The 110,976-nt window shown below is 67.9% G+C and carries 111 protein-coding genes and 2 tRNA genes (1 of these 113 running past the window's edge); 51 read left to right on the forward strand and 62 right to left on the reverse strand.

The window, feature by feature from the left end; translation table 11 throughout:
• Positions 1–75, reverse strand: partial view of a ribose 5-phosphate isomerase B gene (rpiB, locus tag P6144_RS18310; RefSeq protein WP_277769254.1) — the beginning only. It extends 378 nt beyond the left edge of the window; only the first 75 of its 453 coding nucleotides appear in the window; the start codon lies at positions 73–75; its stop codon lies off the left edge, out of view.
• 58 nt (positions 76–133) lie between these two features.
• Here rpiB and P6144_RS18315 point away from each other — a divergent pair, with 58 nt between their 5' ends.
• A complete protein-coding gene (locus tag P6144_RS18315) occupies positions 134–385 on the forward strand; it encodes a hypothetical protein (RefSeq protein WP_277769255.1) in 252 nt (83 codons plus the stop codon).
• The gene (locus P6144_RS18320; RefSeq protein ID WP_277769256.1) at positions 385–858 is read left to right on the forward strand and encodes a hypothetical protein; all 474 of its coding nucleotides are present in this window, start codon (positions 385–387) and stop codon (positions 856–858) included. The genes P6144_RS18315 and P6144_RS18320 overlap by 1 nt, the downstream gene beginning before the upstream one ends.
• Positions 859–996: 138 nt before the next feature.
• Here P6144_RS18320 and P6144_RS18325 read toward each other — a convergent pair whose 3' ends face one another.
• On the reverse strand, positions 997–1,830 hold the full coding sequence (locus P6144_RS18325; protein WP_277769257.1) for a LytTR family DNA-binding domain-containing protein: 834 nt from the start codon (positions 1,828–1,830) through the stop codon (positions 997–999).
• Positions 1,831–1,993: 163 nt separating this feature from the next.
• Here P6144_RS18325 and P6144_RS18330 point away from each other — a divergent pair, with 163 nt between their 5' ends.
• From P6144_RS18330 to P6144_RS18350, 5 genes are all read left to right on the forward strand, one after another.
• Positions 1,994–2,548 (forward strand): DUF1579 family protein, encoded by a 555-nt coding sequence (locus P6144_RS18330; RefSeq protein ID WP_277769258.1) that lies wholly within the window; start codon positions 1,994–1,996, stop codon positions 2,546–2,548.
• A 156-nt stretch (positions 2,549–2,704) separates the two neighbouring features.
• Positions 2,705–3,949 carry a DUF3419 family protein gene (locus P6144_RS18335; protein ID WP_277769259.1) on the forward strand — a complete coding sequence of 415 codons (1,245 nt, stop codon included), beginning with the start codon at positions 2,705–2,707 and terminating at the stop codon, positions 3,947–3,949.
• Positions 3,946–4,602, forward strand: a complete 657-nt coding sequence (locus P6144_RS18340; protein WP_277769260.1) for a class I SAM-dependent methyltransferase — start codon at positions 3,946–3,948, stop codon at positions 4,600–4,602. The genes P6144_RS18335 and P6144_RS18340 overlap by 4 nt, the downstream gene beginning before the upstream one ends.
• A gap of 2 nt (positions 4,603–4,604) precedes the next feature.
• Positions 4,605–5,018: a response regulator transcription factor gene (locus P6144_RS18345; RefSeq protein ID WP_277769261.1), complete on the forward strand. Its 414-nt coding sequence runs from the start codon at positions 4,605–4,607 to the stop codon at positions 5,016–5,018.
• A 190-nt stretch (positions 5,019–5,208) separates the two neighbouring features.
• A complete protein-coding gene (locus P6144_RS18350) occupies positions 5,209–5,754 on the forward strand; it encodes a DUF4199 domain-containing protein (RefSeq protein ID WP_277769262.1) in 546 nt (181 codons plus the stop codon).
• Positions 5,755–5,850: 96 nt separating this feature from the next.
• Here the strand turns inward: P6144_RS18350 and hemA are convergent, their stop codons facing one another.
• A complete protein-coding gene (gene hemA / locus P6144_RS18355; protein WP_277769263.1) occupies positions 5,851–7,092 on the reverse strand; it encodes a 5-aminolevulinate synthase in 1,242 nt (413 codons plus the stop codon).
• Positions 7,093–7,326: 234 nt separating this feature from the next.
• On the opposite strand from hemA, the gene P6144_RS18360 reads away from it, so the two are divergent.
• Positions 7,327–7,494 carry a hypothetical protein gene (locus tag P6144_RS18360; protein WP_277769264.1) on the forward strand — a complete coding sequence of 56 codons (168 nt, stop codon included), beginning with the start codon at positions 7,327–7,329 and terminating at the stop codon, positions 7,492–7,494.
• A 43-nt stretch (positions 7,495–7,537) separates the two neighbouring features.
• On the opposite strand, the gene murI is transcribed toward P6144_RS18360, so the two are convergent.
• Together murI and P6144_RS18370 are read right to left on the reverse strand one after the other, a co-directional pair.
• On the reverse strand, positions 7,538–8,335 hold the full coding sequence (gene murI / locus P6144_RS18365; protein ID WP_277769265.1) for a glutamate racemase: 798 nt from the start codon (positions 8,333–8,335) through the stop codon (positions 7,538–7,540).
• A gap of 304 nt (positions 8,336–8,639) precedes the next feature.
• The gene (locus P6144_RS18370; protein ID WP_277769266.1) at positions 8,640–9,368 is read right to left on the reverse strand and encodes an EF-hand domain-containing protein; all 729 of its coding nucleotides are present in this window, start codon (positions 9,366–9,368) and stop codon (positions 8,640–8,642) included.
• A gap of 158 nt (positions 9,369–9,526) precedes the next feature.
• Between P6144_RS18370 and plsY the strand changes: the two genes are divergently transcribed.
• The 4 genes from plsY to yghU all read left to right on the forward strand — a co-directional run bounded on the left by plsY (position 9,527) and on the right by yghU (position 12,606).
• The gene (gene plsY / locus P6144_RS18375) at positions 9,527–10,114 is read left to right on the forward strand and encodes a glycerol-3-phosphate 1-O-acyltransferase PlsY (protein ID WP_277769369.1); all 588 of its coding nucleotides are present in this window, start codon (positions 9,527–9,529) and stop codon (positions 10,112–10,114) included.
• Positions 10,107–11,198: a DNA-processing protein DprA gene (gene dprA, locus P6144_RS18380; protein WP_277769267.1), complete on the forward strand. Its 1,092-nt coding sequence runs from the start codon at positions 10,107–10,109 to the stop codon at positions 11,196–11,198. The genes plsY and dprA overlap by 8 nt, the downstream gene beginning before the upstream one ends.
• On the forward strand, positions 11,195–11,635 hold the full coding sequence (locus P6144_RS18385; RefSeq protein WP_277769268.1) for a hypothetical protein: 441 nt from the start codon (positions 11,195–11,197) through the stop codon (positions 11,633–11,635). The genes dprA and P6144_RS18385 overlap by 4 nt, the downstream gene beginning before the upstream one ends.
• Before the next feature lie 77 nt (positions 11,636–11,712).
• Positions 11,713–12,606, forward strand: coding sequence for a glutathione-dependent disulfide-bond oxidoreductase (yghU, locus tag P6144_RS18390; RefSeq protein ID WP_277769269.1), 894 nt, complete (start codon positions 11,713–11,715; stop codon positions 12,604–12,606).
• Here yghU and P6144_RS18395 read toward each other — a convergent pair.
• Entirely contained in the window at positions 12,603–14,090 is a 1,488-nt protein-coding gene (locus P6144_RS18395; RefSeq protein WP_277769270.1) for a DUF4403 family protein, read from the reverse strand. The genes yghU and P6144_RS18395 overlap by 4 nt on opposite strands.
• Before the next feature lie 187 nt (positions 14,091–14,277).
• On the opposite strand from P6144_RS18395, the gene topA reads away from it, so the two are divergent.
• Positions 14,278–16,824: a type I DNA topoisomerase gene (gene topA, locus P6144_RS18400; protein ID WP_277769271.1), complete on the forward strand. Its 2,547-nt coding sequence runs from the start codon at positions 14,278–14,280 to the stop codon at positions 16,822–16,824.
• A gap of 115 nt (positions 16,825–16,939) precedes the next feature.
• Complete coding sequence (locus tag P6144_RS18405) at positions 16,940–19,069, forward strand: copper-translocating P-type ATPase (RefSeq protein WP_277769272.1); 2,130 nt, start codon at positions 16,940–16,942, stop codon at positions 19,067–19,069.
• A gap of 6 nt (positions 19,070–19,075) precedes the next feature.
• On the opposite strand, the gene P6144_RS18410 is transcribed toward P6144_RS18405, so the two are convergent.
• Positions 19,076–19,372 carry an SEL1-like repeat protein gene (locus P6144_RS18410; protein WP_277769273.1) on the reverse strand — a complete coding sequence of 99 codons (297 nt, stop codon included), beginning with the start codon at positions 19,370–19,372 and terminating at the stop codon, positions 19,076–19,078.
• Positions 19,373–19,478: 106 nt separating this feature from the next.
• A complete protein-coding gene (gene panC, locus P6144_RS18415) occupies positions 19,479–20,324 on the reverse strand; it encodes a pantoate--beta-alanine ligase (RefSeq protein WP_277769274.1) in 846 nt (281 codons plus the stop codon).
• A gap of 81 nt (positions 20,325–20,405) precedes the next feature.
• On the opposite strand from panC, the gene P6144_RS18420 reads away from it, so the two are divergent.
• The 3 genes from P6144_RS18420 to P6144_RS18430 all read left to right on the forward strand — a co-directional run bounded on the left by P6144_RS18420 (position 20,406) and on the right by P6144_RS18430 (position 22,948).
• Positions 20,406–21,200, forward strand: coding sequence for a division plane positioning ATPase MipZ (locus P6144_RS18420; protein ID WP_277769275.1), 795 nt, complete (start codon positions 20,406–20,408; stop codon positions 21,198–21,200).
• Complete coding sequence (locus P6144_RS18425) at positions 21,200–21,451, forward strand: DnaJ domain-containing protein (protein WP_347275829.1); 252 nt, start codon at positions 21,200–21,202, stop codon at positions 21,449–21,451. The genes P6144_RS18420 and P6144_RS18425 overlap by 1 nt, the downstream gene beginning before the upstream one ends.
• 108 nt (positions 21,452–21,559) lie before the next feature.
• On the forward strand, positions 21,560–22,948 hold the full coding sequence (locus tag P6144_RS18430; protein WP_277769276.1) for a phosphomannomutase/phosphoglucomutase: 1,389 nt from the start codon (positions 21,560–21,562) through the stop codon (positions 22,946–22,948).
• Positions 22,949–23,001: 53 nt separating this feature from the next.
• Here P6144_RS18430 and P6144_RS18435 read toward each other — a convergent pair whose 3' ends face one another.
• Positions 23,002–24,381, reverse strand: a complete 1,380-nt coding sequence (locus P6144_RS18435) for a hypothetical protein (RefSeq protein ID WP_277769277.1) — start codon at positions 24,379–24,381, stop codon at positions 23,002–23,004.
• A 173-nt stretch (positions 24,382–24,554) separates the two neighbouring features.
• Here P6144_RS18435 and P6144_RS18440 point away from each other — a divergent pair, with 173 nt between their 5' ends.
• The gene (locus P6144_RS18440) at positions 24,555–25,319 is read left to right on the forward strand and encodes an exonuclease domain-containing protein (protein WP_277769278.1); all 765 of its coding nucleotides are present in this window, start codon (positions 24,555–24,557) and stop codon (positions 25,317–25,319) included.
• A gap of 95 nt (positions 25,320–25,414) precedes the next feature.
• On the opposite strand, the gene P6144_RS18445 is transcribed toward P6144_RS18440, so the two are convergent.
• The 9 genes from P6144_RS18445 to P6144_RS18485 form a co-directional block, all read right to left on the reverse strand.
• Positions 25,415–25,894, reverse strand: coding sequence for a DUF1440 domain-containing protein (locus tag P6144_RS18445; protein WP_277769279.1), 480 nt, complete (start codon positions 25,892–25,894; stop codon positions 25,415–25,417).
• A 70-nt stretch (positions 25,895–25,964) separates the two neighbouring features.
• Positions 25,965–26,888, reverse strand: a complete 924-nt coding sequence (locus tag P6144_RS18450) for a TraB/GumN family protein (RefSeq protein WP_277769280.1) — start codon at positions 26,886–26,888, stop codon at positions 25,965–25,967.
• Positions 26,889–26,914: 26 nt separating this feature from the next.
• Positions 26,915–27,319 (reverse strand): hypothetical protein, encoded by a 405-nt coding sequence (locus P6144_RS18455; RefSeq protein WP_277769281.1) that lies wholly within the window; start codon positions 27,317–27,319, stop codon positions 26,915–26,917.
• Entirely contained in the window at positions 27,312–27,521 is a 210-nt protein-coding gene (locus tag P6144_RS18460; RefSeq protein WP_277769282.1) for a helix-turn-helix transcriptional regulator, read from the reverse strand. The genes P6144_RS18455 and P6144_RS18460 overlap by 8 nt, the downstream gene beginning before the upstream one ends.
• A 96-nt stretch (positions 27,522–27,617) precedes the next feature.
• Positions 27,618–28,841: an FAD-dependent oxidoreductase gene (locus tag P6144_RS18465; protein ID WP_277769283.1), complete on the reverse strand. Its 1,224-nt coding sequence runs from the start codon at positions 28,839–28,841 to the stop codon at positions 27,618–27,620.
• Entirely contained in the window at positions 28,838–29,674 is an 837-nt protein-coding gene (gene fghA, locus P6144_RS18470; protein ID WP_277769284.1) for an S-formylglutathione hydrolase, read from the reverse strand. Before fghA ends, P6144_RS18465 begins: the two co-directional genes overlap by 4 nt.
• Positions 29,671–30,069, reverse strand: a complete 399-nt coding sequence (locus P6144_RS18475) for a VOC family protein (RefSeq protein WP_277769285.1) — start codon at positions 30,067–30,069, stop codon at positions 29,671–29,673. Before P6144_RS18475 ends, fghA begins: the two co-directional genes overlap by 4 nt.
• A gap of 10 nt (positions 30,070–30,079) precedes the next feature.
• Positions 30,080–31,192 carry an S-(hydroxymethyl)glutathione dehydrogenase/class III alcohol dehydrogenase gene (locus P6144_RS18480; protein WP_277769286.1) on the reverse strand — a complete coding sequence of 371 codons (1,113 nt, stop codon included), beginning with the start codon at positions 31,190–31,192 and terminating at the stop codon, positions 30,080–30,082.
• Between the two features lie 63 nt (positions 31,193–31,255).
• Entirely contained in the window at positions 31,256–31,903 is a 648-nt protein-coding gene (locus P6144_RS18485; protein WP_277769287.1) for a hypothetical protein, read from the reverse strand.
• 110 nt (positions 31,904–32,013) lie between these two features.
• Here P6144_RS18485 and P6144_RS18490 point away from each other — a divergent pair, with 110 nt between their 5' ends.
• The 3 genes from P6144_RS18490 to P6144_RS18500 are packed head-to-tail and all read left to right on the forward strand — an operon-like array spanning position 32,014 to position 35,002.
• The gene (locus tag P6144_RS18490) at positions 32,014–33,129 is read left to right on the forward strand and encodes an 8-amino-7-oxononanoate synthase (RefSeq protein ID WP_277769371.1); all 1,116 of its coding nucleotides are present in this window, start codon (positions 32,014–32,016) and stop codon (positions 33,127–33,129) included.
• On the forward strand, positions 33,126–33,731 hold the full coding sequence (gene bioD, locus P6144_RS18495; RefSeq protein ID WP_277769288.1) for a dethiobiotin synthase: 606 nt from the start codon (positions 33,126–33,128) through the stop codon (positions 33,729–33,731). Before P6144_RS18490 ends, bioD begins: the two co-directional genes overlap by 4 nt.
• The gene (locus P6144_RS18500) at positions 33,728–35,002 is read left to right on the forward strand and encodes an adenosylmethionine--8-amino-7-oxononanoate transaminase (protein ID WP_277769289.1); all 1,275 of its coding nucleotides are present in this window, start codon (positions 33,728–33,730) and stop codon (positions 35,000–35,002) included. Before bioD ends, P6144_RS18500 begins: the two co-directional genes overlap by 4 nt.
• Positions 35,003–35,009: 7 nt before the next feature.
• Here the strand turns inward: P6144_RS18500 and P6144_RS18505 are convergent.
• The 3 genes from P6144_RS18505 to P6144_RS18515 all read right to left on the reverse strand — a co-directional run bounded on the left by P6144_RS18505 (position 35,010) and on the right by P6144_RS18515 (position 37,211).
• Positions 35,010–35,084: transfer RNA gene (locus tag P6144_RS18505), tRNA-Thr, on the reverse strand.
• A 214-nt stretch (positions 35,085–35,298) separates the two neighbouring features.
• The gene (locus P6144_RS18510; protein WP_277769290.1) at positions 35,299–35,433 is read right to left on the reverse strand and encodes a hypothetical protein; all 135 of its coding nucleotides are present in this window, start codon (positions 35,431–35,433) and stop codon (positions 35,299–35,301) included.
• A complete protein-coding gene (locus P6144_RS18515) occupies positions 35,415–37,211 on the reverse strand; it encodes an aminopeptidase P family protein (RefSeq protein WP_277769291.1) in 1,797 nt (598 codons plus the stop codon). Before P6144_RS18515 ends, P6144_RS18510 begins: the two co-directional genes overlap by 19 nt.
• Positions 37,212–37,295: 84 nt before the next feature.
• On the opposite strand from P6144_RS18515, the gene P6144_RS18520 reads away from it, so the two are divergent.
• Positions 37,296–38,360, forward strand: a complete 1,065-nt coding sequence (locus tag P6144_RS18520) for a DSD1 family PLP-dependent enzyme (RefSeq protein ID WP_277769292.1) — start codon at positions 37,296–37,298, stop codon at positions 38,358–38,360.
• 18 nt (positions 38,361–38,378) lie between these two features.
• Here the strand turns inward: P6144_RS18520 and P6144_RS18525 are convergent, their stop codons facing one another.
• Positions 38,379–38,696, reverse strand: a complete 318-nt coding sequence (locus tag P6144_RS18525) for a hypothetical protein (RefSeq protein ID WP_277769293.1) — start codon at positions 38,694–38,696, stop codon at positions 38,379–38,381.
• A gap of 125 nt (positions 38,697–38,821) precedes the next feature.
• Here P6144_RS18525 and P6144_RS18530 point away from each other — a divergent pair, with 125 nt between their 5' ends.
• Positions 38,822–39,565, forward strand: coding sequence for an energy transducer TonB (locus P6144_RS18530; protein ID WP_277769294.1), 744 nt, complete (start codon positions 38,822–38,824; stop codon positions 39,563–39,565).
• Here P6144_RS18530 and P6144_RS18535 read toward each other — a convergent pair.
• Positions 39,562–40,464, reverse strand: a complete 903-nt coding sequence (locus P6144_RS18535) for a LysR family transcriptional regulator (RefSeq protein ID WP_277769295.1) — start codon at positions 40,462–40,464, stop codon at positions 39,562–39,564. The genes P6144_RS18530 and P6144_RS18535 overlap by 4 nt on opposite strands.
• A 96-nt stretch (positions 40,465–40,560) precedes the next feature.
• Here P6144_RS18535 and P6144_RS18540 point away from each other — a divergent pair, with 96 nt between their 5' ends.
• Positions 40,561–41,718: an MFS transporter gene (locus P6144_RS18540; protein ID WP_277769296.1), complete on the forward strand. Its 1,158-nt coding sequence runs from the start codon at positions 40,561–40,563 to the stop codon at positions 41,716–41,718.
• A gap of 60 nt (positions 41,719–41,778) precedes the next feature.
• Entirely contained in the window at positions 41,779–42,594 is an 816-nt protein-coding gene (locus tag P6144_RS18545; RefSeq protein ID WP_277769297.1) for a hypothetical protein, read from the forward strand.
• Between the two features lie 20 nt (positions 42,595–42,614).
• Here the strand turns inward: P6144_RS18545 and P6144_RS18550 are convergent, their stop codons facing one another.
• Positions 42,615–42,848: a DUF6289 family protein gene (locus tag P6144_RS18550; RefSeq protein ID WP_277769298.1), complete on the reverse strand. Its 234-nt coding sequence runs from the start codon at positions 42,846–42,848 to the stop codon at positions 42,615–42,617.
• A gap of 138 nt (positions 42,849–42,986) precedes the next feature.
• Between P6144_RS18550 and P6144_RS18555 the strand changes: the two genes are divergently transcribed.
• Positions 42,987–45,050 carry a S9 family peptidase gene (locus tag P6144_RS18555; protein ID WP_277769299.1) on the forward strand — a complete coding sequence of 688 codons (2,064 nt, stop codon included), beginning with the start codon at positions 42,987–42,989 and terminating at the stop codon, positions 45,048–45,050.
• The gene (locus P6144_RS18560; RefSeq protein ID WP_277769300.1) at positions 45,047–45,496 is read left to right on the forward strand and encodes a DUF2059 domain-containing protein; all 450 of its coding nucleotides are present in this window, start codon (positions 45,047–45,049) and stop codon (positions 45,494–45,496) included. Before P6144_RS18555 ends, P6144_RS18560 begins: the two co-directional genes overlap by 4 nt.
• Here P6144_RS18560 and P6144_RS18565 read toward each other — a convergent pair.
• The gene (locus P6144_RS18565; RefSeq protein ID WP_277769301.1) at positions 45,493–45,750 is read right to left on the reverse strand and encodes a hypothetical protein; all 258 of its coding nucleotides are present in this window, start codon (positions 45,748–45,750) and stop codon (positions 45,493–45,495) included. The genes P6144_RS18560 and P6144_RS18565 overlap by 4 nt on opposite strands.
• Before the next feature lie 70 nt (positions 45,751–45,820).
• Between P6144_RS18565 and P6144_RS18570 the strand changes: the two genes are divergently transcribed.
• Positions 45,821–46,309 carry a cytochrome c gene (locus tag P6144_RS18570; protein WP_277769302.1) on the forward strand — a complete coding sequence of 163 codons (489 nt, stop codon included), beginning with the start codon at positions 45,821–45,823 and terminating at the stop codon, positions 46,307–46,309.
• Positions 46,310–46,324: 15 nt separating this feature from the next.
• Here the strand turns inward: P6144_RS18570 and P6144_RS18575 are convergent, their stop codons facing one another.
• On the reverse strand, positions 46,325–46,717 hold the full coding sequence (locus P6144_RS18575) for a globin (protein ID WP_277769303.1): 393 nt from the start codon (positions 46,715–46,717) through the stop codon (positions 46,325–46,327).
• 201 nt (positions 46,718–46,918) lie between these two features.
• Here P6144_RS18575 and P6144_RS18580 point away from each other — a divergent pair, with 201 nt between their 5' ends.
• Entirely contained in the window at positions 46,919–47,869 is a 951-nt protein-coding gene (locus tag P6144_RS18580; RefSeq protein WP_277769304.1) for a hypothetical protein, read from the forward strand.
• A gap of 184 nt (positions 47,870–48,053) precedes the next feature.
• Here P6144_RS18580 and P6144_RS18585 read toward each other — a convergent pair whose 3' ends face one another.
• The 4 genes from P6144_RS18585 to P6144_RS18600 all read right to left on the reverse strand — a co-directional run bounded on the left by P6144_RS18585 (position 48,054) and on the right by P6144_RS18600 (position 51,458).
• A complete protein-coding gene (locus P6144_RS18585) occupies positions 48,054–49,643 on the reverse strand; it encodes a hypothetical protein (protein ID WP_277769305.1) in 1,590 nt (529 codons plus the stop codon).
• Between the two features lie 138 nt (positions 49,644–49,781).
• On the reverse strand, positions 49,782–50,840 hold the full coding sequence (locus P6144_RS18590; protein WP_277769306.1) for a ribonucleotide-diphosphate reductase subunit beta: 1,059 nt from the start codon (positions 50,838–50,840) through the stop codon (positions 49,782–49,784).
• Between the two features lie 55 nt (positions 50,841–50,895).
• Positions 50,896–51,117, reverse strand: coding sequence for a hypothetical protein (locus P6144_RS18595; RefSeq protein WP_277769307.1), 222 nt, complete (start codon positions 51,115–51,117; stop codon positions 50,896–50,898).
• Entirely contained in the window at positions 51,114–51,458 is a 345-nt protein-coding gene (locus P6144_RS18600) for a hypothetical protein (RefSeq protein ID WP_277769308.1), read from the reverse strand. Before P6144_RS18600 ends, P6144_RS18595 begins: the two co-directional genes overlap by 4 nt.
• Positions 51,459–51,559: 101 nt before the next feature.
• Between P6144_RS18600 and P6144_RS18605 the strand changes: the two genes are divergently transcribed.
• Complete coding sequence (locus tag P6144_RS18605) at positions 51,560–51,823, forward strand: DUF2171 domain-containing protein (RefSeq protein ID WP_277769309.1); 264 nt, start codon at positions 51,560–51,562, stop codon at positions 51,821–51,823.
• A gap of 68 nt (positions 51,824–51,891) precedes the next feature.
• On the opposite strand, the gene P6144_RS18610 is transcribed toward P6144_RS18605, so the two are convergent.
• Both P6144_RS18610 and P6144_RS18615 read right to left on the reverse strand, forming a co-directional pair.
• A complete protein-coding gene (locus tag P6144_RS18610; protein ID WP_277769310.1) occupies positions 51,892–52,269 on the reverse strand; it encodes a DUF559 domain-containing protein in 378 nt (125 codons plus the stop codon).
• 66 nt (positions 52,270–52,335) lie between these two features.
• Positions 52,336–54,282 carry a ribonucleoside-diphosphate reductase subunit alpha gene (locus P6144_RS18615; protein ID WP_277769311.1) on the reverse strand — a complete coding sequence of 649 codons (1,947 nt, stop codon included), beginning with the start codon at positions 54,280–54,282 and terminating at the stop codon, positions 52,336–52,338.
• 597 nt (positions 54,283–54,879) lie between these two features.
• Between P6144_RS18615 and P6144_RS18620 the strand changes: the two genes are divergently transcribed.
• From P6144_RS18620 to P6144_RS18630, 3 genes are all read left to right on the forward strand, one after another.
• A complete protein-coding gene (locus P6144_RS18620) occupies positions 54,880–56,556 on the forward strand; it encodes an MFS transporter (protein WP_277769312.1) in 1,677 nt (558 codons plus the stop codon).
• Positions 56,549–57,697 (forward strand): HlyD family secretion protein, encoded by a 1,149-nt coding sequence (locus P6144_RS18625; RefSeq protein ID WP_277769313.1) that lies wholly within the window; start codon positions 56,549–56,551, stop codon positions 57,695–57,697. The genes P6144_RS18620 and P6144_RS18625 overlap by 8 nt, the downstream gene beginning before the upstream one ends.
• Before the next feature lie 163 nt (positions 57,698–57,860).
• Complete coding sequence (locus P6144_RS18630) at positions 57,861–59,546, forward strand: amidase (protein WP_277769314.1); 1,686 nt, start codon at positions 57,861–57,863, stop codon at positions 59,544–59,546.
• 165 nt (positions 59,547–59,711) lie between these two features.
• On the opposite strand, the gene P6144_RS18635 is transcribed toward P6144_RS18630, so the two are convergent.
• Positions 59,712–60,176 (reverse strand): DUF2721 domain-containing protein, encoded by a 465-nt coding sequence (locus tag P6144_RS18635; protein ID WP_277769315.1) that lies wholly within the window; start codon positions 60,174–60,176, stop codon positions 59,712–59,714.
• A gap of 43 nt (positions 60,177–60,219) precedes the next feature.
• Between P6144_RS18635 and P6144_RS18640 the strand changes: the two genes are divergently transcribed.
• From P6144_RS18640 to P6144_RS18650, 3 genes are all read left to right on the forward strand, one after another.
• The gene (locus tag P6144_RS18640) at positions 60,220–60,579 is read left to right on the forward strand and encodes an STAS/SEC14 domain-containing protein (protein WP_277769316.1); all 360 of its coding nucleotides are present in this window, start codon (positions 60,220–60,222) and stop codon (positions 60,577–60,579) included.
• 172 nt (positions 60,580–60,751) lie between these two features.
• Entirely contained in the window at positions 60,752–61,933 is a 1,182-nt protein-coding gene (locus tag P6144_RS18645; RefSeq protein WP_277769317.1) for a GNAT family N-acetyltransferase, read from the forward strand.
• A 137-nt stretch (positions 61,934–62,070) separates the two neighbouring features.
• Complete coding sequence (locus tag P6144_RS18650; protein ID WP_347275830.1) at positions 62,071–62,730, forward strand: Crp/Fnr family transcriptional regulator; 660 nt, start codon at positions 62,071–62,073, stop codon at positions 62,728–62,730.
• A gap of 89 nt (positions 62,731–62,819) precedes the next feature.
• Here P6144_RS18650 and P6144_RS18655 read toward each other — a convergent pair whose 3' ends face one another.
• The 6 genes from P6144_RS18655 to P6144_RS18680 all read right to left on the reverse strand — a co-directional run bounded on the left by P6144_RS18655 (position 62,820) and on the right by P6144_RS18680 (position 68,397).
• Positions 62,820–64,049 carry an aminotransferase class V-fold PLP-dependent enzyme gene (locus P6144_RS18655; RefSeq protein WP_277769319.1) on the reverse strand — a complete coding sequence of 410 codons (1,230 nt, stop codon included), beginning with the start codon at positions 64,047–64,049 and terminating at the stop codon, positions 62,820–62,822.
• A gap of 11 nt (positions 64,050–64,060) precedes the next feature.
• Positions 64,061–64,741: a tRNA (guanine(46)-N(7))-methyltransferase TrmB gene (locus P6144_RS18660; protein WP_277769320.1), complete on the reverse strand. Its 681-nt coding sequence runs from the start codon at positions 64,739–64,741 to the stop codon at positions 64,061–64,063.
• A 38-nt stretch (positions 64,742–64,779) separates the two neighbouring features.
• Complete coding sequence (locus P6144_RS18665; RefSeq protein WP_277769321.1) at positions 64,780–65,610, reverse strand: EAL domain-containing protein; 831 nt, start codon at positions 65,608–65,610, stop codon at positions 64,780–64,782.
• A gap of 239 nt (positions 65,611–65,849) precedes the next feature.
• Positions 65,850–66,890, reverse strand: coding sequence for a hypothetical protein (locus tag P6144_RS18670; RefSeq protein WP_277769322.1), 1,041 nt, complete (start codon positions 66,888–66,890; stop codon positions 65,850–65,852).
• 70 nt (positions 66,891–66,960) lie between these two features.
• The gene (locus P6144_RS18675) at positions 66,961–67,722 is read right to left on the reverse strand and encodes an EAL domain-containing protein (RefSeq protein ID WP_277769323.1); all 762 of its coding nucleotides are present in this window, start codon (positions 67,720–67,722) and stop codon (positions 66,961–66,963) included.
• Between the two features lie 99 nt (positions 67,723–67,821).
• Positions 67,822–68,397, reverse strand: a complete 576-nt coding sequence (locus tag P6144_RS18680; protein ID WP_277769324.1) for a TetR/AcrR family transcriptional regulator — start codon at positions 68,395–68,397, stop codon at positions 67,822–67,824.
• Positions 68,398–68,495: 98 nt separating this feature from the next.
• Between P6144_RS18680 and P6144_RS18685 the strand changes: the two genes are divergently transcribed.
• The gene (locus tag P6144_RS18685) at positions 68,496–69,074 is read left to right on the forward strand and encodes a DUF308 domain-containing protein (RefSeq protein ID WP_277769325.1); all 579 of its coding nucleotides are present in this window, start codon (positions 68,496–68,498) and stop codon (positions 69,072–69,074) included.
• 78 nt (positions 69,075–69,152) lie between these two features.
• Here the strand turns inward: P6144_RS18685 and metK are convergent, their stop codons facing one another.
• Complete coding sequence (gene metK / locus P6144_RS18690) at positions 69,153–70,364, reverse strand: methionine adenosyltransferase (RefSeq protein WP_277769326.1); 1,212 nt, start codon at positions 70,362–70,364, stop codon at positions 69,153–69,155.
• Between the two features lie 71 nt (positions 70,365–70,435).
• The gene (gene lnt / locus P6144_RS18695) at positions 70,436–71,974 is read right to left on the reverse strand and encodes an apolipoprotein N-acyltransferase (RefSeq protein ID WP_277769327.1); all 1,539 of its coding nucleotides are present in this window, start codon (positions 71,972–71,974) and stop codon (positions 70,436–70,438) included.
• 196 nt (positions 71,975–72,170) lie between these two features.
• On the opposite strand from lnt, the gene aguB reads away from it, so the two are divergent.
• Complete coding sequence (gene aguB, locus P6144_RS18700; protein WP_277769328.1) at positions 72,171–73,022, forward strand: N-carbamoylputrescine amidase; 852 nt, start codon at positions 72,171–72,173, stop codon at positions 73,020–73,022.
• A 7-nt stretch (positions 73,023–73,029) separates the two neighbouring features.
• Here aguB and P6144_RS18705 read toward each other — a convergent pair whose 3' ends face one another.
• From P6144_RS18705 to P6144_RS18715, 3 genes are all read right to left on the reverse strand, one after another.
• On the reverse strand, positions 73,030–73,614 hold the full coding sequence (locus P6144_RS18705; RefSeq protein ID WP_277769329.1) for a hypothetical protein: 585 nt from the start codon (positions 73,612–73,614) through the stop codon (positions 73,030–73,032).
• Positions 73,615–73,644: 30 nt separating this feature from the next.
• On the reverse strand, positions 73,645–73,926 hold the full coding sequence (locus P6144_RS18710; protein WP_277769330.1) for a hypothetical protein: 282 nt from the start codon (positions 73,924–73,926) through the stop codon (positions 73,645–73,647).
• 76 nt (positions 73,927–74,002) lie between these two features.
• Positions 74,003–74,596, reverse strand: coding sequence for a uracil-DNA glycosylase (locus P6144_RS18715; protein WP_277769331.1), 594 nt, complete (start codon positions 74,594–74,596; stop codon positions 74,003–74,005).
• 23 nt (positions 74,597–74,619) lie between these two features.
• Between P6144_RS18715 and folK the strand changes: the two genes are divergently transcribed.
• Together folK and P6144_RS18725 are read left to right on the forward strand one after the other, a co-directional pair.
• On the forward strand, positions 74,620–75,120 hold the full coding sequence (gene folK / locus P6144_RS18720) for a 2-amino-4-hydroxy-6-hydroxymethyldihydropteridine diphosphokinase (protein WP_277769332.1): 501 nt from the start codon (positions 74,620–74,622) through the stop codon (positions 75,118–75,120).
• Positions 75,111–75,186: transfer RNA gene (locus P6144_RS18725), tRNA-Lys, on the forward strand. Before folK ends, P6144_RS18725 begins: the two co-directional genes overlap by 10 nt.
• A 15-nt stretch (positions 75,187–75,201) precedes the next feature.
• Here the strand turns inward: P6144_RS18725 and P6144_RS18730 are convergent.
• Positions 75,202–75,669, reverse strand: coding sequence for an Lrp/AsnC family transcriptional regulator (locus P6144_RS18730; protein WP_277769333.1), 468 nt, complete (start codon positions 75,667–75,669; stop codon positions 75,202–75,204).
• A 124-nt stretch (positions 75,670–75,793) separates the two neighbouring features.
• Between P6144_RS18730 and P6144_RS18735 the strand changes: the two genes are divergently transcribed.
• Both P6144_RS18735 and P6144_RS18740 read left to right on the forward strand, forming a co-directional pair.
• Complete coding sequence (locus tag P6144_RS18735) at positions 75,794–76,861, forward strand: Glu/Leu/Phe/Val dehydrogenase dimerization domain-containing protein (protein ID WP_277769334.1); 1,068 nt, start codon at positions 75,794–75,796, stop codon at positions 76,859–76,861.
• Entirely contained in the window at positions 76,858–77,103 is a 246-nt protein-coding gene (locus tag P6144_RS18740) for a hypothetical protein (protein WP_277769335.1), read from the forward strand. The genes P6144_RS18735 and P6144_RS18740 overlap by 4 nt, the downstream gene beginning before the upstream one ends.
• A 2-nt stretch (positions 77,104–77,105) precedes the next feature.
• Here the strand turns inward: P6144_RS18740 and P6144_RS18745 are convergent, their stop codons facing one another.
• The gene (locus P6144_RS18745; protein WP_277769336.1) at positions 77,106–77,294 is read right to left on the reverse strand and encodes a hypothetical protein; all 189 of its coding nucleotides are present in this window, start codon (positions 77,292–77,294) and stop codon (positions 77,106–77,108) included.
• 176 nt (positions 77,295–77,470) lie between these two features.
• Between P6144_RS18745 and P6144_RS18750 the strand changes: the two genes are divergently transcribed.
• The 4 genes from P6144_RS18750 to P6144_RS18765 are packed head-to-tail and all read left to right on the forward strand — an operon-like array spanning position 77,471 to position 80,480.
• The gene (locus P6144_RS18750) at positions 77,471–78,112 is read left to right on the forward strand and encodes a peroxiredoxin (protein WP_277769337.1); all 642 of its coding nucleotides are present in this window, start codon (positions 77,471–77,473) and stop codon (positions 78,110–78,112) included.
• A gap of 8 nt (positions 78,113–78,120) precedes the next feature.
• A complete protein-coding gene (epsC, locus tag P6144_RS18755; protein ID WP_277769338.1) occupies positions 78,121–79,077 on the forward strand; it encodes a serine O-acetyltransferase EpsC in 957 nt (318 codons plus the stop codon).
• Entirely contained in the window at positions 79,074–79,784 is a 711-nt protein-coding gene (locus P6144_RS18760) for a gamma-glutamyl-gamma-aminobutyrate hydrolase family protein (RefSeq protein WP_277769339.1), read from the forward strand. Before epsC ends, P6144_RS18760 begins: the two co-directional genes overlap by 4 nt.
• A gap of 33 nt (positions 79,785–79,817) precedes the next feature.
• Positions 79,818–80,480 (forward strand): hypothetical protein, encoded by a 663-nt coding sequence (locus tag P6144_RS18765; RefSeq protein ID WP_277769340.1) that lies wholly within the window; start codon positions 79,818–79,820, stop codon positions 80,478–80,480.
• On the opposite strand, the gene P6144_RS18770 is transcribed toward P6144_RS18765, so the two are convergent.
• From P6144_RS18770 to P6144_RS18800, 7 genes are all read right to left on the reverse strand, one after another.
• Positions 80,471–82,024 carry a sodium:solute symporter gene (locus P6144_RS18770; RefSeq protein ID WP_277769341.1) on the reverse strand — a complete coding sequence of 518 codons (1,554 nt, stop codon included), beginning with the start codon at positions 82,022–82,024 and terminating at the stop codon, positions 80,471–80,473. The genes P6144_RS18765 and P6144_RS18770 overlap by 10 nt on opposite strands.
• 8 nt (positions 82,025–82,032) lie before the next feature.
• Complete coding sequence (locus tag P6144_RS18775) at positions 82,033–83,274, reverse strand: DUF1343 domain-containing protein (protein ID WP_277769342.1); 1,242 nt, start codon at positions 83,272–83,274, stop codon at positions 82,033–82,035.
• Positions 83,271–84,455 (reverse strand): serine hydrolase domain-containing protein, encoded by a 1,185-nt coding sequence (locus tag P6144_RS18780; protein WP_277769343.1) that lies wholly within the window; start codon positions 84,453–84,455, stop codon positions 83,271–83,273. Before P6144_RS18780 ends, P6144_RS18775 begins: the two co-directional genes overlap by 4 nt.
• Before the next feature lie 108 nt (positions 84,456–84,563).
• Positions 84,564–84,929 carry an EF-hand domain-containing protein gene (locus tag P6144_RS18785; RefSeq protein WP_277769344.1) on the reverse strand — a complete coding sequence of 122 codons (366 nt, stop codon included), beginning with the start codon at positions 84,927–84,929 and terminating at the stop codon, positions 84,564–84,566.
• A 31-nt stretch (positions 84,930–84,960) separates the two neighbouring features.
• Positions 84,961–90,960, reverse strand: a complete 6,000-nt coding sequence (locus P6144_RS18790) for an autotransporter-associated beta strand repeat-containing protein (protein ID WP_277769345.1) — start codon at positions 90,958–90,960, stop codon at positions 84,961–84,963.
• A 363-nt stretch (positions 90,961–91,323) separates the two neighbouring features.
• Positions 91,324–92,070 carry a FadR/GntR family transcriptional regulator gene (locus P6144_RS18795; protein WP_277769346.1) on the reverse strand — a complete coding sequence of 249 codons (747 nt, stop codon included), beginning with the start codon at positions 92,068–92,070 and terminating at the stop codon, positions 91,324–91,326.
• A 94-nt stretch (positions 92,071–92,164) separates the two neighbouring features.
• Positions 92,165–95,032: a TonB-dependent receptor gene (locus P6144_RS18800; protein ID WP_277769347.1), complete on the reverse strand. Its 2,868-nt coding sequence runs from the start codon at positions 95,030–95,032 to the stop codon at positions 92,165–92,167.
• A gap of 129 nt (positions 95,033–95,161) precedes the next feature.
• Here P6144_RS18800 and P6144_RS18805 point away from each other — a divergent pair, with 129 nt between their 5' ends.
• Positions 95,162–96,184: a sugar kinase gene (locus P6144_RS18805; protein WP_277769348.1), complete on the forward strand. Its 1,023-nt coding sequence runs from the start codon at positions 95,162–95,164 to the stop codon at positions 96,182–96,184.
• Positions 96,185–96,293: 109 nt separating this feature from the next.
• On the opposite strand, the gene P6144_RS18810 is transcribed toward P6144_RS18805, so the two are convergent.
• The 7 genes from P6144_RS18810 to P6144_RS18840 all read right to left on the reverse strand — a co-directional run bounded on the left by P6144_RS18810 (position 96,294) and on the right by P6144_RS18840 (position 104,211).
• Complete coding sequence (locus tag P6144_RS18810) at positions 96,294–97,067, reverse strand: TSUP family transporter (protein ID WP_277769349.1); 774 nt, start codon at positions 97,065–97,067, stop codon at positions 96,294–96,296.
• A gap of 84 nt (positions 97,068–97,151) precedes the next feature.
• The gene (locus P6144_RS18815; protein ID WP_277769350.1) at positions 97,152–98,030 is read right to left on the reverse strand and encodes a rhamnogalacturonan acetylesterase; all 879 of its coding nucleotides are present in this window, start codon (positions 98,028–98,030) and stop codon (positions 97,152–97,154) included.
• Positions 98,031–98,067: 37 nt separating this feature from the next.
• Positions 98,068–98,820: a 3-oxoacyl-ACP reductase family protein gene (locus P6144_RS18820; protein WP_277769351.1), complete on the reverse strand. Its 753-nt coding sequence runs from the start codon at positions 98,818–98,820 to the stop codon at positions 98,068–98,070.
• Positions 98,817–100,112, reverse strand: a complete 1,296-nt coding sequence (locus P6144_RS18825; protein WP_277769352.1) for an MFS transporter — start codon at positions 100,110–100,112, stop codon at positions 98,817–98,819. Before P6144_RS18825 ends, P6144_RS18820 begins: the two co-directional genes overlap by 4 nt.
• Positions 100,113–100,116: 4 nt before the next feature.
• A complete protein-coding gene (locus P6144_RS18830; protein ID WP_277769353.1) occupies positions 100,117–102,312 on the reverse strand; it encodes an alginate lyase family protein in 2,196 nt (731 codons plus the stop codon).
• The gene (locus P6144_RS18835; protein WP_277769354.1) at positions 102,312–103,664 is read right to left on the reverse strand and encodes a polysaccharide lyase 6 family protein; all 1,353 of its coding nucleotides are present in this window, start codon (positions 103,662–103,664) and stop codon (positions 102,312–102,314) included. Before P6144_RS18835 ends, P6144_RS18830 begins: the two co-directional genes overlap by 1 nt.
• A 148-nt stretch (positions 103,665–103,812) precedes the next feature.
• Complete coding sequence (locus P6144_RS18840; protein WP_277769355.1) at positions 103,813–104,211, reverse strand: hypothetical protein; 399 nt, start codon at positions 104,209–104,211, stop codon at positions 103,813–103,815.
• Positions 104,212–104,455: 244 nt separating this feature from the next.
• On the opposite strand from P6144_RS18840, the gene P6144_RS18845 reads away from it, so the two are divergent.
• Together P6144_RS18845 and P6144_RS18850 are read left to right on the forward strand one after the other, a co-directional pair.
• Positions 104,456–106,579, forward strand: a complete 2,124-nt coding sequence (locus P6144_RS18845; protein ID WP_277769356.1) for a TonB-dependent receptor — start codon at positions 104,456–104,458, stop codon at positions 106,577–106,579.
• Between the two features lie 180 nt (positions 106,580–106,759).
• On the forward strand, positions 106,760–107,470 hold the full coding sequence (locus tag P6144_RS18850) for a phosphatase PAP2 family protein (RefSeq protein ID WP_277769357.1): 711 nt from the start codon (positions 106,760–106,762) through the stop codon (positions 107,468–107,470).
• A 78-nt stretch (positions 107,471–107,548) separates the two neighbouring features.
• Here P6144_RS18850 and galE read toward each other — a convergent pair whose 3' ends face one another.
• On the reverse strand, positions 107,549–108,547 hold the full coding sequence (gene galE / locus P6144_RS18855) for a UDP-glucose 4-epimerase GalE (RefSeq protein ID WP_277769358.1): 999 nt from the start codon (positions 108,545–108,547) through the stop codon (positions 107,549–107,551).
• Between the two features lie 70 nt (positions 108,548–108,617).
• Between galE and msrA the strand changes: the two genes are divergently transcribed.
• Positions 108,618–109,166 (forward strand): peptide-methionine (S)-S-oxide reductase MsrA, encoded by a 549-nt coding sequence (msrA, locus tag P6144_RS18860; protein ID WP_277769359.1) that lies wholly within the window; start codon positions 108,618–108,620, stop codon positions 109,164–109,166.
• A gap of 42 nt (positions 109,167–109,208) precedes the next feature.
• The gene (locus P6144_RS18865; RefSeq protein WP_277769360.1) at positions 109,209–109,865 is read left to right on the forward strand and encodes an HAD-IA family hydrolase; all 657 of its coding nucleotides are present in this window, start codon (positions 109,209–109,211) and stop codon (positions 109,863–109,865) included.
• Here the strand turns inward: P6144_RS18865 and P6144_RS18870 are convergent.
• Positions 109,862–110,836, reverse strand: coding sequence for an L-threonylcarbamoyladenylate synthase (locus P6144_RS18870; RefSeq protein ID WP_277769361.1), 975 nt, complete (start codon positions 110,834–110,836; stop codon positions 109,862–109,864). The genes P6144_RS18865 and P6144_RS18870 overlap by 4 nt on opposite strands.
• Positions 110,837–110,976 lie beyond the last annotated feature (140 nt).

Below are 110,976 nucleotides of genomic sequence, written 5' to 3' on the forward strand. Positions count from 1 at the left end.
ACGCAACCATTCGGCGAGTTCTGCCTTCATGGCGTAGGCGGCATGGTCCGAAGCGATGGCGATGGCGTGCGACATGCGCGCTCCCCTACGCCGCAAGGACGGTGCTGGCTAGACCGACTATTCGGAGAGAGACATGCGCAAGACGATTTTCGCCCTGATCCCGGCCCTGGCGCTCGGCGTGGCCGCCTGTTCGGAGAGCGCGCAGGACAATCTGAGCAATTCGCTGAACGCGACAGGCGATTCGCTGGAAAACAGCGTGAACGACATGGGCGACACGCTGGGCAATGCCGCGGACGATGCCGGCGCTGCGCTGGACAACACCGCCAGCGACATCGGCAACCGTGCCGAGCATGTGGGCAATGCGATCGACGAGGCGACGCGCTGATGCGTGCGCTGCTGATCTTCGCCCCTGCGCTGGCGCTCGGCGCGTGCAACGCCGCCGACAAGGCCAGCGACGCCACGGCCAATGCCACCGAGACCGCGGGCAACGCCGCAGTGGCGGTGGGCGGTTCGATCGCCAATGCCGTCAAGGAAGGCGCCGCCGACCTGAAGAACGAAGTGGCCGCCAAGCCGGTCGACCGCGACGACTGGATCGGCCGCTGGAAGGGCGTGGAAGGCACCTATCTGACCGTGTCGAAGGGCAAGGACCCGGGCATGTACAAGCTGGAGATGCAGTACACGCTCGACGACAAGGGAATTTTCGACGGCAAGGGATCGAGCGAGGGAATTTCGTTCACCCGGCCCGACGGCGATCAGACGCTCCATCCGAGCGACGGCGATGCGACCGGGCTGAAATGGCTGGCCGGCAAGAAGGACTGTCTGACGGTGAAGGCCGGCGAGGGCTATTGCCGGGATTGAGGCACCCACCTTCCCAGCACCAATCGTCACCCCGGCCTTGTGCCGGGGTCCACCGGGAGGCACGCCTCGCACAAGAAGCGAGAGTGCATCGGCTGCGGCATGGTGGACCCCGGCACAAGGCCGGGGTGACGGACGGGCTCAGGGTTTCGCCGGATTCCGCAGCCACCCGCGTGCCCGTGCCTCGGCGGCATAGGTGGCGCTGACCGGAACGCTGCCGCCCCCGGCGAGCAGCAGCCGCCATTTGCGGCCTTCGCGCGTGGCGCCCTGCACTGCGTCCGCCGCGACCCAGGCGCCGCGATGGACCTGGAGCCCGTCGAGCCGGGCGACTTCCTCCAGCGCATCGCCGAAGCGATAGTGGAGCAGCTCGCTGCGGCCGTCGCGGCGATGGACGCGGCAATAATGGTCCTCGGCCTCGATCGCCGCGAGATCGCAGGCGGCGATGCGGGCGCGGGCGAGCAGACCGGTCTCGGCGCGGACCGGGCGCATCCGGCGCAGCACCAGCCAGGCGACGACCGAGCAGACGGTGAAGATCACCACGCTGATCGCCGCCGCCCTGCCCCATATCTCGTGCGGGATCGGTTGCATCGGCGTGCCGACCAGCCAGGCGCAGGCCCAGATCTCGAGCGGCAGCGGCAAATTGAGCGGGATCGTGCCGAGCAGCGAGATGCGCGGCCAGTCGCTGTCCTTGCGCACGCCCCAGGCGAAGAGCAGCTGCCATTTGAGCGCGTTCCATCCCATCAGCAGCAGCCAGAAGGCGATGCGGGGCCCGAGCGGCAACCGGCCGGTGTTGAATCCGCCGGTGACGATCATCAGCAGCGCCGCGGCGAAGCAGGCGACCCAGAGCAGCGGGAAGCCCGGCGGCGCCTTCCGGGGCAGTGCGCGTTTCGCGAAGGCCAGAGCGCGCTTCGCGAAACCGCGCTTGCTTGGCGGCTGGGCGGCAGAGCCAGTGCGGAGCGACCGGGCGGCGGGCATGGCGGACAAGCTGCCATGCATGGTGCCCTGCGACAATCGGGAGATACAGATGCGCGCTTCGTTTCTATCCGGCTCCCCGGCGAAGGCCGGGGCCCAGGGCCACAAGCGGCAGGGCAGAGAAACCCTGGGCCCCGGCCTTCGCCGGGGAACAGCCTGGGCATGGATGCTGGCCGCCCTCACCCTCGCCTTGCCCTTCACTGCCCAGGCCCAGCAGGCCGACACCGCCACGATGACCGCCCAGAGCGACGCGATGCACAAGCTCGACTGGATGCACGGCAAATGGCGCGGCGAGGCGCGTGTGCAGATGCCGGGCGCCGGCGAGCGGGTGATGACGCATACCGAGCGCGTGGGCACGATGCTCGACGGCACGATCACCCTGGTCGAAGGCAAGTCGTTCGACGCGGCGGGCAAGGTGCCGTTCAACGCCTTTGCAGTGATCTCCTACGATCCCGCCACCAAGACCTATGCGATGGCGAGCCACACCGGCGGGCGAGCGGGCACCTTCCCGCTGGCCGTGACCGACAAGGGCTATGCCTGGGAAATGCCGGCCGGGCCCAATGCCAAGGTGCTCTACAAGGCCTGGCTGGAAGGCGACACCTGGATCGAGGCGGGCGAATTCGTGATGAACGGCCAGCCGGGCCGGCCCTTCTTCAAGATGACGCTGAAGCGCATCGGCGACACCGACTGGCCGATGGCGGGAAGCGTCACCAAGGATTGATTTTGCTTCGCTCCTGACTCTAGGGCCGATCCCCGGCGCCCCGCGACAAGCGTTGCGGGGCCCGGGGATAGACCTTAGACTGACGCCGGTTCGTCACATTGGGGTAATAGGGCGTGGCGGATCGCCGCTCGCCGGGCGGGCGTCCAGGAGCAAGTGATGGGTTCGATTACCAAGACGCCGAAGAATGTCGCCGTCCGCGGCGCCGTGCACCGTCACGAACACATGACCAAGGAAGGCATTCTCGAGCGCGCCTTCACCTTTGCCTTTCGGGGCCTGGTCTATCCGCAGATCTGGGAAGACCCGGTGATCGACATGGAAGCGCTGCAGCTCCAGAGCGACCATCATCTGGTGACGATCGCCTCGGGCGGCTGCAACGTCTTCTCCTATCTGACCGCGAACCCGGCCAAGATCACCGCAGTGGACCTCAATCCGGCGCATATCGCGCTCAACAACCTGAAGAAGCAGGCGGCGCTGCGGCTGCCCGACTATGCCGCCTTCCACCGCTTCTTCGGCCAGGCCGACAAGCCCGAGAATGTCGAGGCCTATCGCGAGCATATCGCGCCGCACCTCGACGCGCCCTATCGCGACTATTGGGAGCGCCGCGGGCTGAACGGCACGCGCCGCATCGATGCGTTCAAGCACGGCTTCTACCATTACGGCCTGCTCGGCCGGCTGATGGGCTTCGTCCACTGGCTGGCGCACCGCTACGGCATCGAGCCGCGCGACATCCTGAAGGCGAAGACCATCGAGGAGCAGCGCGAAATCTTCGAAACCAAGTTCGCGCCCTTCTTCGACAAGAAGTTCCTGCGCTGGCTCGTCGATCAGCCCGCCGCCCTGTTCGGCTTCGGCATCCCGCCGGCGCAGTACGACCTGCTCAAGGTCGACGACCAGGCGGGGATCACCGGCGCGCTCAAGAGCCGGCTGCGCAAGCTCGCCTGCGACTTCGACCTGAAGGACAACTACTATGCCTGGCAGGCGTTCGGCCGCGGCTATGGCGAAGGTCCGGATGCGCCGCTGCCGCCCTATCTCGAGGCGAAGAACTGGGACGTGGTGCGCGCGCGCGCCGACCGGGTCGAGATCCGCCACACCAACTATGCCGACTATCTCGAGACGATGCCGGCCCAGTCGCTCGACCGCTACATCCTGCTCGACGCGCAGGACTGGATGACCGACGAGCAGCTGACCCGCATCTGGGGCGAGATCACCCGCACCGCCAAGCCGGGCGCGCGCGTGCTCTATCGCACCGCGGCGATCCCCGACGTGGTGAAGGGCCATATCCCCGAGGAAATCATGTCCCAGTGGGAATATGAGGACCAGGCCAAGCTCGACGACTGGACGCGCCGCGACCGCTCCTCGGTCTATGGCGCGACGCATGTCTGGACGCTGAAGCCGCACGCATGAGCGCTGCCACCGGGGACCAGAAGGGGCTGATGGACGCGACCTATGCGCTCCACCGCCACTTCTACGACTTCACGCGGAAATTCTATCTGCTGGGGCGCGACGCGCTGATCCGGTCGCTCAACCCGCCCAGGGGCGGCACGGTGCTCGAGGTTGGCTGCGGCACCGCGCGCAACCTGATCGTCGCGGCGAAGCGCTTCCCCGAGGCACGCTTCTTCGGCTTCGACATCAGCGAGGCGATGCTGGAGACGGCGCGGGCTTCGGTGGAGAAGAACGGGCTGTCGGGCAGGATCACGCTCGCGCAGGCCGACGCGGGCGCGTTCGACGTGCAAACGCTGTTCGGGGCCTCGACACTCGACCGGGTGTTCATGAGCTACACGCTCTCGATGATCCCACCCTGGGTGGAGGCGATCGAGCTGGGCGCGAAGGCGCTGGCGCCGGGCGGCAGCCTGCACATCGTCGATTTCGGCCAGTATGAGCGGCTGCCGCGCTTTGCGAAGCGGCTGCACTTCAAGTCGCTCAACGACTTCCACGTATTCCCGCGCGACACGCTGCCCGCAGTGCTCAAGCGCATCGCCGAGGAGCAGGGCCTGCGGCTCGACTTCCGTTCGACGCTGCGCGGCTATGTGTGGAGCGCGACGCTGACGCGGGACTGAGCTTGGCGGCGCGCATCCTGGTCTATGGCGCGCTGCTGGCGGCGGGGACGCTGCTGCTCCAATGGCTCGACTATCAGCGGCTGGTGCGCGGGCATGCGGGCGACTTCTATATCTTCCTGATCGCGGCGGGGTTCCTGGCGCTGGGCGTATATGTCGGCGCGAAGTTGATCGGGCGACCGATCCCGCGCGCGTTCGACGGCAACCCGCAGGCGGTAGCGACGCTGGGACTGTCGCCGCGCGAGCTGGAAGTGCTGAGGGAACTGCTCGCCGGGCGCTCCAACCAGGAGATTGCCGACCGGCTGGGCGTGTCGCTCAACACGGTGAAGACGCATGTCGCGCGGCTGCTCGAGAAGCTGGGCGCGAAGCGGCGGGGGGACGCGGTGGCGCGAGCGCGCGAACTGGGGATCCTGCGCTAGCCAATAGCCGCCATCCCGGCGAATGCCGGGGTCTCGGGCGGCTCCTTTCCCGCCTTCGCCTGAGATCCCGGCGTTCGCCGGGATGACGGGTTTGGGCAGGTTTCACGCAAATCATCCTTTCGGGCGATTGCGCCGCCGGCTTGTCCGCGGCCTGCTTCGGGGGCAACCTGAACCCGAGGGGGACCTGAACATGCTGCGCACCATCCTGACCTACGGCGTGATCGGCGGACTGATCGCCGGCGGCGTGCTGTCGATCGTCGTCACCAATTTCGAAGGCGCCACCGGCCAATATGGCATGGCGATCGGCTATCTGATCATGCTGGTCGGCCTCAGCACCATCTTCCTGGCCATCAAGCGCCAGCGCGATGTCGCGGGCGGCGGCGTGATCGGCTTCTTCCCGGCGCTGGGCATGGGCGTGGCGATCAGCCTGGTGGCGGGGATCGTCTATGCGCTGTGCTGGGACACGGCGCTGCACATCATCGGCATCGACGCGTTCATCGACAAGTTCGCCGGGGCGATGACCGAGGGCAAGAGCGGCGCAGAGCTGGCCAGGGCGCAGGCGGAGATGGCGTCGTTCCGCACTGCCTATCACAACCCGCTCATCCGGCTGCCGATGACGTTCGTCGAGATCTTCCCGGTGGGCCTGGCGGTGTCGGTGGTCTCGGCGCTGCTGCTCTGCAACAGCCGCTTCCTGCCGGTGGCGCGGGCGGAGGCAACGGAAGCTTCGGAAGCGTAAACAGCCTGTTCCCCGGCGAAAGCCGGGGCCCAGGGCCACGAGCGACACGGCAGAGAAACCCTGGGCCCCGGCTTTCGCCGGGGAACAGGTCGGACGTTACGCCGCCCGCCTGAGTTCCAGGCGGCCCCAGATCTCGACCAGCGCTTCGACCAGCTCGCGCATCATGCCCTCGTCATGGGCGGGGCCGGGGGTGAAGCGCAGCCGCTCGGTGCCGCGCGGCACCGTCGGGTAGTTGATCGGCTGGACGTACACGCCATACTCGGCGAGCAGGATGTCGCTGATCTTCTTGGCCTTGACCGGATCGCCGACCATCAGCGGGACGATGTGCGTGGTCGACGGCATGACGGGAAGCCCCGCCTCGGCCATCATCGCCTTGAGCTTGGCGGCGGCGGCCTGCTGGCCGTCGCGCTCGACCGACGAGCCCTTGAGATGGCGCACGCTTGCCAGCGCGCCGGCGACGAGCACGGGCGACAGCGAAGTGGTGAAGATGAATCCCGGCGCATAGCTGCGGATCACGTCGATGATCATCTGATCGGCCGCGATATAACCGCCCATCACGCCGAACGCCTTGCCGAGCGTGCCTTCGATGATCGTCAGCCGATCGGCCAGCCCCTCGCGATCGGAGATGCCGCCGCCGCGCGGGCCGTACATGCCAACGGCATGGACCTCGTCGAGATAGGTCAGCGCGTTATACTTGTCGGCCAGGTCGCAGATCTCGGCGATCGGCGCGATATCGGCGTCCATCGAATAGACCGACTCGAAGGCGATCAGCTTGGGGACGGTGGGATCGTCGGCGGCGAGCAGTTCCTCGAGATGCGCGAGGTCGTTGTGGCGGAAGACGCGCTTCTCGCAGCCCGAATTGCGGATGCCCGCGATCATCGAGGCGTGGTTGAGCTCGTCCGAATAGACGATGCAGCCCGGCAGCACCTTGGCCAGCGTGGAGAGCGTCGCTTCGTTCGAGACATAGCCCGAAGTGAAGAGCAGCGCATTTTCCTTGCCGTGGAGATCGGCGAGCTCCGCCTCCAGGTCGACATGGTAGTGCGTGTTGCCGCCGATGTTGCGCGTGCCGCCCGAGCCGGCGCCGACATCGTGGAGCGCCTCCTCCATCGCCGCGATCACCTTGGGGTGCTGGCCCATCGCCAGATAGTCGTTCGAGCACCAGACGGTGATCGGCTTCGGGCCGTTATGGCCGGCGAAGCAGCGCGCATTGGGGAACATGCCCTTGTTGCGCAGGATATCGATGAAGACGCGGTAGCGGCCCTCGGCGTGCAGCCGGTCGATCGCGGACGTGAAGACCCGGCTATAGTCGACGGGCACAGGGCTTTCGGCGCTGTTCATGCCGCGGTTCCTACTGCCAAAGCCAAAGGATTTCCAGTTGGACATAATGCCCGATCGGTCCAGTTCCGAACGACTTTGCGCCAGCGCAAATTCGGGCAATCGGAAATTGATATGGATTGGTCCTGAGCAAGGCCGGACGTGGTACAAGACGGGTATCGCGAGCGACTCGGCTACCAAGCAAGCCCGCGGCTGAGAGACCCAGCGTGCTCCCGCTTGCAGATGGAGCATCCTATCATGAGCGCCAGGGACATAGAATATTTCACCAAGCGCGAGCGCGAAGAGCGCGAGAATGCCGCGCGCACCGACGACCTGACCGCGCGGCGCGTCCACCAGGAAATGGCCGAGCGCTATTCGGCGCTGCTGCGGGACATCCTCGCGGCGCCGCCCGTGGCACAGGCTTAGTTTCTTCAACTCCCCTCTCGGGAAGGGAGGGGAAACGCCGCCTCTACAGCGACTCGATCTCGACCAGCCCGTAACGCGCCAGGGCGGGCGCGAGCATGTCCGTGCGGGCACTGCGGGCAGTGAAGACGGCGCGGCCGGGCACCGGCGCCGCGGGCCAGCCCTGCCCTTCGGTGAGGTGCGCGACGCGGCGGGCGATGCCGGGACCGCCATCGACGAAGCGGACGGGATGCGGCGCGGCGGCAGCCAGATCGGCCTCGACCAGCGGAAAATGGGTGCAGGCGTTGACGATCACGTCGATCCGGTCGCCGCCGGGCTGATCGAACAGCCCGGCGAGCACCGCGCGCATGCGATCGGGAACCGGCGGCACGCCTTCGAGCGCGGCCTCGGCGATCTCGACCAGTTCGGCCGAGCCATGGCGCAGCACGGTGCAATCGCCGGCGAAGCGGCGGGCGAGATCGTCGACATAGGGCTGGCGGACGGTCGCCTCGGTGCCGAGCACACCGATCACGCGGGTTTCGCTGAGCAGTGCGGCAGGCTTGATCGCGGGCACGGTGCCGACGATCGGCACGTCCAATGCGGCGCGGACATGCTGGAGCGCGATGGTGGACGCCGTGTTGCAGGCGATGACGATCAGCCGGGGATCGTAGCGCTCGGCCAGCCGCCCGAGCAGCGCCGGCACGCGCGCGGCGATCTCGCCCTCGCTGCGGGTGCCATAGGGAAAGCCCGCCGAGTCGGCGACATAGACGAGCGGCGCCTGGGGCAGCAGCGCGGCGGTGGGCGCCAGCACCGAGAGCCCGCCCACGCCCGAATCGAAGAACAAGATGGGACGGCCGTCGGTCATCGTCCGCGGGGCATGGCTCCGCCTCCGATGGCCGTCAACCGCCCCTGAGTTGGGAAACACCCCCGAAGGGGATCAGTTGGGATTCAATTCGCCAGGCACTCTTCCAGCCCTGCCCTCGCCAAGGGTTCTTCGAGCCCTCCCCCTTGATGGGGGAGGGTTGGGCGGGGGTGACCTATCCGCGTGCGACGTCGTTTGAGGCACGATCACCCTCATCCTTCCCACTGCCTTCGGCAGTCGGCCCCTCCCTTCTCCCATCAAGGGAGAAGGGGAATGGGGAACGCTGGCCTTGAGCCCGGAACCCGGATCAGTTGGCCGGCTTCGGCTTCCAGTTGGCCGGGATGCCGGTGACGAGGACCATCGGGCGGCGGGCGGCGATATATTCGTCCTTGCTCACCTTGCCGTCGCCATTGGTGTCGAAGCGGGCGAGGAACATCCGGCCGCCCTGCTCCGCCCCCACGTCCTTGCGCGGGCCGTTGTTGACGCTGACCGAAGCGCGCGGCGCCTCGCTCGCCTCGAGATAGCCCGACTTGTCCTTGTCCATCGCCGCGAAGCTCTGCGCGAGATAGGCATTGGCCTGTTCGGGCGTGGCCGGCACGAAGGGGCCGTCATAGAGTTTGATCTTCTGCGTCTGGCCGGGTGCGGCCTGTTGCGCGGCCGGGCTGCCGCCGTGCAGGGCGAGGGCCAGCGCCGCCGCCGCGATGATGATGCTCATTGCAATGCCTCCAATCCACCACCGGCGCCTTCCACCGGTGCTGGAGGCGGGCTGGACCGGTTCGCGCCGGGCGGCGAGGTCCGGCGCATGGGGTACCAGCCCCTGGGACTCGGCCTGGACGAGCAGCCGGGCGGCCTGGAGCGAGGAGGAAAGGCCGAGCTTGGTGCGCGCCATCTTGAGCCGCTTCTCGACCGCATGGGGCGAGACGCCGAGCTCCAGCGCCATCTCCTTGGCGGTCTGGGGCAGCAGGCGGCGGCGCAGGCATTCCTTCTCATTGTCGGTCAGTCGGCCGATCGCCGCCTGCATTCGCTCATCCAGCACGCAAGAACACTCCCCGCCCCACAGCGCGCCACGCTAGGCCAAGTTCGAGTTTCGCCCAAGTCGGAGCGATTGGTACCCCATCCACATTGCACCCCTGCCGCCAGCCACTATGTTGGCGCGGCATAGGGGGAGCTGATTTCTTGAGCGTCGACACGATCATCGGTCCGGTTGCAGTGCTGCTGCTCGGCTATCTGCTGGGCTCGATTCCCTTCGGCCTGCTGCTGACCCGCTATTTCGGCGCCGGCGACCTGCGCCAGATCGGTTCGGGCAATATCGGCGCGACCAACGTGCTGCGCACCGGGCGCAAGGGGCTGGCCGCGGCGACGCTGCTGCTCGACCTGGCCAAGGGCGCGGCGGCGGTGCTGATCGCCGGCGCGATCGTGCCCGGCGGCGGCGTGCTGGGCGGCCTGGCAGCGTTCATCGGCCATTGCTACCCGGTGTGGCTGCGCTTCAACGGCGGCAAGGGCGTGGCGACGATGATGGGCGTGGTGCTGGCGCTGCACTGGCCCTCCGGCATCGTCTTCGCGGTCGTCTGGCTCGGGCTGCTGGCGCTGCTGCGCATCTCCTCGCTCGCCGGCATGAGCGCGGCGATCAGCGCGCCGGTGAGCGCCGCATTCTTCGGACGGATCGACCTGGTGCTGATGCTGCTCGCGCTCGCGATGATCGTGCTGTGGAAGCACCGCGCCAATATCGACCGGCTGCTGAACGGCACCGAGCCCCGCATCGGCGGGAAGAAGAGTGCCTGACACGCGCGAGGCACGGCTAAGGCTGCTGCGCTCCGCCAATATCGGCCCCGTCACCTATCGCCAATTGATCGCCCGCTTCGGCAGCGCCGAGGCGGCGCTCGATGCGCTTCCCATGCTCGCGGCGCGTGGCGGCGGGCGGGCACCGGTGATCGCCGATCCAGGCGCGGTGCGCCGCGAGATCGCCGCGGTGGAGAAGCTGGGCGCGCGCTACCTGTTCCTCGAGGATGCGGACTATCCGCCCCTGCTCGCGGAGCTCGAAAGCGCGCCACCAGCGCTGATCCTGCGCGGGCGGCTGGACTTGCTCGATCGCACGAGCGTGGCGATCGTCGGCGCGCGCAACGCATCGGCAGCGGCGTGCCGCTTCGCCCGGCAGATCGCGCTGGGACTGGGCGAGGCAGGCGTGACCGTGGTCTCCGGGCTGGCACGCGGGATCGACACCGCGGCGCATATCGGATCGATCGGCAGCGGCACGGTGGGGGTGATCGCCAGCGGGATCGACATCGCCTTCCCGCCGGAGAATGCCGAGCTGCAGGAGCGGGTGGCACGCGAAGGGCTGCTGCTCGCCGAGCAGCCGCCGGGCACCGAGCCGCTGGCGCGCTTCTTCCCGTCGCGCAACCGGATCATCGCCGGGCTGGCGCTCGGCACGGTGGTGGTCGAGGCGGCGCCGCGATCGGGCTCGCTGATCACCGCGCGCATCGCCGCCGAGGCCGGGCGCGACGTGATGGCGGTGCCGGGATCGCCGCTCGACCCGCGCGCGCAGGGCTGCAACCTGCTGATCCGCGAAGGCGCGACGCTGGTGCAGGGGGTGGACGACGTGCTGGAGATGATCCGGCCGATCGACCCGCGATCGGTGCGCGCGCCGGCGAGCGGCTGGCAGGGCCCGCCGCCCGAGGATGCGAGCGACGGCGACCGGCGGCTGGTGACCGGGCTGCTCGGCCCGGTGGCAGTGAGCGTGGACGAGCTGATCCGCCAGTCCGGGCTGGCACCGGCGGTGGTGCAGACGGTGCTGCTCGAGCTGGAGCTGGCCGGGCGGCTGGAGCGGCATGCCGGCGGGCGGGTGAGTCTGGCCGGGAGCGGAAGATGAGGCACATCAACCGGAACGACTGGCTCAATCTGGCAGGCGGCTTTCTCTTTATTTACGGCGTCATCGCCTTTTTCTGTGCGTTCGGCCTCGAAATCTGGTGGTCGAGTACCGCACCCAGCCTGGCCGACCCCGTGCGTGGACTTGTCGTTCCGCACCGGGAGCACGGGCTGCTCCGTTATTATTCCGCCTTTCAAAGTACGACCAGCGCCCTGCTCTTCATGACTTCCATCCCGCTCGCGCTGATCGGGATCATGCTCTCGCCGAAGCAGAATCTCCACCGCCGGGGCGGCAAGGTACGCTGGGACCACGACGATCCGCGCGGGCTGCATCGCGTCGGCCGCCGGGCAGGCGCGGTGGCGGCGCCGATCCTCCTCTTCGCGATTGGCCCGGCGCTGGTCCATGCGCTGAACGCGGCGGGCATCGTGATCCCCTTCTGATCGCTCCCGGGGCCCCCTAGCAAGTTTCGCCCCCGTTCCTACATGCCCGCCATATCCCCTCCCCAAGGAGCCCGAACATGGCCGACGCCCCCGATCCCGCGAACAACCAGCCCGCCGGCTATGTGCCTCCCAAGGTCTGGGTGTGGGAACAGGGCAATGGCGGCGCCTTCGCCAACATCAACCGGCCGGTCTCGGGCGCGACGCATGAGGCCGCGCTGCCGGTGGGCGAGCATCCGATCCAGCTTTATTCGCTCGGCACGCCCAACGGCCAGAAGGTGACGATCATGCTCGAGGAGCTGCTCGCCGCCGGCCATGCGGGCGCCGAATATGACGCATGGAAGATCAATATCGGCGAAGGCGCGCAGTTCGGCAGCGGGTTCGTCGAGATCAACCCCAACTCGAAGATCCCGGCGATGGTCGACCATTCGGTGTCGCCCAACGTGCCGGTGTTCGAGAGCGGCGCGATCCTGGTCTATCTCGCCGAGAAGTTCGGCGCCTTCCTGCCGACCGAGCCGGCGGCGCGGGCGCGGACGATGAGCTGGCTGATGTGGCAGATGGGGTCGGCGCCGTTTCTGGGGGGGGGATTCGGACACTTCTTCGCGTACGCGCCGTTCAAGATCGAATATGCGATCAACCGCTATGCGATGGAAGTGAAGCGCCAGCTGCACGTGCTCGACACGCATTTGGCGAAGAACCGCTACATGGCGGGCGACGACTACACGATCGCCGACATGGCGATCTGGCCCTGGTATGGCGGCGTTGCGCGCGGCGACGCCTATGCCGGCGCGGCCGAGTTCCTGAACGTCGGCGAATATGAACATTTCAACCGCTGGGCCGCCGAAGTGGGCGAGCGCGAGGCGGTGCAGCGCGGGCGGCTGGTCAATCGCGGTTCGGGCCCCGAAGACCAGCGCGTGCCCGAGCGGCATTCGGCGGCGGACATCGACGTCGTTCGGGCGAAGATGCTCGCCTAGCGCCCGACATACTCCACCCGCGCGGTGCCGCTGGCCCAGACGGGCAGATAGACTCCCTGCCCGGCTGCCTTCAGCGCGCCGTTGCGGACATCGGTGATGTCGGCACGGATGACGAAATCGCCAGCGCGCTTGCTGACGATGGCGCGCCGGACCTTGCCGAGCAGCTTGTCGAAATCCTTCGCGAAATTCTGCGTCAGCGATTCGGCCAGCGTCTCGGATATGGCGGGGCTCTGGACCAGCTTGACGAGCAGGTCGCCGCCGATCCCGTCGGTCTGGCCCGAGACGGCGAGATCGGCGAAGGCGACCTTTTGCGAGCCGGGCTGGTTGACCGGCCGCGCGGTGAGCCAGACCAGCCCGTGCGTCTCGGCGCCGCCGCTCTGCGGGCGGGCCGATATCGTCATGCCCACCGCGATCCGGCCGCCGACGGTGCCATAGCCGGTGACGTTCTCGAAATGCGCGAGCACCGGGCCGACGCCGGGCAGCTCGAACGGGCGCCGGGCACGCTTGTCGAGCGCCTTTTGCAGCACCGGCTCGAGCTGGGCGTAGTCGGCGATGACCGGGATGAAGAATTCGAGCTTCGAGCCGGCGGCGTCCCGGCCGAGCGGCGGCAGCGGCGTCGGCTTGGGGTCTTCAGGCCGCGGGCCGACAAAGGTCTCGGTCAATGCCGACAGGCCGAGGCTGAGGCGCAGGCGATTGCCCGACAGGCGATAGCCGCCATAGCTGAGCTTCTGCGGGGTGATCCGCATCCAGACCGGCGGATTCTCCTCGTTGAGCTGGAGCGAGGTGAAACTCTGCCGCCAGGCATCGGCGACGCGGGCACGCATGTTGAGCTTGGCGATCTCCTGCGGGAGCTTGCGCTCGAGATCGCGGACGACAGGCCTGAGCTTCTCGTCGGCCTTGTCGGTGAAGGTGATGCGCTTGCCGAGGAAATCGATCCCCGGCGCCGTCGTCCAGCTATAGGCGAGGCGCACGGTGGCGCGGGGCTGCCAGCCCTCGGTCATCGTCAGCCGGATGCGCGCCTGGACCATCGCCGAGCCGGTGGCGGTCTCGCCCTTCAAAAAGCCGCCGACATGGCGCGCGGCGATATTGGCGCGGATCGGCACGTCGGCGACGATCTCGTCGCCCTGGCCGTGCAGGCGGATGCCCCAGCGGGTGACGGTGCCGACCACCGTGCAGCCGAGATCGGGGGTGACCTTGAGCCTGGCCTTGAACAGCTTCAGGCGCTGGGCGGGGACGCATTTGTCGATCTGCTGGTTGATCGACCAGAGCGTGCGCGGCACGGCCTGTTCGAGCGCGCGGCTGAGCACCGAGACCTGGACGTCGAGCGGCACGTCGATCGCCGAGACCTGTTGCGGCACATCGATCGCATCACTGGCGCGCGGCGGCGCCTCTGCCTTGCCGTCGATCTGCGCGCGGAGCCAGAGGAGGCCCGCCGCGATGCCCGCCAGCAGGATCGCGAGGATGATCCCGACGACCCACAACACGCGATGCCGGCGGCGGGGCCGCGGCGGAGTCTCCTGGGATATCGTTTCCTCGGGCAATCTTCTGCTCCCCTTGGCGCTGGCGAAGTGATACCCGCGAACCGTCAGCAAGTTCCAGATCAACCGGGTTGACGGCCCCTATCGCCCCTCCCCACCTTACACGCGTACACGTGAGGACCGCTTACCCCCCATGCAGCTCGTCATCGTAGAATCGCCCGCCAAGGCGAAGACCATCGAGAAATATCTCGGCAAGGACTACCGCGTCCTCGCCTCCTACGGCCATGTCCGCGACCTGCCGGCGCGCGACGGCTCGGTCGATCCCGACCAGGGCTTCGCGATGGAATGGGAAGCCTATGCCGACAAGTCGAAGCAGCTGAAGGCGATCGCCGACGAGGCGAAGAAGGCCGACCGACTGATCCTGGCGACCGACCCTGATCGCGAGGGCGAGGCGATTTCCTGGCACGTGCAGGAAGTGCTCAAGAACAAGAAGGCGCTGCCCAAGGAAGTCGAGCGCGTCACCTTCAACGCGATCACCAAGCCGGCGATCCTGACCGCGATGGAGCATCCGCGCGAGCTCGACACCGACCTGATCGACGCATACCGGGCGCGCCGCGCGCTCGACTATCTGGTGGGCTTCACGCTGTCGCCAGTGCTGTGGCGCAAGCTGCCCGGCGCCAAGTCGGCGGGCCGCGTCCAGTCGGTCGCGCTGCGACTGATCGTCGAGCGCGAGCGCGAGATCGAAGGCTTCCGCCCGCAGGAATATTGGTCGGTCACCGCCGACATGGAGCAGGACGGCACGCCGTTCCAGGCGCGGCTGGTCAAGTACAAGGGCGACAAGCTCGACCGGCTGTCGATCGGCGACGGCAAGACTGCCGATGCCGCCAAGAAGGCCGTCGAGGAAGGCCGCTTCACCGTGGTCTCGGTCGAGACCAAGCCGGCGATGCGCAACCCGCCGCCGCCCTTCACCACTTCGACGCTGCAGCAGGAGGCCGCGCGCAAGCTGGGCTTCTCGGCCAGCCACACGATGCGGATCGCACAGGGCCTCTACGAGGACGGCGCGATCACCTATATGCGTACCGACGGCGTGCAGATGGATCCCGGCGCGATCCAGGAAGCCCGCAAGGCGGTGGCGACGCGCTATGACGGCTCGTACGTGCCCGACAAGCCGCGCGTCTATACCACCAAGGCGAAGAACGCCCAGGAAGCGCACGAGGCGATCCGCCCGACCGACTTCAGCAAGGACCGCGCCGGTTCGGGCGACCATGGCCGGCTCTACGAGCTGATCTGGAAGCGCGCGCTGGCCAGCCAGATGGCGTCGGCGCGGATGGAGCGCACCACGATCGACCTGGAAGAGGCGACCGGCCAGCACGGGCTGCGCGCCACCGGCCAGGTGGTGCTCTTCCCCGGCTATCTCGCGCTCTACGAGGAAGGCCGCGACGACAGCGAGGACGAAGATTCGCGCCGCCTGCCGCGGATGAGCGAAGGCGCGACTCCCGCCAAGAAGGGCGTCAACGCCGAGCAGCACTTCACCCAGCCGCCGCCACGCTTCTCCGAAGCCTCGCTGGTCAAGCGGCTGGAGGAGCTGGGGATCGGTCGTCCGTCGACCTATGCCTCGATCATCCAGGTGCTCAAGGACCGCGCATATGTCCGCGTCGAGAAGAACCGCTTCTTCGCCGAGGAGAGCGGCCGGCTGCTGACCGCGTTCCTCGAGCGCTTCTTCCAGAAATATGTCAGCTACGACTTCACCGCCGAGCTGGAAGAGGAGCTGGACGACGTCTCGGGCGGCCGCGCCCAGTGGCAGGCCGTGCTCGAGGCGTTCTGGAAGGACTTCAAGCCCAGAACAGCAGACGTGATGGAGCAGAAGCCGTCGGACATCACCGCGGCGCTCGACGAGTTCCTGGCGCCCTATCTGTTTCCCGAAAAGGCGGACGGCAGCGATCCGCGGCTGTGCCCGAATTGCGGCAACGGCCGGCTGGCGCTGCGCGGCGGCCGCTTCGGCGCGTTCATCGCCTGCTCCAACTATCCCGAGTGCAAATATACCCGCCGCTTCGCCCAGCCGGGCGGAGAGGAAGGCGCGGACAGCGGGCCCGAGGTGCTGGGCCAGGATCCGGACACCGGGCTCAACGTCGAGCGCAAGTCGGGCCGCTTCGGCCCGTACATCCAGCTTGGCGAGGGCAAGGAAGCGGCGCGCGCGTCGATCCCCAAGGACGTCGAGCTCGATCTCGAGCTGGCGCTCAAGCTGCTCAAGCTGCCGCGCGTGATCGGCGACCATCCCGAGACCGGCAAGCCGATCACTGCCTCGATCGGGCGCTATGGCCCCTATCTGGCGCATGACGGCAAATACGCGCGGCTGGGATCGACCATGGAAGTGTTCGAGACCGGCATGAACGCCGCAGTGGTCAAGCTGGCCGAGGCGGCGAACAATGCCGGGCGGCCGGCGCGCGGCGCCAGCCGCGAGCCGTTGAAAATCCTCGGCAAGCATCCGCGCACCGAGGCCGAGATCAAGCTGATGGACGGCCGCTACGGCGCCTATGTCACCGACGGCGAGACCAACGCGACGCTGCCCAAGTCGATCGACAAGGACCAGCTGACGCTCGAGGAAGCCGCCCAGCTGATCGACGCGCGCGCGGCGGCGGGGCCGGCCAAGGGCAAGGGCAAGAAGAAGGCGGCGGCAAAGAAGCCCGCGGCGAAGAAGCCCGCGGCGAAGAAGGCCACTGCCAAGAAGGCGAAGGAATAGCCGTCATCCCGGCGAAAGCCGGGATGACGCAAAGAGTCACGACGCTTTGCGCCAGCGCAATTGCGCGCCCTCCCCGACACGGCATAGCGTGGTGCCGAGGGAGGGCGTGGGCATCATGACTGACCAGCAAGCGGGCATGTGGACCTGCCCGATGCATCCGCAGATCCGCCGGCCCGGACCGGGCGCCTGCCCGATCTGCGGCATGGCGCTCGAGCCGGTGCAGCCGGCCGCCGAGGGCGACGCGCCCAATCCCGAGCTGACCGCGATGACCCGGCGCTTCTGGTTCAGCGCCGCGCTTGCCGTGCCGCTGATGATCGTGTCGATGGGGGCGGACCTGTTCGGCTGGCATCTGTTCCCGATGCACGCCGCGCCCTGGGTGCAGCTCGCGCTCGCCACACCGGTAGTGTTGTGGGGCGGCTGGCCCTTCTTTGCGCGCGGCGCAGCATCGATCGCGCATCGCAGCCTCAACATGTTCACCCTGATCGCGCTGGGCGTGGGCGCCGCCTATGGCTTCAGCCTGGTGGCGACGCTGTTCCCGGACCTCTTCCCGCCGGCGATGCGGACGATGGACGGGATGGTGCCGGTCTATTTCGAGGCGGCAGCCTGGATCGTCGCGCTGGTGCTGCTCGGCCAGGTGCTGGAACTACGCGCGCGATCGGCGACGGGCAGCGCGATCCGCGCGCTGCTGGGGTTGGCGCCGCGCACCGCGCGGATCGTGCGCGCAGACGGCGGCGAGGAGGATGTTGCGCTCGACCTGGTCCAGCCCGGCGACCTGTTGCGGGTGCGGCCGGGCGAGAAGGTGCCGGTGGACGGCGTGGTGGTGGAGGGGCGCTCCGCCGTCGATGAATCGATGATCAGCGGCGAGCCGGTGCCGGTGGAAAAGGCTGCGGGCGCCAAGCTGATCGGCGCGACGGTGAACGGCACCGGCAGCCTGTTGATGCGCGCCGAGCGGGTGAGCCAGGAGACGATGCTGGCGCAGATCGTCCATCTGGTTTCCGAGGCGCAGCGCTCGCGCGCGCCGATCCAGGCGCTGGCGGACAAGGTCTCGGGCTGGTTCGTGCCGGTGGTGATGCTGATCGCGCTCGCCGCCTTTGCCGGCTGGTCGATCTTCGGGCCGGCGCCCGGGGTGAGCCACGGGCTGGTCGCCGCGGTATCGGTGCTGATCATCGCCTGCCCCTGCGCGCTGGGACTGGCGACGCCGATGTCGATCATGACCGGCACCGGCCGCGGCGCCCGCGCCGGCGTGCTGGTGCGCAATGCCGAAGCGCTCGAGCTGATGGAGAAGATCGACACGTTGGTGGTCGACAAGACGGGCACGCTGACGCTGGGCAAGCCGGCACTGGTCGCCGTGCAGGCGGTCGGCGCGATCGGCGAGGACGCGTTGCTTGGGCTGGCGGCGAGCCTGGAGCGCGGCAGCGAGCATCCGCTCGCGGCGGCGATCGTGGCGGGTGCCGAGGCGCGCGGGGTGGCGATAGCCGAAGCGGAAGGCTTCGAATCGCATACCGGCAAGGGCGTTTCGGGCACGGTGGCGGGGCGGCGCGTGCTGCTCGGCAATGCCGCGCTGCTCGCCGAGGCGAGGATCGACGTGGCGCCGCTGCGGCCCGATGCCGATGCCCGGCGCGGCGAGGGCCAGGGCGTGATGTTCGCGGGGGTGGACGGCGCGCTGGCGGGGCTGGTCGCAGTCGCCGATCCGGTGAAGCCCGATGCGGCCGAGGCGATCGCGGCGCTGCGCGCGGACGGGGTGGAAGTGGTGATGCTCACCGGCGACGACCTGCGCACCGCCGAGGCAGTGGCGCGGGCGATCGGCGGGATCGCGCAGGTGCATGCCAATGTGCTGCCGTCGGACAAGCAGGCGCAGGTGGCCGCGCTCAAGGCGCAGGGCCGGCGGGTGGCGATGGCGGGAGACGGGATCAACGACGCCCCCGCGCTGGCGGCGGCGGACGTGGGGATCGCGATGGGCACGGGCACCGACGTGGCGATGGAAAGCGCCGCGGTGACGCTGGTGAAGGGCGATCTGGCGGGGATCGTGCGCGCCCGGCGGCTGAGCCGCGCGGTGATGCGCAATATCCGCGAGAACCTGTTCTTCTCGTTCGTGTTCAACGCGACCGGGGTGCCGATCGCGGCCGGCCTGCTCTACCCGTGGACGGGCCTGTTGCTCAGCCCTGTCCTGGCCGGTGCCGCAATGGCGGTCAGTTCGGTATCGGTGATCGGCAACGCGCTGCGCCTGCGCGGCGCGCGGCTGTGATCCCGGTCAGGCTGCGCGCACCTCGAAGCCGCGGAGCCAGGCACGGGCGGCCTTCTGCGCCTCGATGATTTCGCGTGCCGACATGTCCTCGGCGATTTCCGCGCGGCATTCCTGCGCACGGCTGTCCCCCGACACCGCGGCGATGTTGAACCATTTGTGCGCCTCGATCAGATCGATGCCGACGCCGTCGGCGCCGCTCGAATAGACCATGCCGAGATCGTAACACGCGTTGGCATCGCCGCGGGCCGCATCGCGCAGCCGGCTCTCGATAAGGAAACGCGCACTCTTCAGGCTGCTGCCCATGTCGCTTACCCCTGTTAACCACACCCTTTCGTGGTGGCTTGGGGTTTGGCACCTGAATTCGAAACAAATGGTTAACGCCGTTAACCGTAAATGTTCAGGTCCGTACTTACTCGGGTACGGCGATGTTATCGATCAGCCGGGTCGTGCCGATGCGCGCGGCGGCGAGCAGGCGGAGCGGCCGGCCGGGTTCGAGCGCGGCGACCGCTTCCAGCGTCTCGGCATCGGCGAGCGCGACATAGTCGATCTCGAAGCCGGCAGCGGTCAGCGTGTCGCGCGCCTGGGCGAGCGCCGCCTCGACTTCGCCGCCTTCGGAGATGGCCCGGGCGGCGGCACCGAGCGCGCGCGGCAGGGCGACCGCCTTGGCGCGATCCTCGGGCATCAGATAGGCGTTGCGCGACGAGAGGGCGAGGCCGTCGTCGTCGCGCTGGGTGAGGACCGACTGGATCTCGACCGGCAGGTTCAGGTCGGTGGTCATGCGGCGGATCACCGCGAGCTGCTGCCAGTCCTTCTCGCCGAAGAGCGCCACGTCCGGCTGAACCTGGTTGAACAGCTTGGCGACCACGGTGGCGACGCCGTCGAAATGGCCGGGGCGGTGCGCGCCTTCCAGAACCTCGCTCACGCCCGAGACCGAGACATTGGTGGCGAAACCCTCGGGATAGACCACCTCGACCGGCGGCATCCACAGCACGTCCACGCCGGCACCGGCGAGCATGCGCGAATCCGCAGCCTCCTTGCGCGGATATTTCGCCAGGTCCTCGTTCGCGCCGAACTGCTTCGGATTGACGAAGATCGAGACGACCACGCGCTGCGCCGAACGCTTGGCCGCTTCGACCAGCGCCATGTGCCCGTCATGCAGCGCCCCCATGGTGGGAACCAGGGCGATACGCTCGCCGGCCTGGCGCCAGGCGGAAATCGCCTCGCGAAGCGCTTCGAGCTGACGGACTGTTTGCACGCGTTAACACTTTCGATAAGACGGGAAGCGCGGCCTTCTATGGGGGGCAGGCCGTTCGATCAATACAAGGATGTTAGGACGTTGAGCGAAGGGTCGAAGCGACTGCACGTTCTGGTTTTCGCGAACGAGAAGGGCGGGACGGGCAAGTCCACCACCGCCGTCCACACGGCGATCGCGCTCGCCTCCAAGGGGGCGCGCGTCGCGTGCTTCGATCTCGACCATCGCCAGCGGACGATGGGGCGCTATCTCGACAACCGCACCGCGACGATGAAGCGGATGGGTCGCGAGCTGCCGATGCCGGTCTATGACACGCATGACGGCGAGAGCATGGCCTATTTCTCCGAGGCGCTCGACCGGCTGGGCCAGGATGCCGACTTCCTGGTGATCGACACGCCGGGCCGCGACGACAAGTTCGCGCGCATCGCCGTCACCAATGCCGACACGCTGGTCACGCCGATGAACGACAGCTTCGTCGACTTCGACCTGATCGGCCAGGTCGATCCGGACACGTTCAAGGTCGTCCGCCCCAGCTTCTATTCCGAGCTGATCTGGGAATCGCGCAAGCGCCGCGCCAAGGCGGATGGCGAGACGATCGACTGGGTGGTGCTGCGCAACCGCATGCAGCACATCGAGGCGCGCAACATGAAGCGCGTGTCGGAGGCGATCGACCAGCTTTCCAAGCGCGTCGGCTTCCGGGTGATCTCGGGCCTGTCCGAGCGCGTGATCTATCGCGAGCTGTTCCCGCAGGGGCTGACCATGCTCGACAGCCGCGAGTTCGGTGAGATGGGACTGGCGCATGTCGCCGCGCGGCAGGAGCTGCGCGAGATGATGGCCGGCCTGGCGCTCCCCGAAGTCACCATGCCGCTGTTCGCCTGATGATCTTCAAGCTGCTTGTCGCGGCGGCGATCCTCTACGCGCTCTATTCGCTCGTGCTGAAGCCGCGTTCCAAGGGGCCGCGCATGCCCGAGGACGAGGCCCGCGCGATCCTGGGCGTCGATGCCCAGGCCGATGCCGAGACGGTGCGCGCGGCACATCGCCGGCTCGTCGCCGCCGTACACCCCGACAAGGGCGGCTCGGCCGAGTTGACCCGGCGGATCAACGCGGCGCGCGACACGCTGTTGAAATAACCGGCGTCCAGATGGTGGGTGCGGATCGCACGACCATCGTTTCGCCATCGCATTGAACTTTCGCCCGCGCTCGGGAATTAGGCGGGCAGCATTTCCCCGGGAGGCATCATGACGCACCGTTTCGACCCCACCTCGCTGCGCGAGTACGACATTCGCGGAATCGTGGGAGAAACCCTTGGCCCCGACGACGCGCGCGCGATCGGCCGCGGCTTCGCGACGCTGCTGCGCCGCGCCGGCGGCACCCGCGTCGCCGTGGGCCGCGACGGCCGTCTCTCCTCGCCGATGCTGGAAGAAGCGCTGATCGAGGGCCTCACCGCTTCGGGCTGCTCGGTGGTGCGCACCGGCATGGGCCCGACGCCGATGCTATATTTCGCCGAGGCCACGCTGGAGGTGGATGGCGGCATCCAGATAACCGGCAGCCACAACCCCGGCCACTATAACGGCTTCAAGATGGTGTTTCAGCACACCAGCTTCTTTGGCGAGAAGATCCAGCTGCTCGGCAAGATGGCGGCGGAAGGCGACTGGGACGAAGGCGACGGCAGCGAGACGGTGACCGACGCCGATGTCGAGGACCTCTATGTCAGCCGGCTGTTCGCGGGATTTGCCGGCGGCGCCTATCGCGTCGGATGGGATACGGGCAATGGCGCCGCCGGCCCGGTGATCGAGAAGCTGGTGAAGCTGCTCCCTGGTGAGCACCACACGTTGTTCACCGATGTGGACGGCCACTTCCCCAATCATCATCCCGATCCTACCGAGGAGAAGAACCTCGCCGATCTGAAGAAGCTCGTCGCGGAGAAGCAGCTCGATTTCGGACTTGCCTTTGACGGCGACGGCGACCGCCTGGGCGCGATCGACGGGCTGGGCCGCGTGGTTTGGGGCGATCAGCTTCTGTCCATTCTGGCTGAACCTGTGCTGCGCGTGGAGCCGGGGGCTACGATCATCGCCGACGTGAAGGCATCGCAGATGCTGTTCGACCGAGTCGCCGAGCTGGGCGGCAAGCCGCTGATGTGGAAGACCGGGCACAGCCTGGTGAAGACCAAGATGAAGGAAACGCATGCGCCGCTCGCCGGTGAGATGAGCGGCCATATCTTCTTCGCCCAGGACTATTACGGCTTCGACGACGCGCAATATGCCGCGGTGCGGCTGATCCAGGCGATCCATGTGATCGGCAAGTCGTTGACCGAACTGAAGGACGCGATGCCCATGCTGGTCAACACGCCCGAGATGCGCTTCCAGGTGGACGAGAGCCGCAAGTTCGCGGTGGTCGACGAAGTGCTCGACCGGCTCGAGGCCGAGGGCGCCGACGTCAACCGCACCGACGGCGCGCGGGTGAACACTCCCGACGGCTGGTGGCTGCTGCGCGCCTCGAACACGCAGGACGTGCTCGTCGCCCGCGCCGAGGCCAAGGACCAGGCCGGGCTCGACCGGCTGCTCGCGCAGATCGACGACCAGCTCGCCAAGAGCGGGCTGGTACGCGGGGAACAAGCAGCGCACTGAGCCGTGCGCGGACAGGGAGGCTCCGCTAGGCAGCCTCCCCTACGCGCCGATGGCTATCTGCCGCCCTGGGGCGATGCCGGTGCCTGGCAGAGTGCGAGATAGGCCTCCACATCGGGCTTGCCGAGCTGGCTGCCCGGCGTGCGCGGCGGCATGGTCGTCGTCAGCGCCTGGCGCAATATCGTATTGCAATATCTGGCAAAGGCCGGCGAAAGCGCGGGCAGCCTGCCCCCCTCGCCATCCGGGCTGTGGCAGCTTGCACAATTGGCGGGCACCATGCCTTCCGGCGCGGCGGGCGCATTTTGGGGCCAATCCGCCAGGACCAGCGGCACATAGGGGCCAGGCGCAAAGGCGGGCAGACTGTTCTGCACCGCGCCCCAGGTCATGCCGGCACGCAGCACCGCCTTGGGGTGGACGATGTACGGATTGTCGCCGACATGGCAATCGGTGCAAATGCCGCCGGCACTGGCGATGAGATCCGCCCCGCCGGCCTGATACCAGCCATCGGAATTTATCGAGCGATCCGGATAGCCTATCGGGATCACCGTGCCGTTCTGGAAGGAGAACGAGCCCTTTTCCATCTGATTGTCCCAGAAGCAGGCCTTGGCGGTGGTCTTGCTGAAGCAGATCACGCCATCGAGATCGACGCGCGACGGAACGTCGGCCGCATAGCGGGGCAGCGCATAGCACATGCCCTGCGCGTTCTCGAAGCTGCGCAACTCGGCCGGCGTCTTCTCGATGAACTGGAGATCGGGCTCGATGAATCCCTGTGACTTCCACCCCGGCACCCCGGGCGACTCCATCCGGCCGATCGGCGGCGGGATAGGCACGCCGGCCGCCGCGCATTCGTCGACATAAGCCTTGCCGCCGTTCACCGTGCCCGCATCACCGGGCGCCAGCGCCAGACTCTTGAACGTCTTCGCCTTGTCCGTGACGGGCAACGCATCCACCCGCAGCAGCAATTCGGTGCTGATCGCTTCCTTGTTGGTGTTGAACAGCGCCTTCATGCCCTTGCCGACCAGCGTGCGCCGCATGCGATATTCGAGTGCGCGCAGCTTGCCGCGGGTCCTGCCATCGACACGGTCCGGCAGCAGGTTGTTCGCCATCCAGCTCAGCGCCGCCTGCTTGGCAAAGAGCCGCTCATAGCTGCTCAGTTCGAGCCCGCGCGTCAGCTTGCGCATAGTCGCATCGAATTCCGCCGACTTCTCGGCAGCCGGAATGATCCGTCGCTCGTACCAGCGCTCGGCGCGCTCGAGGAACTCCGGCGTCGGCGCGATCTCCTTTCCACTCGAATCGAAGAAGGCGCCATGCCCGACAAAGGCGATCGGCTCCTCCTCCTGCGACCAGGCCGTCGAATTGGAGAAGGCGCCGAGCACAAGCGCAACCCCGGCAACCGAGAGCACGCCGTAGTTGCGAAGCCATTTTGCGGTTGTCATGCACACCCCCATTTGCATGTTCGTGCATGTATAAATCGCCTTATCGCCAATTTACCATCGGAGATGGCGTCAGCCCGGTGCATTCCCGCCCGTTCCGTTTGCCTGGTACCCGGCAGGATATCGGCAGAGACTTTTGACTCGCATTTCCGCCCTCTGGCCCCCATTTGGGGGCCATGGCGTCATCCCCCCCGCCCATCATCCGAGTCATCGATCTGGAGACGACGGGCGACAAGCCGCCCGCGCATGCCGTGTGCGAGATCGGCTGGCAGGACGTGGCGCAGGGCAAGGACGGGCGCTGGGAGCTGTACGGCGAGGGCGGCAACCGGCTGGTCAATCCCGGGCGGCCGATCCCGCCGCTGACCATGGCCATCCACCATATCCGCGACGAGGACGTCGCCGATGCGCCCTGGTGGCACGACGTCGCCCGGCCGATCCTCGATCCCTGGCCGCGCCGACTGGCGCTGGCCGCGCATCGCGCGACCTTCGAAGAGCAATATTGCACTCCGGCGCTCACGCGCGGCGCCGACTGGATCTGCACCTGGAAATGCGCGCTGCGGCTGTGGCCGGACAGCGGCGGATTCTCGAACCAGTTCCTGCGCTATTTCCGCAAGCCCGCGGGACTGGTGCACGAGCGCGGCCTGCCCGCGCACCGCGCCTTTCCCGATGCCTATGTGACCGCGCACCATCTGCGCGACATGCTCAACGAAGCGAGCGTCGAGCAGCTGATCGAATGGTCGAAGCAGCCGGGGCTGCTGCCGCGCGTGCGCTTCGGCCCCGATCGCGGCAAGGAATGGAGCGAAGTCGACGACGATGCGCTCGCCGCCTTCATGAACGATCGCGACGAGGACATCCGCTTCACCGCGCAGACCGAGTTCGCGCGGCGGCGCGGCGGCGGCCCGGTCGGGCGCACCTCGCCGGCACAGAACAGCTTGTTCTAAGGTTCCCCGGCGAAGGCCGGGACCCAAGGCCATCCGCGACGCAGCAGAGAAACTAGGGGCCCCGGCGTTCGCCGGGGAACAAGGGCTGGTTGAACCTAGCGCTTCCCCGCGATCAGCCAGCGCACCCCTTCGAGGACGATGCCGTACACCAGGTGCGAGGCCGCGCCATAGGCATGCTGGGCAAGCGGCGTATCCTCCGGCCCCGGCGCCAAGCCGGCGGCGGGCACCGCGCCTTCATCGAGCAGCGCGCTGGTGGCAATGCCATAGGCGCTGCCGAAGCCAGTGCTCGCCTCGGGCTGATATTCGGTGATCACGCCGTAGATGCCGCCGAGCACAGCGCCGGTGATGTAGTGGACCGCCCGCCCTGCCTGTTCGCGATATGCGTCAGGCACCGGCGCATCGGTGAGCGCCTCGCTCGCCTTGTCGGCGGCCTTCACGGTGGCGGGATCCTCGTCCTTGCCGTCCTCGGGCAGCAGCTTGCCCGCCTGGTGCTGGAACGCCGCCATCGCAGCCGAGGCGACGAGCCCGGCGGCAACGCCGGCAAGAAGGCCGAGAAAGGGACGAGGCTTTGCCATTTCGGTCTCCGGGCAGGGATGGGCGATCCCCTCCCTGCCCGGCCCGCGGCATCACATCAATATCGGGGCATCAATATTGGATGCGCTCTGCCTTGAGATTGCGCTTGGCGAGATAGGCCTGGACGCTGTCGCTGCCGGCGAGATGGCCGGCGCCGACCGCGACGAACACGGTGCCCGGCTTGGCCAAGCGCGCGCTGATCCAGTCGGCCCAGCGGGCGTTACGCTCGGAAAGCACGATCTTGGCCAGTTCCGGCGTCTTGCGCATTTCCTCGTTGAGCGTGGCACCCAGCGCATCGGGGTCGCCTGCCGCCCATTGCACGACCATCTTGTCGAGCGTCGGGCCGGCATTCTTGTACTCGTCGATCGTGTTGACCAGGAACTTGATCTGGAGATCGGCGGGCAGGCCATCGAAATAGCCGAGCTGCTGCTCCGCGGTCTCGAGCCCGATCACTTCCTTGTTCGCGGCCTTGGCGGCTTCGGTGATCGTGCGCTCGGCGCCGCTGTTCGGATCATAGCCGAGCTTCTGGAGCGGCGCGATGCTGAGCGTCATCGCCGCGAACCAGGGCTCGAGCCGATCGAGCGCCGCGGCCGGAATGCCGACATCGGCGAGCGCGGCGGCATAGGGCGCGCGCTTGTCCGCGGGCAGCTTGTCGGTGAGCGTGGGATCGGTGGCGGGGGCGACCGCCGTCTTCATGATCAGGCCCTGCATCGTCGCCGTGTCCGGCTCGATCATCTCGAGCACCACGGTATCGCTCTTGTCGAACGCGGCCTTCACTGCCTCGTCGAACCAGCTCAGGCCCGGCTTCAGCACATGGACGGTGCCGAACAGATAGATGGTGGTGTCGGCATCCTTGACCACCCAGATCGCCGGATCGGCGTCCTTGGCGGCGGGCGCCGGGGCCGCCTGGGGCGCGGCCTGGGCATAGGCGACCGCCGGCAGCGCGGCGAGCGCAGTGAACCCCGCCAGCGCGGCGAGCAGCTTCTTCTTCAACATCGGGACACACTCCATTTGCACGGCCTTCACGGCCGGAGCTTCTTCCAGAAATAGGCTGCGGCCATGACGATCATGGTCGCGATGAACAGCGTCTCGTGCCGGGGCTCGGGCACCACCGCGCCCTTCCAGAGGAAATACCAATTGGCATAGACGATCAGGTAGAAATTGAGCGCGACCGTGCCGGCGACATAATTGTCGAGCCGCTCGACCTCGTCGACGCTGCGCAGGAAATACCAGGTGCCACCGCCGATCGCCGTCGTGACCACCAGCGCGATGCCGATCGCCAGCGCCGCGGGCAGCGCACCCTCGCTCTTCTCCATCACCACCAGCGCCGCGCCGATCATGCCGCCGAGCAGCATGAAGCCGGCCATCAGGCCCCAGAAACGGTTGCTGCGCGACTTCTCCGCGCGCTCGCCCGGACGATCAGTCATCCTCGCCTCCCGGCTCATCGGAAAATATCTCCTCGATGGGCATGGCGAACAGGCGCGCGACCTTGAAGGCGAGCGGCAGCGATGGATCGTGCTTGCCCGTCTCGATCGCATTCACTGCCTGGCGCGACACGCCGAGCCGGCCGCCAAGCTCCGCCTGGCTCCAGTCCCGTTCGGCGCGCAGCACTTTCAGGCGGTTTCGCACGGTGTTCGCATGTCCCCATGACCTGACTTTCTGTCAGGCACACCTTACATAGCGAGTCGCGCGAGATTGTCAACAAGACCTGACATATTGTCAGGACTAGCTGGCAGCGAGTTCCTTGAGCGGCACCGAGATGTCGGCAAGCGCGGCGGGATCGAGCGCGAGCCCCTCCACCACCAGCTTGCGGCCCTGGACATAGTCCTTGACCGCATTGACGCAGTCGAGCGCGATCACCCGGCCACCGCGCAGATAGAGCAGCGAGAAGCTGCGCGTGGTGGGATCGCCGCGCACCACCACCGCATCGTGCCCGGCGGACAGGCCGACGGTCTGCAGCTTGAGGTCGTACTGGTTCGACCAGAACCAGGGGACGGCGTCATAGCCGGCCTCGACGCCGCAGATCGTCTTGGCCGCGACGGTGGCCTGGTCGTTGGCGTTCTGGACCGATTCGAGCCGTATAGCGGCATCGGCGGCATAACCGTTCAAATGGAGCGCACAGTCGCCGATCGCGAACACGTCCGCCAGGCTGGTGCGGCACTGGTCGTCGACCAGCACGCCATTGCCGCCCGCGGCGCCGGCGGCGAGCAGCGGCTCGACCGCGGGGACGATGCCGATGCCGACGATCGCCATGTCGGCAGGAACGGTCTCGCCGCCCGCCAGGCGGATGCCGGTGACCCTTGTCTCGCCGAGAATCGCCTCGACCTGGACGCCGAGGCGGACATCGACGCCGTGCGCGCGGTGCTCGGCCTCGAAGAAGCGCGACAGCGGCTCGCCGGCGACGCGGGCGAGGACGCGGTCCTGCGCCTCGAGCACGGTCACCTGCTTGCCGAGCTTGGCTAGCACCGCGGCAGCCTCGAGCCCGATATAGCCGCCGCCGACCACGGCGACGCGGGCGACGCCGTCCAGCTCGGCGATCATCTGGTCGACATCGGCGCGGGTGCGCACCGTGTGGATGCCGGCAAGGTGATGGCCTTCGCAGGACAGGCGGCGCGGCTTGCCGCCGGTCGCCCAGACCAGCTTGCCGTACCCGATCGTCTCGCCATCGGCGGTGACGCTGTGCGCGACGGGATCGACCGCAGTGACGGTGCGGCCGGCCAGCATCGTCACCTGGCGCTCTTCCCAGAAGGCGGCATTGCGGATCAGCAGCCGCTCGAACACCTTCTCGCCCGACAGATATTCCTTGGAGAGCGGCGGGCGCTCATAGGGCAGCTCGGGCTCGTCGCCGAGCAGCGCGATCGTCCCTTCGAACTTGTTCTGGCGCAGCGCGATCGCCGCCTGGGCGCCGCCATGGCCGGCGCCGACGATCAGCACGTCGTAGCGGCTCATGCCTTCAGCCTTTCCGCGTGCCAGGCGATGTGCGCGCCAAGGAAGGTCGAGACGAAATAATAGCTGTGATCATAGCCCGGCTGGAGCCGCTGGGTGAGGCCGATACCGGCCTGCGCGCAGGCAGTGGCGAGCAGATCGGGGCGCAGCTCCTTCTCGAGGAAGGGGTCGTTGGTGCCGGTATCGACCAGGATTTCGGGCAGGCGCGCGCCGTCCTCGATCAGCGCGACGGCGTCATATTCGCGCCAGGCGGCCTCGTCGCGGCCGAGATAGCCCGCCAGTGCCTTCTGCCCCCAGGGCACCTGGCTGGGCGCAACGATCGGCGAGAAGGCGGAGACCGAGCGGAACCGCGCCGGATTGCGCAGGCCGATGGTAAGCGCGCCGTGGCCGCCCATCGAATGGCCGGTGATGCCCTGGCGCGCCAGGTCGGCGGGGAATTCGGCGCCGATCACGGCGGGCAATTCCTGCTCGATATAGGACCGCATGCGGAAATGGGCGGACCAGGGATCCTGCGTCGCATCGAGATAGAAGCCGGCGCCCTGGCCGAAATCATAGGCCTCGTCATCGGGCACCTGCGCGCCGCGCGGCGAGGTGTCTGGCGCCACGAAGATCACGCCATGCTCGGCGCAGGCGGCGCGATACTCGCCCTTCTCGGTGACGTTGGCATGGGTGCAGGTGAGCCCCGAGAGATACCAGAGCACCGGCAGCGTCGCGCCCGGTTCATGCTCGGGCACGAAGACCGAGAAGGTCATGTCGGTGCCGGTCGCGGTGGAGGCGTGGCGATAGACGCCCTGCACGCCGCCATGCGACTTGTTGGCCGAAAGCTGCTCGATCATGCCGGCACGCGCCACATGGCGCAAAGCTTGTTGCCGTCCGGATCGCGCAGATAGGCGAGGTACATCGCGCCGAGCGAGCCGGCCTCGCGCACGCCGGGTGGATCCTCGATCGCAGTGCCGCCATGGGCGAGGCCGGCGGCATGGAACGCGGCCGCCTGCTCGGCGGAGTCGCACTTGAAGCCGATCGTCGCGCCATTGGCGCAGGTCGCCGGCGCACCGTCGATCGGCTCGCTGATGCCGAAACTGCCGCCATCATGCCGATAGAACAGCCGCGTCTGGCCGGTAGCATTGACGTGCCGGAACGGCTCGCCTGCACCGAGCGTGCCCAGAACCGCGTCATAGAACGCCTTGGACCGCTCGATATCGTTGCTGCCGACCATCACATGGCTGAACATGGCGCTCTCCTCAGTAAACGACGACGCTGCGGATGCTCTCGCCGGCATGCATCAGCTCGAAACCCTTGTTGATCTCCTCCAGGCCCATGACGTGGGTGATCATCGGATCGATCTCGATCTTGCCGGTCATGTACATGTCGACGATCTTCGGCACGTCGGTGCGGCCCTTGGCGCCGCCGAACGCGGTGCCGCGCCAGTTGCGGCCGGTGACCAGCTGGAACGGGCGCGTCGCGATCTCCTTGCCCGCCTCGGCCACGCCGATGATGATGCTGGTGCCCCAGCCGCGATGGCAGGCCTCGAGCGCGATGCGCATCACTTCGGTGTTGCCGGTGGCATCGAACGTATAGTCCGCCCCGCCGTCGGTCATCGCGACGATCGCGGCGACCACCTCCTCGCGGCTCATGCCCTTGGAGTTGAGGAACTCGGTCATGCCGAAGCGACGGCCCCATTCCTCACGATCCGGGTTGATATCGACGCCGATGATCCTGTTGGCACCGGCCAGCCGGGCGCCCTGGATCACGTTCAGGCCGATGCCGCCCAGGCCGAACACCACGACATTGTCGCCGACCTGGACCTTGGCGGTGTTGATCACCGCGCCGACGCCGGTGGTGACGCCGCAGCCGATATAGCAGCTGCTCTGGAACGGCGCGTCCTCGCGGATCTTCGCCACGGCGATCTCGGGCAGCACGGTGAAGTTCGAGAAGGTCGAGCAGCCCATATAATGGTAGATCGGCTGGCCCTTGTACGAGAAGCGCGTGGTGCCATCGGGCATCAGCCCCTTGCCCTGGGTGGCGCGGATCGCGGTGCACAGGTTGGTCTTGCCTGAGAGGCACGACTTACACTGGCGGCATTCGGGCGTGTAGAGCGGGATCACGTGATCGCCCGGCTTCACGCTGGTGACTCCCGCACCGACTTCGCGGACCACGCCGGCGCCTTCATGGCCGAGCACGCTGGGGAAGATGCCTTCCGAATCGAAGCCGTCGAGCGTGTAGGCATCGGTGTGGCAGATGCCCGTGGCCATGATCTCGACCAGCACTTCGCCGGCCTTGGGGCCTTCGAGATCGAGCTCGACGATCTCGAGCGGCTTCTTCGCTTCGAAGGCAACGGCGGCGCGGGTCTTCATGGGCTTACTCCTTGCTGGCGGCCTGATCGGGGAAACACCGCCGCGTTGCAAGGCATCAAGGCATCAGCGCAGCGCGCGATCCTGCGGGCGATAGAGCGTGAGGAAGATGCCGCCCCACCACAGCAGGCCGGCGAAACCGGCGAATTCGGCCAATCCGCGCACGACGCCCGAGACGAGGACGAGCGCGGCGAAGGCCAGGCCGGCGACCTGCACCCAGCGGGGCAGGCTGCCCGCGGCGCGCGCTTCGCGCACGGTGAGCGCCGCCCACAGCGCCACGCCGGCATGACCGAGCATCAGCAGCGTGGCGACCAGGTCGCCGCGCGGCGAGATGCGGCCCATGCCGAGCCAGGCCGCCGCCTCGATGCTGAAATGCGCGGCAAGCACCAGGCAGGCCAGCCCGGCTATCCCGGCGAGCAGCGCGAGCGTGCGCCCCGGGCTGCGCGGCCCGATCGGGCCGGCCAGCGTGAGCATCGCGAGCAGCAGCGCGCCTGCGAACACGCAGCGGACGATCTCCTCGGCGAGCAACAGGCCCCAATAGGCGCGCGCGGCATCGAGATTGCCGCGGGCGATCGCGACGAAGGGCTCCGATCCGCCGGCAAGGTCGTGCGCGACGTCGCCGAGCACGAGCAGCGCGACGGTGAACACCAGGCAAAGCAGCGCCGCCACCGTGCCGAAAGGCCGTCCATGATCGCCGATAAAGGGCCGCTGCATCGCATGCCTCCGAATGTGTATTATTTCAATAATACACTAAAGCGAATGCCGGGACAAGCGCACAGGCGTTGGCCGATCGGGCCGGTTGCGCCTATGGGCGCGCTGTGACGATTTATTTCGAAGACCAGCGCCGCGACCTGGACGCGCTTGCCGAGCGCGCCCGCGCACGCTCCCTGAGCCCCCGCGCCGGGCGCGATTTCGCCTCGAACGACTATCTGGCCCTGGCCGGCGATCCGGCGCTGGCGGCGGCGGTGCGCGACGCGATCGCTTCGGGCGTGCCGATCGGATCGGGCGGATCGCGGCTGCTGCGCGGCAACCATCCCGCGCACGAGGCGCTGGAGGCAAACGCCGCGCGCTTCTTCGGCGCCGAAAGCGCGCTCTATTTCTCGACCGGCTATGCCGCCAACGCCGCGCTGCTCGCCACCCTGCCCCAGCGCGGCGACCTGATCGTCCATGACGCGCTGATCCATGCCAGCGTGCATGAAGGCATGCGGCTGAGCCGGGCCGAGGCGCGCATGGCGACGCATAACGACGTGAGCGCATTCGAGGACGCCATCGCCGCCTGGCGGCGCGCGGGCGGCACCGGGCGCGCGTGGATCGCGGTGGAGAGCCTCTATTCGATGGACGGCGACCAGGCGCCGCTCGCCGACCTCGCCGCGCTGGCCGACCGGCACGACGCGATCCTGATCGTCGACGAGGCGCACGCCACCGGCGTGTTCGGCGCGCAGGGGCGCGGGCTGGCGGCCGGGCTGGCGGGTCGCGCGAACCTGATCACCCTGCACACCTGCGGCAAGGCGCTGGGCTGCGAGGGGGCGCTGCTGTGCGGGCCCGCGCTGGTGCGCGACTTCCTGGTCAATCGCGGGCGCGCCTTCATCTTCTCGACCGCGCCCTCGCCGCTGATGGCGGCGGCGGTGGGCGCCGCGCTCGAGCTGATCGCCGCGCCCGAGCGGCGGCAGCGGCTGGACGCGCTGGTCGCCCGCGCCGAAACGCTGCTGGCCCCGGCAGGCGTGCGGCCGACCGGATCGCAGATCCTGCCGCTGGTGATCGGCGACGACGCGCGGACCATGGCGATGGCGGCGACGCTGCAGGAGCGCGGCTTCGATGTGCGCGGCATTCGCCCGCCGACCGTGCCGGCAGGCACCGCGCGGCTGCGCATCTCGCTGACGCTCAACGTGGGCGAGGACGATGTCGCCGCGCTCGCCGCGGCATTGGGGGAGCTGGCATGAGGATCGTCGTCACCGGCACCGATACCGATATCGGCAAGACGGTGTTCGCCGCCGGGCTCACCGGGGCGCTGGGCGCGACCTATTGGAAGCCGATCCAGAGCGGGCTCGACGGCGGCAGCGACGGCGAGCGGGTCGCGGCGCTTTCGGGCGCGCCGGTGCTGCCCGAGGCCTATCGGCTGAACACCCCCTGCTCGCCGCACCTGGCGGCCGAGATCGACGGCGTGACGATCGATCCCGACCAGCTCACGCCCCCCGACCTGGATCCGCTGGTGATCGAAGGCGCGGGCGGCGTGCTGGTGCCGGTGACGCGCGAGCTGCTCTACGCCGACCTGTTCGCGCGCTGGGGGCTTCCCACCGTGCTGGTGGCGCGCACCGCGCTCGGCACGATCAACCACAGCCTGCTCTCGATCGAGGCGCTGCGCGCGCGCGGCGTGCCGATCCTGGGCGTCGCGTTCGTCGGCGATGCGAACGAGGACAGCGAGGCGACCATCGCCGCGATCGGCGGTGTGCGCCGGCTGGGCCGCCTGCCGATGCTCGCCACGCTCGACCAAGCCGCGCTTTCCGCCGCTTTCTCCCACGCCTTTCCGGATTTCCGCGCATGACTTCGCCCGTCTGGCATCCCTTCACCCAGCACGGGCTGGGCGAGCCCATCCCCGAAGTGGTGCGCACCGAAGGCGCCGCGCTGCACACGCGCGACGGGCGGCGCTTCGTCGATGCGATCTCGTCCTGGTGGGTGACGACGCACGGCCATTGCCATCCGCGCATCCAGGCGGCGATCGCCGAGCAGGCGGCGCACATGGACCAGATCATCTTCGCCGGCTGGACGCACGAACCCGCCGAGGCACTGGCGCGCGAGCTGGTGCGGATCATGCCGCCGGCGCTGCAGCACGTCTTCTATTCGGACAGCGGCTCGACCAGCGTCGAAGTCGCGCTGAAGATGGCGCTGGGCTTCTGGGACAATCGCGGCGAGCCCCGCCACCGCATCGTCGTGATGGAGCATGGCTATCATGGCGATACGATCGGCGGCATGTCGGTCGGCGCGCGCGGCGTGTTCAACCGGCCCTATCAGCCGCTGCTGTTCGACGTTGCGACCATCCCCTTCCCCGAGCCCGGCCAGAGCCAGGCGACGCTCGACGCGCTCGAGGCGCAGTGCCGCGACAAGCCCGCCGCCCTGCTCGTCGAGCCGCTGGTGCTGGGCGCGGGCGGCATGAAATTCTATCCCGCCAGCCTGCTCGCCGAGATGCGCAGGATCTGCACGAAGCACGACGTGCTGTTCATCGCCGACGAAGTGATGACCGGCTGGGGACGCACCGGTACCCTCCTCGCCTGCGAGCAGGCCGGGGTGGTGCCCGACATCCTCTGCCTCTCCAAGGGGCTGACCGGCGGCGCGATCCCGCTGGCGGTGACGATGGCGACGGCGCCGGTCTTCGAGGCGCATCTCTCGCAGGATCGCGCGCGGATGTTCTTCCACTCGTCGAGCTACACCGCCAATCCGATCGCCTGCGCCGCGGCCAATGCGAACCTGGCGATCTGGCGCGATGAGCCGGTGCGCGCGCGCATTGCCGATCTGGGCGACCGCCAGCAGGACCATCTCGACACGCTCGCCGCCCACCCGCTGATCCGCAATCCGCGCCGGCTGGGGACAATCGTCGCCGCAGAGATCGGCGCGGGCGAATCGGCCTATCTCGATTCGGCAGGACCGCGCCTACGTGCCTTCGCGCTGGAGCGCGGCGTGCTGCTCCGCCCGCTGGGCAACACCGTCTATGTGATGCCGCCCTTTTGCATCGACGATGCCGATCTGGGCGCGGTCTATGGCGCAGTGACGGAATTTCTGGAGCGGGAACCCCGGATGGGGGATTTGTTCGCCCTTTAGGGGCGAGTGGTGCTGCCGGTGAGGATTGAACTCACGACCTCAGCCTTACCAAGGATGCGCTCTACCACTGAGCTACGGCAGCACTCGCTCGACCAACCGGCAGTGCCGGGTCCCAAGCGGGAGCGCGCCTATGTGCTTGGGCAGGACCGATTGTCAACCCGCCGAAAGGCGGTTTATCGCAGGAATATGAGCGAAGCGGAAAAGAAAGCCCGGCTGGCGGAAGCGTTGCGGGCGAATCTGCGAAAGCGGAAGACACAGGCGCGCGAACAGGCCGCGCCTGCCCGGCCTTCCGATTCTCAGAGCGAGCCGAACCAGAGCGACACGCCCTGAGCCGTGTCATAGGCATTGCGCATGATCGCGTTCGGCCCGAGCAGATACATCGCCATCGTGACGGCGCCCGCCAGGAACCACATCAGCCGATAGCTGCGCATTTCGCTTCTAACCATTCCAACTCGTCCCCGCTCAGCTGCGGCCCCAAAATCCGCAGTACTTCAGCATGATAGCCATTAAGCCAGGCGCGTTCCTGCTCGGTTAGCAGGGATGGTAAAATAAGCGTTCGCTCTATCGGCGCGAAGGTCAGCGTCTCGAAGCCGAGCATTTTTTGTTCCGCGCCCGAAATCAACTGCTTGGTGACCAGCACCAGGTTCTCGATGCGGATGCCGAATTCGCCCGCCTTATAGTAACCGGGCTCGTTCGACAGGAACATGCCCTCACGCAGCGGCTCGAGGCTCTGGCCGCCCGGATAGAAGGGCTGGGCGATGCGCTGCGGCCCTTCGTGCACCGACAGATACGAGCCGACGCCGTGGCCGGTGCCATGCCCATAGTCGAGCCCGACTTCCCAGAGCGGGCGGCGCGCGAAGCTGTCGAGCTGGGCGCCGGTGGTGCCGTCGGGGAAGATCGCGGTGGCGATGGCGATATGGCCCTTGAGGACGCGGGTGAAGCGGTCCTTCATCTCCTCGCTCGCCGCACCCACCGGCATCACCCGGGTCACGTCGGTAGTGCCGTCGGCGTACTGGCCGCCCGAATCGACCAGATAGAGCTGGCCGACTTCGATCGGCAGGCTCGATTCGTCGGTGACCTTGTAGTGCGGGATCGCGCCGTTCGGGCCGGTCGCCGAGATGGTATCGAAGCTCAGGTCCTTGAGCATGCCGGTCTGCTCGCGGAACCACTGGAGCTTGTCGGCGGCGGACATTTCGGTGAGCCCGCCCTGCGGCGCGGTTTCCTCGAACCATTTCAGGAAGCGGCTGAGCGCGGCGCCGTCGCGCGCCTGGGCAGCCTTCTGCCCGGCAATCTCGGCCGGGTTCTTGATCGCCTTGGCGAGGATCACCGGATCGCGCAGCGAGAGCACCTTGGCGCCGCCGGCATCGAGCGCGTCGAACACCGCGGCGACGGCGCTCCCCGGATCGGCGGCGACGCGCTTGCCGGCAAAGCCCTTGAGCGCCGGGGCGAAGGCCGAGCGATCATGGATGCGGATCGCGTTGCCGAGATGCTTGCGGACGTCGTCGGTCACCTTCGCCTCGGCGACGAAGAGATCGGCGGTGCCGTCGGCATTCACGATCGCATAGGCGAGCGCCACGGGCGTGTGGCTGACATCGGTGCCGCGGATGTTGAACGCCCAGGCGATCGAATCGAGCGCGGAGAGGACGACGGCGTCGGCCTTGCGCTCGGCCAGCCAGTCGGCGATCTCGGCACGCTTGGCGGGGGAGGACTTGCCGGCAAGGTCGTCGGACTGGACCGCCAGCGTAGCATCCGAAGGCGCCGGCTGATCGGGCCAGACCGCATCGACCGGGTTGGTGTTGACCGCGACCAGCTCTGCCCCCTTCTCGGCGAGCGCCTTCTTCGCTTCCTCGACCCAGGCGCGGGTGTGCAGCCAGGGATCATAGCCGATGCGGCCGCCATCGGGCGCATGCGCACCGAGCCAGGACGAAACGCTGGTGGCGGGCACGCCGACATATTCCCATTGGTCCGCCGAGACCTGCTGGCGCACCTGGATCGTGTAGCGCCCGTCGGTGAAGATCGCCGCCGCCTCGGGCAGCACCACCGCGGTGCCGGCCGAGCCCTGGAAGCCGGTGAGCCAGGCGAGGCGCTGGGCATAGGCGCCGACATATTCGGACATGTGCTCATCGGTGAGGGGGACGACGAACCCGTCGAGACGGTCGCGCTTCAATTGCTCGCGAAGTGCCTTGAGGCGGTCGGCGTAGCTGGACATCGGAACTCACTCTTAGCTGGACTCTATGGGGCTGCTTTGCGCCGATATTCGGCAAAAGTCACATCCTGGGATATCGGTTCGACGATGAGCGATTTCCCCCTGCCCCGCGCCGACCTGGCCACCCCTGCGCTGCTGCTCGACGTGGCGGCGATGGACCGCAACATCGCGGCGATGGCCGACTATGCCCGGGCACGCGGCCTGGCGCTGCGGCCGCATGCCAAGACGCACAAGAGCGGCGCGATCGCCCGCCGGCAGATCGCGGCGGGCGCCGTCGGCATCTGCTGCGCCAAGCTGGGCGAGGCCGAGGCGCTGGCGGAAGACGGGGTGGGCGACATCCATCTGACCTCGCCGGTGGTGACCAGAGGCGGCATCGCAAGGCTGGCGGCGCTGGCGGCGAAAATCCGGCTCTCGGTGGTGGCGGACCATCCGGACGTGGCGCGCGCGCTGGCGGGATGCGGCGCGACGATCTTCGTCGATGTCGATCCGGGCAAGCATCGCACCGGCGTGACCTCGCCCGAGGCCGCAGTGGCGCTCGCCGGCGTGATCGTCGAGGCCGGGCTGACGCTTGGCGGCGTGCAATATTATTGCGGCTCCGAGCAGCACATCACGACCTTCGCGGATCGGCATGCGGCGATCGTGGAGAAGACCGACTATCTCCGCACCGTGCTGGCGGCGCTGGCGGCGGCCGGGTTCGCGATACCGGTGGTGACAGGCGCCGGCACCGGCACCTTCGCGATCGACGCCGAGCTGGGGGTGCTGACCGAGCTGCAGGTGGGCAGCTACATCTTCCTCGACCGCGAATATCGCGATTGCGAGCTGGCGGGGCCAAGCTTCGAACAGGCGCTGTGGGTGGATTCCACCGTGGTGAGCGCGAACACGCCCGGCATGGTGACGATCGATGCGGGATTGAAGTCTTTCGCCACCGATGCCGGGGTGCCCGTGGTCGCGACCGGCACCGCGCGCTTCGCCTTCCTGGGCGACGAGCAGGGTGCGCTGATCGGCGAGGGCCTGCCGGTCCTGGCGGAGCGAGTCACGCTCGTTCCGCCGCACTGCGACCCGACGGTAAATCTGTACGACCGTTACTGGCTGGTCGAGGGCGGGACGGTCACCGGCACGTGGCCGGTGACCGCCAGGGGCCGTTCCACCTAGCCCGGGTCCTTGCGGACCCTAGCGGCGGACGTAATAGCAGCGCTTCTTCGCGGTGATGCTGCGATCGACCGCGCGGCCGCCGAGCGCGCCGCCGACACCACCGACTGCGGCGCCGAGCAGGCCGTGGCCGATGATCGCGGGACCGGCGAGCACGCCGACCGCGGCGCCGCCGATCAGGCCCGCCGTACCCGGCGAGCGGCGGCACTTCTTGTAATAGGCGCGCGACTTGGACGACTTGCCCTTGTAGTGGGACTGGGCCGAAGCGGGGGCCGTCGGAACGGCCGCGACAGGCATGGCCAGCGCGAAGGCGCTGAGCGTTGCAATCATCTTACGCATGTCACTCCTCCTGCGTTGATCAGGAACATGCCGGCACAACCTGCACGCAGGCCGGAGGGTTGCATGAACCGAAAACAACAATGCGTTCATCGGATCGTTCGGGCTGGACAGGGCATTGAACCGGCATGGAACGGCGCGCCGGCATCTCTACTCCGCGCGAGCGGCTGGGCGGTGCGCTCGGCGCGCTGGCGATGGTCGCGCTGCTCGGCTGGCTGCTGGTGGGCGGACTGAGCGTGCGGCTTGGCGGCGCGCAGGTGCCGGCGCTCCAGCTGCTGCGATTCACCGTGCCGCCGCCCCCGCCGCCAGAGCCGGAAGTGAAGCCCGAGCCGAAACGCGCGGCGCCGAAGGCGGAGGGCAAGGCGTCACCGCCCAACAAGGTCTCGCGCGCCACCGAAGTCGTGGCGCCGGTACCTGCGCCCACCCCGCCGCCCCTGCCCGCCGCGCCCAAGCCCGCCCAGGGCAGCGACGCCAGCTCGGGCAATGCGCCGGTCGCGGGCCCCGGCACCGGCGCGGGGGGCGTGGGCGACGGCACCGGCAGCGGCGGGCGCGGCAATGGCGCGGGCGGTGGCGGCGGCACCGTGCTGCGGCTGCTGCGCGGCGACATCACCGGGCGCGACTATCCCAAGGCAGCGGCAGAGGCAGGGGCGCAAGGCATTGTCGGCATGCGCTTCACCGTGGGCGTGGACGGGCGGGTGACCGATTGCCGCGTGACCCGATCGAGCGGCAACGCCGATCTCGACGCAACCACCTGCCGGCTGATCCTCAAGCGCTTCCGCTACGCCCCCAGCCGCGACGCCAGCGGCCGCCCCTATCCGGACACGGTGACCGGCGAGCAGGCGTGGGAGCTGTACGACCGACCGGACCGCTAGCGCCCCGCCAGCTTCTCGACCAGGAAATCGACGAACACCCGCACCCGCGCCGGCCGGGTGGCGCCGCCGACATAGACTGCGTGGATGTCCTCGCGGTCGCCGGGGTTGAACGGCTCGAGCAGCGACACCAGCCGCCCCGCGGCGATGTGGTCGACCACGTTGAAGCTGCCCACCCGGGCGATGCCGACGCCGTCGAGCGCGAGCTGGACCAGCGTCTCGCCATTGTTCGCCTCGACATTGCCACCGACGCGCAGCGCGGTGTCGCGGCCGTCCTGGCGGAAGGGCCAGACCGGCTCGGCCCGCCGGAAGTTGAAGTTCAGGCAATTGTGGCCGTGCAGATCCTCGGGAATGCGGGGCGTGCCGCGGCGTGCCAGATAGCCGGGCGAGGCGACCACCGACCGGCCGGTCTCGCCGATCTTGCGCGCGGTGAGCAGGCTGTCGCCCAGCGGGCCGAAGCGGATCGCGACATCGGCGCGGCCGCCAGCCACATCGGCGAGCATGTCGCTCAGGTTGATGTCGACCAGGATGCCCGGATAGCGCGCGACGAACTCGCCGAGCAGCGGCACGATCGCCAGCCGACCATGCGCCAGCGAGGCACTGACCCGCAGCCGGCCGCGCGGCGCCGCCTGATCGGCCAGCGCGCCCTCGACCTCGGCAATGTCGGCAAGGATGCGCTGGGCGGCATGGAGATAGGCGTCGCCTTCGGGCGTGAGCACCAGCCGGCGCGTGGTGCGGGTGATCAGCCGCGTGCCGAGCCGCGCCTCGATCCGGGCAAGCGCGCGGCTGACCGCCGAGGGCGTGAGGTCGAGCCGGCGCGCGGCAGCGGACAGGCTGCCCTCGCGCACCGCGGTGACGAAGACCTCCATTTCGCCCGAGCGATCGGCCATGGCACGCGTCATTTATGATTTCCACGCACAGATGTTTCGCCTCGCAGCCCTCTACCGCAAAGCGCATTGCCCGTCCATTTGCGTTGCCGCACAAATCGGAGCTGCATCATGAGTCCCCGCCTCGCCCTTACCGCGCTTGCCATCGGTGCCTTTGGCATCGGCGTCACCGAATTCACCCCGATGGGCCTGTTGCCGGTGATCGCGGGCGATCTGGGCGTCTCGATCCCCACTGCCGGCCTGCTGGTCAGCGCCTATGCGATCGGCGTGCTGGTAGGCGCGCCGCTGATGACGCTCACCACCGGGCGCGTGCCGCGGCGGACGCTGCTGATCGCGCTGGCGGGCATCTTCACGCTCGGCAACCTGCTGGCCGCGGCATCGGACAGTTATGCGATGCTGCTAGCAGCGCGGATCGTCACCTCGCTTAACCATGGTGCTTTCTTCGGCGTCGGATCGGTGGTGGCGACCAGCCTGGTCGCGCCCGACAAGCGCGCCGGCGCGATCGCCACCATGTTCATGGGGCTGACGATCGCGACGATCGGCGGCGTGCCGCTCGCCACCTGGGCGGGCGAGGCTTTCGGCTGGCGCGCGGTGTTCGCCGGCATCGCCGCGATCGGCGTCGGGACGATGCTCGCGCTGCGGCTGTTCGTCCCGGCGCTCCCCGGCGAGAAGGAGGCCGACATGATGGCAGAGTTGCGCGTGCTCGGCCGCGGCCCGGTGCTGTTCGCGCTGGCGCTCACCACGGTGGGATCGAGCGCGATGTTCACCGTGTTCACCTATATCGCGCCGATCCTGCGCGAGGCGCATGCCACCACCGGCTGGGTGACGCTGGCGCTGGTGTTGTTCGGCATCGGCCTGACCGCCGGCAACTGGCTGGGCGGGCGCTTCGCCGATCGCTCGGTGACGCGCGCGCTGGTGACGACGCTGGCGGTGCTCGCCGCGCTGCTGGTGCTCTATGCCTTCGGCTCGACCTGGCTGCCGACCGCGCTGATCCTGCTGCCGGTCTGGGGCGCGGCAAGCTTCGCGCTGGTGCCGCCGCTGCAGATGCAGGTGATGAACGCCGCGCACGACGCGCCCAACCTCGCCTCCGCCACCAATATCGGCGCGTTCAACCTGGGCAATGCGATCGGCGCGGCGCTGGGCGGCGAAGTGATCCGCGAGGGGCTGGGCTATCCCGCCGTGTCGCTCGCCGGCGCGGCGATGGCGCTGGCCGGGCTGGCGATGGTGCTGGCACCCCGGCTGGCGCGGCGCCCTGCGGCGCTCGCCTGACCGGCTTGCGCTGGCGGGCCCGATTGCGGAGAGTGGCGGCTTCGCAAAGGGAGCTTTGCCATGATCCGCACCATATTGCCTGCAGCACTGCTCGTCGCCACGCCCTTCGCCGCCGCCGCGCAAAGTACCGGCAAATGGGAAGTGAAGGTCTCGCCCGCCGAATGCTCGCTGGTTCGCGGCGTGACGGCGCCGGCACCCGCGCTGCTCGCGGTGCGGACGGTGCCGGGCATCGACGCCTTCGTCGTGCTGGTGAGCGGCAAGGATGTGCCCGAGCGCAGCAAGGACGCGCGCTTCACTGCGGAACTGCGTTTCGACGACGCCAAGCCGATCGAGGCGACCGCGATGCCGGCGGGCAAGCTGGCGGCCGGGCCGGTGCTGCAGCTCGCGCCCTTCGCGCCGACGATGCTCGACAGCTTCGCGGCGGCGCGCAGCGTGCAGGCAAGCAGCGATTCGGGCAGCCTGGCCCGCTTCGACATTCCCCGCGCGCGCGAAGCGGTGGCCGCGCTGCGCCAGTGCATCGCCGACCAGCTCGTCGAATGGGGCGCCGATCCGTCGCAGTTCGATCCGGGCGGCACCCCGCCGGTGGCGCTGAAGGAGCGCGACCGCTGGCTCAGCAACAGCCAGCAACTGAGCCTGGCCGCCACCTCCACGAGCATGGGGATCGACTATCTCTACCGCGTCACCGTCGCCACCGACGGACGCATCGAGAGCTGCAAGCGCGAGGACGCCAAGGCTGACGCGCAGGTCGAGAAGCTCGGCTGCGAGCCGCTGATCGGGCAGAAGCTGTTCACCCCGGCGAAGAACCCGGCCGGCGTGCCGGTGAAGGGTGCCGCCGCGTTCCGGGTGATGCTGGTCAAGCGCGGCGAGCCGCGCTGAGCGGCGCGCCGCCGGCCCGGTTATTCGGGGCAGTCGTACGAAACCTCGGTGTAATGGGGCGTGGTGAAGACATCGCCCCAAGTGACGATCGAGCCGTCGCAATTCCAGATATACCCGCCGATCTCCTGGGTCATCATGCTGTCGCTGTAGAAGCGCACTTCGAAATAGGTGGGGATCGACGCGGCGCCGGCCACGGTCGAGAACGGCAACGCCAGCGCGGCAAGCGCGATCGCGGTCTTCTTCAACATCATCATCCTTCCCCTTCCATGGATGCGGTGGCGAGGGGATCACGAGCGCGGATGGCGGGCAACGCGAGAAGCAACGGAAGCGGTTGGGTCTGCCCCGCATGGCGATGCTCGACAGAAGGGGGCGCGGCTCGCTAGGTCGGTGCGATGACCGATCTTCCCAAGCCGCCCGTCGCCGCCACCCGCCCGCACAGCTTCACCACGCACGGCGTCACGATCGAGGACCCCTGGGCCTGGCTCAAGGATCCCGCCTATCCCACCGTCACCGACAAGGACGTGCTTGGCTATCTTGAGGAGGAGAACCGCTTCTTCGAGGCTGTGATGGAGCCGCTCAAGCCGCTTTCGGGCACGCTGTTCAAGGAGATGCGCGGGCGAATCAAGGAAGACGAATCGAGCGTGCCGCAAAAGGACGGCGACTGGCTCTACTGGACCGATTACGAGACCGGCGGCGAATATCCGCGCTGGTGGCGCAAGCCCGTCGCCGGCGGTGCCGACGTCATGATCCTCGACGAGCCGGCGCTGGCCGCAGGCAAGGAGTATTTCCGGCTCGGCGCCTTCTCGGTCAGCCCCGACGGCAAGCTGCTCGCCTATGCCTATGACGACAATGGATCGGAGCGGTTCGAGGTTCGGGTGAAGGACCTGGAAAGCGGCGAGCTGTTGCCCGACATCATCCCCGGCATGCTTTCCGAGATCGTATGGACCGCCGATTCGAAGGGCTTTCTCTACGGCCTGGCGAACGAGAACTGGCGCACCGACAACGCCCGCTGGCATAAGCTGGGCGAGCCGGTGGACAGCGATGTCGAGCTCTACAAGGAAGCCGACGAGGGCTACCGCGTCGGCGTGGGCGAGACCCAGTCGCGCAAATATCTGCTGATCTCGACCGGCGACCATGTGACGAGCGAAGTCTATCTGCTCGACCCCGCCGATCCGTCCAAGCCGATGGTCTGCGTGAGCCCGCGCAAGCCGGGCCGCGAATATGACGTGGACGAGCATGATGGCACTTTGTTCATCCACACCAACGACATCGACCCGCAGTTCCGGCTGGTGACCGCATCGGTCGACAATCCCGGCGAATGGGCCGAGCGGATCGGGCCGTCGGCGCATTTCTACATGACCGGCGTTACCTGCTTCGCCGATTTCTTCATCGTCGAGGGGCGCGAGGACGGGCTCGATCAGATCGCGCTGCACCGCTACGATCCCGCCATCGCGCCGGTGCCACTGGAATTCCCCGAGGCAAGCTATGTCGCCGGGCTGGGCGACAATCCCGAATATGCGATGGACAAGCTGCGCATCGGCTATGAGTCGATGGTCACACCGGGCACGGTCTATGACTATCATGTCGCCGACGGCACGCTCGAGACGCTGAAGGTGCAGGAGATCCCGTCGGGCTATGACGGGGGCAAATACCGCACCGAGCGGCTGAAGATCGCGGCGCGCGACGGGACCGAGGTACCGGTGTCGGTGGTGTACCCGAACGACTTCCCGAAGGACGGGACGGGCAAGCTCTATCTCTATGCGTATGGCGCCTATGGCTATGCGATCCCGCCGGGCTTCTCGACCAGCCGCATCTCGTTCCTCGACCGCGGCGTCGCCTTCGCCATCGCCCATATCCGCGGCGGCGACGACCTTGGCCAGCAATGGTATCTCGACGGCAAGCTGACCAAGCGAACCAACACGTTCAACGACTTCGTCGACGTGGCCAAGGGGCTGATCGACCGCGGTTTCACCCACAAGGGCGGCATCGCCATCGCCGGGCGCTCGGCGGGCGGCGAGCTGATGGGCGCAGTGATCAACTCCGACCCCGAGCTGTGGGGCGTGGTCGTGGCGGACGTGCCCTTTGTCGACGTGCTCAACACGATGCTCGACGAGAGCCTGCCGCTCACCCCGGGCGAATGGCCCGAATGGGGCAATCCGGTGGAGGATGCGGAGGCCTTCGCGCTGATCCGCTCGTACAGCCCGTACGACAACGTCACCGCGCAAGGATATCCGCCGCTGTTCATCTCGGGCGGGCTCAACGATCCACGCGTCACCTATTGGGAGCCCGCCAAATGGGCGGCGAAGCTGCGGGCGACCAAGACCGACGACAACATCCTCGTCCTCAAGACCAATATGGGCGCCGGCCATGGCGGCAAGTCGGGCCGCTGGGAGAGCCTGAAGGAAGCCGCCGACGAGATGGCGTTCGTCCTGTGGCAATTGGGAATGACCGCATGAGCCTGATCCTCGCCCTTGCGCTGCTCGCCGTCCCCGCCGATCCGACGCCGGAGGCACTGGCGCTGGGGGTGCGCCTGGCGGAGACCGGTACCTTGTCCTCGCTGATCCCCAACATCGTCGCCGAAGAGCGGGAGAAGCTGGTCGCCAAGTTCCCCGAACTCAGCGATGCGGACAAGGCAGCGCTGCGCGCCACCGCCGACGAAACCGGCAAGGCCCAGACCGCCCGGCTGATGGCTGCGATGGGCCGACGCTACGCCGAGACGCTGTCGATCGAGGACCTCAGGGCGCTGGTTGCCTTCAACGAGAGCCCTGCCGCGGTGCGCTGGCGCGCCGCGACGCCCGGCGCGATCCTGGGCGCGATGGAAGCGGTGGGCGACCCCAATTTCCAGGAGAATGCCCGCAAGGCATTCTGCGCCAAGACCGGCAAGGCCTGCACCCCGCGCTAGCCGCCCGTCCCCAAAGTCCGCACCACCAGCCGCGTCTCGCGGTGGCATTGGTGGCAGAAGGCGAAATCGAACGTCTCGCTGAGGATCCAGGCCTGGGCACTAACGTCCCATTCGGCCCAGGCATCGCGGGTGACGGCAATGCCGCCGCAACGTTCGCATGCATGTTCGACCCGAGGAGCTTCGCCTTCTGCCACGCCCGGCAGAATAGCCGATAGCGCCTCCGTTTCGGGGGCGACCATGTCCATAATGGACATGATTGTCCCCCCGTTGCGGCGAAGGGCGGCCGGGCCTAGCCTGGCCGTCTCCGACCAAGGGAGAAGACCCATGCGCATTCACCTGCTCGCGCTCGGCGCCACCACGGCGTTGCTCACCACCGCGGCCGCCACTGCCCATGGCAGCCATGCGGTGCCCGCCGTCCCCGCTGCCGCCGATCCGACCGCGGACGTGATTGCCGGGCGCAAGGCGGCGTTCCTGATGTCCGCCGCGCTCGTCGGCCAGATCAAGGCCGGCGTCGAGCGCGGCGACGACCCCAAGACGCTTGCCTTCGCCGCCCGCGCGCTCTCGCGCTGGGCGAGCGCGCTGCCCGGGCTGTTCCCCGCCGGCAGCACCGCCCCCGATTCGGACGCGCTGCCCGCGATCTGGAGCGACCGCGCCGGCTTCGAGGCCAAGGCCGCCGACTATGCCGCTGCCACCGCCAAGCTCGCCGACCTCGCCAAGGCCGGCGACAAGCCCGGCTTCGCGGCGCAGTTCGCCGCAGTCGGGGCGACCTGCAAGGCGTGCCACGACAGCTACCGCAAGCCCCAGGCCCACTAGCCCCGGCGCCTGCGCCTAGCCCTCCGGCGCCACCGCCATGGCATGTGCCATGCGGGTGAGCGTGTCGCCGATCTGGCGGCCGAGATCGGTGTCGAGCGCCGGATCGGCCGCGATCGCCGCGCGCATCGCCGAGGCCCATTGATCGGCCAGCGCCGGCGGGAAGCCGAGCAGCCGGTGCATCCGCATGATGCAGGTGCCCGGGCGCTCGGCGAACCAGTCGCGCGGGCCGCCGAGCCAGGCGGTGAGGAACTGGCCGAGCGACACCGCGATCGGCGCCAGATCGGGGCCGTGCACCGCGCGGAGCGGGGCATAGGCGGGGTCGCTGTCGAGCAGCGCGTAGAAGCGGACCGCCAGCGCCTGCACCGGCGCCGCGCCGCCGATCCGCTCAAAGGGCGTGGCTTCGCTCATGCTGACGCCCTGCCCCGCGCGCGCCGAGTCCACCTTGATCGCCGTCAATCGCCGGGCGTCCCAATCCGGCGCACCGGGCGGTTCAGCTTCCGGAAAGCGCGGCTTCGCGATTCTACGGAGCGGTGTTAACCATAATTGCCTGTGCGCTGCGCGCCGGTTCAAGAGGCGCAGGTTCGGGGAGTATTGCCGATGCACGACTGCATGAAACGCCGCCTGCTCTACGCATCGAGCCAGGCCTATCAGCCCGCCATGCTCGTCCAGGGCCGCAATGTCGGCTGGATCGAGGCGCCCTTCGTCGTGCGCCGCGAGACTGCGCTCGGCCAGCGCCAGATCGACCAGGCGCTGGTCGGCCGCACGCCCGAGGGCGTGGTCGTCGCCTTTCGCGGCTCGCTCCCGCCCTTCTTCGGCGGCGCGCATGACGGCTGGGACGTGGTGCTCGACTGGCTGAACGATGCCTTCTCGCTGTGCATCGAGGATTCGCATTATGGCGGCGGCGTGCATTTCGGTTTTGCCGAATCGATGCGCCGGCTGTGGAGCGACGCGGGCAGCGGCCCCGGCGTGCGCACTGCGATCCAGGCAATGCTCGACCAGAGCCTGCTCGACCGCAAGGCGCGGCGCCACCTCTTCGTGACCGGCCACTCCAAGGGCGGCGCGCTCGCCAACCTGGCTGCGATGCGCGCGTCGAGCGTGGGCGAATGGAGCGACCTGCCGGTGAGCGTGGCGACGATCGCCGCGGCGCGCGCCGGCAATGCCGACTTCGCCGCCAGCTACGAGCGCACCCGCATCGCCTGCCTGCGCTACGAGATGCCGGGCGACGTCGTGCCGCATCTGCCGCTCAGCCCCAATACGCCGGGCTGGGCGCGCAAGATCGCCAAGGGCGTGTTCCCCAAGCTCGCTATCGCCGACTACCGGCCGGTGGGCCTGCTGGTGACCGCGCCGCCGGCACTCAAGACCGGCCACCAGAGCTGGGCCGGCTCGCGCCGACCGGTGAAGCGCCTGCTCGACCGGCGCGGCTCGGGGCTCGAGGCGCTGACCCCGGCGATCCTCACCGCGCATGCGATCTGCCCGGGCAGCGGCTATGACCGGCTGATCTGCGAGGGCGAGGCGGCGCTGTGCGATCACGGCGAGGCCAAGGCGCGCAAGCGGGCGTGAGTTTATCGCGCGGCGACGCGAGGGCGGTTTCCCACGCGAAGGCCGGAAGAAGAGGGTGTTCGCGCAGAGGCGCGGAGCGCGCGAAGGCAATGCTCGCCATATCCGCCTAGGCCGGATCGGCGGCTGGAAAGCCTGCTGCGCGCCTCGCCCGGCAAAACCGGGACCGAAAGCCCGGTGACTGAGCTTAGCCGTCCGATCCCCGCTTCGTGGGCGACGGGTTCCTCACCTCAGGCGGTTTGCGCTGTGGTGGTAGCGGAAGCGGGAGAGGGTCAGCCGTCGCGGGAGGAGCGGTCTGCACCTTGGGTGCCGGCTTGCCTGGCCGGTCATTCTTCGACGATTCAACGAGTTCGTTCGAGGCTTCCATAAGCTTCTTTTCGGCCTCGGTCGGTGCCGCAGGGCCGGACTTGCTTCCCGTCGGCTTCGGTGGCGCCTTTACGGCGGGCTTGTCGTACAGGCCCATGCGTGCATTCAATTCCTGGAAATAGGCATTGTCCTGCAGCTCGCGCATCTCGGAGCCGCCGCGGTTCCACAGCTCGAAATTCTCCGGACTGGGGTCCTTTTCGTAAGCCCGCTTGTTTTCCTGCTGGCGCGCAGTCTTTTCCTTGAGCTCCTGATTATATTTATCGAGCTGGGCGCGTTCGGCGTCGGTAAGCGGCCCCTTCCCCTTGGCCGCTTCGAGGCGATTGGCGCGCGAAGCATCCACAACGCGCTTCTGTTCTGCGGAAAGCTGATCGTAGATCTTGTTGAACTCGGACGCGCTCATCTGATCGGCGTGCGCCTTCTCATACGCTTCGAGTTCCCGCACCATCTCCTCGTAGCGCGCGTCGCGAACCTGATCCCGCGGATAACGTGGATCGTAGATCGCTTCTTCGCGCTGATTGGCAGCTTTGAAATATTCGTCGATGATTTCGACATAGCCGGCAACCACAGGGTTGGTGAGGTCGATATCCGGCCCGAAGGCTTTGATATCGCCGGCGCCGCCGTCTGTTTTGCCGCGCTTGATCATGCCCTTAAGGTCCGGAGCATTCTTGGCCATGCGGGATTTGATCGGGCGCCCCTTCGCACGCGCATAGGCGGCCACTTCGCGGCTGCATTCGGCATGCTCCTCCGCTTCATTGCCGTAGATTTCGCTTAGCTCTTCCTCCTGGTCCTTGCCGGCTTCGGCATCATGCGCCTTGGTATAGGCCAGGTCGCGCAGGTCCCTCTGCAGTTCCGCGATCTTGCGCTGCTCGCCTTCGTCCGTGTGGTCGGGCACGCAGATCGGCTCGTCGGTGAAGCCGTCGATGTTGAAGCCGTTGACCACGGTGCCCGCCGAACTGGTGCGGTCACGGATGAAGACGCCGTCCGAGGCGGGCTCCTTCGCGTCCTCCTCGCTGCCGTAATCGGCGACATCGCGGGCCTGCGAGCGTTCCGCGGTGCCCGGCGCCGCGCGCGTGGTCCCCGGAGCGCCGTTACCGCCACCCGCGCCCCCCTGGCCGGCGCCGCGCGTATATTTCCCGTCGCGCAGGTTCTGCATCATGTTGTTGACGCGGTTGTTCTTTTCCTGCTGCTTCTCAAGGTCTTCCGCAGCACGATCCTTCGCCGACTTGACGTCCTGAGTGCCGGCCGGCGGCTTCTGCCCAGGATCCAATCCCGCCGCCGTGAACGGATCCGCGCCGCCTTGGCCTCCGGCTGATTGGGCCCAGGCACTGGGCGCGGCCGTCATGCTGAGCGCGGTTCCCAACAGGAACAGCCGAAACGTCGGATATTGCTTCGGGCGATCGGAACGGAACACACGGATCTCCTTCAGGATCCGCGCTAGATCGCGCTACGGCAACGCCGCAGCCGGAAACGGCGAAGGGCGCCCATCCTGCGACGGGCGCCCTTCCCTGAAATAATAAGCAACTGATTTACGGGGATTACCTCGGAAGGATCACTCCGCCGCAATCCCCGCCTTCGAGAACATGTCCGGCCCGCCTTCGCCGGTATCCTCGTTGGCCACCGGCGTGGCCTTGGCCTTCTGGCGCTTGTCGAACGAATCCCACACCTCGCCCCAGTTGCCGCGGGTCGCCGCCTTCGAATATTCGGTGGCGCGGGTCTCGAAGAAGTTGGCGTGCTCGACGCCGTTGAGCAGCGGGGCGAGCCAGGGGAGCGGGTGCTCCTCGACCATGTAGATCGGCTTCATGCCGAGCTGGCCCAGGCGCCAGTCCGCGATGTAGCGGACATACTTCTTGATCTCCTTGGGGGTCATGCCGTTGACCGGGCCCATCTCGAAGACGAGATCGATGAACGCGTCCTCGATGCGCACCGTCTTCTGGCACATGTCGAGAATGTCGTCGCGGACCTGCGGGGTGAGGCAGTTGCGCTCCTTGCAGAAGGCGTGGAACATCTTGATGATGCCCTCGCAGTGCAGGCTCTCGTCGCGCACCGACCAGCTGACGATCTGGCCCATGCCCTTCATCTTGTTGAAGCGCGGGAAGTTCATCAGCATCGCGAAGCTGGCGAAGAGCTGGAGGCCCTCGGTGAAGCCGCCGAACATGGCGAGCGTCTTGGCGATGTCCTCGTCGGTGTCGACGCCGAAGGTGGCGAGATAGTCGTGCTTGTCCTTCATCTCCTTGTACTGGAGGAAGGCGGCATATTCGGTCTCGGGCATGCCGATCGTGTCGAGCAGGTGCGAATAGGCGGCGATGTGGACCGTCTCCATGTTGCTGAACGCAGTCAGCATCATCTTGATCTCGGTCGGCTTGAACACGCGGCCGTACTTCTCGTGGTAGCAGTCCTGCACCTCGACGTCCGCCTGGGTGAAGAAGCGGAAGATCTGGGTGAGCAGGTTGCGCTCGTGATCGGTGAGCTTCTGCGCCCAGTCGCGGCAATCCTCGCCGAGCGGCACTTCTTCCGGCAGCCAGTGGATCTGCTGCTGGCGCTTCCAGAACTCGAACGCCCAGGGATATTCGAAGGGCTTGTAGGTCTTGCGGGCTTCGAGAAGCGGCATGGGGGTTACTCCGTGACGAACTTGGGAAATTGAAGGGCGGATGCGAGCGGGGCGGTCATGCGACGCCTCCCGCCAGCGTGAAGGCCGCGGCGAAGCCGCCGAGGAACAGGCCGAGCGCGAGCAGCATCATGCCGGCGATGCGCAGCGCATAGGTGGTCGCCTCGGCCTCGGGCAGGCCGAGCGCGCGGCGCACCAACCCGGGCTTCACCAGCGTGGTGAGACCCATGGCGCCCGCGGCTCCGGCAATGCCGGCCATCAAGGCGAGGCTGCGCGTCATTCGTGGTCGATCACCGTGGTGTCGCCGCGACGGACGACCCGGTCGCGATAGACGACCTTGGTGACGCGGCTGCCGCGATTGGCGCCGACGCCGAACACGCAGATGCCGAGGAAATAGCCGAAATCGTACCAGCCGCCATTGTTGGGCACGGCATAGACCGACACTTCGGGGACGATCAGCGAGAGGAACCAGGCGACCGGGAAGATGAAGCCGTGCCACAGGCCAAGCAGGAAGCCCGGCGCCTCGGGCTGCACCGCGCTCGGCACCTGCTTGGCGCAGGCGGCGAGCAGCAGGAACGCCGTGAGCGGCAGGGCGCGCCAGGATGCCGGAACGAGCTTCATGCGATCCCCCTTTCGGGTGAGTGACAGGCGGCACGGGCGGCTGCATCGTTTGGCCTCGGCGCGCGTTGAGCGTGCGAACCCTTCCCCCAAGGAGAATGACGATGACCGACGCCAGTGCAATCAAGGAACATATGGAAGTGATCGGCGCCGACGGCGTCCATGTCGGCACCGTCGATCACGTCGAAGGCGACCGGATCAAGCTCACCAAGAAGGACAGCGGCGCCGATATCGAAGGCGCGACCGGCAGCCATGCCGGGCACCATCATTACGTCTCGCTCGGCCTCGTCGCCGATGTCGAGGGCGACAAGGTGCGGCTGAGCGCCAATGCCGATGTGGCGGTGCAGATCTTCGAGGAAGAAGCCTGAGGCATCAATTCCCTCTCCCATCGGGAGAGGGAGGGAGGCGCGCAGCGCCGGAAGGGTGAGGGCAGCGTTCATGCGACGCTGCCCTCACCCTTATCCGATGCAAGCGCGGCCGCGACAACGGCCAGCACGCCATCGAGATTGCGCATCACATCGTCGTTGGTGAAGCGGACTACGCGAAATCCCTCGGCAGCGATCACCGCCGTCCGGGCAGCATCGCGCTGCGCCGCATCGGCATGGGTATCGCCGTCCACTTCGATCACCAGAGCCTCCGAAAAACAAAGAATATCTGCGAAAAACGGGCCAACTGGCGCCTGATGCCGCCATTTTTGGGCAGGAAAGGCTTCACGCAGCGCCCGCAACAAACGCCGCTCTGGCGCGGGAGCCTCGCGGCGGAGTTGCCGCGCGCGAGGAACCGTTCCAATCGGCTGGTTTGCGTAAAGGCGCATTTCTGCCCTCACCCTTCCGCCGCCTTTGGCGGCTCCCTCCCTCTCCCGAAGGGAGAGGGAATTAGCTCACTGGCAGGCCAGGCACTCGTCATAATCGGTCGATTCGCCGAGGTTGAACTGCGGCTTGTCGATCGTGTTGTCGGCCTCCACGCCGCCCGCGAAGCCGGCGCGCTGCACCGACTTGGAGCGGAGATAGTAGAGCGACTTGATGCCGAGCTCCCAGGCGCGGAAGTGGAGCATCAGCAGGTCCCACTTCTCGACGTCCGCCGGGATGAACAGGTTCAGCGACTGGGCCTGGTCGATATAGGGCGTGCGATCGCCGGCGAGCTCGAGCAGCCAGCGCTGGTCGATCTCGAACGAGGTCTTGTACACGTCCTTCTCTTCCTGGCTGAGGAAGTCGAGATGCTGGACCGAGCCGCCCTGCTCGAGGATCGAGCTCCAAACCGCTTCCGAGTTCTTGCTCTTCTCCGAGAGCAGCTTCTCGAGATACGGGTTCTTGACCGAGAAGGAGCCCGACAGCGTCTTGTGCGTGTAGATGTTGGCCGGGATCGGCTCGATGCAGGCCGAGGTGCCGCCGCAGATGATCGAGATCGACGCGGTCGGCGCGATCGCCATCTTGCAGCTGAAGCGCTCCATCACGCCCATGTCGGCAGCGTCCGGGCACGGCCCGCGCTCGACGGCGAGCGCCATCGAGGCCTGATCGACCTGCGCCTTGATGTGCTTGAACATCCGCAGGTTCCAGCTCTTGGCCATCGCGCCTTCGAACGGGATGCCGCGCGCCTGGAGGAACGAGTGGAAGCCCATCACGCCCAGGCCGACCGAACGCTCGCGGCTGGCCGAATAGGCGGCCTTCTCCATGCCCGGCTCGGCACGGTCGATATAGTCCTGCAGCACGTTGTCGAGGAAACGCATCACGTCCTCGATCATCCCGGTCTCGCCCTTCCACTCGTCCCAGGTTTCCATGTTGAGCGAGGAGAGGCAGCACACTGCGGTGCGCTCGTTGCCGAGATGGTCCTTGCCGGTGGGAAGCGTGATTTCCGAGCAGAGGTTCGAAGTCGAGACCTTGAGGCCCAGATCGCGGTGATGCTTGGGCATGTTCGAGTTCACGTGATCGGCGAACACGATGTACGGCTCGCCGGTGGCGAGGCGGGTCTCGACCAGCTTCTGGAACAGCGCGCGCGCATCGACCTTGCCGCGCTCCGACTGGTCCTTGGGCGAACGCAGCGTCCATTCCTCGCCGTTGCGCACGGCTTCCATGAACGCATCGGGGATCAGCACGCCGTGGTGCAGGTTGAGCGCCTTGCGGTTGAAGTCGCCCGACGGCTTGCGGATCTCGAGGAACTCCTCGATCTCCGGGTGGCTGATGTCGAGATAGCAGGCGGCCGAGCCGCGACGCAGCGAGCCCTGCGAGATCGCCAGCGTCAGCGAATCCATCACGCGGACGAAGGGAATGATGCCCGAGGTCTTGCCGTTGAGGCCGACCGGCTCGCCGATGCCGCGCACCGAGCCCCAATAGGTGCCGATGCCGCCGCCGCGCGAGGCGAGCCAGACATTCTCGTTCCAGGTGTCGACGATGCCGTTCAGGCTGTCGGGCACCGAGTTGAGGAAGCAGCTGATCGGCAGGCCGCGGCCGGTGCCGCCATTCGACAGAACGGGGGTGGCGGGCATGAACCACAGCTTCGAGATATAGTCGTAGATGCGCTGGGCGTGCGCCTGATCGTCGGCATAGGCCGAGGCAACGCGCACGAACAGGTCCTGGAACGATTCGCCGGGCAGCAGATAGCGATCGCGCAGCGTTTCCTTGCCGAACTCGGTGAGCAGCGCGTCGCGCGAATGATCGACCTCGACGTCGAACGCGCGCGGCGCGACGGCTTTCGAATCATTCTTCTTGCGCGCCTTGGGCGCAGCCTTGTCGGTGCCGGCCTTGGCGGCATCATCGACGGCCGCCTTGGTGGCGGCCGGGGCTTCGGCGACGGTCTCGTTCACGCTGTTTTCCGTGTCCCTGAATTCCATGACTCTCACCCCTGACAAAGCATACCGGCATGCCCCACGGGGCACGCGCCAACTACCGACTCAAGGGGCTGCCGATCCTAGCATCGACATGGCCGAGCGCGAAGAACAAAACATGTCCACCGCACTCAGTCTCAGGCACGAGTCGACCTGTTCCGCATATGGGTATGCGGCGGCGAGTCCACCAGTGCTTGAGCTTGCCCCTCAGTGCAACCACAACAGATTGTGCCAAACCGAGTCCGGGCACAAGAGTGGAAATGGTTAATATCCACAACGCTTCGTCGCTAAAATGACTCGCTTCACAGCAGCTGCGCAAGTGCTGCAATGCCGCGACGCACGGACTTTCCTAGGGTTTCCGAAAGGCAAGGGAACGAACGCAGAACATTAAATTTTTTCGCGTGGAGGACTCCGGGCGACCACAAGGGCTTGTGGTTAGCTCCTGCGGACGACGCAACCACCGCTCCATAGCTGCGATCGCCCGTCCGGGCAGTTGCAGGCGGCGCAACCGGGCGTTGCCGATCCCGCGATCTTCAATCAGACTCCCCGGATCTGGAGCAGTCCTTCGGCGGATCGTTTCGCCACGCGCGGGATTATGTCGGGATGGCAACGAACGGGGCAGTGGCGGGCGAGCAGCCGGAATGGCAGCCGGCCCCGCACGAGCGCTCGCCCCTGCCCGGCTCGCCGCCGACGCCGTGGCACCCGCCGCTGCGCCGCATGGCCTATTTCACGGTGGCGGTGCTGGTGATCCTGTCGGGCTCGCTCGGCAACGCGATCGTCACCGCCAACCTGACCACGCTGCAGGGATCGCTGGGGCTCTATTCGGCCGAGATCCAGTGGCTGCCGACCGTCTATGTGATGACCAATGTCTGCGCGAACATGGTGCTGATCAAGTTCCGCCAGCAGTTCGGCATCCGCCTGTTCACCCAGATCTTCCTGGCCGCCTTCGCGATCACCACCGCATCGCACCTGTTCGTCCACAGCTTCGCCACCGCCGTGGCGGTGCGCGCGCTGAGCGGGGTCGCGGCGGCGGCGTGCAGCACCGTCGGGCTGCTATATATGGTGCAGGCCTGGACGCCCGCGCACCGGCTCAAGGGCCTCGTCCTCGCGATCTCGCTCAGCCAGATCGCCGTGCCGCTCGCCCGGCTCTTCCCCACCGAGGCATTCGAACCCGATCGCTGGCAGACCATGTATCTGTTCGAGCTCGGGCTGGCGCTGTTCTGCCTGGCGGGGGTTCGCCTGCTGGTGCTGCCGCCGGTCGAGCGGATCAAGGCGTTCGAGCCGCTCGACTTCGTCACCTTCCCGATCTTCGCGGGCGGCATGGCCCTGCTCTGTGCGGTGCTGGGATTGGGGCGGACGCTGTGGTGGTTCGAGGCGCCCTGGGTGGCGCCGGCGCTGATCGGCGCGATCGTGCTGCTGCCGATCGCCTGGCTGATCGAGCATCACCGTGCCCGGCCGCTGCTCAACACGCGCTGGCTCGGCAGCCGCGACATCCTTCGCTTCGCGCTCGTCTCGATCCTGGTGCGCGTGGTGCTGTCGGAGCAGACGATCGGCGCATCGGGGCTGCTCACCGTGGTGGGCATGGGCAACGACCAGATGCGGATGCTCTATCTGGTGGTGCTGCTCGCCACGCTGGCCGGCATTGCGATCAGCGCGGCGACGATCGACCCCAATTTCCTGGGCAGGCCGATCCTGATCGCGCTGGCGCTGATCGCGCTGGGCGCCTGGCTCGATTCGGATTCGACCAGCCTGATCCGCCCGCACGACATGTATTTCAGCCAGGCGCTGCTCGGTTTCGCCAGCGCGCTTTTCATCGGCCCGGCGATGCTGATCGGACTGACGCGGGCGCTGCGCGAAGGCCCCACCCATTTCGTCAGCTTCTCCGCGCTGTTCGGCATCACCCAGAATCTGGGCGGGCTGTTCGGATCGGCGATGCTCGGCACTTTCCAGGTGATCCGCGAGCATGCGCACAACAATGCGATCGTCGCGCAGCTGGCGAGCGGCGATCCGCTGGTGGCGCAGCGGCTGGCGCAGAACGCCGCCGCCTATGGACGCGTGCTGATCGATCCCAATCTGCGCCAGGCCGAAGGCGCGGCGATCCTCACCCAGACGGTGACGCGCGAGGCGAACATCCTGGCCTATAACGACACCTTCCTGCTGATCGCGGCGCTCGCGGCGGCAACGGCGTTGTGGGTCTTCATCCCGATCATGCGGATCCGGCGCGCGAACCTCGCGCGGATGGCCGCCGAGCAGCAGGCAGCAGGAGCGAAGAATGGCTGAGCCGACCGAGACGGCGACCGGGCCGGAAAAGGCACCGGCGGCGCCCGCCGTGCGCGAAGGCGCCGATCCGCCGCCCAGCCCGGAAGTCGCCACGCGGCGCTGGACGCCGCCCCGGCTGCGCTGGACCGCGATCCTGATCGCAGCGCTGCTGATCCTCGCCGGGGTGACCGCGGTGCTGATGGCCTGGCGCGCCTGGCCGTTCGCCGGCAGCGCGCAATCGACCGAGAATGCCTATGTGCGCGGCCAGGTGACGATCATCAGCCCGCAGGTGAGCGGCTATCTGGTGGAGGTGCCCGTGCAGGACTTCGCCAGCGTGAAGGCGGGCGACGTGCTGGCAACGATAGACGACCGCATCTATCGCCAGCGCGTCGACCAAGCCCGCGCGAACGTCGCCAGCGCCGAGGCGGCGCTCGCCAACAACCCGCAACAGGCGGCATCGAAGACCGCGACGCTCGGCTCGCAGCAGGCGGCGGTGGCATCGGCCCAGGCGCAGCTGACCAAGGCGCAGGCGGACTATGCCCGGATCGAGGCGCTGGCGCGCGACGGCTTCGTCACGCGCAAGGACCGCGACGCTGCGCTCGCCACGCTGCGCACCGCCCAGTCCGCAGTGGCGCAGGCCCAGGCGGCGCGGACGGTTGCAAGCGAGGACATCCGCAGCGTTGACGTGAGCAAGGGCGGGCTGATCGCCGCGGTCGACGCGGCCAAGGCGGCGATGCGGCTGGCCGAGATCGACCTGGCCAACACGGTGATCCGCGCCCCGGTGGCCGGGCAGCTGGGCGAGATCGGCGGGCGGCGCGGGCAATATGTCACCGCCGGAACCCAGCTGATGGCGCTGGTGCCGCAGACCCTGTGGGTGACCGCGAACTTCAAGGAAGCGCAGACCGCGAAGATCCGCCCGGGGCAGAAGGCGAGCTTCAAGGTCGACGCGCTGGGCGGCGCGAAGCTGACCGGGGTGGTCGAGCAGCTCTCGCCCGCGGCGGGATCGGAGTTCGCGGTGATCCGCAGCGACAATGCCACGGGCAATTTCGTCAAGATCCCGCAGCGGATCGCGGTGCGGATCAGGATCGATCCCGATCAGCAGGCCGCGGCGCGGCTGCGGCCGGGCATGTCGGTGGAAGCGCGCGTGGAGGTGGGCCGGTAGCCGGACGTCAGGCTTGGGCTCAAACCGTCATCCCGACGAAAGCCGGGATCTCGTGCGGCTCCTGTCCCGCGCCTTCGCCTGCGATCCCGGCTTTCGCCGGGATGACGGTTGAAGGGTTCAGCGGGTGCGCTACGCTACCCACAACGAGATTCGGGGACGGCATATGCGGACGGGACTGACGGCGCTGGCAGTGGCACTGGCCTGGGCGGCGCCCGCATGGGCACAGGAGGCGGCACCCGCCCCGACTCCCGACGCCACACCCATCGTTATCGTGGAAACGCCCCGGCCGACGCCCGCCGACACGGTGGTGGTCAGCAGCGACGACAATCCCGCCAGGCTGGTCGAGGAAAAGTCGATCGACGATCTCCAGGCGATGCTCGCCGCAGGCAAGGTGGAGGCTTGGAAGCTCGCCGAGCTCTATGTCGAGCGCATCGGCATGATCGACCGCGCAGGACCGACTCTGCGCTCGGTGATCGTCACGGCACCTGCCAAGGACCTGCGCTATGACGGCCGCGCCAGCGACGACCGACGCAAGGCAGGCAAGACGCTGGGACCGCTCGACGGCATACCGGTGCTGATCAAGGACAATATCGAGACGCAGAACATGCCCACCACCGCGGGCAGCCTGGCGCTCGCCAACAACGATACCGGGCGCGACGCGCCGCTGGTGGCGAAGCTGCGCGCGCAGGGCGCGATCATCCTCGGCAAGACCAACCTCAGCGAATGGGCGAACATCCGCTCGAACAATTCGATGAGCGGATGGAGCGCGATCGGCGGGCTGGTGAAGAACCCCTATGCGCTCGATCGCTCGGCGTGCGGCTCGTCGAGCGGATCGGGCGCGGCGATCGCGGCGAGCCTGGCGGCAGTGGCGGTGGGCACCGAGACTGACGGATCGGTGGTGTGCCCGGCATCGATGAACGGGCTGGTGGGCCTGAAGCCGACGCTCGGGCTGGTGAGCCGCACCGGCGTGGTACCGATCAGCCATAGCCAGGACACGCCCGGGCCGATGGCGCGCAGCGTGAAGGACGCGGCGATCCTGTTCGGCGCGATGATCGGCAGCGACCCCGCCGATCCGGCGACCAAGGGCGCCGACAAATACAAGAAGGACTATACCGCCGGCCTGACCCCCGACGCGCTGACCGGCGTGCGGATCGGCTATTGGAAGCCCGAGATGGCCGCCGACCTGGCGGCGCGCTTCGACAAGGCGCTGGCCGAGCTGACTGCGGCGGGCGCGGTGCTGGTCGAAGTGAAGATGCCCGAGCTGAAGGGGCTGGGCGATGCCGAGAGCCTAGTGCTCTACACCGAGCTCAAGGCCGACATGGCGACCTATCTCGCCACCACTCCGGCCAGCGTGACGACCAAGACGCTTGCCGACCTGATCGCGTTCAACGACGCGCACAAGGACAGCGAGATGCGCTTCTTCGGCCAGGAGACCTTCCTGAAGGCGGAGGCGACCAAAGGACTCGACGATCCCGACTACAAGGCGGCGCGCGCGAATTCGGCGCGGATGGCCGGCCCCGAGGGGATCGACGCGATGCTGAAGGCAGCCGACGCGCAGATCCTCGTCACCCCCACCTATGGCACACCCTGGTTGAGCGATCCGGCGCATGGCGACCAGTTCCAGGGTCCCTCGGCGAGCGAGCTGCCTGCCGTCTCGGGCTATCCGCACCTGACCGTGCCGATGGGGCTGGTGAACGGTCTGCCGGCGGGCCTGTCCTTCATCGGCACTGCCTATTCGGACGGGTTGCTGCTCAAGGCAGGCTATGCCTATGAACAGGCGACGCACGCCCGGGTGGCGCCGCAATATCTGCCGACGATCCCGGCGGACCTTGGCCCGATCAAGCCGTAAGGCACCAAGGCCGCGCCCCGAGACAATCGTCACCCCGGCCTTGTGCCGGGGTCCACCGGGAGGCAAGCCATGGACAAGAGGCACTAAGGGTGACCGGAGCGGCTTAGTGGCCCCCGGCACAAGGCCGGGGTGACGAAGAATTGGCAAGCAGCTGCCCTGCCCGACTTACTTCTTCTTCCTGTCCAGCTCGAGCAGCTCCTCGCGGACATGGATCGCTTCGAGCGACATGCGCACCTCGACCAGGAAATAGATCAGCCCGGCCATCAGCAGCAGCATCGAAATGATGAAGCTAGATGCCACCCAGATTCCGACATGGAGGTTGGTCAGCCGCGCGACGAACATCATCGCGACGACCAGGCAGATCGCCAGCGCGCTGGCAGTGCACAGGAAGATCGCGTTGTTGATCACCGAGATGCGGCGATCGATGATGCGCAGCTCCCAGACGTGCCGGTCGTGCTCGGGCCCGGTCGAGCGCGGATGGAGCTGCTCGATCGAGCGCGCACGGTCGACGATGCGCGCCAGCCGCCCGACCATGACGTTCAGGAACGCGCCGATGCCGGCGAGCAGGAACACCGGCGCAATCGCCGCCTGGATCGTTTCCGATACTGTGGAGAGATAGGGCCCTTCCATGCGCTGTACGTTATGACCGCGTAACCGATCGGAGTGAAGGCCCATGATGACATTCGAGACCGACAGCGAAGCCGGGGTGATCGAGTTCACCGTCGACGGCGAAGTCTCGCGCGCCGAATATGACGCGGCCGCCGCCGAGATGGACACCGTGATCGCGCGGCACGGCAAGCTCAACGCCGTGGCCGTGGTACGCAACTTTGCCGGGATGGAACTGGCCGCCTGGTGGAAGGACATCAGCTGGGGCGTAGGGCATCTCACCAAGCTCGGCCGCATCGCCGTGGTCACCGATATCGGCTGGATCATCGCCGCCAGCCGCGCGACCAGCTGGATGGTGCCGGGCGAGCAGAAGCTCTTCACGCCGGAGGAGCTGGAACAGGCGCGGAGCTGGGCGCGGGCGAGCTGAGAGCCGATCCGAGCCAATTGTCATGCTGAACTTGTTTCAGCATCAAACCCGCCTCGAGCGACATCGCCTGTGGAAGGTTGGACCCTGAAACAAGTTCAGGGTGACGCAGGGGATAGGTCCTTTCCCGGCGTCATCACGGGTTGGTAACGGGTAGCGCGGTAAGACCCCGGCCATGTCGAAGCCGATGCTGCTCGAGGAATTCACGCGCCTGCCGCCGGCGCTCACCGTCGATTGCGTCGACGGGCTGTCCGGCGCGATCGACGCGGTCGCGGCGCGCGCGGCGCCGTCGCACCGTTTCCTGCGCTATGGCTGGTTCGCCGCCGCGATCCGCGCCTATGGCGGTCATGCCCGCACCCTGACCGTGGCGCGCGAGGGCGAGCCCGTCGCCGCGCTGCCGATCATCCCCGCCGGCCCGGCCTGGGCCAGGCTCGTCTCGGTGCCCGGCTGCTACTGGCCGTTCCGCAGCTTCCCGGTGCGCGAGGATGCCGGCGTCGAGGCGATCGAGGCGCTGCTGCCCCGGCTCGCCCGCGAGGCGCGCGCGCTGCGGCTCGGCCCGGTCTATGACGGCGATCCCGCGCTCGAGCTGCTCAAGCATGCCGCCCGCGCCCAGGGCTGGGCCGTGCTCGACCGCTTCGTCGCGGACAGCTTCGCGCTCGATATCGGTGCGCGGCGCGCCGAGGGGCCCTGGCCGCGCAACTCGACGCTGAAGAAGAACCGCTTCCATGAGAAGCATCTCGCCGGGCACGGCGAACTCGACTGGCGCTTCGTCCATGGCGCCGATTGGACGGAGGCAGCCTTCGACGCGCTCGCCGCGATCGAGGAGAAGAGCTGGATCGCCGACCGCACCGACGGCTCGGACGCCAAGTTCACCGCGCGCGGCCATGGCGGCTTCTGGCGCGCCGCGGCCGAGGATCCGGTGATCGCCGAGAGCATGTGGGCGGCGATGCTCCATATCGACGGCGCGCCCACCGCCTTCTCGTTCGACATGAACGCCGGCGCGCTCAAATACGCGATCGCCAACAGCTATGATCCGCGCGTTGCCAAGCATTCGCCGGGCAAGCTGCTCTATTATCGCAACCTGGTGCAGGCGATCGAAGACGGCATCACGACCGTCGATTGGGGCGCCGGCGACAGCGGCTACAAGCAGGTGATCGGTGCCGAGAAGGGCCCGGCGATCCGCGACTGGCTGTTCGTGCGGCCGGGGATCGACGCGCTGGCGGGCAAGCTGCTCCGCGCCGCGTGGAAGCGCACCGGCCGCGCCGAAACCGGCTCAGCGGCCGCGGAAGCGGATGGCGTCCTCGGCGCTGCAAAAGGCGACGACGGCGACGAAAAGCGTGCCGGCGGCGAGGACTAGATCGAGGAACATGGGATCGCTCCTTGTTTGAGGATGATCCCGCGCTGCGCCCTGGGACAATTCGCCGCTTTGACGATCGTCAAATGCGCATATTATGAAGACTTATGCTGGCTGCCCACACCTGTTCCGACTGCGCGGTGCGTGATCGCGCACTCTGCGCCAGCCTCGACGACAAGGAACTCGGCGCACTCAACGCGCTGGGGCAGCGTCGCAAGCTCGAACGCGGACAGACGCTGCAATGGGCCGGCGAGGAAAGCCTGGTCTGCGCGAACCTGCTTTCCGGCGTGCTCAAGCTGAGCGCCAACACCCCCGATGGCCGCGAGCAGGTGGTGGGCCTGCTCTACCCGGCCGATTTCGTTGGCCGCCCCTGGGCCGAGCTGACCGATTTCACCGTGACCGCGCTGGGCGATGCCGAGCTTTGCGTCTTCCCGCGCGGACCGTTCGAACGGGTGCTGGAGGATCATGCCCGGATGGAGCGGCTGCTGCTCCAGCGCACCCTCGCCGCGCTCGACGAGGCGCGGGCACGCATGCTCACCCTCGCCCGGCTATCGGCACGCGAGAAGCTGGCCGGGCTGCTGCTCGACCTGGCCGACCGTGCCCAGGGCTGCCGCGCCACTGCCTTCGGCCCGGTGACCTTCGACCTGCCGCTGACCCGCGGCGAGATGGCCGAAGTGCTGGGGCTGACGATCGAGACGGTGAGCCGCCAGCTCACCAAGCTCAAGGCCGAGGGCGCGATCAACCTGATGGGCGCGCGCGGGATCACGATCCGCGATCGAACGAAGCTGGAAGCGGCGTAATCACCCTGACTGTTCCCCGGCGAAAGCCGGGGCCCAGGGCCCCAAGCGAACCAGCAGAGAAACCCTGGGCCCCGGCTTTCGCCGGGGAACTAGCGGGCTATCTTCCGCAAAGCGTCCACGAAGCGATCGACCTCTTCCATCGTCGTCGCCAGCGCCGGCGTGACCCGCACACAGCTGCCCGAGGCCAGCCCGTCGCGGTGGACGGTGAAGATGCCGTGCGCGTCGAGCAGATGCTTGGCGAGCGCGACATTGGCGTCGTGGCCGCTCTGCCCCTTGAGCCGGAACGCCGTGATCGCGCCATAGCTGCCCGGCTCGTCCGGCGTGAGGATCTCGAGCTTCGCCAGCTCGCGCGCCGGACGCACCCAGCGATCGCGCAGCGCCTGCAGCCGCGCCTGCTTGGCGGCCAGGCCGATGCTCTCCTGGAAATCGAGCGCGGCGGGCACCGCGAGCTGCGCGGCATAGTCGAGCGTGCCGGTATGGACGCGCGACCGGATGTCCTTCGGATTGGCGCCCGGCTCGGCGGGATCGACATCGACGTCGCCCAGCCGCCCGCCGCGGATCACGATCGCGCCGACACCCAGCGGCGCGCCGATCCATTTGTGCAGGTTGATCGCGACGAAATCGGCCTCGAGATCGGGCAGCTTGTAATCGATCTGGCCGACACCGTGCGCGGCATCGACGATCGCATCGATCCCGTAGAGCGTCGCCATCGCCGCGATCTCGGCGACCGGCAGCACCAGCCCGGTGCGGTGGCTGACCTGGGTGAGCAGCACCATCCGGATATTGGGATGCGCAGTGAAGGCGCGGGCATAGGCGTCGATCACCGCCTGGTGCGTAGCGGGCAGCGGCAGCGCGATCTTCACCACTTCGACCCCACGCCGCGCCCGCAGGCTCTCCATGCAGGCCTGCATCGTATCATAGTCAAGATCGGCGTGCAGCACCGCATCGCCCGGGCGCAGCTTGTTATAGCCGAGGATCAGCGCGCGCATCGCCTCGGTGGCGTTGCGGGTGAAGGCGATCTCGTCCTTCGCCACGCCCATGGTGGCGGCCACGCGGGCACGGATCGCCTCGATCTCGCCGGGCAGCTCGCGCCGGGCATAGAAGCTGGTGTCGCGGTTCACGCGCTCGACCTGGGCGCGATAGGCGGCGAGCACCGGCTGCGCCATCATCCCCCAATTGCCGTGCTCGAGCTGCACGGTCTTGCGGGTAACGTCGTACTGGGCGGCGATCCTGGCCCAGCGATCCTCGTCCGCGGCGGCGATAGCGGGGGTGACGGACGCGGCAGCGGCGGCGCCGAGCAAGGTCCTGCGGTCCATCATCACCCTCCCCTTCAGACGCGGATGTAGCGGAAGTACCAGACCTCGTGCCCCAGCCGGCGCGCCTTGCGCTCGTAGCGCGTCTCGGGCCAGTCGTCGGGGCGGGTGAGGAAGTCCTGCGCGGTCTGCGCCTGCCATTCGAAATCACGGCGCTGGTTCATGATCATCATCGCCCAGCGGACATAGACCGGATGATCGGTGCCGAGGCGGAACTCGCAGCCGGGCTTCAGCTTGGCGGCGATGATGTCCATCGGGCCGTGATTGACCATGCGGCGCTTGGCGTGGCGCGCCTTCCGCCAGGGATCGGGATGGAGGAGATAGAGCCGGTCGAGGCTGGCATCGGGCAGCCGCTCGAGCACTTCGAGCGCATCGCCCATGTGCAGGCGAACATTCTCGAGCGCGCCATCGCGGACATGGCCGAGCGCGCCGACCACGCCGTTGAGGAAAGGCTCGCAGCCGATAAAGCCGTGATCGGGGCGTGCAGCTGCCTGGCCGGCGAGATGCTCGCCCGCGCCGAAGCCGATCTCGAATTCGAGCGGACGGTCGTCGCCGAACAGGATGCGCGAATCGAGCGGGCCCGATTCGGGAACGCTCAGCTGGGGTAGCAGCGCCTCGACGAGCTCGGACTGGCCCTGGCGGAGCTTGTGGCCCTGGCGGCGGCCATAGAGGCGGCGGATGGAAACGGGATCGGACACGGGAGCGCTGTTAGCGCGCCGCGCGGAGAGGACAAGCGTTAGAGTGCCTGGGCGATCGACGCAGGTGCGGCCGGACGCACCGCACCGGAGCGCTGATGCGCGGCCAGACGGCGATGCTGGGGCACGTTGGTGCGCGGCTCGCGGCGGGCGATGTGCGGACGCGGCAGCGGATGCGCGAGCGCCGGGGCGATCCAGTCGCCCTGCATGTGGCGCACGCCCATGGTGCACAACAGGACCAGGTCCTCGCGGCGGACGATGCCGTTGGCGATCAGCGTCACGTCCATGTTGCGGGCGAGGCGCAGCACGCCTTCGACGATCACCCGGCGCGAGCTGCTGTCGGAGATGTTGCGGACCAGCGCCGCGTCGAGCTTGACGAAGCGCGGCGTGAAGCGGCCGAGCAGCCGTACCGCGAGCGGGCCGACGGCGAAGCTGTCGAACGCGATGGCGATGCCGCGATCGACACAGGCCTGGGCAAGTGCAGCGACGCAGGCAAGGTCGCCGCGCTCGTCGGCATTGAGTTCGACGACGATGCGCGCGACCGGCACGCGGTGCTCGATCGCGGTGCGGAAGAGATGGGCGAGCAGCGCCTCGGCGGCACCGCCGGCAGCACCCACCGGAATGGCGAGTAGCGCCTCGCCGTCGAGCAGGCCGGCCGCAGCGGCGCCGGCAATCGCAGCGCTGATCCGCGCCATTTCCAGCGCAGGGCGGGCTTCGGGCGCCAGCGCTGCTGCGATCTGCGAGAAGCTGCGGCCGTTCGCGGTGGCGACGGCCTGCCAGGCAAAGGGCATGCTCGATGCGGTGGCGATCATCGGCTGGAAGGCGATGGCGAGACCGGGTTCGTTGGCGGCGTTGGCAGGGTCGGCGTGCATGGAGCTTCCTTTCTGAAGCCCGTTAAAGATGGTTAACGCTATCAAAACCATTCCGTGCGACGCCGAAGGGGGATTCTCCCCATGGGGATTCTACCAAGTGCGAAGCGACGGATTCTGCTTGCCCCACGGATTCGCGCGAGTCGCGCAGCGAAAAGCGGATCGCAGGCAATGCGAGCCTGCCCCTGCTATTCCGCGGATTCGGCTGATTTTACCGGCACTTCATCACCGGAATCGGCGAATCACTTGGGCACGAAGATCTGCACGTTCTTGCTGCCGCGCGCGACGGCCGACACTGGCCGCAGCTGGGAGACTGCCTGGATCAGCGCCTGCGGCTCCGGCAGCTTGTCGAAGTTGGGATAGACCAGCCGCCGATCGAGGTCGCCGAAGCTGACCTGATAGCCGACATCCTTCTTCTCGGTCGAAACGCCCGGCCAGACCGTCACCACCCGCCCGGCATCGCCCAGGGCGAGCGTGTAGCTGTTCTTGGTGTCGCCGGCAGCGCGATAGACGGCATATTGCCGCGTCGCCGCACCTTCGCGGCAATATAGCGGGGGCGGAACCGGCTTGCCGTCCTTGTCCTTCCCCGCATCCGCGACGCCGATGATGAGCGCGCCGAGCAGCGACTGGCCGGCATCGGGCTTCATCGACTTGGCATGCGAATCATAGGCAAGCGCGTCGGCGCAGGCCGCGACCGGCACGGCCGCGGGCGATTCGGCGATCTTGTCGGGCCAGACGATCCCGGCGATCACCGCGTCGATCCGCGCATCGAGCGCGGCGGGATCGAGCGACTGCGAGCTGACGCGTACCGCGACCAGCCATTCGCCAAGCGGGATGATCGCCAAGCCGGTGCTCTTGTTCGGGCCCTTGCCCGGCACATAGACGCGCCGCAGCGCCGATGCGGTCGCCGCTTTCGGCCCGGCAAAGGCGCGGGCGGGTCCGGCCGGCGTCACCGTGCCGAAAACGTCGAGGCGCGACAGGATCTGGGTTTCGGAGCGATCGAACCACAGCGGCACGCTCATCAGCGCGGGGCGGTAGATGTAGAGCGTGACCGCGGTTTCCTCGCCCTCGGCATATTGCACCATCATGTCGAGCCCGACGCGCGTGGAATCCTGGATCGTGCCGCGCGGCATACCGGCGATCTTCGAGCGCAGGATCAGCCCGCTGCCTTCGTGGAGCCAGCTGACATTCGCGGGAACGTTGATCTGCGCCTGGCTCTGCGCCGCGGCCGGCAGGATGGCGCCGGCGGCGAGCGCCAGCGCGAGCGGAACCGTGAAGCGCATGAAACATCCCCCCTGTTGCCTCGAAAGGCTAAGGGAAGCCGGGTAAACTGCAAGCCCGAGATTGCGCCGATCAGGCGGCGTTGCGCAGGGCCGGCTGGGGCAGCGCGCCGGTGGCCGGCGCCCCGACATAGCTGCCCTGGACGAGCGGCACGCCGAAGCTGCGCAGCCGCTCATAGACGGGCTCGCTGTCGACGCCGGCGGCGACGATGCGCAGGCTGAGCGCCTGCATCCGGCGGACCAGATCCTCGATCGCGATGCGGCGCGACCAGCTCGAGGCGATGCCGCTGACCAGCTCGGGATCGATCGTCACTGCATGCGGCGCGAACTTGCCGCAAAAGGCCAGGCCCGATTCATTGGGGCCGATGCCGTGAAAGGCAACGGCCGGGCCGAGCTTGTTGAAGACGTGCATGACGTCGGCCAGCTGCGAGCTGGTGACGGCCTGATAATGGTGGAGCGTGAACACCAGCCGCTCGGCGACGATGCCATATTGGCGCGCGGTGAGCAGCGCCGGCTGGATATGCTCGGCGGGATCGCCGATCGCGGGCGCGCTCAGCGGAATGGCGAGGCGACCGCCCGAATTGGCGAAGCCGGCAGTGGCCGCCCAGCGGATCGCGGCGACGGTGCAGCGGCGATCGACGTCGCGGCGCGATTCGGCGGAGAGCTGGTCGAAATCATGTGCCGCAGGCACGCCGTCGCGCATCACCTGCGCCTCATAGGCATGGATGCGGCCGCCGGAGATCTGGGCGATCGGCTGGAAGGCGATCGCGAGCCCGGTGCTCGCCACGGCGGTGGCCGCCGATTCAGACGTCTCCATCGAATTTTCCGAGTCCACCGACTTGCCTCCTTTCCAACCTGCAACCTCATGAAGAAATGCGGTTGCAGATTCACTTATAGGAGGACCGGCAGGAATAGAGCGCGTTAGCCGCACCTTTCAGTGCAGGCGGAGCGTGCGCGACAGCAGAGTCTCGAGGATCGCGGCGAAGCGCCCGGGCTCGCCAAAGGCGCGGGCCGAGAGCATCGCGCCATAGACGGCGGACATGAAGGCGTCGGCCTCTTCCGCCGGCGTGCCGGCAAGCGAGACGCTGCCCTGGCGCACGCCGAGTTCGAGCAGCCGGGTGAGCCATTCGCGCAGCTCGGCGAAATGGCCGCGCACCGCATCGGCGAGATCCCCGGGCAGGCTGGGCAGCTCGGCGGCGAGCATCGCGGCGACGCAGAAGGGTGCGCTGTTGTCGGCGATGCAGCGCTCCCAATAGCCGGTATAGGCACGCAGCGCGGCGTCCGCCTCGGGGTCCTGCTCGGCCAGTGCCGCCGATTGCGCATGGATGATCGCGCGCGACTCCTCCACCACCGCCCGGGCGAGATCGCTCTTGCCAGCGAAGTGATGGTGGATGCTCGCCTTCCGGATGCCGACCGTCTCGGCGATGTCGGCATAGCTGAAGCCATTATAGCCGCGCGTCATGATCAGGCGGCGCGCCTCGTCGACGATCTGCTGGGCGGTGTCTCGCATGTTCCTACCTTCCAATAGGTAGATATTTGCTTGCGGCATGCGCGGCAAGGGCCTAAAGGACAAATCTACCTACTAGATGGTAGATTGGAGATTCCGAGATGACCGCAATCGTCGAACATCGCGCCGATGCCCCTGCCCCCACTCCCGGCGCGGGCAGTACCGGCCTGCGCAATTACTATCTGCTGCGCGCGCTGGTCGCCGCCGCCTGGGTCGCCGCCGCCTTCGCGATCGGCGGCACCAGCTGGCTGGCGGGCGCGATCCTGCTGATCGCCTATCCGGCCTGGGACGCGCTGGCGAACCTGGGCGATGCCGCGCGCAACGGCGGGCTGGCGCGCAATCCCAGCCAGGCGCTCAACGTCGCGGTGAGCACGGTCACCGCGGCGGCGGTGGCGGCGACGATCACCGACATGAAGACCGTGATCGGCATCTTCGGCGCCTGGGCGATCCTCGCCGGCCTGTTGCAGCTCGCCACCGGCGTGCGCCGTTGGAAGACGTACGGCGCACAATGGGCGATGATCCTGAGCGGCGCGCAATCGGCGCTGGCCGGCGGCCACTTCCTCTCCCGCGCACTGGGCAGCGCCGTACCGGACGTGCGCGTCGTGGCGCCCTATGCCGCGTTCGGCGCCTTCTACTTCCTGCTCTCGGCGCTGCTGCTCAGCTTCCGCCGCAAGGGCTGAGCCCGCCCGCCCCAAAGCAAAAGCCCCGCGCCGGCATCCCGGCGCGGGGCTTTTCGTTGGTTCGCCGAAGCGGCCGGATCAGGCCAGCGCGGCCTTCAGATCCTCGACCAGGTCGGTCTTCTCCCAGGGGAAGAAGTCGCCTTCGGGCTTGCGGCCGAAGTGACCATAGGCCGCAGTCTTGCCGTAGATCGGCTTGTTGAGCTGCAGGTGCGTGCGGATGCCGCGCGGGGTCATGCCGCCCAGCTTCTCGATGCCGGCGATCGCGGCTTCGATCTTGTCGTCGCCCACCGTGCCGGTGCCGTGCGTGTCGACATAGAGCGACAGCGGCTTGGCGACGCCGATGGCATAGGCCAGCTGGATCGTGCAGCGCTTGGCCAGGCCGGCGGCGACGATGTTCTTGGCGAGATAGCGGGTGATGTACGCTGCCGAACGGTCGACCTTGGTCGGGTCCTTGCCCGAGAAGGCGCCGCCGCCGTGCGGGGCCGCACCGCCATAGGTGTCGACGATGATCTTGCGGCCGGTGAGGCCGGCATCGCCGTCGGGGCCGCCGATCTCGAACGAGCCGGTCGGGTTGATGTGATAGACGGTCTCGTCGCTCAGCAGCGCGGCCGGGATCACCTTGGCGATCACGCCCTTCACATAGGCGTGGAGCTCGGCTTCCTTGGCGCCCTCGTCATAGCCCTTGGCGTGCTGGGTCGAGACAACGATCGCGGTCGCGGCGACCGGCTTGCCGTTATCGAAGCGCAGCGTGACCTGGCTCTTGGTGTCGGGTTCGAGGAAGGGGGCAGCACCCGAATGACGGTCGGCCGCCATCTGCTCGAGGATCTTGTGGCTGTAGTCGAGCGTCGCCGGCATCAGGTCGGCAGTCTCGTCGCAGGCGAAGCCGAACATGATGCCCTGGTCGCCGGCGCCTTCGTCCTTGTTGCCCGAAGCGTCCACGCCCTGCGCGATGTGCGCCGACTGCGGGTGCAGGTTGTTCTCGAAGCGGAGCGTCTCCCAGTGGAAGCCCTCCTGCTCGTAACCGATGCGCTTGACGGTATCGCGGACGGTCTTCTCGACCTCTTCCTGCACGCCCGGGGCCCAGTTGCCCTCGGTGTCCATGATGCCCTTGCCGCGGATCTCGCCGGCGAGGACGACCAGCTGCGTGGTGGTCAGCGTCTCGCAGGCGATGCGGGCTTCGGGGTCCTTCGAGAGGAACAGATCGACGATGGCGTCGGAAATCTGGTCGGCGACCTTGTCGGGATGGCCTTCCGAGACCGATTCGGACGTGAAGAGATAGTTGGAACGCATGGTTTTCCTCAAAGGTTGGGAGGAAAGCGCGGCCGTTGCCATGCCATATAAAGCTTTCCTTATATGCCGCCCTAGCGGGCCAGGCGCCGGAACGCAATTGCCAAGACTACGGAAGCGAGCCCGGCGATCAGCGCGAGCCAGTTGCCGAGCCGGGCGAAGAGGGTCGCGGGCAGCGGCGCGGGAAGCGGCGCCTCGATCGCCCCCTCCTGCCCTGCCGGCACCGTGCCGATCAGCCGGCCGCGCGCATCGATCACCGCCGAGATGCCGGTAGGCGTCGCCCGCAGGATCGGCAGCCCCTCCTCGATCGCGCGCAGCCGCGCCTGGGCCAGGTGCTGCACCGGCCCCCAGCTGCCGAACCAGGCATCGTTCGAGGGGTTGAACAGGAAGTCCGGCCGGTTGCGGCGATCGACGATCTGGCCCGAGAAGATGATCTCGTAGCAGATCGCCACGCCCGACTTTCCGAACCCCGGCACGTCCAGCGTCTTCGGACCGGGGCCGGGCAGGAAGTCGAAATCGCCCATGACCAGCCGGGCCAGGCCGAGCGGCGCCAGCAGCGTGCGCATCGGCAGATATTCGCCGTACGGCACCAGATGCGCCTTGTCGTAGCGCGCGCCGAGCATGCCGGCGGGATCGACCACCCACACCGAATTGCCGACCCCGGAGACTTCGTTCCCCGCGAAGAACAGCGCGTTGCCGCCCACCATCGCGCGGTCCTGCGGGCCGAGCAGCCCGCCGATCCGCCCGCGCACCCAGCGCGGATCGGCCTGGCGATAATATTCGCGCGGATAGCCGTCCTCGATCAGATAGTTGACCATGCCCTCGGGCCAGACGACGAGGCGCGGCACGCCGTGCGGCTGGCCGCTCCATTCGGCGAGCTTGTTCAGGACGCGTGGGGCATAGTCCGGCGCATCGACGCCGTCCTGGCCGATATTGGGCTGGACGATGCGGACATGCGGCCGCGTCATGTCCTCGACCGGCTGGCCGGGATGGAGCGCGAAGCCGAAGGCGATCAGCGCCGCCGCGATGACCACCGGCACGCGATACTGGCGCTGGGTCGCGAGATAGAGCGCACCGGCGACGAGCAGGGTGAGGCCCGACAGCGCATAGGTCCCGATCCAGGCCGCGAGCTGCGCGATCGGCGTGGCGACCCAGATCACCCCCATCGGGTTCCACGGATAGCCGGTGAACAGCGTGCCGCGCAGATATTCGCCGAGGATCCAGGCGGCGGCGGCGGCGAGCACGAAGGCGATGTCCGGCTCGTTCCAGCGCGCCTTCACCGATCGCGCGAACCGCCAGGCCAGCCCCATCGCGATCGCCGGATATACCGCCAAATAGAGCGCGAGCAGCAGCACGGCGAAATAGCCGAGCACCGGCGGCATCTTGTCCTGATAGTCGAAGGCGTGCTGGATCCAGTTGTTGCCCAGGGTGAAATGCCCGACGCCGAATACCCAGCCGCGCAGCAGCGCCGATTTCAGGCTCGGCGCATGCCAGGTCAGGTGCAGCAGCACCGCCAGGCAGGCCAAAGTCACCGGCCACCAGTCGAGCGGGGCGAAGCCGGTGGCAGAAAGGAAGCCGGCAAGCAGCGCGGCGATCAGGGGGCGGGTCAGCATCGGAAGCGTGCTTAACCGATCGCTCCCCTCGCCGTCACCCCGGCCTTGTGCCGGGGTCCACCACGCCTCCCGGACTGACAATAGAGCCTCTTGTTCATGACTTGCCTCCCGGTGGACCCCGGCACAAGGCCGGGGTGACGGATATGCGGAATGCATCGGGTGGCGAATCCCGGGCGACCGCATTACATGCCGCGCCATGACCGAGATCACCGTCGCTGCTCTGCAGCTCGCCTTTTCCAACGATATCGACGCGAACATCGCGCACGTGTCGCGCCTGGTTCGCGAAGCGGCGTCGCGCGGCGCGCAGGTGGTGCTGCCGCCCGAATTGTTCGAAGGCGAATATTTCTGCCGGGTCGAGGACGAGGGGCTGTTCGCCAACGCCAGGCCAACCGCCGAGCACAAGTCGGTGCTGGCGATGCAGGAACTGGCGCGCGAGCTGAAGATCCACATCCCGACCAGCTTCTTCGAGCTCGATGGCCATCATTATTACAACAGCCTCGCGATGATCGACCCGGACGGCAAGATCGCCGGCGTCTATCGCAAGAGCCACATCCCCGATGGCCCCGGTTATGAGGAGAAGTTCTATTTCCGCCCCGGCAATACCGGGTTCAAGGTGTGGAACGGGCCCGACAAGACCACGCTCGGCGTCGGCGTGTGCTGGGACCAATGGTATCCCGAGACCGCGCGCGCGATGATGCTGATGGGCGCCGACATCCTGTTCTACCCGACCGCGATCGGCAGCGAGCCGCATGACGACAGCCTCGACACCGCGCGCCTTTGGCGCCGGGCGATGGTGGGGCATGCCGTGTCGAACGTCGTGCCGGTGGTCGCCGCCAATCGCATCGGCACCGAGCATGGTCAGACTTTCTACGGCACCAGCTTCATCACCGACGAGCGCGGCGACATCCTCGCCGAGCTGGGCCGCGAGGAGGAAGGCGTGATCACCGCGAAGCTCGATCTGACGCTGGCCAAGCGCCACCGCGCCGCCTTCGGCTTCTTCCGCGATCGCCGGCCCGAGCTGTACGGCCGGCTGGTCCAGGATATCTGAGGGCCGCCTAGGGCGTGGCCGCTTCGTTGCCGAGCATGCCGAGTGGAAAGCCGGACAGCAGGGCAGCGTTGAACAGGCAGGTCGAGGCGTCATTGGCTTGCCCGGAATCCTGCCGCGCCAGCCATTCGCGGCTGTAGCTATGGCCATCCTCTGCGGTATCGAGCGCGCCTGCAGCTTCAGGACCGCATAGCCGCTCGAGCGACCGGGCAAAGGCCAGGTCGCTGTCGGCACCGCGCTGATAGTGAGGCACCTGATCGAGCAAACCCCGCGCCGCGAACCATTCCCGCGCCTGCGGTTTCATCGCTTCGGTGAGCCGGGCAATGCTGATCGCATAAAAGCGCGCCCGCAACGCCAGGTGTAATTCGACATGGAAATAGCCGGAAGCAAGATCGACGCAGGCGAGCTGGGCGTCGCTTGCCTGGCTCCGACCGCTCAGAACCAGCACTTCGAACTGCAGATCCTTGTCGTAACGCACCCGCGCCCGGCCCAACCCGCATCGCGATACCCGCTCGGCTGCCGTTCGGAGCGACAGCGGCAGCGCTGGGGGCGGCGCCGTCTGGAATGCACCGGCCAGGAGCAGGGCGAGGATCATCGAGTCGCGGCTACAACGAAGGCTTGCCGCTCAGCGCTGCTTGTCGCCCACCTCGTCGGCGATCTTCACCGGCAGGTCGCAGCCGTCCTCCATGCGCAGCACACCGAGATACTGGCCAGCGCGCGGTTCCTGATCGAGGCGGCGCATGCGCACAGGCTCACCGGCGGACGCAGCATAGTTGCTGCGCGCGTTCTGGCACTGCGCCTTGGGCGTGGCGGGCAGCGCGAAATGCGAGGCTGGAAGCGGCGCGGCGCGCTCACCGGCGATGGCGGCGGCAGGCAGCAGGGCGAAAGCGAGGACGGCGATACGCATGGGCTCTCCTTTGCTGAGAGCCTTGCTAGCAGCTTTTCCGTCACCCGTCGCGCCGCGAGATGCAACCGATCCGGTGCTATGCGCCGCTGAGCGCCACCGCGCGCGCCACCACCGCCTCGAGCATCTCGGGGGTCAGCCGGCCGGTATTCTGGTTGTAGCGCGAGCAGTGATAGCTATCGAGCAGCAGCTGCCCCTTGTGCATGCGATGCTCGGCGCCGTGCGCGAAGCGATGCTTGGGCAGCTTGCCGCCCATCGCCTTGACTGCGGACTGGTGGGCGATCTGGCCGAGCGCGATCACTACCGGCGCCTTGAGTTCGGCGGCGAGGAACGGGCGGCAGGCATGGATCTCGGCGGGCTCGGGCTTGTTCTCGGGCGGCAGGCAGCGGACCGCGTTGAGGATCGCCACGCCGCGGGGTTCGTCGCCTTCGGCCAACCCGAACTTGCGCAGCGTCGCGAACAGCAGGTCGCCCGAGGCATCGCCGGTAAAGGCACGGCCGGTGCGGTTGGCGCCGTGCTTGCCGGGGGCGAGGCCAACGATCGCGATCGGCGCGTCGAGGCTGCCCAGCGTCGGCACCGGCGCGTTCCACCAATCGGGATGCGCCGCGCGCAGCTCGGTACGCAGCGCCACCAGGCGCGGGCAGAGCGGGCAATCGCGGCTTGGCTCGGTCATCCCGGCGCGATAGTCGCGGGACCGTGCCGAGGACAAGCTATGCCATCGCAATCGGATCGAACCGGCCGGGCCGCCATGGCGGCCCGGTGCGCGAGGTGCTGGCGGCGATCGCGGCGCTGGACGGGGTGACCGCGGTCTCGCCGATCCTCCAGACGCCGCCGCTCGGCCCCTCGAAGCGGCGCTTCGCCAATGCGGTGGCGCTACTGGCGAGCGATGCCGAGCCGCCCGCCCTGCTTCGGCAGCTCAAGGCGATCGAGCGGCGCTTCGGCCGGCGGCGCGGGCGGAACTGGGCGGCGCGGGTGATCGACCTGGATATCGTGCTGTGGTCGGGCGGGAGTTGGGGCGAGCCCGGGCTCACCGTGCCGCACCGGCTGTTCCGCGAGCGCGATTTCGTGCTGGCGCCGCTGGTCCGGGTAGCCCCCGAATGGCGCGATCCGGTGACCGGCCGCACCATCCGCCAGCTTCGCGCCCGGTTGACCCGCCCGGTGCCCGCATCTAGGGGCAGGGCCGGTGTGGGTCCGTAGCTCAGTCGGTAGAGCAAGCGACTTTTAATCGAGAGGTCCCGGGTTCGAATCCCGGCGGACCCACCACCCTCTCCAGAAATCTCACGGAATCGGCAGCGCCGTCGTCGCCTTGACCTGGCTCAGCGCCACGGTGGAGTTGATTTCCTGTACGCCGGGCAGCTTGGAGAGCTTGGTGAAGAAGAAGCGCTCATAGGCGTCGATATCGGCGGCGACGATGCGCAGCATGAAGTCGAACACGCCCATCAGCACATAGGCCTCGAGCACTTCGGGGAACGAGCGGATCGCCTCGGCGAATTCGTCGAGATTGGCGCGGCCATGCGCGTTGAGCTTGATCTGCGCGAAGATGTGCGCGTTGAGCCCGATCTTCTGGCGATCGACCAGCGCGACGCGCCGGGTGATGATCCCGTCCTTCTCCAGCCGGTCGACGCGGCGCCAGCAGGGCGAGCTCGACAGGCCGACCATCTCGCCCAGCCTGGCGGTGGGCATCGAGGCGTCTTCCTGCAGCACCTGGAGGATCTTGCGTTCGAAGGGATCGAGGTCCGCAGGCAAATCTTTTCTCCGATGTCGCAGATTCAGGTCAATCCTTGCCGACAGCTGGCGAGAATCTGCAAAGAAGGCCAGATTATCCCGCCAAATCATGAAAGAGTCGCCCTGGAATTTCAGGAGCCTTTCCATGGTCGATACCCCGCAAGTTTCCGCCACCCCACCGGAGAGCGTGCATGTGCTGCGCGACGACGATGCCGGGCTGCGGGGCGTGATCGTGCTGCATTCGACCCGGCGCGGACCCGCCGCGGGCGGATGCAGGCTGTGGCGCTATGCCGACCATGCGGCGCTGATGGGCGACGCGATGCGGCTGGCCGAAGGCATGACCTACAAGAACGCGATGGCCGATCTGCCGCTGGGCGGCGGCAAGGCGGTGCTCGCTCTGCCCCAGGGCAGCGTCGACCGGCGCCGGCTGTTCGCCGCCTTTGGCCGGGCCGTGGCACGACTGGAGGGCGATTACGTCACTGCCGAGGATGCCGGCACCGGCGTCGCCGACATGGAAGTGGTGCGCGGCGAGACCCGCCACGTTGCCGGCCTGCCGGTACAGGGCGGGCGACCGGGCGGCGATCCCTCGCCCTGCACCGCACGCGGCGTGTTCCTCGCGATGGAGGAAGCGGCACGGCGCCAGCTCGGCAGCGAGCTCAAGAGTCTGCGCGTCGCGGTGCAGGGGCTGGGCCATGTCGGCTCGGCGCTGTGCGGGATGCTGCACGAGGCCGGCGCGCGACTGATCGTCGCCGAGCCGCGCCCCGGCGTCGCCGCCGAGATCGCCTGTCGCTACGATGCCGAGATCATGGGCCGGGACTCGATCCTCGACGCCCGCTGCGCGATCTTCGCTCCCTGCGCATTGGGCGGCGTGCTCGACCAGGAGGCCGTGTCCCGGCTGCGCGCCCGCGTGGTCTGCGGCGCCGCCAACAATGTCCTCGCCACCCCCGAGGACGGCGACCGCCTCGCCGATCGCGGCATCCTCTATGCGCCCGATTATGTGGTGAATGCCGGCGGGATCATCAGCGTCGCCGGCGAATATCTGGGCTGGAGCGTCGACGAAGTGGCAAGGCGCGTCCATGCCACCGGCCTGCGGCTGGGCGCAGTGCTCGGCCATGCCGCACGCGAAGGGCTGGCCCCGCACCGCGCCGCCGATGCGCTGGCGCGGGCGCGGATCACCGCCGCCCCGGCCAGCCCGGTGCTCGAGGCGGCATGAACCCCGCGATGCGCTTCGACATCACTGCCGAGCCGAGCGCGGCCCTGCTTTGCCGCCTGATCGGCCTGCTCGCGCAGCAGGACCTTGCCGCGCCCGACATGGCGGTGCGCGTCGCATCGGGCACGATGCGGCTGTGCCTCGACCTCGCCGATCCCGGCGGGCGGACGGGCGCGATCCTGGCGGAGAAGATGGCGCGGTGTATCGGCGTCGAGGCAGTCGCGCTCGACGGCGTGCCGCTCTAAGCTCAGGCGCCTCGGCTGATCCGCGCCGACTGCATCAGCCCGCGCAGCTGCTTGCGGAAGCTGGGCGCGGCGAAATATTGCGAGGCATTGAGATAGCCCTCGAACGAGACCTCGCGCTCGATTTCCTCGACACGGCGATAGGCACCGCTGTTCGCCAGCTCCAGCCCGCGCTCGATGATGGACTTGGACATGGCGTTCTCCCTGGGTTGTGGCATCCGCCAACAACTCGGAGCCCCGCCGGGTTGTTCCGCCCCCGTCCCCTAGTTTCGCCATGGCGGCCCAGAAGCATTTGTTTATTCACCTACTAGATTAGTAGGATATTCTCGCGCACACTACCGGCCTGAAACTCCCGCGCGAGGTGACCCGCATGTCGCTCAAGCTCTTCGACACCGTTCCCGACTTCACCCAGGAATCGACCTTCGGCACGCTCAATTTCTACAACTGGACGGGCAAGGACTGGGTGGTGCTGTTCTCGCATCCGCGCGACTTCACTCCGGTCTGCACCACCGAGCTGGGCGCGGTCGCGCGGCTGAAGCCCGAGTTCGACCGGCGCGGGGCGAAGGTGATCGGCCTGTCGGTCGATGCAGTCGACCGGCATCTCGACTGGGCGAACGACATTGCCCGCACGCAAGGGGTTTCGCTCAACTTCCCGCTGCTCGCCGATGTCGACCGGCGCATCTCCGAGCTGCTCGGCCTGATCCATCCCAACGCGTCGGACACGGTGACGGTGCGCACCGTGTTCGTGATCGATCCGCAGAAACGCGTGCGGCTCACCCTCACCTACCCCGCCTCGACCGGGCGCAATTTCGATGAGATCCTGCGCACGATCGACAGCCTGCAGCTCACCGACACGCACAAGGTCGCGACGCCGGCCGACTGGAAGCAGGGCGAGGACGTGATCATCGTGCCCTCGGTAGGCGCGGACGAAGCGCGCGCGCTGTTCCCCGCCGGCTGGACCGAGCACGCGCCCTATCTGCGCACCGTGGCGCAGCCCGGGCTGGTGCATTGAGCCACGCCGTGACGGCCCCACCCCTGTCGCCGTTCGGCCAGGAGATCGCGCATGCGGTCTCGGCGCTCAATGCCGCGCGCTCGGCTTGGCGGGATCGCCAGGCCGGGCGCCATGCGGTGACGCGCTTCCCCGCCCCCGCCGCGCTGGCCGAGGCCATGGAGCATCTCTCCGCCGCGCTGTTCCCCGCCCGGCTCGGCGGCTTTCGCGGCGGCCCGGCGCGCGAGGATGATTTCGTCGCCGAGCGGCTGGGCCGCGCCTTCGCGCTGCTCGAGGAAGAAGTCGCCGCCGAGCTCGATTATTGGCAGCGCGAATCCGATCAGCGCTTCGATCCGGACCAGGCCGAGGCGATCGTCCGCCTGTTCGCGGCGACGCTGCCCGAGATCCGCGCGGCGATCGATCTGGACGTCGAGGCAGCCTTCGTCGGCGATCCCGCAGCGCGCAGCGTCGACGAGATCCTGATCTCCTATCCCGGCGCGCTGGCGATCCGCCATCACCGGATCGCGCACGAATTGCACGCACTGGGCGCCGTGATCGTCGCGCGGATCGTCTCCGAACTGGCCAATGCCCGCACCGGCATCGACATCCATCCGGGCGCGACGATCGGGCCGAGCTTCTTCATCGACCATGGCACCGGCGTGGTGATCGGCGAGACTGCGATCATCGGCCGCAACGTGCGCCTCTACCAGCACGTCACGCTGGGCGGCCGCAGCCCGCTTGGCCTGGCGCCGGCCGGTCCGCGCCACCGGCTCGCCCGCCATCCGATCCTGGAGGACGACGTGATCGTCTATGCCGGCGCGACGATCCTCGGCCGCGTCACCATCGGGCGGGGCAGCACGATCGGCGGCAATGTCTGGCTGCTCGACGACGTGCCCGCCCATTCGGTGGTGGTCCAGCCGGGGGCGGTGCGGCTGGAGGCGGCACAGGCCGACCGCATCGGCGCACGGCTGGCGGAGCACGGCGCATGAAGCCGCTGATCGGCGTACTGTGCTGCAACGAGTTTGCCGAGCGGCCGATCCAGGCCGTGGCGAGCCGCTTCATCGCGCCGCTGGCCAGGCTCTCCGATGCCAATGTGCTGCTGGTGCCGGCGCTGGCCGACACGCTCGACGCACGATCGATCGCCAGGCGGCTCGACGGGCTGCTGCTCACCGGATCGCGCTCGAACGTCGCCGCCGCGCGCTATGGCGGGCATCGGGACCAGACTCCGCTCGACGAGGCGCGCGACGAAGTGGCGCTCGCGCTGGCCGATGCGATGATCGAGGCCGGGCAACCGGTGTTCGGCATCTGCCGCGGCCTGCAGGAGCTCAACGTGCTGTTCGGCGGCACGCTGCGCGGCGACCTGGACGGGCATCATCTCGCCGACGAGGACCGCCCCTTCGAATGCCTGTTCGCCCATGGCCATGACGTGACGCTCCGCGAGACCGGCCTGCTCGCCCGCGCCACCGGCGCGCGCCGGCTCGCGGTCAATTCGGTGCACCGCCAGGGGATCGACCGGCTGGGCGCGGGCCTCGATGTCGAGGCGCTGTCGCCCGAAGATGGGCTGGTCGAGGGCTTCTCCGCGCGGCCCAATGGCGCGCAGGTGCTGGCGGTGCAATGGCACCCCGAATGGGATGTCGAGCGCCAGGCTGGCAGCCGCGCCTTCTTCCAGCTGATCGGCGAAGCGCTGGCCGCCTGAGAACCATTCGCCGCCTGCGGAGTTGGCGCCAGCATGCGCAATATCGACATCAGCTCCTGGCAGAGCATTGCCGCCACCCTGGTCGGGCTGGTGCTGGTCACGCTGGTCGGCGTCGGCATACGCCTGGCGATGATGCTCACCGTCCAGCGCCGGCGCGAGCGGATGAACCGCCAGATCAACGAGCGGCTACGCACGCTGATCGCCGCCTATCGCGCGATCGGGGGATCCTTCACCGGCGACCTTGCCGTCGATCCCCGCCATCTGCGCGAGCTGCGCAGCGCGACGCCCGAGCCGGTCTCGCTATCCGATCGCCCGCGCCGGATCCGCGACGCGGTGGAGGCGGCGCTGTCGGACATCATCCTGCTCGGCACCGAACAACAGGTCCGCCTCGCAACCCAGGCGGTCAACGAACTGGTGGCGGGCCGGCCGGTCCACACGCACGAACTGGTCGTGTCCCTTCGCGCGTTCATCCGTGACGCGCTCGATCTCGATCCGATCCCCCGCGACCTGGCCATCCCGCCCCAAGGGCCCACCCGGCCTTCAGGGGCCGGCGGCAAAAACGACAGGGGCGGCGGCAATGAGAAGGGCGGCGGCAGCGGCGGCGCGGGTGCCGGCCTGGGAATGGGGATGGGTGCTGGGCTGGGCCTGGGCGGCGGCGGCCACGACGACAATTCGGATACCGGGCATCACTCCTGAGCGATCCGCGGGCCCGCCGGTGCCACCGCGACCAGGAACGCCACCACCGTGCCGGCGCAAAGCTGGTAGGGGAAGGCCAGGTGCTGCAGCATGCTCGGCAGGCCGATCCCCGCGGCGACCAGCGGCTGGAGCAGCAGCACCACGACGAAGCCCGCGATCAGCGCTGCGATCACCGAGGCCGTGCTGCCGCGCGTCGTGAAGATCGCCGTCATATAGACGCCGATCAGCCCGGCATAGGCGAACACCATCACCGACAGCGCGAATTCCAGCAGCCCGAGCTTGGCATAATGCTGCCAGTAGAAGCTGAGCACCGCGACGATCAGCATCGCCACGCCAATCACGCCCATCCCGGCACGGCCCGCCTGGACATAATGATGCTCGTCGACCGCGCCGCGGCCGCTGCGCCAGGGACGGTAGAAATCCTCGATCAGCACCGACGACATCGCGTTGAGCGCCGAGTTGGTCGTCGCCACCGCGGCGGCGATGATCCCGGCGGTGACCAGCCCGCGCAGGCCCGGCGGCAGCTGGGTGAGGATATAGTGCATGAAGATGCTGATCTTCTCGCCGTCGAACAGCGCGCCGGCTGCGGCAGTGCTGCCGCCCATCAGCTCGGGGCGATCGTAGAAGACGTGGAGCAGCAGCCCGATGGTGATGAACAGCGCCACCACCGGCACGGTGGCGATCACCGACCAATAGAGGCTGCGCGCGCCGGTCTTCGCGTCCTTGCAGGCGAGCAGGCGCTGGGTGGTATCCTGGTCGAGGCCCGAGGAGGCGATGTAGAGCAGCGCGATGCCGGTGACGATCGCGAGCAGCGAGAAGGGCTTGGAGAGATCGGTGGTCAGGTCGAACAGCCTGAGCTTGTCGGCGCCGCCCGGCGCATGCGCCAGGCCCTGGAGGATCTCGGCATTGGTCGCCGGGATGCCCGAGCGGAGAAAGACCAGCACCGCGATCGCCGAGCCGACGAAGATCACGAACTGGACGAGGTCGATCCAGAGCACCGATTTCAGCCCGCCGACAAAGGTCGACAGGAAGGCCGCGGCAACCAGCACGGTGGCGGCGATGAAGATCGTCTGGGCGTTGACCGTGCCGGCGATCACCATCGCGATGGCGATCGCGGCGAGATAGATGCGCGCGCCGCCGGCCAGCACCCGGCCGAACAGGAACATGCCGCCCGCCCAGCGCGTCGCCAGCGGGCCGAAGCGTTGGCCGAGCAGCTCGTACACCGTCGTCACCCGCGCCGCATAGAAGCGCGGGATCAGCACATGCGCAACGAAGATCGCGCCGATCAGCCCGCCCAGATTGGTGCCGAGATAGGTGAAGTCGCCATGATAGCCGAAGTCCGGCGCACCGAGGAACGTCGCGGCGGACTGGGTTGCGGACAGCACCGAGATCGCGGCGAGCCAGGCAGGCACGTTGCCGCCGGCCAGGAAATATTCCTTGGCCGTGCCGGTATGCCGCGGGGTGAACCACCAGCCGCCGACGATCAGCAGCGCAAGGTAGAGAAGGACGACGATCCAGTCGGTCAGGCTGAAAGGCAGGTGCATGGCCGTCCTCAGTAGAGCAGGTAGCGCGCGCGCCGCGCCTTGAAGCGGGTCAGCTCGGCCTGCCAGCCGGCGGCGACCTTGCTCGGATCGACCCCCGCCTTGATCTGGTCGAGCGCGGCGCGATTGCGCAGCAGCCGGTCGACCTTCTCGATCTGGAAGGCGGTGCCATAGAGCTTCCACAGCGCCGCAACCGCCTCGACCCCGAGCAACGGCGCATCGAGCCGGTTGCGATCGTGGAGGATCACTTCGACGCCCTGCACGCGCTGCCCGGCAAAGGGATAGAGCTTGTCGTTGGCGGGCACATAGGTGACCGCGAGGAAGCTCACCCCCGGGATCGCGCGGGCGTTGAGATAGGCGGCCAGCTCGGTGCCCTTGATCCAGGGCGCGCCGAAGCGGAGGAACGGCGCCTCACCCGGCCCCTTGATGTTGACGTTCGTGCCTTCGAGCAACGCGGTGCCGGCATAGGCGGTCGCCTGGGTGATGCTGCGCAGGTTTGGCGAGGGATTGATCCACAAGAGGCCGGTGTCGTCATACCAGTCGGCACGCTTCCACCCGGTCATGCGCACGACCGTGAGCTTCGCGCCGATACGGTCCTCGGCGTTGAACATCCGCGCCAGCTCGCCCATCGTCATGCCCGGGCGCATCGGCTCGGAATGGGGGTTGGTATAGGTCTCGGTCCCAGGGGTGGAGACCGGCCCCTGCACCGCCAGCCCGCCCAGCGGATTGGGCCGGTCGAGCACGATCACCTCGACGCCGTTCGCCGCGCAGGCCTGGAGGAAATATTTGGTCAGCGTCTGGAAGGTCCAATAGCGCACCCCGGCGTCCTGCAGGTCGATCACCACTGCATCGACGCCGGCGAGTTGCGCGGCGCTGGGGCGCTTCTCGGCATCGGTGCGGCCATAGAGGCTGACGATCTCGAGCCCGCTCGTGCTGTCGAGCTTGTCGTCGATGTCCATGTCGTCGGTCAGCGCGTTGATGCCGTGCTCGCCGCTGAACAGCTTGACCACCGTCATCCCCGGCACCCGCGCCTGGCCTTCGGTGCGCAGCACGTCGATCGTCCGCTTGCCCGCGCGGTTGACGCTGATCGGGTTGGCGAGGATCGCGACGCGCAGCTTGCCGCCGTGTCGCGCGGCGATGTCGCGCAGCTGGGCGAAGCCGGTGTCCTGCAGCACGTCGATCCCCGTGTGCACCTGCGCGGCGGCCGGCCCCGCGACGAGCAGCGCGAGCAGGAAGAGCAGCGCCCGCGTCACTTGGCGGCATCCAGCGCGGTCAGCACCGCGGTGTGGATCGCCGGGCGCGCCTTGAAGATCCCGGCATTGTCGCGCGTCGGGTTCACCCGGTTGGTGAGCAGGATGATGAAGGCGTCGCGCTCCGGATCGATGTAGATCGAGGTGCCGGTGAAGCCGGTATGGATAATCGCATGTGGCGAGGCGAGCGGGCCGGCGAAGCCGTTCTCCAACGGCATGTCCCAGCCCAGCGCACGGACACTGCCCGCCGGCAAGCCCTGGGGCTGCATGAACAGCCGGATCGTCTCCGGCTTGATGATCTGGCGCCCCTTGTAGCGGCCGTGATCGAGATAGAGCTGGGTCACCTTGGCCAGGTCCGCCGCGGTGGAGAACAGCCCGGCATGGCCGGCGACGCCGCCCATCACATAGGCGTTCTCGTCATGCACCACGCCGCGCACCAGCATGTGGCGGAATTTGTCGTCCTGCTCGGTCGGCACGATGCGGGCGAGCTTGCCCTTGGGCGGATTGAAGCCGGTGTCCTTCATGCCGAGCGGGCCGAAGACTTCCTTGTGGAGGAAGGCGTCGAGCGGCTGGCCGGTGATCCGCGAGACGATCTCGCCGACCAGGATCAGGTTGAAGTCCTGATAGACATAGACGGTGCCCGGCGGATTGCCGACCGGCATCGCGTAGATCTGCTTGAGGATGCCGGCGCGGTCATTGGCGTGCCCCCAGAGCAGCCCGGCGACGGGCTTGAAGCCCGAGCTGTGGCTGAGCAGGTGGCGCACCGTGATCGCGTCATGGCCGGGGGTGCCGGCGAATTCGGGGATGTAGCGGGCGACCGGCGCATCGAGATCGAGCTGGCCGCGATCGTAGAGGATCTCCGCCGCGCTGGTCGTCCCCACCACCTTGGTGAGCGAGGCCAGGTCGAAGATCGCGTTCTTCGGCATCGCGGGCGCGTTCGCCGTGCTGTCGATATGGCCGAAGGATTTGAGCGCGAGCAGCTTGCCGTGCTGCCCCACCGCCAGCACCGCGCCGGGAAAGGCCTTGCCGGCCCAGGCCTCGACTTCGGCAAAGGCGGGTTTGAGATCTACCCGATGCGCGGGCGCCGCAGCCGGGGATGCCGGTGCGACCGCAGGTGCCAGGGGCAAGGAGAACAACAGCGCACCGGCCGCTGCCAGAGCCCTGAGGCGTTTCGTCGCGACCATCTGCTTCCCCTGCTTGTCCGATCGCCGGCAGCATGGGGTGGTCGCGGGCACGGGGTCAAGGAACCGCGCCTTGCCCGGCTATAACCAGCGGGCAAGGCGCGGGGCCGGTTACTGCGCGGCTTCGTCCGCGTCGATCACGCCATTCTTGTTGGCATCGGCCTTGTCGAACTTGGCCAGGTCCTCGGCGGCCAGCTCGGCGGCGCTCACGCTGCCGTCGCCATCGGTGTCGAGGCGCTTGAAGCGGCGATCGACCTTGGCCTGGTCCATCGTCTCGCCGCGCTTCTCGGCCGCCTTGGTCATGAACGCCATCAGCTCGGCCGGGCTGGCCTTGCCGTCGGCACTGGTGTCGAGATTCTTGAACTTCTTGGCCGATGCCGCCTGCGCCTCGGCGCGGGTCTGGCCGGCCTTCTGCGCCAGCGCCTGGCCCGAGATCAGCAGCGCGCTCACGGTGATGGCAATCTTCAGCGTCTTCATGATTCGTCTCTCCTTGGATCGATGGTTCTGATCAGAAACGGAAACCGGCGCTAGCCCGGGCGCTCACGCTCGAACCGCCCTCGCCGGTTTCGCCGCGCAGGCCGAGGCCCAGCACGAAGCGGCCGACATTGGTCGAGGCGTCGATGCGGCCGGCCACCACCGTCTTGCCGAACTGGGCGCCGCTGGCGGTGAAGCCGGTGCCGGTATCGACGAAGCGGAAGCTCCGCAGCGTCTCGGGACTTTCGAGATAGGTACGCCCGCCGATATCGCCGGTGAGCGTCACGCCGTTGATCAGCGCCGTGCCGCGCAGGCCGTAGCTGGCAAGGCTGGTGGTGGTACGCGCCTTGCCGGCGACCAGCGCCGCGGCGCCACCCCATTCCTGCACCCGATCGACGCTCGCCGAATTGACGCTGACCCCCGCATAGGGGCTGACGCGGACGCCGCCGCCCAGCGGCAGGGCATAGGCGAGTTCGCCGAACGCAGTGTAGCTGTGCCCGTCCCCGGCGGAGGTCAGGTGGTTGGACAGGCTGCCGAACTGCACCTGGCGCTCGGTGTTGAAGGTGTTCGCCGAATAGCCGACGCCGCCGGCGAAGCGCAGCCCGCCCAGCGAATAGCCGAGATAGGCAAAGGCCGAATTGCTCGCCACGCGGACGTCGCCCAGCCCGCCATCCATGCTCAGCTTGTTCTTCGCATAGCGATAGGCGAAGCCGTAACGCAGGTTGCCGCCGGTCATCTCGATGCCGCCCGACAGCACTTGGCGATCCGAGTCGAACCCGGCCAGCCCGTCCTGCGCGCCTGCCTTGAGCTGGCCCATCTCGCCGGCGATCCAGAAGCTGCGCTTCTGCGCGCGCGGCCCGTCGATCCGGCCGATCAGCTCGCGCCCGGCATCATGCCCGTCGCGCGCGGCGACGGTCATGCCCGCGGTGAACACTTCGCCCGAAAGCTGATCGAACGCGTTCCGCGCGTCGGCGGCGTTGAGCCCGATCACTGCGTCAAACACGCCACCCGAGCTCTTCGCGCCAACCGCGGCGGCAACTGCGACCTGGTTCGGCGTCTGCGCGACCGCGCCAAGGCTGACATCGTTGCGCAGCAGGCGGAGCTGCACGGTGCTGGCATTATAGACCAGCGATGGCGTGAGGAAGGCGAGATCGGTGACGACGCTGCCGAAGGTGCCCGTCACCGCCGAACCGGTGAGGATCGTATAGGTGGTGAGCGGCGAGAAGTTGGTCTGCCCGCCGGTCAGCACCGAGACGGTGCCGCCATTGATCGTCACCGTGCCGGTGGCGATGATCTGGTCCGAGATGCCGGTGGGCGACACTTCGACCTGATAGGTCGAGCCCGCCGCGAAGGTCAGGCTGCCGGCGACGTTGAGCGTGCCGATCGAATTGCCCGGCGCCACCAGGCCCGAGACGCTGAGCGAACCCGTCTTGCCCGAACCGCCCAGCCGGCCGTTCGCGCCGATCGTCAGCGTCCCCGCCAGCGACCCGTTCACCACCAGCAGGCCCTCGTTGATCGTGGTCGAGCCGGTATAGGTGTTGGCGCCGTTCAGTGTCAGCGTGCCTGCACCCGACTTGATCAGACGGCCGGTGCCCGAGAGTACGCCCGAATAGACTGTCGATCCGGTGCCGTTCACGGTGAGGATCGCGCTGCCCAGCGCGATGTTGCCGTCGCCGGCAAGCCCGCCCACCGTGGTCGCGAAGTTGGCGAGGTTGACCGCGCCCGGCGCAGTGACGGTGAGCGTGCCGGTGCCGAAGGCATTGGTGATCCCCGCGGTCAGCGTGCCGCCGGTCACCACGGTGCCGCCCGAATAGGTGTTGGCAGCACCCAGCGTCAGCGTGCCGGTGCCCGATTTGGTGAAGCTGCCGGTGCCGCTGATCACGCCGGTATAGCTGCTGGTGCTGCCGATATTGGCGGCCAGCGCACCGCTGCCGAGCAGGATGCGTCCGGCACCGCTCAGCCCGGAGACCGAGGCATTGGCGCCGTTCATGTCGAAGGTCGCGCCGCTCGCTACGCTCAGCGCGCCGCTGCCGATCGTGCCGCCCTCGAGCCGCAACGTGCCGGCCGAGACGGTGGTGGCGCCCGTATAGCTGTTCACCCCGGCCAGGGTGAAGATGCCGGTGCCCGCCTTGGTCAGCCCGCCGCTGCCGCTGATCGCGCCGGCATAGCGCGTGTCGGTGTTGCCGCCGCCGGTGGTGAGGCTGCCGCCCGACAGCGTCACCGCACCGTCGCCGGCCAGGCTGGCGATGGTCTGCGAAGCCGCGAGGTCGAGCGTCGCGCCCGCCGCGATCGTCACCGTCGTGCCCGTCGGCAGCGCGCCGCCCACGCCGGCCCGCAGCGTGCCGCCGGCAATCGTGGTGGCGCCGGCATAGCTGTTGACCCCGCCCAGGATCAGCGTGCCCGTGTCGAGCTTGTTGATCCCGCCGGTGCCGCCCAGGCCCGCGCCGATCGTCGCAGTCACGCCCGGATCGACGCGGATGTTGGTCTGGGTCTCGCTCAGGCTCAGGCTGCCGGTGCCCGCGGCGATCACATAGCCGTCGGTCATGAACTGCATGCCCGTGACGCTGAGCGCGCCATCGACGGTGACGGTACCCGCCGCACCCTGGAACACGGCGAAGCGGCCGCCCCAGCTGTCGTTGGCAGTGCCGTTGGCGTCGGTCCAGTTGGTGGTGCCGCTGGTCCAGCTGCCCGAACCGCCGCCGATCGCGCCGTTCGCGCTGGTGCCGGTGCCATCCCAGAACTGAATCTCGGGGACGATATTGTCATAGACCAGGTTGACCTGGTTGCCGACCGAGGTCTGCAGGTTGATGTGCGGCGCATTGGCGCCCGCCGGCAGCGTGCCGATCACCAGCCCGTTGTCGGTGAGGCCGCCGGTATAGTCGATCAGGCGATAGACGCCGACGCCGAAGCCGCCGAGATCGGTGACGTTGAGCGTGCCGTCGAGCACCAGGTCGCCATTGACCTGGATATGGTCGCTCACCCCGGCCACGTTCGGTGCGCCCAGCCCCATGTCGAGCACCGAGCCCGAGGAAAGCACCAGCCCGCCGGTGGTGAATGCCCCCGCCCCCGCGCCGCCGGCCGCCAGCGTCGCGCCATCGGCCAGCGTCACCACGCCCGCCGCGCTGCCCGCGCCGCTCAGCGTCGCGCCGCTCGCAACGGTCACTGCGCCCGCGACGCTGCCGTCGAGCTGGAGCGTGCCGGCATTGACCTGGGTCGCGCCGAGATAGCTGTTGGCGCCGCCCAGCGTCAGCGTGCCGGTACCGGTCTTGATCAGCCCGCCAGAGCCGCTCGTAGCGCCGGTGAAGCTGTCATTGGCGTTGAGGCCGCCGGTGGTGAGATCGGCACCGAGCAGCACCGTGCCCGCGCCGTTCAGGCCGCCGACGCTCTGGTCCGCCCGGATGTCGAGCGTCGCGCCCGATGCGACCGAGACATTGGTGGTCGCCGGCAGCGCGCCGCCGTTGAGCGCGACGACGGTGCCGCCCAGCACATTGGTGGCGCCGGCATAGCTGTTGGCGCCGGAGAGGATCAGCGTGCCGGCATCGTTCTTCACCAGCCCGCCGCTGCCCGTGATCGCGGCGCTGATCGTCGCGGTCAGGCCCGGATCGACGCGGATATTGGTGAGCGCGGTGTTGGTGGTCAGCGCCCCGGTGCCCGCCGCGATTTCATAGCCGTCGACCATGAACTGCGCGCCGGAGAACAGGATCGCGTCGTCCACCGTCACCGTGCCCGCCGCGCCGCCGAACACGCCGAACGCGCCGGCCCAGGCGTCGTTGGTCGTGCCCGCAGCGTCGGTCCAGTTGGGGAAGGCGTTGGTCCAGCTGCCGCTGCCGCCCTGCGCGATGCCGTCGCCCGAATTGTCGGTGCCATCCCAGAACTGGATCGTGGTCGCCGCCGGCGTGCCGTAGATCAGGTTCACCTGGGTCGCGACCGAGGTCTGGATCGTCATCAGGCTGCCATTGGCACCCGCGGGCACGCCGCCGAGCACCAGGCCATTGTCGGTGAGCGCACCGGTATAGTTGACCAGGCGATAGACGCCTTCGCCGAAGCCGCCGACGTCGCTGACGTTGAGCGTGCCGTCGAGCGTCAGGTCGCCGTTCACCTGGATGCGGTCGCCGGTGCCCGGCGCGGCGAGATCATAGTTCAGCACCGAGCCCGAGGACAGGATCAGTCCACCGGTGGTCAGCGTGCCGACACCGCCATTGCCCGGCGCGATCGTGGCGCCCGAAGCATTGAGCACGCCATTGATCCGGCCCGCACCCGACAGGCTGGTGCCCGCCGCCATCGTGACATCGCCCGACCAGCGACCCGACAGCGCAACGCCGCCTCCGTCGATCGCCAGCACGCCGGTTGCGCTGTTGTTGCCTGACAGGGTCAGGGTGCCGGTGCCGACCTTGGTGATTCCGCCCAGATAGGCGACCACGCCCGAGAAGGTCGTGTCGCCGCCAAGCCCGCCGGTGGTGAGCGTCGCGCCCGTGAGGCGACCCGTGTCGACCGTGCCGCTGCCCGAGAGGTTGCCGATCGTCTGGTTGTAGCCGATCTGCGTGCTGCTGCCCGAGGTGTCGACGCCGTTGAGGTCGAGCGTCGCGTCGCTGCCGATCGTTACTGCCGAAGCTGCCGAGAAGCTGTTCTCGAGCACGCCGGTGCGCAGCATGCCGGTGCCGCTCAGGATCGTCTCGCCCGAATAGCTGTTGGCCGTCGTCAGCGTCAGGTTGCCGCTGTTGATCAGCTGCAGCCCGCCGGTGCCGCTGATCGCGCCGCTGGTCTGCAGGTTGCGCGTGCGATTGTAGGTCAGCGTGCCATTGTTGACGATGGCGCCGTTCACCGATCCGCCATTGGTCGTGTCGAGATCGTCGAAGCGCAGCGTCGCGCCCGCCGAGATCGTCGCGCCGTTGCGCAGCGTCTGGGTGTTGATGATCCCCCAGGTGCCGCCCTGCACGTTGAGCGTGTCGACGCCGCTGGTGTTGACCAGCACCTGCGTGCCGGTACCGGTAAGGTTGAGGATGTCGGTCGAGTTGGTGCTGCCCGGCATCGAGATGTTACCGTTGATCGTCGCGCCGACTTCGATCGTCAGCGTGTTGACCGAATCCGCGGCCGGCGAGCCGCCAAAGGCCACGGCGTTGCCGCTGGCGCCGTTGCCGGTGCCCGCGCTGGTGGTGCTGCCCGCGGCCAGGGTAACGAAGTTGATCTTGGCGCTGGCCGAGGCGGTCGAGCCCATGTTGATGCGGATGCCCTCGCGGGTGAGCGAGGCGGTGCCGGCATCGCTGCCGGTGATCGTGCCGCGATTGACGATCACGGTGTCGCCGGTGCCGATCACGCCGAAGGCGCCGCTGATCACGCCCGTCGCTTCGTTGGTCAGGTTGAGCGTACCGCCATTATGGCCGCGGATGCCCTCGCCCTGGGTCGATGCGGTGGCGACGCCGGTGATCGTGCCGGCATTGTTGATGATAGCGATGCCGGTGCTGACGATGCCCTGCGATCCGGTGATCGTTGCGCCGGCGCGGTTGATGACGTTCAGCGTCACCTTGGTTGCCGCCAGGTCGATGCCGCGCCCCGCCACGGTCAGCGCGCCGTTCACATCCAGCCCGGTGCTCAGGATCGAGCCCGAATTGTCGATGGTCACCGTGCCCGTGCTGAAGCCCGCCGTGGTCTCGGAGAAGCGGATCGCGGTGTTGCCCGATTTGATGCTCCCGCGATTGGTGATCAGCGTGGTGCGGTCGGCATAGTCGCCGCTGCTGCTGATGCCGCGGCCGCTGCTGTTGCTGGCAGTGGGGATCACTTCCATCGTGCCGTCATTGGTGATGACGACGCCGGTGCCCGTGCTGGTTCCGTTGACGCTTACCGCCTGGTTGCTGCTGCTCGTCACGATCGAGCCGGTCGAGGTGACGGTCACCGTGCCCGCACCGCTCACGCTCACGCCGGTGGTGCGCGGCGCCGATACCGTGGTCTGTGCATAGGCGGTGCCGGGCAGCGCGACGAAGCAGGCCGAAAGAAGCAGGCGCGTGCGCAGGCTGCGAGCGCGGATCGAAAAAGTCATGAGTCATCCCCCACCGCGGCGCCTTGGCCGCATGGCTAAGACCAGCTCGGGCTGGTTTGCGATTTCTGGCTGGGGCGACGCGCAGCGGCAGCCGCTGGCTCGCGGCCCCTAATGGCGTGCGCTTATCTTCGCATCCGCATCCGGCATCTCTCCCTGGCGGCTTCTGGCTTGCCCATCCGGGATGGGTGCCAGCTTGTTATGCCGGATAAGGCCAGATCATCGATCCGGAGTCAAGGAAATGGTTAGTCCAGATTTGACATACTGGTCCGCATACCACTGGATATACCACGCCAGACCGGCAGACATGCGGCGGCAATGCCGGCGCGCGGCCGCAAACGGATCGATCGGGGGGGATTCAACCGCTCAGCTAAGCTGGGCGCTGATCAGGAAGCGGTTGCGGCTGGCCTCGGCCTTGCGGCGGAGTTCCAGGATTTCCTTCTCTTCGTTCGCCTTCAGCATCGCCTCGAGCAGGCGGCTGAAATGCTTGCGCATCGCCGTGCGCGCCGCAACCGAATCGCGCTGCTTGAGCGCTTCGAGCACGGCGGCATGCTCGTCGTGGCGCGTATCCTCGTCCTTGTGGCAGACCGAGGCATGGAGCGCGCAGATCTCGGGGATCTCGGTGCGCATCCGCCAGAGCGTGTTGATCACGAACATGATCGCCTGGTTGCCCGAAGCGCTGGCGATGGTCAGGTGGAAGGCACGATCCGCCTCGGTCGCCGCGGCGCTGCCTTCATCCGCTTCGGACATGGCGGCGACCAGCGTCTCGAGCACTTCGATCTGCTCGTCGCTGATCGTCGGCGCAGCGAGCGCGGCGGCCTCGGATTCGAACAGCGAGCGCGCCTCGGTCAGCTCGAACGCGCTCACCACCGGCAGCTGGCCGGCGCTCTGCTCGTTGCGATCGCAGACATAGACGCCCGAACCGGTCTTGATCCGCACCAGCCCCTGCGCCTGGAGCGCGATCTCGGCCTCGCGGATCGTGACGCGGCTCACGCCCAGCCGCTCCGCCATCTCCCGCTCGCCGGGCAGCCGCGAGCCGGGAGGGAAAGTACCCTCCGCGATCATCGCGGCGATCCGCTCGGCGATATCCTGGAAGAGACGGCGTTCGGCCATGGAGCCCTCAGTTCTTGGTCGTAAACAAATGCAATGCCTTAGACCGCGCCCATTTGGAATAGGGAATTGGTCCGCACCACTGCATTCGTCCCGTTTAACGCAGGCGCAACCGGAAACTCAGGAAATATTGCGGGCCATAATATTCGACATTCCGGGTGCTGCCGACGACCGGCATGTACTCGACGCGCGGCTCGTTGAAGAGGTTGAGCGCCTGGAAGCGAATATCGGCCTGCTTGTTGATCTTGTAGCTGATGTTCGCATCGAAGGTGTTGTTGCCCTCGACGTAGCGCAGCTGGGTATTGTCGCTGGTGAACGCCTGATAATAGCGCGAGCGGTAGCGATAGATGCCCTGCAGCGAGATCGGCCCGATCTCGTAAAAGGCCTGGGCCGAGAAGACGTGCTTCGAATAGCCGCTCAGCCCTGCTGCCGGGATCAGCCCGGGGACCACGTCGCCGGTCGCGCTGTCGATGATGTCGCCGTAGCGGATGTCCTGCGTCTTGTAGTTCGACCAGGCGTAATTGTAGCTCAGCTTCACGCCCAGCCCGTCGAGCGGATGCGGCAGCCAGGTGAACTGGTTCGAGGCGGTGACCTCGAGGCCGTAGAGGTCGGTCTGGACGTCGCTGTTCGTGGTCTGGGTGACCGGGACCATGTAATCCTGGCCGCCGATCGTGAACGCCTCGTCCGTCGTGATCGGGATCTTCCCGCCGGTGAAGCGCTTGTAATAGACCGTTGCCGCCAGAATCGTGTCCTTGTTGGCATAATATTCGAATGCCAGGTCGCCGTTCCACGACATGGTCGGCTTCAGCCGCGGGCTGCCCGTGGCGATGATCGAATTGATCGCATCGGTCACATCGGTGAAGCCGGTGCCCACTTCCAGCGTGATCGAGCGCCCGGCGCCCAGCGCGCTCGGCGCGGGGCGCGACATTGCGCGATAGATGCCGGTGCGGATGCGCATCTTCGGGCTCAGGTCGAAGATCGCGTTGATGCTCGGCAGCCAGCGCATCGAACCCGAAGTGATCCGCGTCGCGGTGAAGGTGCCGTTCTCGCGCAGCGAGATCGTACCGTCGGTATTGTTGATCACGTCGAGGCCCGAGCGCAGGCCGCTCGCCGTTACCTGGGTATGCACGCCGCGCACACCGAAATTGCCGCGCACGCCCAGCCCGCCGATCTCGCCCGAGAAGCTGGCCATCGCATAGCCGGCCCAGGTCTGCTCGGTGACGTCCGAATTGTCGACCGAGCGCAGGTCGCCGGTGTTGCCGGGGTCCTCGGTGCCCAGATAGTTGCGGAACTGGCAGAGCACATCAAAGGTGGCGAAGCTGCCGATGCTCGCGCTCGGCGCATCCGCCAGGAAGTTGCGCTGCGCGAACGGCGTGCGGCAGGCCAGGTTGACCGCACGGTCCACCGCCAGGCTGTCCTGGGTCAGGATCTTGTCGTTGCTGTAGCCGAAGAACTTGCGCTGCGCCCAGCGGCCGCCCACCTCGATGCGCTGGATGAAGCCATCGAGCTTGTAGCTGGCGTCGAACCGGCCCGAGAAAATCTCGTCGTCGCGGCCGTCCTGCGAGCGGGTGAACTGCGCATCGTCGCTGAACGCCGTATAGTCGCTCGGATTGAAGCGGCTGTCATAGGTGAAGACCGGCAGGAAGCTCTGCGTGAAGTCGACATGATAGGGGATGCGCTGGTTGTTGATCGCCGTGCGGTTGCCGTAGATGTCGAGCGGATCGGTGCGCAGGCGCGACGTGCGGGTGATGTCCAGCCGGCTGGTGTGCGAATAGCCGAAGTCCGCGGTCACGGTCAGCCGGTCGGTCGGCTTCCATTCCACATTGCCGCCAAGGCCGAGATATTTCTCGTCGCGCTGGAACAGCGCCGACTGCACCTGCATCGTCGCCGAGCCATCGGCCGAGAGGATCTGGTGGTTGTCGCCGATCACGACGTTGTGCAGGTTGTAGCGACCCTCGGCGGTGCCGAAATCGTGGCGTTCCTCGCTGTACTGGCGCCGCGAATATTGCAGGTCGAGATTGACGTCGAGCGTCGGGCTCGGCTGCCACTGCAGCGCGCCGAACACGGCGTTGCGCAGGTCCGACGTGATCATCTGGCGATACAGGTACGAGTTGGACGCGTGGTAATAGGGCGTGCCCGAATTGCCCTGCTGGCGCGTCACTTCGGTGCAGTTGGTGGTCGAGACGATCGCGGCATTGCAGGTGAACCAGGTCGAGCTGGTATAGAAGCGCTCGACCGGATCGCTCACGTCGTTGCGCTGATAGCCGATCGAGATGCCGATCTTGCCGAGATCGCCGGCGTTGAACTGGTCGATATAGCTGACCGTGGCGCGGTAACCATAGGGGCTCTGGCCGCTGATCCGGTCCTGATAGGGATTGTAGTTGCCCTTGATCTCGGCCTGGATCTGGCGGCGCTTGTAGTCGAGCGGCTTGCGCGTCTCGAGCATGACCGAACCGGCGACGCCGCCTTCGATCAGGTTCGCCTGCTGCGTCTTGTAGATCTTGATCGCGTTGAACAGTTCGGAGGGGAACTGGCCGAAATTGACCGCACGGTCGCCCGAGCCGTTGGTCGCCTCACGCCCGTTGAGCGTGGTCAGGCTCAGGCCCGAGCCCAGGCCGCGGATCGAGACTTCGGTGGGGCCGTAATTGGCGCGATCGATCGTGGCGCCGGTGATCGTCGCGATCACTTCGCCGACCGACTGGCCGGGCAGCTCGCCGATCTCCTTCGACGAGACCGCATCGACGATGGCATCGGCGTCGCGCTTGGACTGGATCGAGGTCTGGATCGTCTCGCGGATGGCGGTAACGACGATCTCGTCTTCCTGCGTCGTCTCAGGCGCGGTCTGATCGGCAGGCGCAGGTGCGGGCGTCTGCTCCTGCGCCCAGGCGGGCGTGACCGCCAGCGCCGCTGCGATCGACACGCCCGTCAGAAGAACCGAGCGCGCACGCGTACGGATCGAGACCATGAAATCCTCCCCAATCGTATTTTTATACCAATGATAGGTACCACCGGTCTGGATGATGTCAATGCTATCTTGATACCAATTCTCCAATCCGCTTAGTGCGCCGCAACGAAACGGGACGGGAGGATTGGAATGGCAGGCAGCGGACCAGTGCGGCTCATCGGCTTTGGCGAAGTGCTGACCCGGCTGGCGACCCGGGGCCGGGTGCAGCTCGCCCAGGCAGGCGCGCTCGATCTGCATATCGGCGGCGCGGAGGCCAATGTCGTCGCCGCGCTCGCCACGCTCGGGCACCGCACCGCGATGGTGTCGGCGATCCCGCAGGGCGGGCTGGGCGACGGCGCATGGCGCGCGCTCGCCGCGGCGGGCGTGGACCTGCACCACAGCTTCCGCGCGCCCGGACGGCAAGGGCTGTACTTCCTAACCCCCGGCGGATCGCTGCGCCCCTCCGAGATTCTCTACGACCGCGCCGACAGCGCCTTCGCGCTGCACGACTGGCGGCGGTTCGACTGGCAGGTGGCCTTTGCCGATGCCGAGTGGCTGCACGTCTCGGGCATCACGCCCGCGCTCGGCCCGGGCCTCGCCCGGGCGACGCATGCGGCGATGGCGGCAGCGCGGTCGCTGGGCATGCGCGTGTCGCTCGACGGCAATTACCGGCCGGCGCTGTGGGAAAGCTGGGACAGCGATCCGCGCACGATCCTCACCGGGCTGGTCCGCATGGCCGACCTCTTCTTCGCCAATCACCGCGACATGGCGCTGCTGCTCGATCATCCCTTTTCGGGCGATGGCGAGGCGCGGCGACGCGAGGCGGCGCTGGCCGGGTTCGCGGCTTTCCCCAACCTTCAATGGATCGCCTCGACCGCGCGGCACGTCGAGACCAGCGACTGCCACCGCCTCGCGGCGCGGATCGACACGCCCGAGACCGGATTCCAGACCCGCGAAGTGACGATGCCCGGCATCATCGACCGGATCGGCGGCGGTGACGCTTTTGCCGCAGGCGTGTTGCACGGCCTGATCGAAGATATGCCGGTGGAACGCGCCGCCGAGCTGGGTCTCGCCCTCGCCTGCCTCAAGCACAGCGTCCCTGGCGACATGGCCCTGTTCACGCGCAGCGATGTCGAAGGCTTCTCCGGCGAAGGCGCCGACGTGAAGCGCTGACGATATGCGTCATCCCGGCGAAAGCCGGGATCTCAGGCGGAGGCGCGGGACAGGAGCCGCACGAGATCCCGGCTTCCGCCGGGATGACGGGCGATTCGCATGTCGGGCGCTAGAACAGCGACCAGATCGTGTTGGCCGGGTCGGCGAGCAGCTTCACCGTCAGCGCCGCGGACATCACCACCAGCAGCGGTCGCACCCCGCGCCCGCCGAAGCGGATCGCCAGCCGCGCGCCGATCTGGTTGCCCGCCATGTTGGCCAGCGCCATCGCGATGCCGAGCCCCCAGAGCAGCTTGCCGCCGGCGATCATGGCGAGCAGCCCCGCCAGGTTGGTCGAAAGGTTGAGGAACTTGGTGTTGCCGATTGCGCGCACCAGCCCGAGCCCGGCGAGCGCGACCAGCGCGGTGGTCAGGAACGATCCGGTGCCCGGCCCGAAGAAGCCGTCATAGAAGCCGATCGCAGAGACGACGAGCGTCAGCCCGGTGGTGCCCAGCCGGGCGTGCCGGTCCTCGGCGCGCATCTTCGGCGCGAGCAGGAAATAGAGGCCGATCAGGATCAGCAGCGCCGGCACGAAGGCGGCGAGGAAACCCGGGTCGATATGCTGGAGCGTCACCGCCCCCGCCACCGACCCGGCAAAGGCGCCGAGCGCGGGCACCAGGAACCGCCGGAAGTCGACATGGCCGGCCCGGGCATAGGTGAGCAGCGCGGAACCGGTGCCGCAGGCGCTGGCCAGTTTGTTGGTGGCGATTGCCGAGACCGGCGGGATGCCGGCGGCCATCAGCGCGGGCAGCGTGATCAGCCCGCCCCCGCCCGCCATCGCGTCGATCGTGCCGGCGAGCAGCGCCATGGTGATCAGGAATGCGAGGATGTCGGGGGTCAGGTGCATGGCGCCTCCGTTAGGGCGATGCGCCGCAATAAAAAAGGAGGCGCGGCCGAGGGAGTCGGACCGCGCCTCCAGGGATGGAGGGCGTTACGGCAGCAGCTGGCTGCTGAGCTCGGGCACGGCGACGGCCAGGTCATAGGCGACGATCTTGGCCATCGCCTTGGCGCCAACCTCGCCGAGATGGGTATAGTCGAACTTCTGGACGATCCGGCCGCGCGGGCCGGTCCTGGGAAGGGTCGATGCCGGCGGCGATTCGGGCGCCGGGCGCGGGCGTAGCGTGGTGCCGGCCTTGCCCGCGGCGATCTCCTCGGGCAGCGGCTCGGCCATCGCCAGCTTCATCGCCTCGACTGCGCCGAGCTGTTCGACGGCCTTGGCGCTGTCGCGGTTCAGCTCGACCACCGGTGCCTTCATCTCGACGGCGATCTTGCGCACCGCATCCGCCCAGGCGGCGAGCGTGTTGTTGAGCTTGCCGTCGCGGAACTCGCGGCGCGACAGCGGAGTGACCAGCACCGGCACCGCGCCGGCGGCGCGCACGTCGAGCACCATCTGCTTGAGGTTCGACTGGAAATCGGTGTTGAGGTCGGTCCAGCGCTCCGCCTTGGTCGACTGGTCGTTATGGCCGAACTGGATGAGGACGTACTTCTTGGCATAGCCCTGCGCCGCAGCCTCGCTCATCGCGATCTTCCAGCTCCCCTCGGCCTGATAGCTGCGGGTCGAGCGACCGCCGCGGCCCAGGTTCAGGCAGGCGACGCTCGACTTGACGTGATAGGCGCAGAACACCGACGCCCAGCCGCTGCCCGGCGCCATGGTCGAATCGCCGACCAGGATGATCTTGTAGGCGGTGATCGGCGGCGCATCGACGCGCTTCTCCCGCTTCTCGATCGGAGGCTGCGCCTCCGAAGTCTGGGCGAAGGCCGCCCCCGGAACCGCCAGCAACGCTGCCAGCGTGATCGCCATTTTCAGCATGTGTAATCCCTCCCAGTTGCGGCCTTCGTTGCTTCGATCAGGAGAAGGCGAGGCCGCCGTTGATGTCCATGTTGACGCCCGTCAGGAACGACGAGTCGTTCGAGGCGAGGAAGACTACCGCCGACGCCACTTCGTCTGGATGGCCCTCGCGGCGCAGCGGCGTGTTGCCGGCGGTCGCCTTGCGGCCCTCAGGCTTGGAGAAGGTGTCGTGGAAGCTGGTGCCGATCAGGCCCGGGCACAGCGCGTTGACGCGGATGCCCTGCGGGCCCAGCTCCTTGGCCAGGCTGCGGGTGAAGGTCATCAGCGCGCCCTTGGCGGTGGCGTAGATCGACGCGCCCGGCCCGCCGCCGTCACGGCCGGCGAGCGACGACAGGTTCACGATCGTGCTGCCCTCGCCCAGATGCGGCAACACCGCCTTGGTGACGAGGAAGGCCGATTTCAGGTTCAGCTCCATGACATGGTCGAAGAACGCCTCGTCCATGTCCGCCAGCGTCTTGCGGGCGACCATGCCGCCGGCGACGTTGACCAGCACGTCGACGCGCTCGCCGAATGCCTTGGTGGTCTCTTCGACCAGCTTGGCGACGTCCGCCGGCTTGGTGACATCGGCCTGAACCAGGATCGCGGTGCCGCCCGCGGCCTCGATCTCCGCCACGGTCGCCTTGGCCGCGCCTTCGTCGCTGCGATAGTTCACCGCGACCTTGCAGCCCTGCGCCGCGAGCTGCAGCGAAACCGACTTGCCGATGTCACGCCCGCCGCCCGTTACGATGGCGACCTTGTCCTTCAATTTCATGCTGCGTCCTGTTTGGTCTGGGGAGTGGTGCCCTCGGTCCGCGGCACGCCGCGCCCGAGGATCAGGATGGAAATCAGCGCGAGCGGCACGATCGCCGCGGCGAGCGCGAAGATCGGCGCATAGCCCTGGCTGGTCATCACCGGCACGAGCCAAGTGGTGATGAGGGTGCCGGCCACCGCGGCGGTACCGCTGATGCCGGCGAGCGAGCCGACCGCGCCGCCGGCGAAATAGTCGCCCGGCATGGTCTGGATGTTGTTGATCGCCACCTGGAAGCCGAACAGGATCACTGCGATCAGCAGCACTGCGGCGAGCGGCGTCGACGCCTGGGCAGTGAGCAGCAGCGCCGGCAGCATGATCACGCAGCCGATGGCGATGGCGAGCTTGCGGGCCGAGAGCGCGCTCCAGCCCCGGGCGATCAGCACGCCGGAGAACCAGCCGCCACCCAGGCTGCCGAGCATCGCGCCGACGAACGGCACCCAGCCGAACATGCCGATCTGCTTCACGTCGAAGCCGAAGGTCTCGGCCAGGTAGATCGGCAGCCAGGAGACGAACAGCCACCAGACCGGATCGAGGAAGAAGCGGCTGAGCAGGATCGCCCAGCTCTGGCGATAGCGCAGCAGCTCGAGCATGCCCGGTGCCGGCGCCTCATCCTCCGCCGTGGCGGCGGTAGCGGGACGCGCGGCGATATGGGCGCGCTCCTCGTCGCTCAGCCAGGGATGGCGATCGGGATCGGCGCGATAGACGAACAACCAGGGGATCAGCCAGACAAAGCCGAGCACGCCGACCAGCACAAAGGTCGCGCGCCAGCCGAACGAGCCGTAGAGCGCCGCCACCGCGGGCGCCGCGATGATCGCGCCGATCGCCGCACCGGCATTGAAGATGCCCTGGGCGAAGGCGCGCTCCTGCGGCGGGAACCACAGCGCATTGGCCTTGACCGCACCCGGCCAGTTGCCTGCTTCGGCCACGCCCAGCGTCACGCGCAGGCCGATCAGCATGCCCAGCGATCGCACCAGCGCATGCGCGCCGATCGACACCGACCACACCGCGATCGCGATGACGAAGCCGATGCGCGTGCCGATCCGGTCGAGCAGCTTGCCGAACAGCGACTGGCCGAAGGCATAGGCGACCATGAACATGGTCACGAGCAGCGCATAGTCCGCCTTGTTCGCGCCGATGTCCTTGGAGACGGCGGGCCACATCACGGCGAGCGCGTTGCGATCGATATAGTTGATGACGGTGACCAGCCCGATCAGGCTGATGATGAGCCAGCGAAGGCCTTTGACCTTGGTCATCGGCTCAGTTTCCCTTACCCGCATCGAAGCGCGCGAAATGGCCCTTCCAGTCGAGCTTGCGCCCATCGACCGTCGCCGAGTGCGCGGCATTGGCATCGGCCGAGAAGGCGATGGCGAGCGTGATGCTGCGGCCATCGGCGAGCTTGATCGTCACCACATCGGCATCGCCGGTTCGCACATGGGTGAAGCCCTTCACCCGGCTGTTGCTCGCGGTGGTCTTCTCCTCGCCCGCATCGTAATTGCCGTGCGGCTCGAGCAGGTTGACGAACTGGGCGCTGGTCGCGTTCGTCACGCGCTCGATCAGCATCGGCTCGCGGCGCAGGTTGAACTTGGGATCGTTCGCGCCGCTCTCGCCCAGGATCACGCTGGCGCCCGCCGGGGCGATCATGCGGTAGGTGTAGAAGCGGTTGTCGTTGATCCAGGTGATCGCGCCATTGTCCGCGCCGGGCGTGCCCGTCGCATCGACCCAGATGTGCTGATAGCCGTTGGCCTTGCCGAGCACCGGCCGCTCTGCCGTGTTCGACTGGAGCGGGAAGCCGATCGCGGTAATCTGCCCGGCATAGTGGAGCGGAAGGTCATAGGTGGCGGGCTTGTCGCCGGTCACGTCGAGCAGATCGACGATCATCGGGCTCTCGACGCCGTCGACCGGCAGCTGCACCAGCGTGCGGCGATAGCGGACGCCCGGATATGCCCCGACCATCTCGGCGGTGCTGACGCTAGCCTGCGGGGTGCTCGCCCAGAACAGCTGCTTGGGCGCGAGCTTGTCGCCCACCTTCCACTTGCCGCCGAAATTGCTGGTCTCGTTCACCACCAGCGTGTTGTGCGCGACGGTCTGCTTCGCCCAGCTCTCGTTTTCCTTGAGGTAGCGCCCGCCGTCCTTGCTCTCGACATTGAGGAAGCGCGCCGCGCCGTAATCGGTCACGATGGCGTGGCCATTGTCGTAGAGAATGTACGACAGCTTGTCGAAATGGCCGTGGCCCATGCCCATCGCCGCGTTCTTGGCAACGAGCACCTGGTCGGTGTCGGTCGGCCCCGAGCGCATGATCGCCAGCCCGCCCATATCGCCCTTGGGCCCGTCGCTGAGGAACTGCGAGGCGAAGGGGAACGGCTTGGCCTTGCCCGCCGCCAGGTCGCGCGCCACCGCCAGCCCGTCGGGGGTCAGCGTGGTGCGGCCCTGCCACTGCGCGATCGAGAGCAGCGCCGGATCCTTGGTCACCTCATAGCCGATCGCCACCGACTGGTAGAGCTCGTCGGTCTTCAGGCTCTTGTCGGGCATCGCGTCGTTGAACGGGAAGAAGAAGCCGTCATAGGTCGTCTGGATCGAGGTGCGGATCGCCTTGAGCAGCACCCCGTCGCGGTGCTGGAAGATCTTCACCTCGGGCTGGTTCGCCTCGATGAAGCGGGCGAACAGCACGAACGGCAGCATCGCATAGCGCTGGTAATAGGGCCCTTCGACATAATAGCCGTCGGGCGAGAAGAGCTGGTCGATCTGCGCGAGGAAGCCGAACTTGCCGTCGCGCTTCAGCCCCTTCAGCGCCACCTCGACAAAGTCCTTGTCGCGCAGCGTATAGCCGATCATGCCCACCCCGGCGCAGGCCCAGGTGGCGTGGTTGTGGATCTGGTCGAACTCTTCCGCCTGCCCCGCCGACAGGAAGCTCGCCATCGGGCGGAACACCTTGTCGTCGATCGTCGCGCGGTCGGCGGCGCTCAGCGACTCCCGCACGGCGTCATAGCCCTGCACCGCATAGACCGCCCACACCGCATCGTTGAGGCTCTGCCAGAACAGCCGTCCCGGCCGCTGGTCGCTCGCCGCCGGATGGTTGCCGAGCGTCGGGTAGAGCTTGGCGTACTCCAGCAGCTCCGCCTTGACGAAATCGGCATAGCGCTGCTCGCCGGTGATGCGGAACAGCAGCCCCGCGCCATAGATCGCGGTGTAGTTCCGCTTGTGCTGCTCATGCGTGTAGCCGCCGCCCGGATCCTTGGGCACGGGCACGACCACGCCGGCCTTGATCGCCTTGTCGACTTCGCGGCGGACGCGCTTCAGTTCGGCACTGAACAGCGGATAGGCAGTGGCTTCCTTGGCGGTCGCCGCCATTTCGGCTGCGCGGAACAGCGTGGGCTGGGTGCCCGGCGCAGTCTGCGCCAGCGCGGGCGTGGCGAGCAGGGCGGTGCCGGCGAGGAGGAACGCGAAACGAGTCATCAATTGCTTCCCGGAAGCGGCGAGGCCGCAGGCTTGGCGTACCAGGAGACACCGGTCTCCTCGCGCGTGATGGGCTTGAGCGTGCGATCGGCACCGAGCTTCGCCAGCGCCGGATCGACCGGATAGAGCAGGCCATTGGCAGCGCGCTTGAGCGCCACCGTCCGGCGGTCGATCTGGATCGGCAGGGCTGCGGGTCCGGGCACGGACATCACATTGCCGGTGAAACTGATCCCGCCGATGTCCGCCAGCGCGAGGAACGGGTCGCCGCGCTTCTGGTTGACGAACAGATTGGCCACGAAACGGGTCGATACCGGCGGCAGCGACAGTTCGGCATCGGCGCCGTTGCCCAGCGTCACCTTGGCCGCATCGATCACGCTGTTGCGCTCGATCAGCGCGTCCTGGACCTGCTCGTAGCGGTTGATCGGCGAATTGGGCACGCCGTTCATCAGCGAGAGCGCGCTGTACGATCCGTCGCCCGCCAGCCCCTCGAGATAGTTGTTCCGCACCACCTGGCGCCGGTTGATCACGCGGATGCCGCCGCTGTGCTTCACGCCGTTGCCGAAGAAGACATTGTCCTCAATGGTGTTGCCGTGCCCGTGGCGCATCACGAAGGCGCCCTGGCTCTCGACCACGACATTGCGGCGCAGGATGTTCGCACCCGACTTGATCGAGACGATCTCGACCTCGCCGTCGCAGCGCTCGAAGAAATTATCCTCCACCACCGTGAAGGAGTCGCTCTGCGATTGCTGGCTGGTGCCGATGCGGATGGTCTCGCCGCCATTCTCGCCCAGCGGCGGGCGCGGCCCGAAATAATTATGGTCGATGCGGTGGTGGTTCTCGCTCGGGCCATAGGCCGCGCGGACCACGACGAGCATCGCGCCGCCATGCGCCTTGCCGAAGAATTGCGAGTGATCGACCCGGTTATTGCGCCCGTAGAGCGATACCCAGTGATCGGTCTTGGCCGCGGTCGGCGCGCCATAGCCATCGACCACGATCCCGGTCAGCCGCGAATTCTCCGCCCAGCGCTTCGTATCGTAGCGAAAGGCGATCAGGTCCTCGTCGGTGCCGTGCCCGTCCTTGAAGACCAGGTTCGACACGACCAGCCAGTTGCCCGCCATGCGCAGACTCGATGCACCGGCCAGGATGACCTTGCCCGGCGTCTCGGCGGTCAGCGTGATCGGCTTGTCCTGCGTGCCCGCGCCTGAGAAGCGCACCGCGAAATCGCGCCATTCGCCATTGGCGAGCACGATGCGGTCGCCCGGGGCGAGCACCTTCGCCGCGGCGGCATATTCCTGCTGATTATGGACAAGGGTGTCGCGCGCGGCTGCCGGGCAGGCAGTAACCGCAACCATCCCTATCGACAGCGCCCAAACTCGCACGCGATCCTCCCAACCGGCTCTGGTGGCCGATGTGAGTGGCCTACCAGTCGAGGCCAAAGCGTGCAAGCCAATTTAAATACCAATTGACCGGACCAGATTAGGTCCGGTGGTTCTATACCATTTAGGCGACCCCGGTCAGCCGCACGCGCCGGCGCAGGCGATTGGCGGCACCGCGGCCCAGCCAGCCATCCACTGTCGCACGCACCCAATCGAGCGCGGCAGCGGTATAGCCGGCAGCTTCCGCACGCGCCGCCTCGGCCGAGTCGAATCCGTCCAGCCGATAAAGGATGGCGAAGCGCCGCAGCGCCTCCAGCCGGGGATTGGCGAGCCCGGCGACCCGGCGCGAGCCGAACAGCAACCCGCCCAGTCGCTCCATCCGGCGCGGGGCACGAAGCGTAGCGCGGCCATCGGCCTGGGAAAGCTGCAGCGTCTGCAGCTCGAGCGGGCTCAGAACCGCTTCGGCGGGGATGCTCCCCGCCATGCCCTCGAGCAGCACTGCCCGGCTGTCCAGATACGCCATTACAACTCACTCCTGGTTGGCAGCCCGGCATTTAGGCGCGCCGAAAGCCGGGGATTAGCCATGCAGGTGGCATCGCAGTGTTTCCGCACCTGCAACAATCGCGAGATGTTGCGCACCCTCCCTTGCTCCACGCTGAACTGGAGAGGGCGCCGAAAAGCCCCGATCGCGCGGCAAAAGGGGTTGATACTTTATATCATCGCCGGTACCGCAGCGCAGCAAGTTCCATGTTCGGGAAGATTCGTTGATGTTGTTGCGTTCGCTGTTGCTCACCTCCGCCGCCCTGCTCGCCTTGCCGGCCCATGCCGACGACAAGCCGGCCGACACCAGGGGAGCCTCGGCAACCGCGAGCAGCGATGCGCCCGCCACGGCCGCGAACAACCAGGATCATGACGAGCCCGGCGCCCAGATCGTCGTCACCGGCACCCGTGCGCGCAACACCGCCGACGTGCTCGGCGGCACCGCGGTGCTCGCCAAGGACGAGCTGACCAACGACCTGCGCCCGACGATCGGCGAGACGCTGGCCCAGCAGCCCGGCGTTTCGGCCAGCTCGTTCGGTCCCAATGCCTCGCGCCCGGTGCTGCGCGGCTTCATCGGCGCCCGCGCGCCGCTGCTCACCGACGGCATCGGCAGCATCGACGTGTCGAACACCTCGGCCGATCACGCGTCGATCATCAATCCGCTCACCGCGGACCGCATCGAAGTGCTGCGCGGCCCCACCGCGCTGATCTTCGGCCCCTCGGCGATCGGCGGCGTGGTCAATGTGATCGACAGCCGCATCCCGCGCCACATGCCCGAGGAAGTCGTGCATTTCGACGGCATCGCCACCTATGGCAGCGCCGCCGATGAGCGCTCGGTGTCGGGCGCGGCGGACGTGCCGGTGACGAGCAAGATCGTGCTCCACGCCGATGGCAGCTTCTCGCAGACCGGTGACCAGCGCACCGGCGGCTATGTCCTGTCGCCGGCACTGCGCGCCCAGGCGGCGGCCAGCGCCGATCCCGAGATCGCCGACCTCGCCGATCTCAAGGGCAAGGTGCCCAACACTGCCGCCAAGACCTGGGACGTCGCCGGCGGCGCCGCGATCATCGACGGCACCAACAATCTCGGCTTCTCGGTCAGCCATTTCGACACCTTTTACGGCGTGCCGGTGCGCTACTCGCTCGATCCGGCGATCGAGGCCGAGAATGTCCGCCTCCATGCCCAGCAGACCCGCGTCGACATCCGCGGCGAGGTCAATATCGGCGACGGCTTCTTCAAGCAGCTGCGCACCCGCTGGGCGGCAGCCGACTATAAGCACTCGGAGATCGAGGATACCGGCGAGGTCGGCACCACCTTCTACAATCAGGGCTATGAGGGCCGGCTCGAACTGGTCCAGTCGGGCCGCGGCGGCTGGGACGGGCTGATCGGCGGCCAGTTCTCGCTGCGCGACATGCACGTGATCGGCGAAGAGAAGTTCCTGCCCAAGAACTCGGCCCAGCAGTTCGGCCTGTTCACGCTCCAGTCGCTCGATCTCGGCGCGTTCAAGGCCGAGGCGGCGGCGCGCTTCGAGCATAACGACGTCACTGCCCAGGCCGATGCCGATATCGGCAACCCGGCCTATGCCCGCAGCTTCGACAGCTTCTCGGCATCTCTCGGTGCCAGCTATGCGGTGGCCGACGGCATGCGCTTCGGCGTCAACGTCTCGCGCGCCGAACGGGCACCGACGCCGGAAGAGCTGTTCGCCAACGGCCCGCATGCCGGCACCCAGGCCTATGAGATCGGCAACCCCGATTTCGGCACCGAGAAGAGCTGGGGCGTCGAGGCGACCTTCAAGGGATCGGGCGACGGCTTCGCCTTCTCGACCGCGGCCTATTACAACTGGTTCACCGGCTATATCTACGACACGCCCACCGGCGCGACCGAGGACGACCTGCCGGTCTTCCAGTACAACCAGGCCGATGCGCGCTATTACGGCTTCGAGGCCGAAGGCTCGCTGCGCCTGGCCCAGGTCAAGGCCTTCACGATCAACGCCACCGCGCTGGCCGATTATGTCCACGCCGAGATCGTCGGCACCGGCCCGGCGCCGCGCATCCCGCCGCTGCGCATCAATGGCGGGCTCGAGGCGACCTCGGACAATTTCTCGATCCGCGGCGAAGTCGAGCATGTGTTCGACCAGACCCGCATCTCGGCCTTCGAGACCCCGACCGACGGCTTCACCTTCGTCAACGCCTCGGTCTCGTGGAAGCCGTGGGGCGCCGCTTCGAACACCAGCCTGATGCTCTCGGCGAACAACATCTTCGACGTCGAGGCCCGCCGCGCGGCCAGCGTGCTCAAGGACTATGCCCCCCTGCCCGGCCGCGACATCCGCGTGACGGCGCGGATCCAGATCTGACGCACGGCGTCATAGCTCCCACCCGTCACCCCGGCCTTGTGCCGGGGTCCACCGGGAGGCAGGTCATGGGCAAGAGGCTCGCAAGTCGAACCGTGCGGCACCGTGGACCCCGGCACAAGGCCGGGGTGACGATGTAGAAGGAGCATTGCGCTCGCCGTCCCGTTAGGCGATCCGATGCCCATGCACCCCGCCCCCGAAGCCCCGCCGGCGTCCCGCCGCCTGCCCTGGCCGATCCTCGCCGCGGCGGGCTTCGCGCTCTTCCTCCTCGCCCTGCTCTGGTTCGGCCACGAGCTGGTCGAGGGCGACGGCGCGACGGTCGACCGCGCGATCCTGCTGGCGATGCGCGTGCCCGGCCATCCGCTTCAGCCGATCGGCCCCGCCTGGCTCCCCTCCGCCGTCCGCGACGTGACTGCGCTCGGCAGCACCACCGTGCTGACTTTCATCGTGGTGGTCGCGGCGATCTTCCTCGGCCTCGCCGGGCGGCTGCGGACGGCCCTGCTCGTCGTCACCGCCTCGCTGCTCGGGTCGGTCGCGGTCGAGACGATCCGCGCCTTTATCGCCCGGCCCCGCCCGGAGCTGACCGGCCAGCTCATGGAAGTGAGCTCGCACAGCTTCCCCAGCGGCCATGCCGCGATTAGCGCGATCGTCTATCTGACGCTCGCCACCCTGCTCTTCCCGGTGCTGCCCGATCGCCGCATCCGCGGCTTCGCCCTGGTCGTCGCGCTGGTGCTGACCGCCGCGATCGGGCTCAGCCGCCTCTATCTCGGCGTCCATTGGCCGAGCGACGTGCTCGCCGGCTGGGCGTTCGGCGGCGTCTGGGCGATGATCTGGTGGCGGATCGAGCTGGCGCTGCTGACGCGCGCCCGCGCTTCCGCGATGTTGGAAATATAGGACAAGCCTCGCGCAAGCATGTTGCGTCAGGCGGGCTTCAAATCAGCCCTTGGCGTGTACTTCGTGTACTTTGGCAGCTCAGCCCTGCCGCTCGGCGAGCTTGCGCTCCCAGGCCAGCGCGTCCTTGACGATGCCTTCGAGGTCGTCGTGCTTCGGCCGCCAGGGCAGCGCCGCCAGGATCGCGCTGTTGTCGGCGATCAGCGCGTCCGGATCGCCCGCGCGCCGCCCCTCGAGCTTGCGCTCGATCGTGACGTTGGTCACCCGGTCGACCGCGTCGAGCACCTGCAGCACCGAGAAACCGCGGCCATAGCCGGCGTTGAGCGTGTGGCTCTCGCCGGGCTTGGCGATCAGCAGGTCGAGCGCATCGACATGCGCCGCGGCCAGGTCGCTGACATGGATATAGTCGCGCACGCCGGTGCCGTCGGGCGTGTCGAAATCGGTGCCGAACACGCCGACCGAAGCCCGCTTGCCGGTGGCGGCTTCCACCGCGACCTTGATCAGATGCGTCGCCCCCGCGGTCGACTGGCCCGAGCGGCCCTGCGGGTCGGCGCCCGCCACATTGAAATAGCGCAGCGCCGCATAGTTGATCGGATGCGCCGCGGCGACGTCCTTCAGCATGATCTCGGTCATCAGCTTGGACATGCCGTACGGGTTGATCGGCAGCTTGGGACTGTCCTCGCGCACCGGCACGACTTCGGGAATGCCATAGGTCGCGGCGGTCGAGGAGAAGATGAAGTGCTTCACGCCTTCCGCCACCGCGCTCTCGATCAGCGATCGGCTCGCGGCGGTGTTGTTGCGATAATATTTGAGCGGGTCGCTCACGCTCTCGGGCACCACCACCGATCCGGCGAAGTGCATGATCGCGATCACGCCGTGCGCGCGGATCGTCGCGCGCACCTTGTCGTCGTCGGCGATATTGGCGACCACCAGCGTGGCGCGCGGATCGACCGCCCAGTCGAAGCCGGTGACGAGATTGTCGACCACGACGACCTTCCAGCCGGCATCGAGCAGCGCCAGCACGGCATGGCTGCCGATATAGCCCGCCCCGCCCGTCACCAGCACCGTGCCTTCGCGCATTCTTCGCATCCCCGACCTTTGTTCCGGCTCCGCTCAATCCTATCTATGCGCCGATAGCAAGGAGTTCGCGATGAGCATTGAAACCGCAACGCTGGCCGGCGGCTGCTTCTGGTGCACCGAGGCCGTGTTCAACGACGTTATCGGCGTCCAGTCGGTCGAAAGCGGTTATATCGGGGGCACCACGGAAAACCCGACCTACAAGGAAGTCTGCACGGGCACGACCGGGCATGCCGAAGCGATCCGGGTGAGCTTCGACACTGACCAGATCTCCTATGGCGAGATTCTCGACATCTTCCTGGCGACGCACGACCCCACCCAGCTCAACCGCCAGGGCAATGATATCGGCACCCAGTATCGCTCGGCGATCTTCCCGCATTCGGCGGAGCAGGAGCGCGAGGCGCTCGACGCGATCGAGCGCGCCCGGCCCGACTGGCCCGAGCCGATCGTCACTGCGATCGAGCCGCTCGGCGAATGGTGGTCGGCCGAGGACTACCACCAGGAATATTGGCAGGGCGAAGGCCAGCGCAATCCCTATTGCCTGGCGGTGATCCCGCCCAAGCTGCGCAAGCTCCGCAAGAGCTTCGCCGCGCGCAGCAAGGAAGGCGCGACCCCTGCCTGATCGCAGTTGCGACAGCGGCGCGGCTGTGGTGAGGGAGCAGCGATGACGCTCCCCGGCCGCAGCTTCGCCGCCTTCCTGTTCGACATGGACGGCACCCTGGTGAACTCCATGGCGGTGGTCGACCGCGTCTGGCGCGCCTGGGCAGCGCGGCACGGGATCGCGACCGAGCCGCTGATGTCCGCGCTGCACGGCGTGCGCGCGATCGAGACGATCCGCCGCTTCGCGCCCGCCGGCGTCGACGCCGAAGCCGAGACCGAAGCGCTCACCCAGGCCGAGATCGACGATGTCGACGGGCTGGTCGAGATCAGTGGCGCGGCGGCCTTCCTCGCGCGCCTGCCCGCCGATCGCTGGGCGCTGGTCACCTCGGCGCCGCGCGCGCTGGCGCTGCGGCGGCTGGAGGCGGCCGGTGTCGCCTTGCCCTCGGTGGTGATCACCGCCGAGGACGTCGCGCACGGCAAGCCGGCGCCCGACTGCTTCCTCGCCGCTGCGGCGCTGCTCGGCGTCGACATCGCCGATTGCCTGGTCTGGGAGGACAGCCCCGCCGGCCTCGCCGCCGCCGATGCCGCCGGCGCCGCGGCGATCGTGATCACCGAGACGCATCACGACGCGATGGACACCCCGCATCCGGCCCGCACCGATTATCGCGGCCTCGAGGTGGAGACCGACGCCCGGGGCTGGCTGAGGCTGGTCGCGCGCTAGCGGTGCGCGGCGCGGCGCAGGCGGTCGTTGATCGCCACGCCGATGCCGGTCTCGGGAATCGGCGCCACGGCGATGGCAAGCGCGTCGCTCGCATCGGCGCGGTGGAGCGCGTCGAACAGGTTCGCGGCGGCTTCGGTGAGGTCGCCGCTGGGGGATAGGGTTTCGTTGCCGGTTATTGGGCCGAAGCCGATGAAGTATTCGCCGTCCCGCGCGTCGGTGGCGTTGAGGCGCACAGGCTTGGACGGGGCGTAATGGCTGTCGAGCTGGCCGGGCGCAGTGATCCCCTGGCTGTTCCCCGGCGAAAGCCGGGGCCCAGGGTCGGAGAGCGACTCGTCCCGCGACCTTGGGCCCCGGCTTTCGCCGGGGAACAGCTGATCGCGCGTAAGCGGCCCGGGCCGCAAAATCGAAGACCCCATCACGATCGTCGACTCCACCCCCGCCGGCGTGGCGCCGTCGTCGATCACCAGCGGGATGCGCCCGGCCAGGCTCTTCGCGACATGCTCGGCCCGGGTCGGGCTGATCGAACCGCTGGCATTGGCCGAGGGCGCGGCGAGCGGCTTGCCCGACGCCTTCAGCAGCGCCTGCATCGCCCGGTGGCGCGGCACCCGGATCGCGATCGTGTCGAGCCCGGCAGTGACCAGCGCGGCGATGCCGGCATCGGGTCGCACCGGCAGCACCAAAGTCAGTGGCCCCGGCCAGAAGCGCGTCGCCAGATCGCGCGCGGCATCGTCGAACAGCGCGATCCGCTCGGCGGCGGCCAAATCGGGGACATGGACGATCAGCGGGTTGAAGCTCGGCCGGCCCTTGGCGGCATAGATGCCCGCCACCGCGCGCGACTCGGTGGCGTCGGCGGCCAAGCCATAGACGGTTTCGGTGGGCACCGCGACGCATTCGCCGGCGCGAATCAGCGCGGCGGCCTCGGCGATCGCAGCCGTGCCGTAAGGTAAGATGCGCGGATTTGTCGGGCTCACTTTTGGCGAGCTATACGGCGCGAAACCAGACCACAAGAGAGGCAATATGTTCACCCCCGCCACCGCCGACCAGCGCTTCGTGCTCGAGACCATTGTCCGCCTGGGCGAGATCAGTGCGGAGGCGGCCGAGATGGCTGATG

The organism is Sphingomonas sp. HITSZ_GF, assembly GCF_029543155.1.
Classification (GTDB): Bacteria; Pseudomonadota; Alphaproteobacteria; order Sphingomonadales; family Sphingomonadaceae; genus Sphingomonas.

Excerpts from the sequence above, each read along its gene's own strand:
- P6144_RS18315 (WP_277769255.1), top strand. The coding sequence starts at position 134 with ATGCGCAAGACGATTTTCGCCCTGATCCCGGCCCTGGCGCTCGGCGTG.
- P6144_RS18320 (WP_277769256.1), top strand. The coding sequence starts at position 385 with ATGCGTGCGCTGCTGATCTTCGCCCCTGCGCTGGCGCTCGGCGCGTGC.
- P6144_RS18325 (WP_277769257.1), bottom strand. The coding sequence starts at position 1,830 with ATGCCCGCCGCCCGGTCGCTCCGCACTGGCTCTGCCGCCCAGCCGCCA.
- P6144_RS18330 (WP_277769258.1), top strand. The coding sequence starts at position 1,994 with ATGCTGGCCGCCCTCACCCTCGCCTTGCCCTTCACTGCCCAGGCCCAG.
- P6144_RS18335 (WP_277769259.1), top strand. The coding sequence starts at position 2,705 with ATGGGTTCGATTACCAAGACGCCGAAGAATGTCGCCGTCCGCGGCGCC.
- P6144_RS18340 (WP_277769260.1), top strand. The coding sequence starts at position 3,946 with ATGAGCGCTGCCACCGGGGACCAGAAGGGGCTGATGGACGCGACCTAT.
- P6144_RS18350 (WP_277769262.1), top strand. The coding sequence starts at position 5,209 with ATGCTGCGCACCATCCTGACCTACGGCGTGATCGGCGGACTGATCGCC.
- hemA (WP_277769263.1), bottom strand. The coding sequence starts at position 7,092 with ATGAACAGCGCCGAAAGCCCTGTGCCCGTCGACTATAGCCGGGTCTTC.
- P6144_RS18360 (WP_277769264.1), top strand. The coding sequence starts at position 7,327 with ATGAGCGCCAGGGACATAGAATATTTCACCAAGCGCGAGCGCGAAGAG.
- murI (WP_277769265.1), bottom strand. The coding sequence starts at position 8,335 with ATGACCGACGGCCGTCCCATCTTGTTCTTCGATTCGGGCGTGGGCGGG.
- P6144_RS18385 (WP_277769268.1), top strand. The coding sequence starts at position 11,195 with ATGAGGCACATCAACCGGAACGACTGGCTCAATCTGGCAGGCGGCTTT.
- yghU (WP_277769269.1), top strand. The coding sequence starts at position 11,713 with ATGGCCGACGCCCCCGATCCCGCGAACAACCAGCCCGCCGGCTATGTG.
- topA (WP_277769271.1), top strand. The coding sequence starts at position 14,278 with ATGCAGCTCGTCATCGTAGAATCGCCCGCCAAGGCGAAGACCATCGAG.
- P6144_RS18405 (WP_277769272.1), top strand. The coding sequence starts at position 16,940 with ATGACTGACCAGCAAGCGGGCATGTGGACCTGCCCGATGCATCCGCAG.
- P6144_RS18410 (WP_277769273.1), bottom strand. The coding sequence starts at position 19,372 with ATGGGCAGCAGCCTGAAGAGTGCGCGTTTCCTTATCGAGAGCCGGCTG.
- P6144_RS18425 (WP_347275829.1), top strand. The coding sequence starts at position 21,200 with ATGATCTTCAAGCTGCTTGTCGCGGCGGCGATCCTCTACGCGCTCTAT.
- P6144_RS18430 (WP_277769276.1), top strand. The coding sequence starts at position 21,560 with ATGACGCACCGTTTCGACCCCACCTCGCTGCGCGAGTACGACATTCGC.
- P6144_RS18435 (WP_277769277.1), bottom strand. The coding sequence starts at position 24,381 with ATGACAACCGCAAAATGGCTTCGCAACTACGGCGTGCTCTCGGTTGCC.
- P6144_RS18440 (WP_277769278.1), top strand. The coding sequence starts at position 24,555 with ATGGCGTCATCCCCCCCGCCCATCATCCGAGTCATCGATCTGGAGACG.
- P6144_RS18445 (WP_277769279.1), bottom strand. The coding sequence starts at position 25,894 with ATGGCAAAGCCTCGTCCCTTTCTCGGCCTTCTTGCCGGCGTTGCCGCC.
- P6144_RS18450 (WP_277769280.1), bottom strand. The coding sequence starts at position 26,888 with ATGTTGAAGAAGAAGCTGCTCGCCGCGCTGGCGGGGTTCACTGCGCTC.
- P6144_RS18455 (WP_277769281.1), bottom strand. The coding sequence starts at position 27,319 with ATGACTGATCGTCCGGGCGAGCGCGCGGAGAAGTCGCGCAGCAACCGT.
- P6144_RS18465 (WP_277769283.1), bottom strand. The coding sequence starts at position 28,841 with ATGAGCCGCTACGACGTGCTGATCGTCGGCGCCGGCCATGGCGGCGCC.
- fghA (WP_277769284.1), bottom strand. The coding sequence starts at position 29,674 with ATGATCGAGCAGCTTTCGGCCAACAAGTCGCATGGCGGCGTGCAGGGC.
- P6144_RS18475 (WP_277769285.1), bottom strand. The coding sequence starts at position 30,069 with ATGTTCAGCCATGTGATGGTCGGCAGCAACGATATCGAGCGGTCCAAG.
- P6144_RS18480 (WP_277769286.1), bottom strand. The coding sequence starts at position 31,192 with ATGAAGACCCGCGCCGCCGTTGCCTTCGAAGCGAAGAAGCCGCTCGAG.
- P6144_RS18485 (WP_277769287.1), bottom strand. The coding sequence starts at position 31,903 with ATGCAGCGGCCCTTTATCGGCGATCATGGACGGCCTTTCGGCACGGTG.
- bioD (WP_277769288.1), top strand. The coding sequence starts at position 33,126 with ATGAGGATCGTCGTCACCGGCACCGATACCGATATCGGCAAGACGGTG.
- P6144_RS18500 (WP_277769289.1), top strand. The coding sequence starts at position 33,728 with ATGACTTCGCCCGTCTGGCATCCCTTCACCCAGCACGGGCTGGGCGAG.
- P6144_RS18510 (WP_277769290.1), bottom strand. The coding sequence starts at position 35,433 with ATGCGCAGCTATCGGCTGATGTGGTTCCTGGCGGGCGCCGTCACGATG.
- P6144_RS18515 (WP_277769291.1), bottom strand. The coding sequence starts at position 37,211 with ATGTCCAGCTACGCCGACCGCCTCAAGGCACTTCGCGAGCAATTGAAG.
- P6144_RS18520 (WP_277769292.1), top strand. The coding sequence starts at position 37,296 with ATGAGCGATTTCCCCCTGCCCCGCGCCGACCTGGCCACCCCTGCGCTG.
- P6144_RS18525 (WP_277769293.1), bottom strand. The coding sequence starts at position 38,696 with ATGCGTAAGATGATTGCAACGCTCAGCGCCTTCGCGCTGGCCATGCCT.
- P6144_RS18530 (WP_277769294.1), top strand. The coding sequence starts at position 38,822 with ATGGAACGGCGCGCCGGCATCTCTACTCCGCGCGAGCGGCTGGGCGGT.
- P6144_RS18535 (WP_277769295.1), bottom strand. The coding sequence starts at position 40,464 with ATGACGCGTGCCATGGCCGATCGCTCGGGCGAAATGGAGGTCTTCGTC.
- P6144_RS18540 (WP_277769296.1), top strand. The coding sequence starts at position 40,561 with ATGAGTCCCCGCCTCGCCCTTACCGCGCTTGCCATCGGTGCCTTTGGC.
- P6144_RS18545 (WP_277769297.1), top strand. The coding sequence starts at position 41,779 with ATGATCCGCACCATATTGCCTGCAGCACTGCTCGTCGCCACGCCCTTC.
- P6144_RS18550 (WP_277769298.1), bottom strand. The coding sequence starts at position 42,848 with ATGATGATGTTGAAGAAGACCGCGATCGCGCTTGCCGCGCTGGCGTTG.
- P6144_RS18555 (WP_277769299.1), top strand. The coding sequence starts at position 42,987 with ATGACCGATCTTCCCAAGCCGCCCGTCGCCGCCACCCGCCCGCACAGC.
- P6144_RS18560 (WP_277769300.1), top strand. The coding sequence starts at position 45,047 with ATGAGCCTGATCCTCGCCCTTGCGCTGCTCGCCGTCCCCGCCGATCCG.
- P6144_RS18565 (WP_277769301.1), bottom strand. The coding sequence starts at position 45,750 with ATGTCCATTATGGACATGGTCGCCCCCGAAACGGAGGCGCTATCGGCT.
- P6144_RS18570 (WP_277769302.1), top strand. The coding sequence starts at position 45,821 with ATGCGCATTCACCTGCTCGCGCTCGGCGCCACCACGGCGTTGCTCACC.
- P6144_RS18575 (WP_277769303.1), bottom strand. The coding sequence starts at position 46,717 with ATGAGCGAAGCCACGCCCTTTGAGCGGATCGGCGGCGCGGCGCCGGTG.
- P6144_RS18580 (WP_277769304.1), top strand. The coding sequence starts at position 46,919 with ATGAAACGCCGCCTGCTCTACGCATCGAGCCAGGCCTATCAGCCCGCC.
- P6144_RS18590 (WP_277769306.1), bottom strand. The coding sequence starts at position 50,840 with ATGCCGCTTCTCGAAGCCCGCAAGACCTACAAGCCCTTCGAATATCCC.
- P6144_RS18595 (WP_277769307.1), bottom strand. The coding sequence starts at position 51,117 with ATGACGCGCAGCCTCGCCTTGATGGCCGGCATTGCCGGAGCCGCGGGC.
- P6144_RS18600 (WP_277769308.1), bottom strand. The coding sequence starts at position 51,458 with ATGAAGCTCGTTCCGGCATCCTGGCGCGCCCTGCCGCTCACGGCGTTC.
- P6144_RS18605 (WP_277769309.1), top strand. The coding sequence starts at position 51,560 with ATGACCGACGCCAGTGCAATCAAGGAACATATGGAAGTGATCGGCGCC.
- P6144_RS18610 (WP_277769310.1), bottom strand. The coding sequence starts at position 52,269 with ATGCGCCTTTACGCAAACCAGCCGATTGGAACGGTTCCTCGCGCGCGG.
- P6144_RS18615 (WP_277769311.1), bottom strand. The coding sequence starts at position 54,282 with ATGGAATTCAGGGACACGGAAAACAGCGTGAACGAGACCGTCGCCGAA.
- P6144_RS18620 (WP_277769312.1), top strand. The coding sequence starts at position 54,880 with ATGGCAACGAACGGGGCAGTGGCGGGCGAGCAGCCGGAATGGCAGCCG.
- P6144_RS18625 (WP_277769313.1), top strand. The coding sequence starts at position 56,549 with ATGGCTGAGCCGACCGAGACGGCGACCGGGCCGGAAAAGGCACCGGCG.
- P6144_RS18630 (WP_277769314.1), top strand. The coding sequence starts at position 57,861 with ATGCGGACGGGACTGACGGCGCTGGCAGTGGCACTGGCCTGGGCGGCG.
- P6144_RS18635 (WP_277769315.1), bottom strand. The coding sequence starts at position 60,176 with ATGGAAGGGCCCTATCTCTCCACAGTATCGGAAACGATCCAGGCGGCG.
- P6144_RS18640 (WP_277769316.1), top strand. The coding sequence starts at position 60,220 with ATGATGACATTCGAGACCGACAGCGAAGCCGGGGTGATCGAGTTCACC.
- P6144_RS18645 (WP_277769317.1), top strand. The coding sequence starts at position 60,752 with ATGTCGAAGCCGATGCTGCTCGAGGAATTCACGCGCCTGCCGCCGGCG.
- P6144_RS18655 (WP_277769319.1), bottom strand. The coding sequence starts at position 64,049 with ATGATGGACCGCAGGACCTTGCTCGGCGCCGCCGCTGCCGCGTCCGTC.
- P6144_RS18665 (WP_277769321.1), bottom strand. The coding sequence starts at position 65,610 with ATGCACGCCGACCCTGCCAACGCCGCCAACGAACCCGGTCTCGCCATC.
- P6144_RS18670 (WP_277769322.1), bottom strand. The coding sequence starts at position 66,890 with ATGCGCTTCACGGTTCCGCTCGCGCTGGCGCTCGCCGCCGGCGCCATC.
- P6144_RS18680 (WP_277769324.1), bottom strand. The coding sequence starts at position 68,397 with ATGCGAGACACCGCCCAGCAGATCGTCGACGAGGCGCGCCGCCTGATC.
- P6144_RS18685 (WP_277769325.1), top strand. The coding sequence starts at position 68,496 with ATGACCGCAATCGTCGAACATCGCGCCGATGCCCCTGCCCCCACTCCC.
- metK (WP_277769326.1), bottom strand. The coding sequence starts at position 70,364 with ATGCGTTCCAACTATCTCTTCACGTCCGAATCGGTCTCGGAAGGCCAT.
- lnt (WP_277769327.1), bottom strand. The coding sequence starts at position 71,974 with ATGCTGACCCGCCCCCTGATCGCCGCGCTGCTTGCCGGCTTCCTTTCT.
- aguB (WP_277769328.1), top strand. The coding sequence starts at position 72,171 with ATGACCGAGATCACCGTCGCTGCTCTGCAGCTCGCCTTTTCCAACGAT.
- P6144_RS18705 (WP_277769329.1), bottom strand. The coding sequence starts at position 73,614 with ATGATCCTCGCCCTGCTCCTGGCCGGTGCATTCCAGACGGCGCCGCCC.
- P6144_RS18710 (WP_277769330.1), bottom strand. The coding sequence starts at position 73,926 with ATGCGTATCGCCGTCCTCGCTTTCGCCCTGCTGCCTGCCGCCGCCATC.
- P6144_RS18715 (WP_277769331.1), bottom strand. The coding sequence starts at position 74,596 with ATGACCGAGCCAAGCCGCGATTGCCCGCTCTGCCCGCGCCTGGTGGCG.
- P6144_RS18735 (WP_277769334.1), top strand. The coding sequence starts at position 75,794 with ATGGTCGATACCCCGCAAGTTTCCGCCACCCCACCGGAGAGCGTGCAT.
- P6144_RS18740 (WP_277769335.1), top strand. The coding sequence starts at position 76,858 with ATGAACCCCGCGATGCGCTTCGACATCACTGCCGAGCCGAGCGCGGCC.
- P6144_RS18745 (WP_277769336.1), bottom strand. The coding sequence starts at position 77,294 with ATGTCCAAGTCCATCATCGAGCGCGGGCTGGAGCTGGCGAACAGCGGT.
- P6144_RS18750 (WP_277769337.1), top strand. The coding sequence starts at position 77,471 with ATGTCGCTCAAGCTCTTCGACACCGTTCCCGACTTCACCCAGGAATCG.
- P6144_RS18760 (WP_277769339.1), top strand. The coding sequence starts at position 79,074 with ATGAAGCCGCTGATCGGCGTACTGTGCTGCAACGAGTTTGCCGAGCGG.
- P6144_RS18765 (WP_277769340.1), top strand. The coding sequence starts at position 79,818 with ATGCGCAATATCGACATCAGCTCCTGGCAGAGCATTGCCGCCACCCTG.
- P6144_RS18770 (WP_277769341.1), bottom strand. The coding sequence starts at position 82,024 with ATGCACCTGCCTTTCAGCCTGACCGACTGGATCGTCGTCCTTCTCTAC.
- P6144_RS18780 (WP_277769343.1), bottom strand. The coding sequence starts at position 84,455 with ATGGTCGCGACGAAACGCCTCAGGGCTCTGGCAGCGGCCGGTGCGCTG.
- P6144_RS18785 (WP_277769344.1), bottom strand. The coding sequence starts at position 84,929 with ATGAAGACGCTGAAGATTGCCATCACCGTGAGCGCGCTGCTGATCTCG.
- P6144_RS18790 (WP_277769345.1), bottom strand. The coding sequence starts at position 90,960 with ATGACTTTTTCGATCCGCGCTCGCAGCCTGCGCACGCGCCTGCTTCTT.
- P6144_RS18795 (WP_277769346.1), bottom strand. The coding sequence starts at position 92,070 with ATGGCCGAACGCCGTCTCTTCCAGGATATCGCCGAGCGGATCGCCGCG.
- P6144_RS18800 (WP_277769347.1), bottom strand. The coding sequence starts at position 95,032 with ATGGTCTCGATCCGTACGCGTGCGCGCTCGGTTCTTCTGACGGGCGTG.
- P6144_RS18805 (WP_277769348.1), top strand. The coding sequence starts at position 95,162 with ATGGCAGGCAGCGGACCAGTGCGGCTCATCGGCTTTGGCGAAGTGCTG.
- P6144_RS18810 (WP_277769349.1), bottom strand. The coding sequence starts at position 97,067 with ATGCACCTGACCCCCGACATCCTCGCATTCCTGATCACCATGGCGCTG.
- P6144_RS18815 (WP_277769350.1), bottom strand. The coding sequence starts at position 98,030 with ATGCTGAAAATGGCGATCACGCTGGCAGCGTTGCTGGCGGTTCCGGGG.
- P6144_RS18820 (WP_277769351.1), bottom strand. The coding sequence starts at position 98,820 with ATGAAATTGAAGGACAAGGTCGCCATCGTAACGGGCGGCGGGCGTGAC.
- P6144_RS18825 (WP_277769352.1), bottom strand. The coding sequence starts at position 100,112 with ATGACCAAGGTCAAAGGCCTTCGCTGGCTCATCATCAGCCTGATCGGG.
- P6144_RS18830 (WP_277769353.1), bottom strand. The coding sequence starts at position 102,312 with ATGACTCGTTTCGCGTTCCTCCTCGCCGGCACCGCCCTGCTCGCCACG.
- P6144_RS18835 (WP_277769354.1), bottom strand. The coding sequence starts at position 103,664 with ATGGTTGCGGTTACTGCCTGCCCGGCAGCCGCGCGCGACACCCTTGTC.
- P6144_RS18840 (WP_277769355.1), bottom strand. The coding sequence starts at position 104,211 with ATGGCGTATCTGGACAGCCGGGCAGTGCTGCTCGAGGGCATGGCGGGG.
- P6144_RS18845 (WP_277769356.1), top strand. The coding sequence starts at position 104,456 with ATGTTGTTGCGTTCGCTGTTGCTCACCTCCGCCGCCCTGCTCGCCTTG.
- P6144_RS18850 (WP_277769357.1), top strand. The coding sequence starts at position 106,760 with ATGCACCCCGCCCCCGAAGCCCCGCCGGCGTCCCGCCGCCTGCCCTGG.
- galE (WP_277769358.1), bottom strand. The coding sequence starts at position 108,547 with ATGCGCGAAGGCACGGTGCTGGTGACGGGCGGGGCGGGCTATATCGGC.
- msrA (WP_277769359.1), top strand. The coding sequence starts at position 108,618 with ATGAGCATTGAAACCGCAACGCTGGCCGGCGGCTGCTTCTGGTGCACC.
- P6144_RS18865 (WP_277769360.1), top strand. The coding sequence starts at position 109,209 with ATGACGCTCCCCGGCCGCAGCTTCGCCGCCTTCCTGTTCGACATGGAC.